At 65.1% G+C, this 114770-nt stretch carries 105 protein-coding genes (1 of these 105 running past the window's edge); 47 read left to right on the forward strand and 58 right to left on the reverse strand.

Annotated features, from left to right (window positions below; genetic code table 11):
- Nucleotides 1-65: 65 nt before the first annotated feature.
- Entirely contained in the window at nt 66-1067 is a 1002-nt protein-coding gene (locus VGN93_RS23225; RefSeq protein WP_327509370.1) for an IS30 family transposase, read from the forward strand.
- A gap of 64 nt (nt 1068-1131) precedes the next feature.
- Here VGN93_RS23225 and VGN93_RS23230 read toward each other — a convergent pair whose 3' ends face one another.
- The 7 genes from VGN93_RS23230 to VGN93_RS23260 all read right to left on the reverse strand — a co-directional run bounded on the left by VGN93_RS23230 (nt 1132) and on the right by VGN93_RS23260 (nt 10986).
- The gene (locus tag VGN93_RS23230) at nt 1132-2073 is read right to left on the reverse strand and encodes an MBL fold metallo-hydrolase (RefSeq protein ID WP_414714156.1); all 942 of its coding nucleotides are present in this window, start codon (nt 2071-2073) and stop codon (nt 1132-1134) included.
- Nucleotides 2074-2118: 45 nt separating this feature from the next.
- Complete coding sequence (locus VGN93_RS23235) at nt 2119-2910, reverse strand: SDR family oxidoreductase (RefSeq protein ID WP_327509371.1); 792 nt, start codon at nt 2908-2910, stop codon at nt 2119-2121.
- Between the two features lie 78 nt (nt 2911-2988).
- The gene (locus VGN93_RS23240; protein WP_414714178.1) at nt 2989-3819 is read right to left on the reverse strand and encodes an alpha/beta fold hydrolase; all 831 of its coding nucleotides are present in this window, start codon (nt 3817-3819) and stop codon (nt 2989-2991) included.
- Nucleotides 3820-4129: 310 nt separating this feature from the next.
- Complete coding sequence (locus tag VGN93_RS23245; protein WP_327509373.1) at nt 4130-4660, reverse strand: transporter; 531 nt, start codon at nt 4658-4660, stop codon at nt 4130-4132.
- An 80-nt stretch (nt 4661-4740) separates the two neighbouring features.
- Complete coding sequence (locus VGN93_RS23250) at nt 4741-7419, reverse strand: ATP-binding protein (protein WP_327510013.1); 2679 nt, start codon at nt 7417-7419, stop codon at nt 4741-4743.
- 258 nt (nt 7420-7677) lie between these two features.
- Nucleotides 7678-9135, reverse strand: a complete 1458-nt coding sequence (locus VGN93_RS23255; protein ID WP_327509374.1) for a CHAD domain-containing protein — start codon at nt 9133-9135, stop codon at nt 7678-7680.
- Nucleotides 9136-9255: 120 nt separating this feature from the next.
- The gene (locus VGN93_RS23260; protein ID WP_327509375.1) at nt 9256-10986 is read right to left on the reverse strand and encodes a Na/Pi symporter; all 1731 of its coding nucleotides are present in this window, start codon (nt 10984-10986) and stop codon (nt 9256-9258) included.
- A 308-nt stretch (nt 10987-11294) separates the two neighbouring features.
- Between VGN93_RS23260 and VGN93_RS23265 the strand changes: the two genes are divergently transcribed.
- The 4 genes from VGN93_RS23265 (at nt 11295) to VGN93_RS23280 (ending at nt 14485) form a co-directional block, all read left to right on the forward strand.
- A complete protein-coding gene (locus tag VGN93_RS23265) occupies nt 11295-12101 on the forward strand; it encodes a 3-hydroxybutyrate dehydrogenase (RefSeq protein ID WP_327509376.1) in 807 nt (268 codons plus the stop codon).
- Nucleotides 12102-12140: 39 nt separating this feature from the next.
- Nucleotides 12141-12884, forward strand: coding sequence for an acetoacetate decarboxylase (locus VGN93_RS23270; protein WP_327509377.1), 744 nt, complete (start codon nt 12141-12143; stop codon nt 12882-12884).
- 11 nt (nt 12885-12895) lie between these two features.
- Nucleotides 12896-14068 carry a patatin-like phospholipase family protein gene (locus VGN93_RS23275; protein ID WP_327509378.1) on the forward strand — a complete coding sequence of 391 codons (1173 nt, stop codon included), beginning with the start codon at nt 12896-12898 and terminating at the stop codon, nt 14066-14068.
- A 135-nt stretch (nt 14069-14203) separates the two neighbouring features.
- A complete protein-coding gene (locus VGN93_RS23280; protein ID WP_327509379.1) occupies nt 14204-14485 on the forward strand; it encodes a hypothetical protein in 282 nt (93 codons plus the stop codon).
- A 93-nt stretch (nt 14486-14578) separates the two neighbouring features.
- Here VGN93_RS23280 and VGN93_RS23285 read toward each other — a convergent pair whose 3' ends face one another.
- The 3 genes from VGN93_RS23285 to VGN93_RS23295 are packed head-to-tail and all read right to left on the reverse strand — an operon-like array spanning nt 14579 to nt 17513.
- On the reverse strand, nt 14579-15352 hold the full coding sequence (locus VGN93_RS23285) for an SDR family NAD(P)-dependent oxidoreductase (RefSeq protein WP_327509380.1): 774 nt from the start codon (nt 15350-15352) through the stop codon (nt 14579-14581).
- Nucleotides 15349-16146 carry an SDR family oxidoreductase gene (locus VGN93_RS23290; RefSeq protein ID WP_327509381.1) on the reverse strand — a complete coding sequence of 266 codons (798 nt, stop codon included), beginning with the start codon at nt 16144-16146 and terminating at the stop codon, nt 15349-15351. The genes VGN93_RS23285 and VGN93_RS23290 overlap by 4 nt, the downstream gene beginning before the upstream one ends.
- Nucleotides 16147-16148: 2 nt before the next feature.
- Nucleotides 16149-17513, reverse strand: coding sequence for a transaminase (locus tag VGN93_RS23295; RefSeq protein ID WP_327509382.1), 1365 nt, complete (start codon nt 17511-17513; stop codon nt 16149-16151).
- 155 nt (nt 17514-17668) lie between these two features.
- Here VGN93_RS23295 and VGN93_RS23300 point away from each other — a divergent pair, with 155 nt between their 5' ends.
- Nucleotides 17669-18442 carry an IclR family transcriptional regulator gene (locus VGN93_RS23300; RefSeq protein ID WP_327509383.1) on the forward strand — a complete coding sequence of 258 codons (774 nt, stop codon included), beginning with the start codon at nt 17669-17671 and terminating at the stop codon, nt 18440-18442.
- On the opposite strand, the gene VGN93_RS23305 is transcribed toward VGN93_RS23300, so the two are convergent.
- The 4 genes from VGN93_RS23305 to VGN93_RS23320 all read right to left on the reverse strand — a co-directional run bounded on the left by VGN93_RS23305 (nt 18414) and on the right by VGN93_RS23320 (nt 22974).
- On the reverse strand, nt 18414-19901 hold the full coding sequence (locus VGN93_RS23305; RefSeq protein WP_327509384.1) for an aldehyde dehydrogenase: 1488 nt from the start codon (nt 19899-19901) through the stop codon (nt 18414-18416). The genes VGN93_RS23300 and VGN93_RS23305 overlap by 29 nt on opposite strands.
- Complete coding sequence (locus VGN93_RS23310; RefSeq protein WP_327509385.1) at nt 19898-21409, reverse strand: tripartite tricarboxylate transporter permease; 1512 nt, start codon at nt 21407-21409, stop codon at nt 19898-19900. The genes VGN93_RS23305 and VGN93_RS23310 overlap by 4 nt, the downstream gene beginning before the upstream one ends.
- Nucleotides 21410-21421: 12 nt before the next feature.
- The gene (locus VGN93_RS23315) at nt 21422-21970 is read right to left on the reverse strand and encodes a tripartite tricarboxylate transporter TctB family protein (RefSeq protein WP_327509386.1); all 549 of its coding nucleotides are present in this window, start codon (nt 21968-21970) and stop codon (nt 21422-21424) included.
- Nucleotides 21971-22035: 65 nt separating this feature from the next.
- The gene (locus VGN93_RS23320; protein ID WP_327509387.1) at nt 22036-22974 is read right to left on the reverse strand and encodes a tripartite tricarboxylate transporter substrate binding protein; all 939 of its coding nucleotides are present in this window, start codon (nt 22972-22974) and stop codon (nt 22036-22038) included.
- A gap of 154 nt (nt 22975-23128) precedes the next feature.
- Here VGN93_RS23320 and VGN93_RS23325 point away from each other — a divergent pair, with 154 nt between their 5' ends.
- The 12 genes from VGN93_RS23325 to VGN93_RS23380 all read left to right on the forward strand — a co-directional run bounded on the left by VGN93_RS23325 (nt 23129) and on the right by VGN93_RS23380 (nt 35413).
- Nucleotides 23129-24379, forward strand: coding sequence for a Tm-1-like ATP-binding domain-containing protein (locus VGN93_RS23325; protein WP_327509388.1), 1251 nt, complete (start codon nt 23129-23131; stop codon nt 24377-24379).
- Nucleotides 24379-25059, forward strand: coding sequence for an HAD-IA family hydrolase (locus VGN93_RS23330; RefSeq protein ID WP_327509389.1), 681 nt, complete (start codon nt 24379-24381; stop codon nt 25057-25059). The genes VGN93_RS23325 and VGN93_RS23330 overlap by 1 nt, the downstream gene beginning before the upstream one ends.
- A gap of 3 nt (nt 25060-25062) precedes the next feature.
- Nucleotides 25063-26415: an aminotransferase class III-fold pyridoxal phosphate-dependent enzyme gene (locus VGN93_RS23335; RefSeq protein ID WP_327509390.1), complete on the forward strand. Its 1353-nt coding sequence runs from the start codon at nt 25063-25065 to the stop codon at nt 26413-26415.
- 201 nt (nt 26416-26616) lie between these two features.
- Complete coding sequence (locus VGN93_RS23340; RefSeq protein WP_319313402.1) at nt 26617-27339, forward strand: GntR family transcriptional regulator; 723 nt, start codon at nt 26617-26619, stop codon at nt 27337-27339.
- Entirely contained in the window at nt 27336-28196 is an 861-nt protein-coding gene (locus VGN93_RS23345) for an ABC transporter permease (RefSeq protein WP_327509391.1), read from the forward strand. The genes VGN93_RS23340 and VGN93_RS23345 overlap by 4 nt, the downstream gene beginning before the upstream one ends.
- Nucleotides 28193-28981 (forward strand): ABC transporter permease, encoded by a 789-nt coding sequence (locus tag VGN93_RS23350; RefSeq protein WP_327509392.1) that lies wholly within the window; start codon nt 28193-28195, stop codon nt 28979-28981. The genes VGN93_RS23345 and VGN93_RS23350 overlap by 4 nt, the downstream gene beginning before the upstream one ends.
- A gap of 31 nt (nt 28982-29012) precedes the next feature.
- Nucleotides 29013-30041, forward strand: a complete 1029-nt coding sequence (locus VGN93_RS23355) for a spermidine/putrescine ABC transporter substrate-binding protein (RefSeq protein ID WP_327509393.1) — start codon at nt 29013-29015, stop codon at nt 30039-30041.
- 68 nt (nt 30042-30109) lie between these two features.
- Nucleotides 30110-31228, forward strand: coding sequence for an ABC transporter ATP-binding protein (locus VGN93_RS23360; RefSeq protein ID WP_327509394.1), 1119 nt, complete (start codon nt 30110-30112; stop codon nt 31226-31228).
- A gap of 14 nt (nt 31229-31242) precedes the next feature.
- A complete protein-coding gene (locus tag VGN93_RS23365) occupies nt 31243-31938 on the forward strand; it encodes an RraA family protein (protein ID WP_327509395.1) in 696 nt (231 codons plus the stop codon).
- Nucleotides 31931-32653 (forward strand): HpcH/HpaI aldolase family protein, encoded by a 723-nt coding sequence (locus VGN93_RS23370; RefSeq protein WP_327509396.1) that lies wholly within the window; start codon nt 31931-31933, stop codon nt 32651-32653. The genes VGN93_RS23365 and VGN93_RS23370 overlap by 8 nt, the downstream gene beginning before the upstream one ends.
- 19 nt (nt 32654-32672) lie before the next feature.
- Nucleotides 32673-34274: a 5-guanidino-2-oxopentanoate decarboxylase gene (locus VGN93_RS23375; protein WP_327509397.1), complete on the forward strand. Its 1602-nt coding sequence runs from the start codon at nt 32673-32675 to the stop codon at nt 34272-34274.
- A gap of 245 nt (nt 34275-34519) precedes the next feature.
- On the forward strand, nt 34520-35413 hold the full coding sequence (locus VGN93_RS23380) for an AraC family transcriptional regulator (RefSeq protein ID WP_327509398.1): 894 nt from the start codon (nt 34520-34522) through the stop codon (nt 35411-35413).
- Between the two features lie 11 nt (nt 35414-35424).
- Here VGN93_RS23380 and VGN93_RS23385 read toward each other — a convergent pair whose 3' ends face one another.
- Complete coding sequence (locus VGN93_RS23385) at nt 35425-37542, reverse strand: TonB-dependent siderophore receptor (protein ID WP_327510014.1); 2118 nt, start codon at nt 37540-37542, stop codon at nt 35425-35427.
- Between the two features lie 268 nt (nt 37543-37810).
- On the opposite strand from VGN93_RS23385, the gene VGN93_RS23390 reads away from it, so the two are divergent.
- Genes VGN93_RS23390 through VGN93_RS23405 form a run of 4 tightly spaced genes read left to right on the forward strand, consistent with a single transcriptional unit; the run spans nt 37811 to nt 41677 of the window.
- Entirely contained in the window at nt 37811-38806 is a 996-nt protein-coding gene (locus VGN93_RS23390; protein ID WP_327509399.1) for an iron-siderophore ABC transporter substrate-binding protein, read from the forward strand.
- Entirely contained in the window at nt 38803-39840 is a 1038-nt protein-coding gene (locus tag VGN93_RS23395) for an iron ABC transporter permease (RefSeq protein ID WP_327509400.1), read from the forward strand. The genes VGN93_RS23390 and VGN93_RS23395 overlap by 4 nt, the downstream gene beginning before the upstream one ends.
- Nucleotides 39837-40877 (forward strand): iron ABC transporter permease, encoded by a 1041-nt coding sequence (locus VGN93_RS23400; RefSeq protein ID WP_327509401.1) that lies wholly within the window; start codon nt 39837-39839, stop codon nt 40875-40877. Before VGN93_RS23395 ends, VGN93_RS23400 begins: the two co-directional genes overlap by 4 nt.
- Nucleotides 40874-41677: an ABC transporter ATP-binding protein gene (locus VGN93_RS23405; RefSeq protein WP_327509402.1), complete on the forward strand. Its 804-nt coding sequence runs from the start codon at nt 40874-40876 to the stop codon at nt 41675-41677. The genes VGN93_RS23400 and VGN93_RS23405 overlap by 4 nt, the downstream gene beginning before the upstream one ends.
- A 7-nt stretch (nt 41678-41684) precedes the next feature.
- On the opposite strand, the gene VGN93_RS23410 is transcribed toward VGN93_RS23405, so the two are convergent.
- Nucleotides 41685-42137 carry an SRPBCC family protein gene (locus VGN93_RS23410; RefSeq protein ID WP_327509403.1) on the reverse strand — a complete coding sequence of 151 codons (453 nt, stop codon included), beginning with the start codon at nt 42135-42137 and terminating at the stop codon, nt 41685-41687.
- A gap of 279 nt (nt 42138-42416) precedes the next feature.
- On the opposite strand from VGN93_RS23410, the gene VGN93_RS23415 reads away from it, so the two are divergent.
- On the forward strand, nt 42417-45128 hold the full coding sequence (locus tag VGN93_RS23415) for a GAF domain-containing protein (RefSeq protein WP_327509404.1): 2712 nt from the start codon (nt 42417-42419) through the stop codon (nt 45126-45128).
- A 97-nt stretch (nt 45129-45225) separates the two neighbouring features.
- Here VGN93_RS23415 and VGN93_RS23420 read toward each other — a convergent pair whose 3' ends face one another.
- The 18 genes from VGN93_RS23420 to VGN93_RS23505 form a co-directional block, all read right to left on the reverse strand.
- Nucleotides 45226-45603: a response regulator gene (locus tag VGN93_RS23420; RefSeq protein WP_319313378.1), complete on the reverse strand. Its 378-nt coding sequence runs from the start codon at nt 45601-45603 to the stop codon at nt 45226-45228.
- Between the two features lie 13 nt (nt 45604-45616).
- Nucleotides 45617-45808: a DUF3008 family protein gene (locus tag VGN93_RS23425; protein ID WP_319313634.1), complete on the reverse strand. Its 192-nt coding sequence runs from the start codon at nt 45806-45808 to the stop codon at nt 45617-45619.
- A gap of 146 nt (nt 45809-45954) precedes the next feature.
- Nucleotides 45955-46512: a fasciclin domain-containing protein gene (locus tag VGN93_RS23430; protein ID WP_327510015.1), complete on the reverse strand. Its 558-nt coding sequence runs from the start codon at nt 46510-46512 to the stop codon at nt 45955-45957.
- Nucleotides 46513-46667: 155 nt separating this feature from the next.
- On the reverse strand, nt 46668-47402 hold the full coding sequence (locus VGN93_RS23435; protein WP_327509405.1) for an anti-sigma factor: 735 nt from the start codon (nt 47400-47402) through the stop codon (nt 46668-46670).
- Entirely contained in the window at nt 47399-47938 is a 540-nt protein-coding gene (locus tag VGN93_RS23440) for a sigma-70 family RNA polymerase sigma factor (protein WP_327509406.1), read from the reverse strand. The genes VGN93_RS23435 and VGN93_RS23440 overlap by 4 nt, the downstream gene beginning before the upstream one ends.
- Before the next feature lie 138 nt (nt 47939-48076).
- Nucleotides 48077-49345: a hypothetical protein gene (locus tag VGN93_RS23445; RefSeq protein ID WP_327509407.1), complete on the reverse strand. Its 1269-nt coding sequence runs from the start codon at nt 49343-49345 to the stop codon at nt 48077-48079.
- Between the two features lie 2 nt (nt 49346-49347).
- A complete protein-coding gene (locus VGN93_RS23450) occupies nt 49348-50202 on the reverse strand; it encodes an ABC transporter permease subunit (RefSeq protein ID WP_327509408.1) in 855 nt (284 codons plus the stop codon).
- A gap of 11 nt (nt 50203-50213) precedes the next feature.
- Complete coding sequence (locus VGN93_RS23455) at nt 50214-51002, reverse strand: SDR family oxidoreductase (RefSeq protein WP_327509409.1); 789 nt, start codon at nt 51000-51002, stop codon at nt 50214-50216.
- Nucleotides 51003-51015: 13 nt separating this feature from the next.
- Nucleotides 51016-51993, reverse strand: coding sequence for an ABC transporter ATP-binding protein (locus tag VGN93_RS23460; RefSeq protein WP_327509410.1), 978 nt, complete (start codon nt 51991-51993; stop codon nt 51016-51018).
- Nucleotides 51994-52006: 13 nt separating this feature from the next.
- Nucleotides 52007-52252 (reverse strand): hypothetical protein, encoded by a 246-nt coding sequence (locus VGN93_RS23465; RefSeq protein WP_327509411.1) that lies wholly within the window; start codon nt 52250-52252, stop codon nt 52007-52009.
- 1 nt (nt 52253) lies between these two features.
- A complete protein-coding gene (locus tag VGN93_RS23470; RefSeq protein WP_327509412.1) occupies nt 52254-53399 on the reverse strand; it encodes an ABC transporter ATP-binding protein in 1146 nt (381 codons plus the stop codon).
- A gap of 30 nt (nt 53400-53429) precedes the next feature.
- The gene (locus VGN93_RS23475) at nt 53430-54287 is read right to left on the reverse strand and encodes a carbohydrate ABC transporter permease (RefSeq protein WP_256114525.1); all 858 of its coding nucleotides are present in this window, start codon (nt 54285-54287) and stop codon (nt 53430-53432) included.
- Between the two features lie 11 nt (nt 54288-54298).
- Entirely contained in the window at nt 54299-55264 is a 966-nt protein-coding gene (locus VGN93_RS23480) for a sugar ABC transporter permease (protein WP_327509413.1), read from the reverse strand.
- Between the two features lie 78 nt (nt 55265-55342).
- A complete protein-coding gene (locus VGN93_RS23485) occupies nt 55343-56767 on the reverse strand; it encodes an ABC transporter substrate-binding protein (protein ID WP_327509414.1) in 1425 nt (474 codons plus the stop codon).
- A 47-nt stretch (nt 56768-56814) separates the two neighbouring features.
- Nucleotides 56815-57969, reverse strand: a complete 1155-nt coding sequence (locus VGN93_RS23490; protein ID WP_327509415.1) for an ABC transporter ATP-binding protein — start codon at nt 57967-57969, stop codon at nt 56815-56817.
- An 18-nt stretch (nt 57970-57987) separates the two neighbouring features.
- A complete protein-coding gene (locus tag VGN93_RS23495; RefSeq protein WP_327509416.1) occupies nt 57988-58770 on the reverse strand; it encodes an SDR family oxidoreductase in 783 nt (260 codons plus the stop codon).
- Nucleotides 58771-58941: 171 nt separating this feature from the next.
- Nucleotides 58942-59880 carry a LysR family transcriptional regulator gene (locus VGN93_RS23500; protein ID WP_327509417.1) on the reverse strand — a complete coding sequence of 313 codons (939 nt, stop codon included), beginning with the start codon at nt 59878-59880 and terminating at the stop codon, nt 58942-58944.
- Nucleotides 59881-60048: 168 nt separating this feature from the next.
- Nucleotides 60049-60951 (reverse strand): LysR family transcriptional regulator, encoded by a 903-nt coding sequence (locus tag VGN93_RS23505; protein ID WP_327509418.1) that lies wholly within the window; start codon nt 60949-60951, stop codon nt 60049-60051.
- Nucleotides 60952-61063: 112 nt separating this feature from the next.
- Here VGN93_RS23505 and VGN93_RS23510 point away from each other — a divergent pair, with 112 nt between their 5' ends.
- Nucleotides 61064-62128: an SDR family oxidoreductase gene (locus VGN93_RS23510; RefSeq protein WP_327509420.1), complete on the forward strand. Its 1065-nt coding sequence runs from the start codon at nt 61064-61066 to the stop codon at nt 62126-62128.
- 74 nt (nt 62129-62202) lie between these two features.
- On the opposite strand, the gene VGN93_RS23515 is transcribed toward VGN93_RS23510, so the two are convergent.
- The 15 genes from VGN93_RS23515 to VGN93_RS23585 form a co-directional block, all read right to left on the reverse strand.
- Nucleotides 62203-62499: a NifU family protein gene (locus VGN93_RS23515; RefSeq protein WP_327509421.1), complete on the reverse strand. Its 297-nt coding sequence runs from the start codon at nt 62497-62499 to the stop codon at nt 62203-62205.
- Nucleotides 62499-63506, reverse strand: coding sequence for an amidohydrolase family protein (locus VGN93_RS23520; RefSeq protein ID WP_327509422.1), 1008 nt, complete (start codon nt 63504-63506; stop codon nt 62499-62501). Before VGN93_RS23520 ends, VGN93_RS23515 begins: the two co-directional genes overlap by 1 nt.
- A gap of 115 nt (nt 63507-63621) precedes the next feature.
- Nucleotides 63622-64428: an inositol monophosphatase gene (locus VGN93_RS23525; protein ID WP_327509423.1), complete on the reverse strand. Its 807-nt coding sequence runs from the start codon at nt 64426-64428 to the stop codon at nt 63622-63624.
- A gap of 10 nt (nt 64429-64438) precedes the next feature.
- On the reverse strand, nt 64439-65338 hold the full coding sequence (locus tag VGN93_RS23530) for a MurR/RpiR family transcriptional regulator (RefSeq protein WP_327509424.1): 900 nt from the start codon (nt 65336-65338) through the stop codon (nt 64439-64441).
- A 71-nt stretch (nt 65339-65409) separates the two neighbouring features.
- Nucleotides 65410-66288 (reverse strand): sugar phosphate isomerase/epimerase, encoded by an 879-nt coding sequence (locus VGN93_RS23535; protein ID WP_327509425.1) that lies wholly within the window; start codon nt 66286-66288, stop codon nt 65410-65412.
- An 11-nt stretch (nt 66289-66299) separates the two neighbouring features.
- A complete protein-coding gene (locus tag VGN93_RS23540) occupies nt 66300-67085 on the reverse strand; it encodes an SDR family oxidoreductase (RefSeq protein WP_327509426.1) in 786 nt (261 codons plus the stop codon).
- A gap of 3 nt (nt 67086-67088) precedes the next feature.
- Entirely contained in the window at nt 67089-68411 is a 1323-nt protein-coding gene (locus tag VGN93_RS23545; RefSeq protein WP_327509427.1) for an MBL fold metallo-hydrolase, read from the reverse strand.
- A complete protein-coding gene (locus VGN93_RS23550) occupies nt 68408-69331 on the reverse strand; it encodes a phosphoglycerate dehydrogenase (protein ID WP_327509428.1) in 924 nt (307 codons plus the stop codon). The genes VGN93_RS23545 and VGN93_RS23550 overlap by 4 nt, the downstream gene beginning before the upstream one ends.
- Nucleotides 69332-69344: 13 nt before the next feature.
- Nucleotides 69345-69917 carry a glucose-6-phosphate isomerase gene (locus tag VGN93_RS23555; protein WP_327509429.1) on the reverse strand — a complete coding sequence of 191 codons (573 nt, stop codon included), beginning with the start codon at nt 69915-69917 and terminating at the stop codon, nt 69345-69347.
- A 12-nt stretch (nt 69918-69929) separates the two neighbouring features.
- On the reverse strand, nt 69930-70877 hold the full coding sequence (locus tag VGN93_RS23560) for a shikimate dehydrogenase (RefSeq protein WP_327509430.1): 948 nt from the start codon (nt 70875-70877) through the stop codon (nt 69930-69932).
- Between the two features lie 12 nt (nt 70878-70889).
- Nucleotides 70890-72389 carry a glycerol kinase GlpK gene (gene glpK / locus VGN93_RS23565; RefSeq protein WP_327509431.1) on the reverse strand — a complete coding sequence of 500 codons (1500 nt, stop codon included), beginning with the start codon at nt 72387-72389 and terminating at the stop codon, nt 70890-70892.
- Between the two features lie 19 nt (nt 72390-72408).
- On the reverse strand, nt 72409-73458 hold the full coding sequence (locus VGN93_RS23570) for a galactitol-1-phosphate 5-dehydrogenase (protein WP_327509432.1): 1050 nt from the start codon (nt 73456-73458) through the stop codon (nt 72409-72411).
- Nucleotides 73455-74513 carry a zinc-dependent dehydrogenase gene (locus tag VGN93_RS23575; protein ID WP_327509433.1) on the reverse strand — a complete coding sequence of 353 codons (1059 nt, stop codon included), beginning with the start codon at nt 74511-74513 and terminating at the stop codon, nt 73455-73457. The genes VGN93_RS23570 and VGN93_RS23575 overlap by 4 nt, the downstream gene beginning before the upstream one ends.
- Nucleotides 74514-74517: 4 nt before the next feature.
- A complete protein-coding gene (locus tag VGN93_RS23580; RefSeq protein WP_327509434.1) occupies nt 74518-75351 on the reverse strand; it encodes an SDR family NAD(P)-dependent oxidoreductase in 834 nt (277 codons plus the stop codon).
- Nucleotides 75352-75408: 57 nt separating this feature from the next.
- Nucleotides 75409-76053: a bifunctional 4-hydroxy-2-oxoglutarate aldolase/2-dehydro-3-deoxy-phosphogluconate aldolase gene (locus tag VGN93_RS23585; RefSeq protein ID WP_327509435.1), complete on the reverse strand. Its 645-nt coding sequence runs from the start codon at nt 76051-76053 to the stop codon at nt 75409-75411.
- A 175-nt stretch (nt 76054-76228) separates the two neighbouring features.
- On the opposite strand from VGN93_RS23585, the gene VGN93_RS23590 reads away from it, so the two are divergent.
- The 3 genes from VGN93_RS23590 to VGN93_RS23600 all read left to right on the forward strand — a co-directional run bounded on the left by VGN93_RS23590 (nt 76229) and on the right by VGN93_RS23600 (nt 79260).
- The gene (locus tag VGN93_RS23590) at nt 76229-76864 is read left to right on the forward strand and encodes an HAD family phosphatase (RefSeq protein WP_327509436.1); all 636 of its coding nucleotides are present in this window, start codon (nt 76229-76231) and stop codon (nt 76862-76864) included.
- Nucleotides 76865-76932: 68 nt separating this feature from the next.
- A complete protein-coding gene (locus VGN93_RS23595) occupies nt 76933-78537 on the forward strand; it encodes a GMC family oxidoreductase (protein ID WP_327509437.1) in 1605 nt (534 codons plus the stop codon).
- A 39-nt stretch (nt 78538-78576) separates the two neighbouring features.
- On the forward strand, nt 78577-79260 hold the full coding sequence (locus VGN93_RS23600) for a GntR family transcriptional regulator (RefSeq protein ID WP_327509438.1): 684 nt from the start codon (nt 78577-78579) through the stop codon (nt 79258-79260).
- Nucleotides 79261-79263: 3 nt separating this feature from the next.
- Here VGN93_RS23600 and VGN93_RS23605 read toward each other — a convergent pair whose 3' ends face one another.
- A complete protein-coding gene (locus VGN93_RS23605; protein ID WP_327509439.1) occupies nt 79264-80796 on the reverse strand; it encodes an aldehyde dehydrogenase in 1533 nt (510 codons plus the stop codon).
- 66 nt (nt 80797-80862) lie between these two features.
- Here VGN93_RS23605 and VGN93_RS23610 point away from each other — a divergent pair, with 66 nt between their 5' ends.
- The 5 genes from VGN93_RS23610 to VGN93_RS23630 all read left to right on the forward strand — a co-directional run bounded on the left by VGN93_RS23610 (nt 80863) and on the right by VGN93_RS23630 (nt 86555).
- Complete coding sequence (locus tag VGN93_RS23610) at nt 80863-81726, forward strand: transketolase (protein ID WP_327509440.1); 864 nt, start codon at nt 80863-80865, stop codon at nt 81724-81726.
- Nucleotide 81727: 1 nt separating this feature from the next.
- Nucleotides 81728-82717 (forward strand): transketolase family protein, encoded by a 990-nt coding sequence (locus VGN93_RS23615; RefSeq protein WP_327509441.1) that lies wholly within the window; start codon nt 81728-81730, stop codon nt 82715-82717.
- A 52-nt stretch (nt 82718-82769) separates the two neighbouring features.
- Nucleotides 82770-84011, forward strand: a complete 1242-nt coding sequence (locus tag VGN93_RS23620) for a sugar ABC transporter substrate-binding protein (protein WP_327509442.1) — start codon at nt 82770-82772, stop codon at nt 84009-84011.
- Nucleotides 84012-84073: 62 nt separating this feature from the next.
- Nucleotides 84074-85567, forward strand: a complete 1494-nt coding sequence (locus tag VGN93_RS23625; RefSeq protein ID WP_327509443.1) for a sugar ABC transporter ATP-binding protein — start codon at nt 84074-84076, stop codon at nt 85565-85567.
- On the forward strand, nt 85557-86555 hold the full coding sequence (locus VGN93_RS23630; protein WP_327509444.1) for an ABC transporter permease: 999 nt from the start codon (nt 85557-85559) through the stop codon (nt 86553-86555). The genes VGN93_RS23625 and VGN93_RS23630 overlap by 11 nt, the downstream gene beginning before the upstream one ends.
- 53 nt (nt 86556-86608) lie before the next feature.
- Here VGN93_RS23630 and VGN93_RS23635 read toward each other — a convergent pair whose 3' ends face one another.
- Complete coding sequence (locus VGN93_RS23635; protein ID WP_327509445.1) at nt 86609-87391, reverse strand: shikimate dehydrogenase; 783 nt, start codon at nt 87389-87391, stop codon at nt 86609-86611.
- A gap of 88 nt (nt 87392-87479) precedes the next feature.
- On the opposite strand from VGN93_RS23635, the gene VGN93_RS23640 reads away from it, so the two are divergent.
- The 3 genes from VGN93_RS23640 to VGN93_RS23650 are packed head-to-tail and all read left to right on the forward strand — an operon-like array spanning nt 87480 to nt 90296.
- Entirely contained in the window at nt 87480-88586 is a 1107-nt protein-coding gene (locus VGN93_RS23640) for a glycerol dehydrogenase (protein ID WP_327509446.1), read from the forward strand.
- 13 nt (nt 88587-88599) lie between these two features.
- Complete coding sequence (locus VGN93_RS23645; protein ID WP_327509447.1) at nt 88600-89310, forward strand: SDR family NAD(P)-dependent oxidoreductase; 711 nt, start codon at nt 88600-88602, stop codon at nt 89308-89310.
- 11 nt (nt 89311-89321) lie between these two features.
- Entirely contained in the window at nt 89322-90296 is a 975-nt protein-coding gene (locus VGN93_RS23650; RefSeq protein WP_327509448.1) for an alcohol dehydrogenase catalytic domain-containing protein, read from the forward strand.
- A 4-nt stretch (nt 90297-90300) separates the two neighbouring features.
- On the opposite strand, the gene VGN93_RS23655 is transcribed toward VGN93_RS23650, so the two are convergent.
- On the reverse strand, nt 90301-93429 hold the full coding sequence (locus VGN93_RS23655) for an efflux RND transporter permease subunit (RefSeq protein WP_327509449.1): 3129 nt from the start codon (nt 93427-93429) through the stop codon (nt 90301-90303).
- A gap of 3 nt (nt 93430-93432) precedes the next feature.
- Nucleotides 93433-94527 (reverse strand): efflux RND transporter periplasmic adaptor subunit, encoded by a 1095-nt coding sequence (locus VGN93_RS23660; RefSeq protein WP_327509450.1) that lies wholly within the window; start codon nt 94525-94527, stop codon nt 93433-93435.
- A 504-nt stretch (nt 94528-95031) separates the two neighbouring features.
- On the opposite strand from VGN93_RS23660, the gene VGN93_RS23665 reads away from it, so the two are divergent.
- The 8 genes from VGN93_RS23665 (at nt 95032) to VGN93_RS23700 (ending at nt 103404) form a co-directional block, all read left to right on the forward strand.
- Nucleotides 95032-96291 carry a DUF3419 family protein gene (locus tag VGN93_RS23665; protein ID WP_327509451.1) on the forward strand — a complete coding sequence of 420 codons (1260 nt, stop codon included), beginning with the start codon at nt 95032-95034 and terminating at the stop codon, nt 96289-96291.
- A 5-nt stretch (nt 96292-96296) separates the two neighbouring features.
- Nucleotides 96297-96956, forward strand: coding sequence for a class I SAM-dependent methyltransferase (locus VGN93_RS23670; protein WP_327509452.1), 660 nt, complete (start codon nt 96297-96299; stop codon nt 96954-96956).
- A 121-nt stretch (nt 96957-97077) separates the two neighbouring features.
- Nucleotides 97078-98553, forward strand: a complete 1476-nt coding sequence (locus VGN93_RS23675; protein WP_414714157.1) for an NAD-dependent succinate-semialdehyde dehydrogenase — start codon at nt 97078-97080, stop codon at nt 98551-98553.
- 116 nt (nt 98554-98669) lie between these two features.
- Entirely contained in the window at nt 98670-100424 is a 1755-nt protein-coding gene (locus tag VGN93_RS23680) for an alkaline phosphatase (RefSeq protein WP_327509453.1), read from the forward strand.
- A 75-nt stretch (nt 100425-100499) separates the two neighbouring features.
- On the forward strand, nt 100500-100964 hold the full coding sequence (locus VGN93_RS23685; RefSeq protein ID WP_327509454.1) for a hypothetical protein: 465 nt from the start codon (nt 100500-100502) through the stop codon (nt 100962-100964).
- Nucleotides 100965-100966: 2 nt separating this feature from the next.
- Nucleotides 100967-101653: an ABC transporter ATP-binding protein gene (locus tag VGN93_RS23690; RefSeq protein ID WP_327509455.1), complete on the forward strand. Its 687-nt coding sequence runs from the start codon at nt 100967-100969 to the stop codon at nt 101651-101653.
- Nucleotides 101650-102915 carry an ABC transporter permease gene (locus VGN93_RS23695; protein WP_327509456.1) on the forward strand — a complete coding sequence of 422 codons (1266 nt, stop codon included), beginning with the start codon at nt 101650-101652 and terminating at the stop codon, nt 102913-102915. The genes VGN93_RS23690 and VGN93_RS23695 overlap by 4 nt, the downstream gene beginning before the upstream one ends.
- Before the next feature lie 285 nt (nt 102916-103200).
- Complete coding sequence (locus VGN93_RS23700; protein WP_327509457.1) at nt 103201-103404, forward strand: hypothetical protein; 204 nt, start codon at nt 103201-103203, stop codon at nt 103402-103404.
- Nucleotides 103405-103511: 107 nt separating this feature from the next.
- On the opposite strand, the gene VGN93_RS23705 is transcribed toward VGN93_RS23700, so the two are convergent.
- Nucleotides 103512-106655, reverse strand: coding sequence for a CHAT domain-containing tetratricopeptide repeat protein (locus VGN93_RS23705; RefSeq protein WP_327509458.1), 3144 nt, complete (start codon nt 106653-106655; stop codon nt 103512-103514).
- A 253-nt stretch (nt 106656-106908) separates the two neighbouring features.
- Between VGN93_RS23705 and VGN93_RS23710 the strand changes: the two genes are divergently transcribed.
- The 4 genes from VGN93_RS23710 (at nt 106909) to VGN93_RS23725 (ending at nt 110787) form a co-directional block, all read left to right on the forward strand.
- Nucleotides 106909-108018, forward strand: a complete 1110-nt coding sequence (locus VGN93_RS23710; protein ID WP_327509459.1) for a PspA/IM30 family protein — start codon at nt 106909-106911, stop codon at nt 108016-108018.
- Nucleotides 108018-108674: an OB-fold-containig protein gene (locus tag VGN93_RS23715; protein ID WP_256114577.1), complete on the forward strand. Its 657-nt coding sequence runs from the start codon at nt 108018-108020 to the stop codon at nt 108672-108674. The genes VGN93_RS23710 and VGN93_RS23715 overlap by 1 nt, the downstream gene beginning before the upstream one ends.
- A 6-nt stretch (nt 108675-108680) precedes the next feature.
- Nucleotides 108681-110381 (forward strand): flotillin family protein, encoded by a 1701-nt coding sequence (locus VGN93_RS23720; RefSeq protein ID WP_319313285.1) that lies wholly within the window; start codon nt 108681-108683, stop codon nt 110379-110381.
- A 76-nt stretch (nt 110382-110457) separates the two neighbouring features.
- A complete protein-coding gene (locus VGN93_RS23725; protein ID WP_327509460.1) occupies nt 110458-110787 on the forward strand; it encodes a hypothetical protein in 330 nt (109 codons plus the stop codon).
- Here VGN93_RS23725 and VGN93_RS23730 read toward each other — a convergent pair.
- The 4 genes from VGN93_RS23730 to VGN93_RS23745 all read right to left on the reverse strand — a co-directional run.
- Nucleotides 110777-111220, reverse strand: coding sequence for an SRPBCC family protein (locus VGN93_RS23730; protein ID WP_327509461.1), 444 nt, complete (start codon nt 111218-111220; stop codon nt 110777-110779). The genes VGN93_RS23725 and VGN93_RS23730 overlap by 11 nt on opposite strands.
- Nucleotides 111221-111457: 237 nt before the next feature.
- Nucleotides 111458-112741 carry a cystathionine gamma-synthase family protein gene (locus VGN93_RS23735; protein WP_327509462.1) on the reverse strand — a complete coding sequence of 428 codons (1284 nt, stop codon included), beginning with the start codon at nt 112739-112741 and terminating at the stop codon, nt 111458-111460.
- A gap of 83 nt (nt 112742-112824) precedes the next feature.
- On the reverse strand, nt 112825-114408 hold the full coding sequence (locus VGN93_RS23740) for a GMC family oxidoreductase (protein WP_327509463.1): 1584 nt from the start codon (nt 114406-114408) through the stop codon (nt 112825-112827).
- A 28-nt stretch (nt 114409-114436) separates the two neighbouring features.
- A protein-coding gene (locus tag VGN93_RS23745) for an enoyl-CoA hydratase-related protein (RefSeq protein ID WP_327509464.1) crosses the window boundary here: on the reverse strand, nt 114437-114770 show its end. 440 nt of this gene lie beyond the right edge of the window; only the last 334 of its 774 coding nucleotides appear in the window; the start codon falls outside the window, past its right edge — the gene reads right to left on this strand; its stop codon occupies nt 114437-114439.

A 114770-nucleotide genomic window follows, 5' to 3' on the forward strand; every position in this document is an offset into this window, starting at 1 on the left:
GGTACATTCTATTTCCAAGTGCGACATGCCAGTAATTTCAACGGCTTCGCCCTGGAGATTTTTGGATGTCTCGATGCTATTTACAGCTCACCCTCGCCGATCGTCGCCGCCTCCATCAGTTGGTCGAACGAAGTGTTCCGATCAACGAGATGGCGCGTCAGCTCGGCCGTCATCGCTCGACCATCTATCGGGAGATCAAGCGCAATACGTTTAGGGATCGCGCGCTCCCAGACTATGACGGCTACTATGGCACTGTTGCCAACGACATCGCCAAGGAACGGCGACGGCGCTTGAGAAAGCTGCGGCGTCATCCGCATCTGCGTCGTATGGTCATCGAAAAGCTGGAGGCCTACTGGTCACCAGAGCAGATTGCCGGCCGACTTCTGGCCGATGGGATCAGCCTGGTCCGGATCTGCAAGGAAACGATTTACCGCTTCATCTATGGCAAGGAGGATTACGGGCTTGGCCTTTATCGCTATCTGCCCGAGGCACGCCGCAAACGCCGTGCGCGTGGATCGAGGAAGCCACGCAACAGCGTGTTTCCGGCCAGTCACAGGATATCGCAACGGCCTGATTTTGTTGGCGATCGATCGGTGTTTGGACACTGGGAAGGCGATCTTTTGATCTTCGAACGTGAGCTCGGCCATGCCAATGTCACCTCTCTCGTTGAACGCAAGAGCCGCTATACCGTGATGATCAAGAACCCCACCCGGCACTCGCGACCGATCATGGACAAGATCATCAAAACATTCTCCCCCTTACCATCCCGCGCACGTCAGAGCTTCACCTTTGACCGCGGCACGGAGTTTGCCGGCTTCCGAGCTCTGGAAGACGGCATCGGTGCCCGCAGCTGGTTCTGCGACCCCAGCGCACCATGGCAAAAAGGTGCCGTGGAAAACGCCAACAAGCGCATTCGCCGCTTCATGCCAGGTGACACGGATCTGGCAGCCGTATCACAGCGCGATCTCACCCAACTCGCCCGCCACCTGAATGATCAGCCGCGAAGGTGCCTCGGATACAGGACACCGGCCGAGGTGTTTCTCGCGCATTTGCAGGAAGGCGGTTGATCCCCTACCTTGCAAAGTGGCCATGATGCACTTGGGTTAGCTTCTCCAAAAAACCGCCCCGGCGTCATGCCGGGACGAACCGGTAGGCCTGCCCGGCGGGCTCGGCGAATCCGACACCCGGATAGGTCCAGTGATAGCCGAGCATCTTCACTTTTTCCGAGGACGCGCGGTCGAGCAGCATCTGTCGGCTCTTCAACGCGATTTCGGGCTCGGTGTCGAAACCGAAATGCCAGTCCGGCCGCTCGAAGAAGATCGTGTCGCTGGTGCAGGCATCGCCCGTTACCAGCAGGTTCCCGTCGCCCGCTATCTCCACCGACATATGTCCGGGCGTATGGCCCGGCGTCGACACCATGGCCATGCCCGTCACGATTTCGTCGCCCGGCTTCACCCGCGTCAAGCGATCTTCGACGGCGGAAAGGTCGCGTTTCGCGCCCGTCGCGAAACCGTGCAGCGCCGCGGGCTGGCTGGCCTCGAAATCCTCGGCCATCCAGAAGGCCCATTCCGCCTCGCTGACATAATAGTGTGCGTTCGGATAAAGCACCTTGCCATCGGCCGTCGTCGTCGCGCCCGAATGGTCGGGATGCACATGGGTGAACACGACCTTGGTGATGTGCTCCGGCAGCACGCCCAGCATTTTCAGGTTCTCCGCCAGTCGTCCCGCGCTCGGCTGGAAATTGGTCCCGGAGCCGTTGTCGATCAGGATGAGGTCCTGCCCGTGCCGGATCAGCGGAATATTCGCCTGCACCGCGGCCCCCTTCGCGTCACCGCCGAGCCGCTTCAGGAAATCGGCGCGCTCCTCGGCGGATGCATCCGGCAGAAGGACCTCCGGCGGCAGCATGATGAAACCGTCGCTGACGACCGCTATGTCGAACGCGCCATGGGAGAACGTATGGACCGGGGCGGCAAGGACATTCCGCGGCAAGGCAAACGAAGCGGCGGCGGCGACCGCTCCAACGAGCATCTGTCTGCGGGTGGCGGGAATATTTTCAATCTCGAAGGCGGGCATCGCAAATCTCCTTTGAAAAACCAGTCCGTCAGCCCCTTTGCCGCATCACACCGAGATGCCGTAGCGCTGTGCCGCGTGTTTCAGCGACAGATGCGGGCCTAGCGCGTGGCGCGCCGCTTCCAAAGCCTGCCAGAGCCCGTCGTCGGCGAGCGACGGGATGGTGATGAGTTCTCCGCGGTCGAAACCCGCGAGCGCGGCATCCACCATCTCTTCCGCCTCCATGATCATGTCGGCGGGGATGACGTTAATGTCGATGCCGGCGCGCTCGAAGATTTCCGTGCGTGTGAAGCCGGGCAGCACCGCCTGGATTTGGGTGCCCTGCCCCTTCAGTTCCTCGGCCATCGCCTGGGTGAAGGCGAGCACGAAAGCCTTGCTCGCGACATAGGTTGCGTTGAACCGCTCGGGCATCAGCGCCACGACCGAGGCTATATTGATGACCGCCCCCTCGCCGCGCGCCGCAAAGGCCTTCGCCGCCTCGGCCGTCAGGGCATGCAGTACATCGACGTTGAGATGAACCATCGCGGCGAGGCCCGCGGCATCGGATTGCAGCACCGGGCCTTTCGGACCGCTGCCCGCACAGTTGACGAGCATGGTGATCCGGTTGTCCTCCCGCAGTTTCGCGAGCACCGGCTCCAGCCCCTCGCGAGCGGAAAGGTCGGCCGGGAGCGGCGTCACCTGGACACCGTGGCTTGCGGCAAGGCGCGCCGCCTGTTCCTCGAGACGGCCGCGGTCTCGGGCGACGGTCAACAGGTCGAAGCCGCGCCCGGCGAGGCGGTCGGCATAGATGGCGCCGATCCCCGAGGAGGCTCCGGTCACCATTGCGATTTTCCTTGGCATTCGCGTTCCCCTCTTCCTCGTATCGTTGAAAAGCGCACGCCGAACCGATGCAGGACGGCGCGCGCGGCAGTCCCGAGCCTAGCTCTTGATGAATGCCAGCAGATCGGGATTGATGATCTCCGGATGGGTCGTGCACATGCCGTGCGGCAGGTCCTTGTAGGTCTTGAGCGTGCTGTTCTTCAGCAGTTTCGCCGAGAGCGGCGCGGAGTCGGCAATCGGCACGATCTGGTCGTCCTCGCCGTGCATGACGAGCACGGGCAGGTCAATCGCCTTGAGGTCCTCCGTGAAATCCGTCTCGGAGAACGCCTTGATGCAATCGTAATGGGCCTTGGCGCCGCCCATCATGCCCTGCCGCCACCAATTGTTGATGACGCCCTCGGATGCTTTCGCGCCGGGCCGGTTGAAGCCGTAGAACGGGCCGGAGGGTACATCCAGGAAGAACTGGGCGCGGTTGGCGACGAGTGCGGCGCGAAAACCGTCGAAAACCTCGATCGGCAGGCCACCCGGATTCGTCTCGGACTTGACCATGATCGGCGGCACCGCGCCGATGATGACCGCCTTGGCGACGCGTCCCTTCCTGGCGCGGGCGACATAGTGCACGACCTCGCCGCCGCCCGTCGAATGGCCGACATGGATGGCGTCCTTGAGGTCGAGCGCATCGGTCAGCGCCGCGACATCGGCGGCATAGGTGTCCATCTCGTTGCCGGTCCAGGTCTGGCTGGAGCGGCCGTGGCCGCGGCGGTCATGCGCGATGACGCGGTAGCCGTTTTCGAGGAAGAACATCATCTGGTTGTCCCAGTCGTCGGCCGAAAGCGGCCAGCCGTGGTGGAAGACCACGGGCTGCGCGTCCTTCGGACCCCAGTCCTTGTAGTAGATTTCGGTATCGTCGGCGGTCTTGATGAAAGGCATGGCGGTGTCCTTCGTTTCGTCCTGATTGTTGTTCGATGTCTGCGCGTCGGCATATGTCGGAAGTGCGAGCGCCGCGATGCTGGCGGCGGCTCCAAGAAGAAGGTCGCGGCGCGTGGCTTCGACCGGGAAGGCGGTGGCCCGTTCATTCATGGCTTCCCTCCTGTGCGGACTTTGCCCGCGTCTCGTTGACGGAAATCAAGATGACGCAGGCGAAGCCGCTACACGAGTTAAGCGTCGTAAATCGATGCAAAGGCGACGTGCAGAAAGGCCAGTCTAGCGCCGTTCCCGGGCTCCGGAAAGCGTCTGAATGTCATGGCGCAGAACGCATCTCGCCGACCAGATGGATCAGCGCACGCGCCGCGTGGAGCGGCGACGCCTCGCTGTCGCCGAGGATCAGCAACCCGGCGCCGGCACCTTCCGGCGCAACCAGAGAATATCTGCCGGGAACGAGCGCCACCGGCTTTCCCGCGGAAAGGAACGCGCGCACGAAAGTGGCGACCACGCGGTCCTCATCCGCCCAGATCTGGCCCGAAAAGCCGATGCAGAAGGCCGCATCGAAGTCTTCCACGACGATCTGGTCGAGGCTTAGCGTATCGGCGAGTTCGTCGCGGGCGTTCCTGTCCGCCTTGAACCGCTCCACCGCGGGGCTTTCGTCCGGCGTCGCCCGCAGGGTCGCAAGGAGCGGCGGACCACCGAGCGGCGTTGCGATGGCGACCTCGACGCCCATGTCCCTGAAAGCGTAGTAGGCGGGTGCGATCCACGGCAGGCCGTCATCCGGCCGCTCTGCCTCATCCTCGACGATCAGGATCACGAAGCGAGGGATGAAGGCCATTTCTGTCATTCCACTCTCCCATTCTCGCCGCATCATCGCGATTTCGCGGCGGGGAACGAGTTGAGAGTTGTAAATCCGTGCAAATCCGCTCAGCCGCCGATGCCGGCATCGAGCGCGCGCCGATCCCGGTCGATACGGCGCGACCAGGCGAGCGCGCCGTCCTCTTCGGCCGCCGCCGCTGCGAGATCGAGGTTTTCCGTCGCACCGGCAAGTGCGCCCTCTCCCCCCGCGGCAAGCACAACACGCGCCCGCACCCGATGGAGTTCCGGCAGGCACCAGCGCTCGCCGGACAGGCGGCAATGATCGAGGGCTGCTTCTACCATCCGGGCAGCTTCCGCATGCCGCGCCTGTTCGCTCAAGGCCAGGGCGGCGACAGATTGGAAATAGGCCTGGAACAGCGTGAAACCCGCCCCTTCGAGGGTCGCCATCGCGGGGCGGAGCTGCCGGATGCTCTCCTCCGCCTGCCCTGCCCGCAACAACCGTTCCGCCTCGAAACAATCGGCATAGGCGTGCCACACATCCAGAGATAGTGCCTTGGTGTGTTCCCGCAACGACGCGATATAGCCCGCCGCGAGATCGTCCCGCCCCGACAGCAGCGCCAGCGGGCACGCCGCTTCCGCCAGCACGTTGGAAAGCGAGAGCGTGTGCCGGATTTCGCTGGCATAATCCACGGTCTCCTGCACTTCCAGCAGCGCGCCCTCCTCGTCTCCCAGCAGCCACATCGCCCGGGCGAGGATGATGCGCGCGGTGACGCGCTGGTCGAACTGGAAGCGGATGGAATGCTGCCCGGCCGGCAGGCTGGTATAGTCGCGCAGCATCTGCCGAAGTTCGTCGTGGGATTCCTGGTGACGACCCAGCCAATGGAGCGTGGCACCGCGCATGCGCTTGCCGATGATGACATCCATCGGATCCGCGGAGGAGCAGGCGAGCACACCGAATTTCTCGGCAAACGCCATGCCGAGCCGTGGTTCGCCGCGGTTGATGGCATCGACCCACAGCGCCCAGATCGCCCGCAACTGATGGTCCGCGTCGCCGATCTCCTCGGCGATCCTCAGCGTCGTCGACCAGGCCGCGATCCCGTGTTCGGGCGCGTCCGTCGATCGCATCTGCGGCCAGCCGAGTGCGGCATAGAGCTTCATGCGGCTGCGCTCGTCGAGGCCGGGCCGCTCTTCGAGATAGGCGATCGCCCGCGTGACGGCGACAAGGCATTCGTCGAGCAGCGACAGGCGGAAGAACAGCGGCAGGCTCGCCACCGTCAGCCGCACGCCGAGCAGCGGATCACCGGTCGGCGAAAAGGCCCAGTCGAGCGCAGCGCGAAGGTTTGCCATCTGCGACGAAAAATCCTTCGACCATTCCGCCATTGCGGTCGAATACAGTTCCTGCTCGGCGCGCTCCAAAACTGCCTGGAGATAGGCCGCAAGCCGCGCCATCGCAGCGTCCGTCCCGTTGCCTGCCGCGAGCTTCTCGGCGGCATAGATGCGCGTCGTATCGAGCAGGCGGTAGCGCGTGCCGATCGTATGCGTATCGGCGGCAACGAGCGATTTCGCGACGAGCGACGCCAGATCGTCTTCCGCCTCCGCGCCCGAAAGCACGGCCATGCCGGCATCGCCGCTGAACCAGCCGCGCAGGACCGAGAGTTCCGTCAGCGCCGTCTTTTCCTGCGCCGACAGGATGGTGTAGCTCCAGTCGAGCGTGGCCCGCAACGTCTGGTGCCGGGGCAGTGCAGTGCGCCGGCCGCGCGTCAGCACGCGAAAACAATCGGACAGGGACGACGCGAGACCCGGAATGCTGATCGTCTCCAGCCGCCCGGCCGCAAGCTCGATCGCCAGCGCGATGCCGTCGAGCCGCGCGCAGATATCGACGACGTGAGGGGCGTCCGCTTCGGACAATTCGTAGCTGCCGAGGCAGGCATCGGCGCGCTCGACGAACAATTGCACCGCCGGTGACATCATCGCTTCCCGGGCGCGGCTTGCCGTCGAGGGCAGTTCAAGCGGCGGCAGCCGGTGCACGCGTTCGCCATCCGCCCGCAACGGCTCGCGGCTCGTCGCCAGGATGCGAGTGGCCGGCGCGCCGCGCAAAATGGCCTCGGCAAGCGCGGCGGCGCCGTCGACCACCTGCTCGCAGCTGTCGAGCACCAGCAGGATGTCGCGCTCGGCGAGATGGCGGGCGATGTCACCCAGAAGATCGTCCGTTCGCGAGAGTATCCCAAGCGCAGAGGCGATCGAGGTCTCGACCAAGGCGGACTGCGCAACCTCGGAAAGATCGATCCACACAACCTCCGCCGCCAGCCCCTCGCCCGCCGCCAACGCCCGGGCGACGGTGGATTTGCCGATGCCGCCCGGCCCGACGATCGTCAGCAGCCGGGAGCGCACAAGCTGCGATGCGATCAGCGCGATCGACTGCTCGCGACCGAAGATGCGGGGTGAGGCAGGGAGGTGCGCCGGCACCAGCGAGGGTTGAGAGGCGGGCGGTGCCAGGTCGGCGATGAACGTATAGCCCCGCCCCGGCACGTTCGTGATGAACTTCGGCTCTTTCTGGGTATCGTCAAGCGCCTTGCGGAGCGCAGAGATATGCACCCGAAGATTGGCTTCCTCGACAAAGGTGTTCGGCCAGACATGCCGGACGATCTCCGCATTGGTCTTGAGTTCACCCGGATGCGAGGCGAGGAAGATGAGAATATCGGCGGCGCGGCTGCCGAGCGGCACAAGCTTTCCGTCGCGCAGCAGCGCCCGCCGGCCCGGCGCGATCGTGAACGGTCCGAATTGCATGTCGCTCACGGCATTGATCACGTCCCACCATCCGTCTCTATACCGGGAACACGCTGCCAGGCCGCCGCTTGCGGCATGGCGTCGAATGCGGAACTTGAGCGAAGGCCGCCAAAAACGCAAGCCGGTTGCAACCGCCTTCGCGTCGGCCTCTCATGGTGGTGCTCGTCTCCCCTGCACCGCCCGCCAGCGCGGCTTAGATTTCTTTGTTTTCACGCAATTCCGGACGCAAGACCGCTTCGCACTTTTGCTGGAATTGCTCTAGCGCCAGAAGCGCTTGGTGTCGATGAGCGCGTCATGCGCATCCGCCGCCGCCTTGATCACGGCCTGCCTGTTCTTGATGGCATTGGAGGGGAAGGCCGCCGCCGCATCGCCATCGAAACCGAGCCGTGCCAGCACCTCCGACATCGCGGCCGCGTCGTTCAGCGTGCCGAGCTGGTCTTGAAGCCTTTCCAGCGCAACGAGGAAACGGCCATGGCGGCGCTTCTGGCGCTTGCGGTCGAACAGCGCGGCGAAAAACTCGGTGGCATACCGCAATTTCTTGGCGTCCTTGCGCACCTCGTGGCGGGCATCGTCGTCGAGATCGACGAGATCGCGGCCGCCCTTCTTGACCTTCCGGCGCAGCCTGTCGAGCGCGCCGGCCGCAAAATCGCCGACTGGCCGCTCGCGGATTTCGCGCGTGCGGGCAAGGGTGAGCCAGTCGCCGCAGGCAAGCCAGCAGGAAAAATCCAGCATCAGCTTTCGCGCGCGCTCGGAGGCGAGCGCTTGGGTCGCCTCGTCGAAGGCACTTTGGCGAGCTTGCGCCATATTTTCGCTGAGCGCGTCATCCTTGCAGCGGGCAATCAGCACGTCGATATCCCGCACCTCGCCGAGAATGCCTGCGAGCCTTTTCAGCTCGTCCTTTAAATGCGGAAAAGCCGGGTCCTCCAGCACCGCCTTGAACACCGACAGCGCCGAGCGCAGCCGGCGCAGCGCGATACGCGCCTGGTGCACGGCCTCTTCGCCGCGGATATCGAGCAGCATCTCGTTCAAGCGGAATTGCCGCAGACACGCGTCGGCAATCAACCGGAAGATGCCGGGAACGGTCATATCGACGGTGAGCGCAATGGTCTGAGACTTGACGGCACGCGCGGCCGGGGCGAGCAGCCGGTAGCCGCGCTCAGCCTTGCTGAGCACACCCAGCCTAACAGGTGCGACGGCATCGAGCTTGCGGGCAAAGGAAAACAGCGCGGCCGGCGTGCCTTCCACCAGTTCCAGCTCGATTTCGCTGAGCGGCGTGCGGCGGTCGCCGGCGATGATATCGCCGCGATCCAGCGCCACCTCTATCCGGGCATCCTCCCACTCCACCGACCAGCGGCGCCGTTCGATGGCGACCTCGAAGGCCGGCTCCAGCGCATCGATGCGCCGGCCGAGGAAGGCGCGGATCGGCGTCGTGTCGTCGAGCACGGGTTCGTCGCCCTCGACCTTCCGCTCCCATTTCGGGCGGGCGAAGAGGCTGGCCGCACTGGCGCCCACCGCCTTGACGATCTGAATGCGCCCCTCGGCATCGTTGCGGATGCGCAGGGAAAAGCCGGCGGCGCGCAGGTCCTCGCCCGGCGTGTCGAAATAGACGGCGCGCCGCTCGATCACCGACGGTTCGCCGGGCAGAAGCCCGGATGCCAGAAAATCATCCGCCGCGTCGGACGCAAGATCGAGCTTCAGTTCGATTTCCTGTCCCAAATGCCGTTCTCCAGCTAAACCGGCCGACGCAAGAGCTACCGCACCCGTGGACAAGATCAACCCGGAAGCCATGTTAGACAAGAGGCGCCGCGGTCCAAGCCCCGGCGCCTCCTCATAAAATCACTCGGCGGGAACCGGGCTGAAGCTGCCCGAGCCCATCGACTGGTCGCGCGTTTCCCTGCGAACGGACGCACGGGCCAGCACGCTCTGCCGGTTGACCGACTTGCGCTCGGCATCGATGCGGCGGATCAGGATTTCCGCACGCTCGATGGAGCCGAGCAGAGCAAGGATCGTGCCGCGTTCGGCGGCACCCGCATTCGGACCGAGCGAGAGGGTGCGCGCGCGCAGTTCCTCGACGTCCGGATGGTTGGCATGGCCTGCCGGCATCTGCGGATCGGCCAGGCCGTAATCCGGCATGATGCTGCGCAGCGTCGCATCGAGCTTGTTGAGCCCGGCGTCGACGATCGGCCGGGCTTCGGCGCCGAACTTTTCCCGTTTCACGCGGCGGGCGACCTGGTGCATCGATTCCGTCAGCGCGGCGGTAAAGTCGGCCTCCTCGATCAGGCTGGCGATAAGGTCGAGCTGGTCGTAGGGCAGGTCTTCCTTCATCAGGTTCGACGTGTAGAGGCGGATGTCGCGGCTGAGGATATCGGTCGCAAGATAGTGCTCGCCCGGATCGGACGGCGCCTTCTTGTCGCCGCGGGCGATGTTGAGGAACATGGCACCGGCCTGGAGGTGGCGCGCGGTTTCCTTCTGGATCGCCGGCACGGCCTGGGCGAAGTCGTTGGCGAGCTTGCGGTCGAGGAAGCGCGGGGTCGAATAATCCTCGATGTCCTCCTCGTCGGTGCGGCCGACGCGCGACAGCACGCGCTCGAACACGCCGATGAAGGGGAAGAGGAGAAGCGTGTTGAAGATGTTGAAGAAGGTCGAGTAGAGGCCGACGGCGACAGGCACGAGCGGGAAGGTTTCCTTGCCGTCGACCAGCACCGGCACGGCCGGGTCGCCGCCGAACCACTGCATGGCCCATTCCAGGATGCCGATGGAGGCGAAGAACAGGGGAACGGTGATGCAGACGCCGATAATGTTGAAGGAAATGTGGGCGTAGGCGGCCCGCTTGGCGTTCTTGGAGAGATTGAGCGAAGCCATCCACGAGGTGATCGTGGTGCCGAGGTCGGCGCCGAGCGAGAAGGCGACGGCGGTCGTCCAGTCGAGGATACCGGCAGCACCAAGGCCCATGACGATACCGATCGTCGCGGAGGACGAGTGGATCATGGCGGTCACGCCGGCGGCGATCAGCACGCACTTGACGAGGTTGAAGTAGGAGTCGGCCTTCAGCGTCTGCAGAAGTTCCATGACCTCGGGCAGGTTGCGCAGCGGACGCAGGCCGCCGGTCATCAGGTTGAGGCCGTAGAAGATCAGCGCGAAACCCATGCAGGCGAGCGCGATGTTGCGCACCTTCTCGTTCTTCGCGAAGCAATAGACCAGCGCGAAGACGCCGCCGAGGATGAGGCCGAGCGGCCCGAGCGGCAGGGCGATCAGGCCGTTGCCGAGCGTCGTGCCGATATTGGCACCCATGATGACGCTGATGGCGGGTCTCAACCCTACCACCCCGGCATTCACGAGGCCGACGACCATGACGGTCATTGCGGTCGACGACTGGATGACGCCGGTAATGAAGGTGCCGGCGAGCACGCCCTTGACCGGGGTGCCGGCGGCTTTGGCGAGGAATTCGCGCATTTTATTAACGGAGAGGGCCTGAATGCCGTTGGCCATGAATTCCAGGCCGAGCATGAAGATGCCCAACCCGCCGATGACCGGCACCAGAACGTCCTTGAAGATATCGATTTCCATGGGAATACTCGTTTCTATTGGAGCAAATACGGCGTGCCGGAGCCTAGTTGTGCACGGAGCCCAGTTTCGCTCCTTGCAGACTGCCGGGTGCGGAAACGCGCTAAAGGTCAAGACGTCAAATTATCGTCGGCGTATTCGACATTTCTTTACTAGTAACCTTGCTTGACGCGCGGATGACAATATTGGCGGCATTGGGAAATCTCCGTCACAATTGCCGAAAAACCCGCTGTCATCTCGGTGAAATGTCGGTGTGATCCAAAACCACGCAGCAAGAGCGACCCTGCTCCCACGCGACGATGGAGAACCCGATGAACGACGCGACACAGCCGAAAGCCCTCGATACCCGAACCGCCATCGTCACCGGCTCCACGAGCGGCATCGGCCTCGCCATCGCCCGCCGCTTTGCCGCGGCCGGCGCCAATGTCGTCATCAACGGGCTCGGCGATGCGGGCGCCATCGAGGCGGAACGCGCGGCGGTCGAAGCGGACTTCGGTGTGCGCTGCGTCTATTCCCCGGCCAATATGCTTTCCGGTGCCGAAATTGCCGAAATGGTCGCGCTGGCGCTGGAAACCTTCGGCAGCTGCGACATCCTCGTCAACAATGCGGGCATCCAGCATGTCGCCCCCATCGAGGACTTTCCGGACGACAAGTGGCAGGCGATCATCCAGATCAACCTGATCGCCGCCTTCCACTCGATCAAGGCAGCGCTTCCGGCAATGAAAGAGCGCGGCTACGGCCGCATCATCAACATCGCCTCCGCCCATGCGCTCGTCGCCTCGCCCTACAAATCGGCCTATGTCGCGGCCAAACACGGCATTGCCGGCCTCACCAAGACCGTGGCGCTCGAAGCCGCCACCAACGGCGTCACCGTCAATGCCATCTGCCCTGGCTACGTCTGGACCCCGCTCGTCGAAAAGCAGATCCCCGACACGATGGCGGCGCGCGGGCTGACCAAGGAGCAGGTCATCCATGACGTGCTACTCGAAGCGCAGCCGACGAAGGAGTTCGTCACCGTCGAACAGGTTGCCGGCCTTGCATTGTTCCTGACGAGCGCCGAGGCCGCCTCGATGACCGGCGCGATCCTCTCCCTCGACGGCGGTTGGACGGCGCACTGACCGCGCCGTGGCGCATTTCTAACGATCAGGGATGAAAAGATGAAAGCCGAAGACGTTCGCAACGCCTATGCCATGCCGCTGACCAACCCGGCCTATCCGCCGGGGCCGTACCGGTTCATCGACCGGGAATATGTCATTATCAGCTACCGCACGGACCCCGAAGCGCTGCGCGCGGTCGTGCCGGAGCCGCTGGAAATCGTCGATCCCATCGTCAAGTACGAGTTCATCAAGATGCCGGACTCGACCGGCTTCGGCGACTATACGGAATCCGGACAGGTGATCCCCGTCCGCTTCGACGGCGAAGAAGGCGTCTATGTGCACGCGATGTATCTCGACGACGATGCGCCGATTGCCGGCGGACGCGAGATCTGGGGTTTTCCGAAGAAACTCGCCTTTCCGAAACTCGTGCATGAGGGCGAGGTGATCGTCGGCACGCTGCATTACGGCTCCGTGCTCTGCGCCAGCGCGTCCATGGGTTACAAACATCGCTCGGTGGATGCCGGCGAGATCATCCATGCACTTGCCAAGCCGAATTTCCTCGTCAAGATCATCCCGCATGTCGACGCGACCCCACGCATCTGCGAACTGGTGCGCTATCATCTCGAAGACATCACCGTGAAGGGTGCATGGACCGGCCCGGCCGACCTGCAACTCTTCCGCCACGTCATTGCCGATGTCGCCCGCCTGCCGGTGCTGGAGATCGTCTCGGCCGTGCATTTTGTCGCCGACCTCACGCTGGGGCTTGGCGAAGTGGTGCATGATTACATGGGCGAACCGGAGTGAAGGACAGGATCATGGACGAACAGGTCAGGTTGCAGCCCAAGCGCAAATCCGAAACGCCGGATATCGCCGACATCGTCGGCGGCTATCCAGCGGTCGGCCTCGTCTTCCAGGGCGGCGGCGCGCTCGGTGCCTACCAGGCTGGCGTGTTCCAGGCGCTCGACGAGGCCGGCATCGAGGCGAATTGGCTCTCCGGTGTGTCGATCGGCGCCGTGAATGCCGCGATCATCGCCGGCAACACCAAGGGCAACCGGCTCGACCGGCTGCGCGATTTCTGGGAGACGATCTCCGCCCGCAAGGTCTGGCATTTCACGCCGGAGGGCGACGTCTTCCGCAAGCTGCGCAACCAGGCGAGCGCCATGATGACGATGACGTCGGGCCTGCCCGGCTTCTTCGCGCCGCATCGCATCAATCCGTGGTTCCAGCCGCCCGGCGCCTCCACGGCGACCAGCTTCTACGACACCGCAGAACTCAAGTCGACGCTCGACCGCCTGATCGATTGGGATGTGCTGAACGATCGCCGCCAGCGGCTCAGCGTCGGCGCGGTCAATGTGCAGACCGGCAACTACCGCTATTTCGACAGCCATATCGAAGTGCTCGGCGCCGAGCACGTCATGGCCTCGGGGGCGCTGCCGCCCGCCTTCCCCGCGGTCCTCATCGAGAACGAATATTACTGGGACGGCGGCATCGTCTCCAACACACCGCTGCAATATCTGCTCGAACAGGAGGACGTGCGCGACACGCTGGTCTTCCAGGTCGACCTGTTCAGCGCGCGCGGCATCCTGCCCCGCGACATGGCGGACGTGCTCGCCCGGCACAAGGACATCATGTATTCCAGCCGCACCCGCAACAACACGGACACGTTCCGGCGCATCCACAATCTGCGCCTGAAGCTGCTCCAGGCGCTGCTGCGCGTGCCGCCGGAGGCGCTGACGGACGCGGACCGTGCGTTCCTCACCGCCATGGAGGATGTGCCGCAGATCAACATCGTGCATCTGATCTACCAGCAGAAGATCTACGAGAGCGATGCCAAGGACTACGAATTCTCCGGCACCTCGATGCGCGAACACTGGGATTCCGGCTACCAGGACACGCGCAAAACCCTGAAACACCGCCGCTGGCTGGAAAAGCCTCCGGAATCCGTCGGCATGACCGTGCATGATGTGCATCGGGACGATCCAAGCTGATCGATTCCAGAAATACTATTTTTCGAAAATAAATCCCAATATTTCCCTGTCACGGACTTAATATTATACGGTCATCACGGCATTACAATTCCACGTTTCTATGAAGAGGCCAACTCTTAAACAGGAGAGAGAGACATGGAAGCCAACCGTGAAATCGAGAAGGATTATTCGCTGATGGAGTTCGTCGCAGAACTCCGCCGGCTGGCAGACACGCTGGAATCGAACGAGCGTTTCTCGATCCAGATCGACGAAGAAGACGTCCTCGTTCCCGAGCACGCCACGCACTCGATCGCTTTCGAGATCGAAGACGGCCGCGCCGAAATCGAATTCCAGCTGACCTGGGAAGCCGGTGAAGCCGAAGGCGAAGACGACGAGCAGGACGACGCCGAAGGAAAAGAAGAAGAAGCCGCCGCTTAAACCGCATCGGCCGGCACAGGGGTAGCCTTTGATCTGCCGGGTTCTGCGGCGAAGCCTCCGCCGCAGAGCTTCTGCCCGCGAAGCCGGTCGGCTTCACACCGCCCTGTTCTGCACCGGCGCCCGCCCACCACCGTCCGCCACCAGCACGGCGCCGGTGACGAAGGACGCCTCGTCCGAGGCCAGGAACAGACAGCAGGCCGCGATTTCGTCGGGTTCGGCGACCCGCCTCAGCGCGATGCGGCCGGTCAGCGCGGCAAATTCCACCTCGGCCGTCGTGCCGTTCAGCCGGGCTGCCTCCTGCATTTCCTCTTCGCTCATCGGCGTGCGCACCCAGCCCGGCGCGACCGCGTTGGCGCGGATGCCGTCCGGTCCGTGGGCGTAGGCGAGGCTGCGCGTATAGGAGACCAGCGCGGCCTTGCTCGCCGAGTAAGCGGCGTTCTGGCCGCCGGCATTGAAGGCGCCGACGGAGGCGATGTTGACGATCGCGCCGCCACGACGCTTGAGGAGCGGCAGTGCCGCCCGGCAGGCCATCATCGCGCCCGTCACATTGATGGCGAAGGTCTTTTGCCAGACATCGTCGGTGAGACTCTCCGGCTCGTCGGGAATGAGGATGCCGGCGGCATTGACGAGAATGTCGAGCCGATCGCCGCAAGCCGCGATCGCCGCCGCAATATCCCCGGCATCGGTAACGTCGCCATGCACGGCCACGCCCCCGCAGGCCTCGGCCGCTGCGTCGAGCGCGGCACCGCCGAGACCGAACAGCACGACATCAGCGCCCTCCCGCGCAAAACGCTCGGCGGTCGCGCGGCCCATGCCGGTCGCAGCCCCCGTCACCAGCGCCGTGCGGCCTTGCAGACGGCCGCTCATTCGAGCCCCCAATGCCGTTCGACGGCAAAGCCGGTTTCCGGCAGGCTTGATCCACCGTCGACGACGATCGTCTGGCCGGTCACATATTTCGCCTGTTCGGAGGCGAGGTAGAGCATGGCGCAGGCGATGTCGTCAGCCTCGCCGTAGCGGCCCATCGGGATGAAGCGGCTCGCCTTCTTCATCGTCTCGGGCTGGCTCATCGTGCCGCGCCCGGGTTTTTCGATGAAGCCGGGCTCGACGCCGTTGACGGTGATGCCGTCGCGCGCCAGTTCGAAGGCGGCACCCCGGATGAAGGCGTTCACCCCGGCCTTCGCCGCCGAATAATGCACGCCCCCGGCCATGGCCATCCGCGCCGAGACGGACGAGGTGACGAGGATGCGGCCGAAACCGTTGGCGCGCATGACAGGTGCCGCCGCCTGTGCCAGCCAGAAGCAGGCCTTCAGGTTCAGCGACAGCGCCTCTTCGAGTTTATCTTCATCGAGGTCCGCGAGATTGGCCCATGGACAGCCGCCGGCATTGTGCACGACGATGTCGAGCCGGCCCGCCTCCTCCGCCGTTTCCGCCACCAGCCTGCCGAGCCCGATGCGATCGAGGTTTTCGAGCGGCACCGCGCTCGCCTCGAGGCCTTGTGCCAGAAGCGCGGCGGCCAGCGCCTGCCCCGCCTCGACCGTGCGGTTGGCGATGACGACCTTGGCGCCGGCTTCGGCCAGCCGCGTGACGATCGCCGCGCCGATGCCGCGCCCGCCGCCGGTGACGAGCGCCACCCTGCCCGAGAGATCGAAGGGGCACGCCATGGTCAAACCGCCCCCGCTTCGCGCAACAGCGACACAAAGCGGCCGAACACCGCGGTGTGACGGTCGACGTCTTCCGCGGTCGTCGCCGGGCACATCAGGAACATCGTGTGGAAGGGCGTCACCAGGATGCCCTCGTTCATGTAGAAGGCGTGCAGCAGCGTCTCCAGGTCGCCGCGCCGGGCGGCGATGACGTCTGCGCCGTTGCGCGGCGGCGCGGGCATGAACATGATTTCCGCCCGCGCGCCAATCTGGGTGACGTGCCAGGGCAGACGGTTTTCAGCGATGATCGCGCGGGCACCGTCCGCCAGCCGCGAGGCATTGGCGATCATCCGCCCGAAATTCTCCGGCGTCAGCACCTCCTCCAGCACGGCGCGCATGGTGGCGATGGTTAGCGCATTGCCGGCCAGCGTGCCGCCGATGCCGAGATGGGCGGACTGGCGCACGCGCGGATCGACCTTCGGCACGATCGCCCAGAGCCGCTCGGCGATCTCCTGCGACACGCCAAAGACGCCCGCCGGTACGCCGCCGGCAATCGCCTTGCCTGCCACCAGCATATCCGGCTCCAGGCCGTTGAGGCGCGCATAGCCGCCGGGACCGCTGGAAATCGTGTGTGTCTCGTCGATGATCAGCACCGTGCCGGTGCGCCGGGTGGTGTCGCGAAGCGCCGCCAGAAAGCCGTCCGCAACCGGGATCATGCCGAAATTCGTCATCAGCGGCTCGGTCAGCACGCAAGCGACGTCCTCCTCCGAAAGCGCGCGCTCCAGCGCCTCCACGTCGTTGAACTCCAGGACCTTCGAGACGGCGGTATGATCGACGCCGTTCGGGTGGATCATGTTGCGCATGCCGATACGGCCATCGCGAAGCTCGACATGCGCCTCCTCGACGCCGCCGTGGTAGCAGCCGGAAAACACCAGCACCTTCGGCCGCCCGGTGATCATGCGGGCAATGCGGATGGCGCCGCGGTTCGCATCGGTGGCCGAGGTGGTCAGCGTCCAGTACGGCAGGCCGAAGCGGCGGGTCAGTTCCGCGCCGACCCACAGGCTGTCCTCCGTCGGCAGCATCGTGGTGACGCCGCGGCGAAGCTGGCGGATGGCGGCATTCGTCACCGCCTCCGGCGCGTGGCCGCACATGCCACCGGTATCGCCGAGGCAGAAATCGACATAGTCGCGGCCGTCGACATCGCGGATATGGGCGCCCTCCGCCTCATCGACATAGACCGGGAAGCCGCCGGCCCAGCGCCGCATCCAGTGCGACGGCCCGCCATAGAGGAAATGGCGCTGCCCCTCCTGCCAATCGGCGAAGGAACGCGGGTGCTCGCGCTTGAAACGGTCCTGCTCGCGGTCGAGCAAGCGGTCGATCACCGTCACGGCCGGTCTCCTCCAGTCAGCGGTTGAAAGTCTCTCGCGGATGGTCCATTATATGAACCATCATTTTGTATATAAAACCAGATTGCCGGGCCGGACCCGGCCTGTCAAGATACTTCACATGCGAACTATCTTGTCTATGCCAAAGAGGACGCCGCATGAGCACTGTCGGAAAAGCCGCCGCGCTGCTGGAGCTTTTCAGCATGACCGAGCCGGAAATCGGCCTGTCCGAACTTGCCCGGCGGGCAAAGCTCAACAAGGCAACGACGCGCCGCCTGCTGGTGGCGCTTGCCGAGCACCGGCTGGTCGAGCAGGCAGCGGGCACCCGCCACTATCGGCTGGGCGCCGGTCTCTCGCGGCTCGCCCGCATCCGCGATGCGAATTTCCCCTTCGCGCGCATTGCGACACCTGTCCTGCAGGACCTCGCTGCGGCGACCGGCGAGACGGTGCATCTGTCCGAATTCAGCGGCGGCGCGCTGTTCACCGTCGGCGTCGAGCTTTCCGCGCAGGCCAACCGCGTCAATGTCGACGCCGGCCAAATCCTGCCCCTGCACGGCACCGCCTCTGGCATCGCCTTCCTCGCCTTCACGACGCCGGATTTCGTTGCTGCCTATCTGTCGAAACGCCTGGAGGCATTCACCCCCCACACGCTCACAGCGCGGGAAAAAGTCGCCGAGCAGATAAGGCTCGCCGCAGAACGCGGCTATTCCGTCAGTGCGCAGGGCTACTCCGAGGGCGTGCACAGCATTGCAGCACCGGTGCTCGGCCCGGATGGACTCGCCGTGGGCGCGCTCTCAGTCGCGGCACCGCTTTCGCGGGTCGACGAGACGATCGCGGCCGCCCAGGGCGAGGCCGTCATGCGGGCGGCGCGGGAGATCGGGGCGCGTCTCAATGGCGAGCCCCTCACCCGAGCGAGATCCAGGCCGTCTTGAGGTCGGTGTATTTGTCGAAGGCATGCAGGGACTTGTCGCGGCCGAAGCCCGACTGGCCGAAGCCGCCGAGCGGCACGGTGATGTCGGCGCCGCCATAGGTATTGACATGCACGACGCCGGCGCGGACCGCGCGCACCATGCGGTGGGCAGTCGCGAGGCTCGACGTCCACACCGCAGACGCCAGGCCGTAGACGGTGGCATTCGCAAGCCGCACGGCCTCCGCCTCGTCCTCGAAGCGCGAGACGGCGAGCACCGGGCCGAACACCTCTTCGCGCGCAAGCCGCATCGCTGGCGTCACCTCGTCGAAAATGGTTGGCGCCATGTAGTAACCACCGGTCTCTTCCCTCAAGCGATTGCCGCCGGTGACGCGGCGCGCGCCGTCTTCTTCGGCCGCCGCGACATGATCGAGATTCTTGGCGAGCTGTTCGGCACTACTGACGGCCCCAGTATCCGAGGCGAGATCCAGCGGATCGCCGACCACCATGCCACGCGTCACCGCCACCAGCTTTTCCATGAACCGGTCGTAGACCGAGGACTGCACCAGCAACCGCGAACCCGCCACGCAGACCTGGCCGGAATTGCGGAAGATGCCGAAGGCCGAGACTTTGGCCGCCAGATCGAGGTCGGGCGCATCGGCGAAGACGATGTTGGGCGACTTGCCGCCGAGTTCGAGATGCACGCGCTTGAGGTTCGAGCGGGCGGAATATTCGAGCAGCCGGCGCCCGACGCCGCCCGAACCGGTAAAGGCGATGGCATCGACATCCATATGCAGGCCGAGCGCTTCACCGGTGACGCTGCCCCGCCCGGTGACCACGTTGAACACGCCCTCCGGAATGCCTGCCTCGGCGGCAAGTTCACCAAGGCGCAGCAGCGTCAATGACGCCACCTCCGCCGGCTTCAGCACGACGGAATTGCCCGCGGCAAGTGCCGGCGCCACCTTCCACGCGCCGATCATCATCGGGAAATTCCACGGCACGATGGCCGCGACCACACCGAGCGGCTCGCGGTGGATGAGCCCCAGCACATCGGCCTGCGTCGGTGCGATCTCGCCGTAGATCTTGTCGATCGCCTCCGCATAATAGCGGAAGGTGCCGGCGGCAGAGAGCGGCTCCGCCTTGTAGGCCATGGAAATCTCGGTGCCGTTGTCGCGCACGCCGAGCACGGCGAGTTCCAGTGCATGCGCCTCGATGAGGTCGGCGAGTTTCAAGAGCACCTTCTTGCGCCCGGCCGGCGCCATGCGCGACCAGGCGCCCTTCTCGAAAGCGGCACGGGCAGTCCGGACGGCCCGGTCGACATCCTCGGCGCCGGCATCGGCGATGGTGGTGAGCACTTTGCCGTCGATCGGCGAGAGGACATCGAGGCGCCCGCCGTTCAGCGGCTGCGTCCAGCCTCCATCGATGAACAGGCCCTGCGGAGCAATGGATTTGCCACGCAGCGCGTCGATATCGGCTTGTTTCATGGGTCCTGTCCTACGGGGTGGCCGGGGGCCGCGGCAGGGCGCACCCGCCACAGGCCGACGGCGAAGATGCCGAGGCCGAGCAGCGAGACGGCGAGCAGCACGGCGGCGATCGGCCTTGTGACGAAGATGCTCAGGTCCCCATTGGAAAGCGCCAGCGACTGCATCATGCGGTTTTCGAACAGCGGGCCGAGAACGAGGCCGATGACGAGGGGAAAGCCCGGAATGTCGTTGCGCAGCATGATCTTGCCGATGATGGCGAAGACGACGGCGATCAGCGCATCCGAGATGCGGTAGTTCTGCGTGTAGCAGCCGACCAGCGAGAGCACGAGAACGGTCATGCCGATGAAACGCGGCTCGATGCGCGCGAGCTTCATGATCGGTTTCGTGGCGAAGAGCAGGATGCCGAGGATGACGATGTTGAGCAGGAACAGCGAGAGATAGAGGCCGGAGATGAATTCCGGATGTTGGGCGAACAGTTGCGGACCCGGAATGTAATTGTGGATCATGAAGACCGACAGGATCATCGCCATCAGCGGATCGACCGGAATGCCGAGCGCCAACAGCGGCACGAGCGTGGTGGAGGTGCAGGCGCTGATCGAGGCTTCGGAGGCGATCAGGCCTTCGGGAGACCCCTTGCCGAACTGTTCCGGCGTCTTCGAGGCGCGTTTTGCCAGCGAATAGGAGAGGAACTGCGCGCCGAACTCGCCGACACCGGGAAGCAGGCCCATCGTCACGCCGAGCCCGGCGGAGCGGCCCAGCGTGCGCGGATAGCGCAGCGCCTCGAGCAGGCCGCGAAACCGGTTGTGGTAGACGGCCGACGGCGGCGCCTGCTTGTAGCCCGGCGTGCGCAGGAGCACGAAGGCCTGCGACATGGCGAAGAGGCCGATCACCGCCGGCACCAGCGGAATGCCGCCCATCAGGAACGGTTCGCCGAAGGTGAAGCGCTGCGTGTTGAAGAAGCGCTCGAAGCCGACCGTGCCGAGCAGGATGCCGAAGCCGAGCGAGATGATCGCCATCAGCCCCTGCGACTGGTGCGCCAGGAGCACCGAGACGATCGCCACCAGCGCCACCATGGCATATTCCACCGCGCCGAAATGGGCGGCGATGGTGGCGAGGTAGGGCGCCAGCACCACCAGCGCCACGACGCTGATCGTGCCGCCGATGAAGGAGGAGGAATAGGCGAGCGACAGCGCGCGATGCGCCTCGCCGCGCTGCGCCATGGGGTAGCCGTCATAGGTGGTCAGCACGTTGACGGGCGTTCCCGGCACCTTGATCAGGATGGCCGGTATCGCCCCGCCATACCAGGCGCCGCCATAGATGCCGAGCAGCAGGGTGACGCCGGCGAGCGGCTCCATGCCGAGCGTGAACGGCAGCAGGATCGCCATGGCGCCGGCCGGTTCGAGGCCGGGCACCGCGCCGATCAGGATGCCGATGAAGGCGCCCGCGACCAGCGCCAGGAGGACGTTGAAATGGGCGATGTTCTCGAAGCCGAGAATGATGGAGTCCATGACGGCGGGTTCCTACAGATAGGGGCCGATGAGGTTGCCGATACCACCCGGCAGCCAGGTGAAGATCGACGCGTGCGGGAACCACAGGCCCATGACGCCGCGCAGCAGCACCACGATCACCACGGTGAAGGCGAGGTTCCAGACCATCCAGCGCCGGCCGCGAAGACCGGAGGCCCACAGGCAGGCCTGCCCGAACAGCAGAGTGGAGATCGCAAAACCGAGGAGCGGGATCGCCGCCATGTAGAGGCAGAACAGGGCGGTATAGCCGAAGGCCGGCAGGAGATCGCCGAACGCCGAGAACGCGCGGCCGAGCATGGCCGGCGGATCGGCGGAGCCGCGCAGCAACCGCAGCGACAAGACCAGTCCCGGCAGGCCGATCATGGCGATGCCGAGGATGGGAATGTTGCGCGGCGAGAGGAACCAGGCCTTGTCGGCCGGCTGCACATGGGTGGCGAAGGGCAGAAGCACCGCCAGCACAACGGCAATGGCGAAGCAGGCAAGCCCGATCATCGCGGTGGCTTCGCTCGGCTGAAATTCCTGGTCTTGACCTTGCTCGTCCATCTGTCACCTGCGTCTTGCGGAGGGATAGGGAGGGCGCGCATGCGCGCCCTGCTCCGGGCCTACGGCTATTTCTTCAGGTCTTTGACCAGCGCTTCGGCGGCGGCGTAGTCCTTGTCGATGCGTGCGGCCGCGTCCGCCGCATTCATCCAGTAGACGCCAGCGCCGGTGGCCTCGGAAACGGCCTTGGCCCGGTCGCTCTTCATCGCCTCGCCGGCGATCGTGGCGATCTTGTCCTTGATCTCCTGCGGCGTGCCCTTCGGCACGAAGAGGCCGTTCCACAGCGTGATATTGAGCCCCGGCACCTGCTCGGACAGCAGTTTCGCTTCCGGCTTGATGGAGAGCGGCGCGTCCGTATAGGCCGCCAGCACCTTGACGTCGTCGAGGCAGGACAGCACCGTTGCCATGGTGGTGTTCATGACGTCGGCATCGCCGTTGGCGAGCGTCGAGCAATCCAGCGAGTTGAACGCCGCGTCGGCGCCGAAGGTGAAACCGAGCTTCTTGGCGGCGGCGAAGGTCGCCATGGTCGGGATCAAGTCGTAGCCGAAATGGCCGAGCTTGACGCTGTTCGTCTTTGCATAGGCGGCAAGGCCGGCGAGATCGTCATAGGGCGCGTCCTTCCTGGCGACGAGCGCGAAGGGATAGGTCAGGAAGATGCCGACCGGTTCGAAAGCGTCGCGGCCATAGGGCGCATTGCCTTGGATGATGTGCATGGTCGGCACGTCGATGACCAGCGAACCGACCGTGTAACCGTCGGGATCCGACTGGGAAACCGCCGTCGCTCCTTCCACCGCGCCGCCGCCCGGACGGTTGACGACCTTGGCGGGCGCGCCGGCCTTCGCGGTGAATTCGTCGGCGATGATGCGGGTCAGCTGGTCTTCCAGGTCGCCCGGGGGCCATGGAACGATGAAGGTGACCGGCCGCTCGGGATATTCCGCGTGCGCCGGCATCACCAGGGCGGCGGCGAGCGTCGTGCACGCCAAGGCGAGGGTGAGAAATCGAGTCATGCTGCTTTTCTCCCATAATGTGCGGACACGATATCCGCCGTTCCCATCGGTCCATTTATTGAACCATCATTTTGACTATAGACTTGCAAATGAACCGGCTTGCTGTCAAGTTAATTCACATGTGAAGTAAATTCGTCTTGGAGGAGGCCTCGGCATGGTCAGAGAGGGACGTCCACGCATCCTGGTGATCGGCACCGGCGACACCAAGGCCGACGAACTGAGCTTCATGCGCGAGCGCATCGAAGCCGTCGACGGGCGTGCGGTCATGATGGATGTCAGCGTGCTGGGCGACCCGCCTTATCGCCCCGAACAGGACCGCCACGCCGTCGCAGACGCCGCCGGCACGACCATCGATGCCATCGCCAAGAGCGGCGACGAAAACACCGCCATGACCCTGATGGCGCTCGGCGCCTCGCGCCTCGCCCGCGCCCTCTACGATCGCGGCGAGATAGACGGCGTCATCGCGCTCGGCGGCACGATGGGCACCGACCTCGCCCTCGACGTGGCGCTAGCCCTGCCGCTCGGCGTGCCGAAATTCGTCGTCTCGACCATCGCCTATTCCCATCTCGTGCCGCCCGACCGCATCGCGACCGACCTGATGATGATCCTGTGGGCGGGCGGCCTCTACGGCCTCAACAGCACCTGCAAGGCCGTGCTTTCGCAGGCCTGCGGCGCGGTGGTCGGTGCCGCGCGGGCCGTGGTGCGCCCGCAGGCGGAACGGCCGATCGTCGGCATGAGCTCGCTTGGCAAAAGCTGCCTGAAATACATGGTGACGCTGAAGCCGGCGCTGGAACGGCGCGGCTACGAGGTCGTCGTGTTCCACACGACCGGCATGGGCGGTCGCGCGCTGGAGGCGATCGCCGCACAGCGCGGCTTTGCCGCCGTGCTGGATTTCTCCCTCCAGGAAGTCGCCAACCAGCATATGGGCTCGGTGGTGAATTCCGGCCCCGATCGCCTGGAAAATGCCGGCCGCAGCGGCATTCCGCAGATCGTCGCACCCGGCGCCATCGACATGGTGGACTTCCCGACCTGGCAGCCGGTGCCGGCGCGTTTCGCCGAGCGGCCCTACCACGCGCACAACCGCCTGCTCGCCTCGGTGACCTCAGACGGCGAGACGCGCCGCGAGATCGCCCGCGCCATCGCCGGCAAGCTGGCGACCGCGACGGGCGCCACCGCCTTCATCCTGCCCGCTGGCGGCCTTCAGCAATGGGACCGGGAGGGCGAACCGCTGCACGAGCCCGATGCGCTAGCCGCCTTCGTCGAGGAGATGCGCGAAACCATGCCCAAGAGCGTCGAGTTGCACGAGATCGCCGGCCACATCAACGACGATGCCTTCTGCGCCAAGGCACTGGAAATCTTCGACCGCTGGGTGGCGGAGGGCATCGTTCGACCGGGGGTGGCATAATGACGAAACCGACCGCGCTCGTGCTCGATTTCGGCGGCGTCGTCACCAAAACGTTGTTCGAGACGCATGCGCTCAGCGAACAGGCGCTCGGCCTGCCGCCCGGCACGCTTGCCTGGCGCGGCCCCTTCGATCCGGCGTCCGACGCGCTCTGGCGCGCCATGCAGGCCGACGAGATCAGCGAGCGCGACTATTGGAAGGCCCGCACAAGCGAGGTCGGCCGGCTGGTCGGCGAGGATTGGACGGACATGTCGACCTTCGTGCGCCGCGCCCGCGGCGCCGATCCTGAGGCCGTCATCCGTCCGGAGGCCGTGCAGGCCATTCACACGGCTCACGAAAACGGCATCCGCCTCGCCATCCTCTCCAACGAACTCGACCTGTTCTACGGCGAGGATTTCCGCCAGCGCCTGCCGCTGCTTTCGCTGTTCGAAACCATCGTCGACGCCACCTATACCGGTATCCTCAAGCCGGACCCGCGCGCCTATGCCGCCGTCTGCGAGGCGCTGGCGCTGCCGGCCGAAGCCTGCGTCTTCGTCGATGACCAGAAACGCAATGTGGACGGCGCGATCGCCGCCGGCATGCGCACGGTCTGGTTCGACGTCGCAGAGCCCGCCCGCTCCTATGCCGAAGCGCTCGCCGTGTTCGGCCTGCCTTCACCCGAAATCAGCCACGAGAGTATCTGAGCCATGCGCGACATCAATTTCCTCAGCGAGAACAATGCAAAGCCGATCTGGCACCCGATGGCGCATCCGGCAGACATGCGCGCCTCGCCGCCCCGCGTCATCATGCAGGGCGAAGGTGCGATGGTGACCGATATCGACGGCCGCACCGTGCTCGATGCCGTCGGCGGCCTGTGGAACGTCAATCTCGGCTATAGCTGCGATCCCATCAAGCAGGCGATCGCAAGGCAGCTCGACGCCCTGCCCTATTATTCCGGCTTCCGCGGCACCTCGACCGGCCCGTCGATCGAACTGGCCTATGAGCTCGCACAATGGTTCGAGCCCGAAGGCATGGTGCGCAGCTTCTTCACCTCGGGCGGTTCGGATTCCGTCGAGACGGCGCTTCGCCTCGCGCGGCAATATTGGAAGATCCGCGGCCAGGCCGACCGCACGAAATTCCTCGCGCTGAAGAAGGGCTATCACGGCACGCATTTCGGCGGAGCCTCGGTCAACGGCAATGCCAATTTCCGCCGCAACTACGAGCCGTTGATGCCCGGCGTCTTCCACACGCCCGCCCCCTGGACCTACCGCAATCCCTTCGACGAGACGGATCCGGCAAGGCTCGCCGCCCTCTGCGCCCGCGCGATCGAGGAAGAAATCGCCTTTCAGGGCGCCGATACCATCGCCGCCTTCATCATGGAACCGGTGCTCGGCGCCGGCGGCGTCATCGTCCCGCATGAGAGCTTCATGCCGCTGGTGCGCGACATATGCGACCGCCACGACATCCTCCTGATCGCCGACGAAGTGGTGACCGGCTTCGGGCGCACCGGCGCCTGGTCGGGCTCGCGGCTGACGGGCGTCAAACCGGATTTCATGACCATCGCCAAGGCGGTCACGTCCGGCTATTTCCCGCTCGGTGCAACGCTGATCTCCGCCAAGGTGGCCGAGGTATTCGAGACCGACAAGACCAGCTTTGGCGCCATCGGCCACGGCTATACCTATTCCGGCCACCCCGTCGGCTGCGCCGCCGGCCTCGCCGCACTTGCCGAAACGAAGCGTCTCGCGCTTGACGAAAACGCCGCGACGCGTGGCGCGGAACTGGCAACGGCACTGGAAGCCCTGAAGGCGAAACACGCGCCCATCGGCGACGTGCGCGGCAAGGGGCTGATGGCCGCGCTCGAAATCGTCGCCGACCGCGAAACGAAGAAGCCGGTCGACAAGAAGACCATGGCAAGGATCGCCGATGCCGCCTACGACGCCGGCGTCATGCTGCGCGTCTCCGGCAACATGATCATCCTCTCCCCGCCGCTGATCGTGACGGCGAAGGACATCGCCACGATCGCCCAAGGTCTGGATGCGGGGCTGGCGGCGTTGGGTTGAGTCCTGCCGTCAGAGATCGCTTGCCTTGAGGTAAAGAGCCGACCGGCTAGCCGCTCTCCTCCTATCTACGTCTGATTTACCAGCCAGCTGGCAGGCAGATGCACGCCTCGCCGCCCATCGGTCGCCCCCCGATGGAGCGGCCTTTTGTCATTTTTACGATCCTCCAAAGAGGTCGTTGACAGCAAATATTCAGATGATATCTTGAAAATATATTTTATGGAGCGCCAGACCTTGCAGCCTCTCTCCACGAAGAAAATGCGCCTGAGCGACGTCGCCTATCACGGGCTGCGCACCGCCATCATCAAGGCGGAACTGCTGCCGGGCTCTCCGATCGACGAGAAGGAATGCATGGAGCGGCTGGCGGTCGGCCGCACGCCGCTGCGCGAGGCGCTGCAAAGGCTGGCGCAGGAGGATCTGCTGCTGGCGGTGCCGCAGCGCGGCTATTTCGTCTCCTCTACCTCGGCCACCGATTTCTTCCAGCTCCAGGAATTCCGCCTGCAGGCCGAACTCTGGGCGGCACGGCTCGCCGCCACCCGCATCAGCGATGCCCAACTCGACCGTCTGGCCGCGCTGATCGAGGAGGCGCGCGCCGGCGTCGAGGCCAAGCGCATGGAGATCGAATGGCATCTCGGCATCGACGAGGAGATGCACAAGCTGATCGCCGAGGCCTCCGGCAACACGTACCTGATGCAGGCGCTCACCCGTCTTTATGCGCTATCGGTGCGCAGCCTCTATGTCTCGCGCATGCCCGTCGCGCTGCTTTTCGAAGACCTGAACGACATGGTGGTGATCCACGAGGCACTCGCCAGCCGCGATCCCGACAGGGCGGAAGCGGCGATGCGGGGGCACCTTTCCGTCAGCGCGACGAACCTCATTCGGCCCGTCGAGCCCTCCCGCCAGACGCGCATGGAGACGCGGAAATGATCGCCGCGCGCCGAGGCAATCTCGTGACACTGGCGCTCCTCGCCCCGTCCCTCCTCAGCGCCATCCTCCTGCTGGTCATCCCGATCCTCATCGTCATCGCCTTTTCCTTCGCCGAACAGGACACCTATGGCGGCGCGAAATTCGGCTTCACGCTGGCGAGCTACCGCGAGCTCTTCCAGGCGATCTACCTGCCGATCTTCCTGAATTCGCTCCAGCTCGCGGCGATCTCCACCGTGGTCTGCCTGCTGGTCGGCTATCCGATCGCCTACTTCATCGCGCTGCGCGCCGGGCGCCATGCCGGGCTGCTGCTGGCGCTGCTGCTCATTCCCTTCTGGATCGATTTCATCGTGCGCATGTCGGCCTGGATGGTGCTGCTCGGCCGCAACGGCACGATCAACAGCGCGCTCCTCGGCCTCGGCTTCATCGAACAGCCGATCCGCATGATCGGCACCTATCCGGCCGTGCTCGTCGGCATGCTCTATGCCTTCCTGCCGACCACGGTGCTACCGATCCATGCCGCGCTGAACGGCCTCGACAAACGGCTGCTGGAAGCCGCCGACGATCTCGGCGCGACGCCGCTGCAATCCTTCTGGCGGGTCACCTTCCCGCTGTCGCTGCCGGGCGTGATGGCCGCCATCCTATTCGTCTTCGTGCCGGCCATGGGCGTCTATGCCATCCCAGTCCTGCTCGGCGGCGGCAAGAGCATCATTCTCGGCAACCTCATCGTCCAGCTCTTCCTCGACTTCCGCAACATGCCGCTGGGTGCGGCCGTTTCCGTGGTGCTGCTGGTCATCTCGTCGGGCATCATCGTCTGCTACATGCGCGTGCTGCGCTCCGTCGAGGAGGCGCGGACATGAGGAAGCTCATCGCGCTCTACGTGCCCGCCGCCACGCTCGTCGGCTATGTCTTCCTCTTCGCACCCCTGCTGGTCCTCGTCATCTACGCCTTCAATGCCGGCCGCTCGACGGTGGTCTGGGAAGGGTTTTCGCTCGCCTGGTTTGCGGAAGCACTGCGCGACCGCGGGCTCCGCGCCGGCCTGCAAGTCAGCGTCATCGTCGCCATCGCCTCGGCCGCCCTCGCAACGATGATCGGCACCAGCGCCGCGCTCGCCGTGGTGAAGCGCCCCTTCGCGGGCAAGAACCTGTTCTCGACGCTCATCATCGCGCCACTCGTTCTGCCGGAGATCGTGCTCGCCGTCGGCCTGCTCGTCGCGACCGTCTGGACGGGCGTGCCTCTCGGCTACGGCACCTTGATCGCCGGCCATGTGCTCGTGTCGATCCCGTTCAGCTTCCTGATCGTGCGCGCCGCCGCCTCCGGTCTCGACCCGCGCCTCGACGAGGCGGCCGCCGATCTCGGCGCCAACGGCAAACAGGCGTTCCTACGCGTGACGCTGCCGCTGCTGGCGCCCGCCATCCTCTCGGCCTTCCTGCTCTGCGCGGTGATCTCCTTCGACAATTTCGTCGTCTCGACCTTCGTCTCGGGCGTCGGCTCCACGCCATTGCCGATCCAGATCTACGCCACGCTGAAGTCCGGCCTCACGCCGAAGATCAACGCGCTCGGCGCGATGCTGATCGCCGTCAACGTGCTGGTCATCCTGGTCGTCATGAGCCGCTATCTCAAGACGATCCGCAAACAATCATAAGAACCACCAACCAAGAAATGGGGAATGCGTAATGAAAAACTGGAGAATACTTTTTGCATCGGCCAGCCTGGTCGCAATCGCGTCCGGCGCCTCGGCCGCCGAGCTCAACATCTACGCCTGGTCCGGCGAAGTGCCGCAGGAGATCGTCGACGACTTCGCGAAGGAGACCGGCATCACGGTGACCTTCGACTCCTACGATTCCAACGAGACGATGATGGCGAAGCTGTCGGCCGGCGCCAGCGGCTACGACCTCATCGAACCCAGCCAGTACACCGTGCAGGTGCTCGCAAAGCAGGGCCTGTTGCAGGAGCTGGACCACGCCAAGATCCCGAACATCGGCAATCTCGGCGCGCCCTTCAAGGAAGTTTCGTACGATCCCGGCCAGAAATGGTCCGTGCCCTACATCTGGGGCACCACCGGTTTCGCCTATAACGAGGACTGCGTGAAGACGCCGCCGACGAGCTGGAAGGCGCTGTGGGATCCGCAGTACGAAGGCCGCATCTACATGCTCGACAACATGCTGGCGGCCTATATTGCCGGCCTTCAGGTCAACGGCTTCAAGGCCGGCACCACCAAGCCGGAAGAGATCGAGAAGGCGACCCAGTCGCTGATCGAGCAGAAGAAGGTGCTCGGCGGCTATAACAGCACGAATTTCGGCGATCTCGTCGCCTCCGGCGAAGCCTGCATCGTGCAGGGCTGGAACGGTTCCATCGCGCAGGTGATGGTGAGCAATCCGAAGGTGAAATACGTCATTCCGGATGAAGGCGGCTCGATGTGGATCGACGGTTTCGCCATTCCGACATCCGCGAAGAATGTCGGGGAAGCCTACAAGTTCATCGACTACATCATGCGGCCGGACGTCGCCGCCAAGGCGGCCGATCTCTCGAAATCGGCGACCGTCATCGACAAGGCGAAGGCGCTGCTGCCGAAGGAAACCGCAGAGAACGCCGCCATCTATCCGCCGGAAGACAAGCTGATGAAGGCCGACTTCATCCTCGACGTGGGTGATGCAACCAAGCTCTACCAGGATGGCTGGACCAAGGTGAAGACCGCCCAGTAACGGCGGCCCGAACCATCGGCGGCCGGTATGCCGGCCGCCTCTTTTCCCTGAGCGAGTTCCAGAACGATATGCCGCCTGACATCACGACAGAGCCGGCCGGCGTCAGCCGTGCCGCCATCGAACTGATCGATATCCGCAAGGCCTTCGGCACCGGAGCCGAGACGGCCTATGCCGTCGATCGCCTGAACCTGACGATAAAAGCGGGCGAGTTCTTCACTTTCCTCGGCCCCTCCGGCTGCGGCAAGACGACGACATTGCGCATGATCGCCGGCTTCGAGGAGCCGACCTCCGGCCGTCTGCTGCTCGACGGCCGCGACGTCACCGGCGTGCCGGCGCACCAGCGCAACGTCAACACCGTGTTCCAGAGCTACGCGCTCTTCCCGCATCTGAACGTCGGCGAGAATGTCGGCTTCGGCCTCTCGGTAAAGGGTGTGGCGAAAGACGAGATCCGCGAGCGGGTGAAGGCTGCGCTCGACAGCGTGCACATGACCCATGCCATCGACCGCAAACCGTCTGCGCTGTCCGGCGGCCAGCAGCAGCGCATCGCGCTCGCCCGCGCGCTGATCAACCGCCCCTCCGTGCTCCTCCTCGATGAACCCTTCGGCGCGCTCGACCTGAAACTGCGCCGCGAGATGCAGATGGAGGTCAAGGAGATGCAGCGCCGCCTCGGTATCACCTTCATCTTCGTCACCCATGACCAGGAGGAAGCCCTGACCATGTCGGACCGCATCGCGGTCATGAACAACGGCGTCGTCCAGCAGGTCGGCGGACCGGTGGAGATCTACGAGCGCCCCGCCAACCGATTCACCGCCGGCTTCATCGGCGACATGAACCTGATCGAGGCGCGCATCACCGCCCGCGACGGCGACCAGTTCACGTTGGAGGCCGCCGGCAGCCGGATCGACTTTCCCTGTACTCTCCCCTTGCAGCCCGGCGATCCATGCACGCTCGCCATCCGCCCGGAGGCGCTGCATTTCGTTGAGGGCGAGGCCGGCTGCTCGGTGCGCTTTTCCGGCTCGGTCACCGAGGCCGTCTATATCGGCACGGACACCGTCTACGGCCTGACGCTTGCCGACGGCAGCCGCCTGCATGCCCGCCTGCGCAACGGCGAGCAACTCACGCCGCAAACCGGCGCGCCGGCCACGCTCGCCTGCGCCCCCTCCGCCATCAGACTCCTCACGCAATAGGACGCCTTTTCATCATGTCGATCAAATCCTACCGGATCGCCGACCCCGCGCCGCAGCTCGACGCCGGCCTTCTCGCCCGCTTCGCGCGCGTCGAGGCGGCGACCGTCGGCCACTACCTGCACGACCGCTTCATGCGCAACGACCTGCGCCCGCTGATCGATGGCGTGCGGGTGGCGGGCACCGCGCAGACCGTGTCGATCCCCGGCCCCGATTCCACCCTGCTCTATCACGCCATGGACCGAGTGCGCCCCGGCGACATCTTGGTGATCGACCGTGCGGGCGATGAGCGCCACGCCGCCTGGGGCGGCTTCATGGCCGCCGTCGCCAAGGAGCGCAAGCTCGCCGCCGTCATCATCGACGGCATGATCACCGACCCGGCCGCAATCCGCGAGGCCGGCGTGCCGACCTGGGCGCGCGGCGTCTCGCCGATCACCACGAAGCTGCTCAATCTCGGCGGCGGCTACAACATCCCCGTTTCCTGCGGCGGCGTCACCGTCAATCCGGGCGACGCGATCCTTGCCGACGACTGCGGCATTCTCGTGCTGCCACCGGACCAGGTGGCCGGCATCGCCGATATCGCGCTCGCCGACCAGGAAGACGAGGGAAGCTGGGTGGCGCGCATTAATGCCGGCGGCACCTTGCAGGAACTGGTCGATATCGCCGGCATGATCGCCGACCGGCAGAAGAAGGATGGCGCCGCCCATGGCTGATACGCTCGACACCCTCGCCGTCTGGCTCTCGACCCCGCATCAGGCGATGATCGAGATTGCTCATGACATCGGCTACCGCCATATCGTGCTCGACATAGAGCACGGCCTGTTCGACCTCGAAGCGCTGGACCGCATCCTCGCGCTCGGCAAGGCGCTCGGCATGACCATGCACGCCAAGGTGCTGGGGCCGGAGGCAATCCCGATCCAGCAGGCGCTCGACATGGGCGCCGACAGCGTCATCATCCCGCATATCGGCGATGTCGAGCACGCGCGCCGTGTGACCGCTTCAGCCAAATATCCGACGCTCGGCACGCGCAGCTTTTCCGGCACCCGCCCCGCCCGCTATGGCGGCGTGAAGCCCGAATACTATGACAACGAGAACGCCAAGACACGCTGCTATCCGATGATCGAGTCGGCTGCGGCCCTCAAGGATATCGAGGCGATCCTGGCGCTACCGACCGTCGATGGCCTCTTCGTCGGCCCAAGCGACCTGTCGCTTGATTCCGGCCGTGGTGCCTATCGCAACACGGATGCCGACAAGGCGGACCTTAAAAAGATTGCGCAAGCGGCTGAAAAAGCTGGAAAACCTTGGATCATGCCTGCCTGGTCGCGCGCCGAGAGGGCCTTTGCCACGGAACTCGGCGCCAGCCTGATGGTCGTTGCCGATGAATACGGCTCCATCTGGACCGGCCTCGAAGACGCCGCGAAACCCTGAACATCAACGGAATTTCACCATGAACGAGACCATTTCCTGCGGCAGCCGCCTCATGCAGATATTGAAGGCCTATGGCGTCGACACCGTCTTCGGCATGCCGGGCGTGCACACGCTCGAAGCCTATCGCGGTATGGATGCCGCCGGCATCCGCCATATCGGCGTGCGCCATGAACAGGGCGCCGGCTTCATGGCCGACGGTTATGCCCGCATGTCGGGCAAGCCGGGCGTCTGCGTGCTGATTTCCGGCCCCGGCGTCACCAATGCGGCAACCCCGATCGGCCAGGCCTATTCCGACAGCGTGCCGATGCTGGTCATCACCTCCGTCGCCGCCAACAAGGATCTCGGCATGGGCCGCGGCATGCTGCACGAGATCACCGACCAGTCGGCCGTCACGCGCCCCCTCACCGCCTTCTCCGAGACCGCGACGAGCCCCAACCAGGTGCGCGAATATATCGCCCGCGCCTTCGCCCTGTTCGACAGCGGCCGCCCGCGCCCGGTGCATGTCTCGATCCCGCTCGACGTCTTCAAGGCGCCGGACGACAAGCCTGCCACCCGGCGCACCACCGCGCGCCGCCGCGCGCCCGATGCCGCACAAGTCGAGGCGGCGGCAGCCATCCTCGACGCCGCGAAACGGCCGGTGATCCTCGCCGGCGGCGGTGCGGTTTCCGCAGCCGCCGAAGTGCGCGCCTTGGCGGAAAAGATCGGCGCGGCCGTGGTGCCGACCATCGCCGCCAAGGGCATCCTGCCCGACGACCACCCGCTCGCCCTGGAAGTGACGGTCGACCGCGGCGCCACACAGGAGTTCGTGCGCGACGCCGACGCGGTGCTGCTCATCGGCACCGAGCTTGCCGAACCCGATATATGGCTCGACGGCCCGCTGCCGATGAACGGCAAGATCATCCGCATCGACATCGACCCCGCGACGCTGGTGCGCGACTACGACGTGGACGTCGCCATGGAAGCGGATTCGAAACTGGCGGTCGCGGCGATCGCGGAGAAAGTTTCCGCAGCCACCGGCTTCAAGGACAGCAACGCCGTCGCCGAACTGCGCGCCGCCGAGCGCGACGGGCTGACGCCGCTCGAACAGAAACATGTGCGCGTGCTCGACAGCCTGCGCAACGCCATTCCCGACAATGGCGTCGTCTATACCGACATGACGCAGCTCGCCTATACCGGCTACGCCTTCTACCGCAGCGCCCTGCCGCGCACCTGGCATTTTCCGGCCGGCTACGGCACGCTGGGATACGCCCTGCCGGCAGCAATCGGCGGCAAGATCGCCAGCTCCGAGACGCCGGTCGCCGTGATCGTCGGCGATGGCGGTTTCCAGTTCACGCTCCAGGAGCTCGGCACGGCGGTGGAAAACAAACTGCCGCTCGCCATCATCCTGTGGAACAATGACAGCCTCGCCCAGATCCGCGACGGCATGATCGTGCGCGACATCCCGACCATCGGCGTCAACCAGCACAATCCGGATTTCGTCAAGCTCGCCGAAGCCTATGGCTGCCGGACCGCCGAGCCGACGAGCTTCGAGGACCTGGAAGCCGCCGTCAAAGCCGCCTTCGCCGCGGACGGCCCGACGGTCATCCACCTCAGGGAAAACGCGCCCTTCCTGAAGGCTTGAGCACAACGCGTTCCATCACGGCTCAGCATGGCCGCATAGGCTGAACACGGGTTTTTTCACGCCGATTTTGCCGGCGTGACGATCTGAATACACTCATCTCTTGCCACGAAGCAAAAACATGATAAAATTTCTCATCTTAATACATCCAGCCTGTGCCTTTGCGCAGTTGCAAATTGCTGACCACGGGAGACGCGAACCGCCATGACTTTCCTCCCCACGATGTCGAACATGGGCGGCTCCGGGCGTTGAACTATCGGCATTCCATGACCTGCTACACGGAGGGCATCAAGGTGCTGGCGCCGGTCAAATGGCGCGGCCTCGACGGGCTGATGAGCGTGTTCTGGGATGCGGAAGGCCAGCCCGGCGCCAAGGGATATTACCTGTCGCCCGATCCGCGCATCGTCATCTTCTTCAACGACGTCTCGCCCCATATCCGCATGACCAACCGCGAAAGCGGCGTGATCGACCATTTCCGCCCGATGATGCGCGCGGTCTATGTGCCGGCGGGGGTTGCGCTCTGGACGACCTTCACCTCGCCGCACCGTTTCTCCCATCTCGACCTGCACCTGCACAAGGACAAGCTGCTGCGCTTCCTGTCGCCTTCCGTCGGATCCTCGGCGGCGCTGACGGCACTGCGCCGCCCGGTGGAAATCCAGGATGTCGGCGCGATCGAGACCCTGGCGTCCCTGCTGGTCGACGAGGTGTCGCACCCCTCGAAACCAGCCATCTACGCCGAAAGCCTGGTCGGCAGCATCGTCAGCGGCCTGCTCGACATCCCCGATTCCGGCAGCGAACAGCCCAATGGACGGCTCACCCAGGCGCAGATGAACAAGCTGATCTCACGCATCAACGGCCGCAGCGACGGCCGCCTGACCGTCGCCGAAATGGCGTCGACCGTCGGCCTTTCCGAAAGCTGGTTCGCCAATGTCTTCAAGCAGACCACCGGCAAGACCCCGCTGCAATGGCAGCTCGGCAAGCGCATCGACCTGGCGCAAAAGCTGCTGGTCGAAAGCGAGCTGACCATCGCCGATATCGCCGCCCAGCTCGGCTTTTCCGACCAGGCGCACCTGACGAAAGCCTTTCGCCAGATCGCCGGCGAAACACCCGCCGCCTGGCGGCGGATGCAGCGCCTCCTGTAGACCGCGACCGATTACCAGGTCTGGCGCAGCGTCGCCGAAATCGCCCGGCCGGGATTGTAGAAATCCGCGCCGAAGCCGCCGTAATCGATGTGTTTTCGGTCGAACAGGTTGCTGACATTCACCTGCAGGGCGGTGTTTTCGAAGACCTTGTAGGTGAAGGCCGCGTCGACGAGGAAGTTGCTGCCCGTCTTCACCGTGTTCGCGTCGTTGAAGTAATAGGACCCGGTATAGCGCCCGCCGAGGCCGAAGGTCATGTCGCCGCGTTTTCCATCGCCTTCGAGCGCATAGTTCACCCAGACCGACGCGATATGCTTCGGCACGTGATAGGGACGATTGCCCTCGTTGCCATCCGTTCCGTTCTCGACGATCTCGGCATCGAGGTAGGAATAGGCCGCCGTCAGGCTCCAATTACTCGTGATCTCCGCCTTCGCCTCCAGATCGAGGCCGCGAACGCGAACCTCGCCGATCGTTTCGCGCAGGTTCGTCGCCGGGTTGGTGCGCGTGATGTTGTTCTTGGTGAGGTCGTAGATCGACGCGGTGAGCAGCGCCGGGAAGGCGTCGGGCTGGTATTTCACGCCGAGTTCGTACTGTTCGCCACGCTCCGGCTCCAGGCCGAGGGAGGGTGCGGCGACGGATTCGGCATAGCTCACATAGGGCGCGATCTCGTGGGTCAGCCGGTAGGTCAGGCCGATGCGCTTGGTCAGTTCGCTGTAATCGCCTTCGCTGCGCGTGCCGGTCAGCCTGTCCGTCTCGCGGATGTCCAGCCAGTCGTTGCGCAGGCCGGCCGAGACGATGAATTTATCCGCGAAGGTCAGGTCCTGCTGGACATAGAGGGCCTTGGTCTTCTGGTCGCTCTTGGTGCTGGCGATGAGCGGCAGCCCCACCGGTCCGCCGGTATAGACGGGGTTCGTCCAGTCGATGCCCGGCGCCGGCCCCCAATAGGTATCGTCGTCCTCGGAGAAATTATTGTATTCGACGCCGAACAGGCTGCGGCTTTCCACGTTGTCGAAGCTCGCCTCATATTGCAGATGCGCGTCGATGATGAACTGCCGGCTCGACGTCTCGTTGCCGAAGAAGGCGCGCGACGCGGTGGTCGAGCCGTCCGTCGGCGTCGCGGAAATATAGGCGTAACCGAAATCGGTGTCGGTGTTGCTGTAGCGCGCGTTCGAGCTGAAGGTCAGGCCCGAGCCGAAATCATGGTCGAGCAGGACGCTGACCGTGTTGCGGTTGGTGCCGCGGAAATTGTAGTCCGGCTCGCCGAAGAAGCGATCCCGGTCGAAATCCGTGCCGACCGGATGCCCGCCGCTGCCGGGCACGCCATCCTTGTTCAGGTGGTCGTAGACGATGGAAAGGCTGGTCGCGTCGGTCGGGCGCCAGGTCAGGCCGCCCATGAAGAATTTCTCGTCGTCGCGCGAATGGTCGTATTCGGCGTCGGCATCCCTGAGCTTGCCGGTGAAACGGTAGGACAGCGTGTCGTCTTCGGTCAGATTGTCGCCAAAATCGAAGCCAAACTCCTTGCGGTCGAACGACCCGCCCGTGACATAGGCCTCGCCGAACTTCTCGCTCCGCGGCCGCTTCGTCACGTAATTCACCGAGCCGCCCGGATCGGAAACACCGAAGGCCGAGGAGCTAGCCCCCTTCAGCACCTCGACGCGCTCGAAGGCATAGGCCTCTTCGCGCACGCCGCCGAAGGGACGGCCGAGCACCAGCCCGTCGCGATAGGTGGTGGCGTCGAAACCGCGGATCTTGAAGAAATCGTAGCGGTCGTCCGAACCGTAGAAGTCCGTCGTCACGCCCGCCGTATATTGCAGCACTTCCTCGACGCTCTCGGCACCACGCTGCTGGATTTCCTTGGCGGTGATGACGGAGACGGAGGCCGGCGTGTCGAGGATATCGGTCGCCATCTTGCTGCCGCCCGAGGTTTTCCGCGCGACGATCGTCTTCGCGTCGTCGTCATAGGCGGCGACCGCGCCGCTGCCATCGACGGTGATCGTTTCCAGAACCGTCGTGGAACCCGCATCCGCCTGCTGAGCCAGCACGAAGCTCGGCGTGAGGGCGACAAGCGCCGTGCACCCCAGAAGGACCACGTTCCTGTAGTGCCTGTTGTCGCCTGTCTTTTTGATGTTCATTGCCACGTCCCAGAAGTCGAAGTTGCCATTGTCCGGGGCCATGCCGTCGCTCCACGGCCGAAGCGTCTCAGCCCGGCAGCGATTTGCGATGTCCCCTGAACGACCCATTAACTTGAGATGATTTATCCAGTATTGTAAATTTCCGCGGTTTTGTACAAACCCACGGAAACTTCGCCGCCGTCTCGCCGCGGCGCGAGCATGCGCCTTGACGCCGCCCCGTGAACCTGAAACGGAAACTCCACTTTAAACAGCCTGGAGGGTTTCGCCAATGCCGCGGCTCTTTCGTCTTCCCCTGTCCTTGCTCGCTCTCACCCTCTGGTTCATCGCCGGCGGCGCATGGGCAGCGGAGAACACCGTCTATCCGATCGTCATCAAACACGCGCTCGGCACGACGACGATCCCGAAAAAACCGGAACGGGTGGCGACGGTCGCCTGGGCGAACCACGAGGTTCCGCTGGCGCTCGGCATCGTGCCGGTCGGTTTTGCCGCCGCCAATTTCGGCGATGACGACGGCGACGGGCTGCTTCCCTGGGTGGCGGAGAAGCTGGCGGAACTCGGCGCCGAAAAGCCGGCGCTCTTCGACGAGGGCGACGGGATCGACTTCGAGGCGGTCGCGGCGACGGAGCCGGATGTCATCCTGGCCGCCTATTCCGGGCTCAGCCAGGCCGATTACGACACGCTGAGCCAGATCGCCCCGGTGATCGCCTACCCCGACTCCGCCTGGGCGACCGACTGGCGCGAGATGATCCGTCTCAACAGCGCCGGCCTCGGCATGGCCGCGGAGGGTGACGCGCTGATCGAGCGCATCGAGGGCGAGATCGCCCAGGTGGTCGCCGGCCGTCCGGAACTCCAAGGCAAAACGGCGATGTTCGTCACCCATCTCGACACGACCAATCTCAGCATCGTCAATTTCTACACGGCCAACGATACGCGGGTGAAATTCTTCGCCGACCTCGGCCTCACGTCGCCCAAGAGCGTCGTCGAGGCGACCAAGCCGGGACAGTTCGCCATCGGGATCAGCGCGGAAAAGGTCGATGCCTTCGACGATGTCGACATCGTCGTGACCTACGGCGGCGAGCCGCTGCTTGCGGCGGTGCGGGCCGATCCCCTGCTCGCGAAAATGCCGGCCGTCGCCAATGATGCGATCGTCTTGCTCGGCATGAATCCGCTCGGCACCGCGTCGAACCCGACGCCGCTGTCGATCTCCTGGGTCCTGAAGGACTATGTCGATCTGCTTGCGAACGCCGCTGGTAAAACCCGGTGATCGCGAACGCCGCCACTGCAACGAGAGCCTATGCCGCCCGCTCCAACCGGGCGCGGCTGCTCGGGCTGATGGGCGTCACCGCCCTCCTCGCCCTGCTCTGCGTTCTCTCGGTCGCGATCGGCACGCGCACGGTCGGCTGGGCCGATATCGTGGCGGGGCTTGGCGGCGGGGTGGACAGCATCGGCCAGGCCGCCGTCGCCGTGCGCATCCCCCGTACAGTGCTCGCTCTGCTCGCCGGCGCAGCCCTCGGGCTTGCCGGGGCGATCATGCAGGGCGTCACGCGCAATCCGCTGGCCGATCCCGGCATCCTCGGCGTCAACATGGGCGCATCGCTGGCGGTGGTGGTGGGCGTTGCCTGGTTCAACATCGCCTCCGCCCATGCCTATATTTTTGCGGCCATCCTCGGTGCCGGCACCTCCGCGGTCTTCGTCTATGTCATCGGTTCGCTCGGGCGCGGCGGGGCGACGCCGCTCAAGCTGGCGCTTGCGGGCGCCGCCACCTCGGTCGCCTTCTCCTCGCTGGTCATCGCCGTGGTGCTGCCGCGAAACGACATTGCGGGCGGCATCCGCGCCTGGCAGATCGGCGGGGTCGGCGGGGCGACCTTCGAGCGCATCCTGCCCGTGCTGCCCTTTCTCGCGGCGGGCTTCGTCATCAGCCTGCTCTCGGCCCGCAAGCTGAACTCACTGGCGCTGGGTGACGAGCTGGCGGCGGGCCTCGGCGAACGTGTCGCCACCGCCCGTGCCGTCGCGGCCTTCGGCGCGATCCTGCTCTGCGGCGCCATCACCGCGGTCTGCGGCCCGATCGGCTTTCTCGGCCTGATCGTGCCGCATCTCTGCCGCCTGCTGGTCGGCGTCGATCATCGCTGGCTGTTGCCCTTTTCGGCGCTCGGCGGCGCCAGCCTGCTTCTCGCGGCCGATATCGTCGGACGCATCATCGCCCGGCCGGCCGAACTCGACGTCGGCATCGTCACCGCCTTCGTCGGCGCGCCGTTCTTCATCTGGATCGTCCGGCGCCAACGGGTTCGCGACCTATGACAGTGCTGTCTCCCATCATCACCGACCTCGTCGACAACCGCGCCCGCCGCACCCGCCGGCATGCGCTGGTCATCGGCGTGCTCGTCGCCATCCTGGTCGCGGCCTTCGTCCTCACCCTCCTGCTGGGGCAGTCCTTCACCGCGCCGCAGGATATCCTGCGCGTGCTGATGGGCGAGGACGTGCCGGGCATCGCCTTCACCGTCGGGCAACTCCGCCTGCCGCGCGCGATCCTTGCGATCCTGGCGGGCCTGAGCTTCGGCCTCGGCGGGGCCGCGTTCCAGATCATGCTGCGCAATCCGCTGGCGAGCCCCGACATCATCGGCATCAGCTGGGGCGCAAGCGCTGCCGCCGTCTTCGCCATCGTCGTGCTGTCGTTGAAAGGGCCGATGGTGTCGCTCTTCGCCGTGGCTGCCGGTCTCGGCGTCGCGCTGCTGGTCTACGCCCTGTCCTTCCGCAACGGCGTTGCCGGCACGCGGCTCATCCTGGTCGGCATCGGCGTTTCGGCCATGTTGGAAAGCTTCATCGCCTATATCCTGTCGAGCGCGCCGGCCTGGAGCCTGCAAGAGGCGCTGCGCTGGCTGACCGGCAGCGTCAACGGCGCGCAGCTCGGCCAGGCGCTGCCGCTTTTCCTGGCGCTCGCCCTCTTCGGCGGCCTGCTGTTGAGCCGCGCCCGCGACCTCGAAGCGTTGAGGCTCGGCGACGACACCGCCGCCGCACTCGGCGTCCAGGTCGGCCGCACCCGCATCCTCATCATCGTCGCCGCCGTCGGCATGATCGCCAGTGCTACCGCCGTCACGGGGCCGATCGCCTTCGTCGCCTTCCTCTCCGGGCCCATCGCCGCGCGCATCGTCAGGAACAACGGATCGCTCCTCATCCCGGCCGCGCTGACCGGCGCGGTGCTCGTGCTCGTCGGCGACTATTGCGGCCAGTTCCTGCTGCCGAGCCGCTATCCGGTGGGCGTGGTGACCGGCGCGCTCGGCGCGCCCTACCTGATTTTCCTGATCATCCGCGTCAACCGCGCCGGAGCCTCCCTATGACGACCCATTCCCTTACCGCAACCGGGCTTTCGGCCGGCTATGGCGACAGCGTCGTTCTCGATGGCCTCGACCTCGCCGTGCCGCCCGGCCGGATCAGCGTCATCGTCGGCGCCAATGCCTGCGGCAAGTCCACGCTGCTGCGGACGATGTCGCGTCTGCTCTCCCCGCAGCGCGGCCAAGTGCTGCTCGACGGCAAGTCGATCCACCGCATCGCGCCGCGCGAACTCGCCCGCACGCTCGGCCTGCTGCCCCAATCGCCGATCGCGCCGGAAGGCATCACCGTCGCCGACCTCGTCAGCCGCGGACGGCATCCGCACCAGGGCCTGTTTTCGCGCTGGACGAAGGCGGACGACGAGGCTGTCGCGGCAGCGCTCGCAGCCACCAGGACCGTCGACCTTGCCGAACGGCCGGTGGACGAACTCTCCGGCGGGCAACGCCAGCGTGTCTGGATCGCCATGGCGCTGGCACAGCAGACGGAGCTCCTGCTGCTCGACGAACCGACGACCTTCCTCGACATCAGCCATCAGATCGAGGTGCTGGACCTGCTCACGGACCTCAACCAGGTGCGCGGCACGACGATCGTCATGGTGCTGCACGATCTCAATCTCGCGGCGCGCTATGCCGACCACCTCATCGCGATGGCGAACGGCCGCCTGCACAGTTCCGGCAGGCCGGAAGATGTGCTGACGGTGGAGACCGTACGAGACGTCTTCGGTCTCGAAAGCCGCATCATCACCGATCCGACCTCGGGCCGGCCGACCATGCTGCCGATCGGCCGCCATCGCATGCTGGCCGAGTAGGAGCGGCCTATTCGACGAAGGCGGCGAGGTTGGCAAGCGTCGACGCCAGCCCCTCCTCGTGATCCGCCTTGCTGATGCCGGCAGGCACATCGTCGGCGACGACGGTGACATCGGTGCCGCCGGCTACGGCTTCAAGGCTCCAGGTCATCGTCATCGTGCCGGCAAAGGCCGGGTCGTCGGAGACGAATTCGAACGCTTGCACGATGCGTTTCCCCCGCACCAGATCGACGAACCGCCCGTCGACGACATCGGTGTTTTCCGACGACTTGCCGGTCGCCGCCTGGAAGGTCAGCGTCATCCGGAAACGCCCGCCGACGCGCGGTTCGAGAATATCGACATGCCCCGCGGCGCCCTCGGGCGGCAGCCACTTCGACAGGGCGTCCCGATCCAGAAAGGCCGCATAGATGGCGTCCGGCGTCGATCCGATCCGCCGCGAGGTGGTGTGCCTTCGATCATCCATGGTTCTCCGCTCCCCTTCGCAACGACCGCATTGCAAGCAGTCTGAAGGAAAAGCGGGGCATTTGCGAGGTCACCGGCGACGCTTCAACGTCACAAGAACAGTTCTCCTTCGCAGCGGATCTGACCCGGCGGATATACGCCGCAAGCCACGCAGAATTTGACGGATGCCAATTCCATTGACCGCAGAGATGGGTACAATCCGGCAAACTGCTTTGTTTATCAGTCGAGGTCCTCTCACGTGCCGGCGCAACTGGACGACGATCAGAAGGCCCAACCGGCCATGACCATGCCGCCCGCCCCCGCCGAAGGCCTTGCCGAGAGCGAGGCGCGCCTGCGCTTCCTAGACGTGCTCGGCAAGGCGACGGCACCGAGCGCGGATGCGGACGAGATCCTCGCGATCACCACGCGGATGCTGGGGCAATATCTCGACGTCTCCGTCTGCGCCTATGCCGACATGGAGCCCGACCAGGACCATTTCACCATCCGCGGCGACTGGAGTGCCTCCGGCTCGTCCAGCATCCGCGGCTATTACAGCCTTGCCGCCTTCGGCGTGCGCGCGGTGGACGATCTGCATGCGGGCCGGCCGCTCATCATCAACGACAACCGCGCCGAGCTGCCGCCGGAAGAGGCCGCCACCTTCCAGGCGATCGGCATTTCCGCCACCATCTGCATGCCGCTCGTGAAGCTCGGCCGCCTCACCGCGCTGATGGCGATCCACCACCGGCAGCCGCATGTCTGGCGGCCAGCGGAACTCGCCCTTCTCGGCGAGGTGACGGAGCGCTCCTGGGCGCATATCGAGCGCGTGCGCTCGCAGCAGACGGCGCGCGAAGCGGCGGAACGGCTGAGGCTGGCGACGGACGCCGCCTCGATCGGCATCTGGGACTTCGACGTCACCGCCAACCGGCTGACCTGGGATACGCGTTGCAAGGCCCTCTTCGGCCTGCCGCCGGATGCCGAGATCACCTATGAAGGCAGCTTTCTCGCCGGGCTTCATCCGGACGATCGCGAGCGGGCGGACAAGGCGGTGCAGGAATCGGTCTTCGGCGCCGTCACGCAACCGTTCAATATCGAATACCGCACGATCGGCATCACCGATCACCGCGAGCGCTGGATCGCCGCCAATGGCGACGTCGTCGCCTCGGACGACGGGGTGCGGTTCGTCGGCTCCGTGCGCGACATCACCGCGCGGAAGAAGGCCGAGCGCCACCTCCAGATCATGAACGACACGGGCGCGGTGATTGCCGCCGAGCTCGATCTCGAAAAGATCGTGCAGACCGTCACCGATGCCGGTGTCGAACTGTCGGGCGCGGAATTCGGCGCCTTCTTCTACAATGTCATCGACGACCAGGGTGGCAGCTACATGCTCTACGCCCTGTCGGGAGCGCCGCGCAGCGCCTTCGAGACCTACCCGATGCCGCGGGCGACGGATGTCTTCAAGCCGACCTTTCTCGGCGAAGGCGTGGTGCGCTCCAACGACATCCTGAAAGACCCCCGCTACGGCCGGAACACCCCTCGAAAGGGCATGCCGGAAGGCCATCTCCCCGTTCGCTCCTATCTCGCGGTGCCGGTCATCTCGCGCTCCGGCGCGGTGCTCGGCGGGTTGTTCTTCGGCCATCAGGAGACCGAACGTTTCGGCGAGGAGCACGAGACCGCGCTGCTCGGCATTGCCGGCCATGCCGCAACCGCGATCGACAATGCCCGGCTGTTCCAGGCCGTGGAGGCGGAACTTGCCGAGCGGCGGCGCGCGGAGGCCGCACTCCAGGCGCTGAACGCCACGCTGGAAGAGCGCGTCGCCGAAGAGGTGGCCGAGCGCGCCAAGGCCGAGGAGCAGTTGCGCCAGGCGCAAAAGATGGAGGCGGTCGGCCAGCTCACCGGCGGCATCGCCCATGATTTCAACAACATGCTGGCCGTCATCCTCGGCGGCCTCAGCATGCTGCAACGGCGGCTTGCGCGCGGTGATACCGATGTCGGCCGCTTCGTCGATGGGGCGGTGGATGCGGCGCAGCGCGCGGCGACGCTGACCCAGCGGCTGCTCGCCTTTTCCCGGCGCCAGCCGCTCTCGCCGCAGCCGCTCGATCCCAACCGCGTGGTCGGCGGCATGAGCGAGCTCTTGAACCGCACACTGGGTGAAACCGTTGCGCTCGAAACCGTGCTTGCCGCCGGCGCCTGGCAGATCAATGCCGACCCCGGCCAGCTCGAAAACACGCTCCTCAATCTCTGTGTCAATGCCCGCGACGCCATGCCGGACGGCGGCCGGCTGACGATCGAGACGGCGAATATCTATGTCGACGAGCGTTATGCGCGCGACGCCGGCCTGGAAACCGGACAGTTCGTGCTGATCGCCGTCACCGATACGGGCACCGGCATGGCCGATGCCGTCATCGCCAAGGCCTTCGACCCCTTCTACACGACGAAAGCGGTGGGCAAAGGCACCGGCCTCGGGCTCAGCCAGGTCTACGGCTTCGTACGGCAGTCGGGCGGCGCGGTGAAACTCTATTCGGAAATCGGCGTCGGCACGACGGTCAAGGTCTACCTGCCGCGGCACTACGGGGTGATCGCCGCTGCGGAAGAGACCGAGGCGATGCCGCACCTTTCCCCCGGCCGGGAGGGCGAGGTGATCATGGTGGTCGAGGACGACGACCGGGTCCGCGCGATCTCCGCCGATGCGCTGCGCGAACTCGGTTATACGGTGATCGAGGCGGCGGATGGCGCGGAAGCCTTGCGGATCATCGACGGCGGCCAGCCGCTCTCGCTGCTCTTCACCGATGTCGTGATGCCGGGCATATCCGGCCGCGAACTGGTCGACCAGTTGCGCGCGAAGGGCGTGAGCGTGCCGGTGCTCTACACGACCGGCTACACGCGCAACGCCATCGTGCACAACGGCATCCTGGAGCCCCACACGCAGCTGCTGCCAAAACCCTTCACGATCGAGGATCTCGCAAACAAGATCCGTTCGATCCTCGACGTGAAATCCCTACGCGAATCCGACTAAAGTATGTCTGGTTCAGACTGAACCAGACATACTTTAGTTTCTTTTGTTTTCGTTTGTCTTTTCGGGAAAACCGGTTCCCACTTTTCCCTGACAAACTCTAGGAAGCAATGCGGCGACCGACGGAACGGCCGCGTTTGTCCAGCGCCTTGGCGAGCGCATCGATGATGTCCTCGTCGCTGAAGGGCTTGCGCACCACCGCGAGCGCGCCGTCGAAACCCTGCTGGACCGGGCCCGGATCGCCCGTCACGAAGATCACGTCGATGCCGAAACGGTCGATCAGGCGGCGGGCGAGCAGATGACCGCTATTGCCGTCGGAAAGGCCGAGGTCCACCAGCGCAATATCGGTGCGCGGCGCATAGGCGAGCGCCTGCTCCATGGTGGAAACCGGGCCGATGGTCTCATGGCCCTGCTCCTGCACCACCGTTTCCAGAAGCTCCGCGATCAAGGATTCGTCCTCGACGATCAACACCCGCATACCCGTCCTCCTGTCACTCAGATTTCGACTTGTGCTCCGGCTTGCCCTTTCGCTTGGTCGAAGCCATTTCCTTCAACTCGCCTTCGGACATCGATTTCTCCATGCCCTTCGAGGCACCTTTCAATTCACTCTTCTTGATATCGCCGCGTTTGGCGGCAAGGGCTGCGCCCGCGGCCTTTTGCTGGGCTTTCGATTTGGCTGGCATGGGAAGACCTCCGTGACTTGTCGCCTTCGAACCGACGAAGCCGCCAAAAGTTCCACGCAGCAAAAAGGGCCGCCGGCAAAACCGGCGGCCCCAGGGCTGCAAAAGGCTGATCCGCGCTGGATTCGAGGCGAACGCGGATTTCGAGGTCAGGCCTTCGGCAGCAGAACCTTGTCGATGACGTGGATGACGCCGTTCGATTGCTTGACGTCGGCGATCGTCACGGTGGCCGTGCCGCCGGTCTCGTCGGTCAGCGTGATCTTGTCGCCGTCCATCTTGGCCGACAGCACGCAGCCGCCGACGGTCTTGACCGGATGGTCGCCCTTGTCGTCGGCAATCATCTTGCCGATCGCATCGGACATCGCATTGGCCGAGACCACATGGCAGGTCAGAACCTTGACGAGCTGGTCCTTGTTTTCCGGCTTCAGCAGCGAATCGACCGTGCCGGCCGGCAGCGCCGCGAAGGCTTCGTTCGTCGGCGCGAAGACGGTGAAGGGGCCGGCGCCCGAAAGCGTCTCGACGAGGCCGGCGGCCTTCACCGCGGCGACCAGCGTGGTGTGATCCTTCGAGTTGACGGCGTTCTCGACGATGGTCTTGTCCTCGAACATCGCCGCGCCGCCGACCTTCGGGTTTTCGGCATGGGCGGCGAAGGCGCTGAGGGCGAAAACGGAGGCGAGCGCGGCAGTGCGGAGCGTGAAACGGATCATGGTGGGGTGGTCCTTTTTTTCGGCCCGCATGATGCGGGTCCTCCCGGTTGCGATGCCCGACGGGCGATCACTTCGAGCAACGGGACCTTGGGAAAAAGAGTTTCAGGACCGGCGATCTTTTTTCGTAATAGGTTGATTAGACGCGAAAAATTCGGTCAATCGAACCGCGCGGCACCCGACGCGATGACCGGCCCGGTCGCGCTTCCCGTCGGTGAGCCGCCGAAGGGCTCGAGGCTGACGGCCAACACCGCGCCCTGCACGAGACGGCTGCGCATCACGGCCGGCACGGCAAGTTCGCCCTCGCCGGTCTGCGGCAGCACGCCCAGCGAGACCGGCGCCTTGCCATCCTCGACGAGCCACAGTTCCAGCGATTTTTCCTGCGCCTTGCCGGCAGCGACCGGTGTGACGCGAAGCAAACCGCTGGCATCGTCATAGCGCGCCACCAGGTTGACCGTCGTCCCCTCGCCCGCAAGGTCGGCGATCAGCCGCCCGCCCTGCACCGGGTCGGGCGCGGCAATCGTGTTCATCCACAACGTAACACCGGCGGCAAAGGCGAGCGAAGCAAAAGCAAGCGAACGCCAGAGCGCCAGCGAGTTCCAGAAGCCGCCGGCAACCGTGCCCGACAGCATCGTGTCGCGCGGTGCAACGCCGAGAATACGTTGCTCGATGGTGGAGAACAGATGCGGCGGCGGTTGCAACGCTTCGTAATCGTCGTTGAAAGTGGCGAGGTTTGCCTCCCAGCGGTTCACCATGGCGGCGAACTGGCGGTCCTGCCCCAGCCGCGCCTCGACCTTGCGGCGGTCTTCGGCCGAAAGCACCCCGAGTACGTATTCGCCGGCGATCACCTCGTCGCGGCGGGGGTCTCTCATGTCTTTGTCGGGCGCCGTCATCGGCTCATGCACTCTCTCAGTTTCAAAAGGCTCCGGCGAAGCCAGGTTCTGACCGTGTTCAGCGGCACGCCATGCATCTCGGCGAGTTCCTCATAGCTGATACCCTCGACATAGGCGCGCCGCACGGCGGAAGCCTTGTCCGGCTCGAGCCGCTCCATGCAGGCGTCGATCCGGCGACCCTCCGAGCGCAATATGGCATTGTCTTCCGGCGTCGCCAGCGGATCGGCAATATCGTAGGCCGCATCGATGTCCGATGTCACCGGCTTGCGCGCCCGTATGCGGTCGATCGCCTGATGGCGGGCGATGGCGGCAAGCCAGGCCATCGCCTGGGTTTCATTCTCGACATAACGGTCGGCGCGCTGCCAGATCTTGAGGTAGACATCCTGCAGCACCTCTTCCGCATCGCTCCTGTCCTTGAGGATACGAAAGCAGATGCCAAAAAGTTTCGAGGCGGTCAGATCATAAAGGGCGGCAAAGGCCTTGCGGTCCTTCAGCGACACGCGCCCGATCAGATAGGAAATGTCGTCGCCGGTCACACGTCTTCCATCCTGTCACTCGGGTACACGGATTCCAGTACGGAAATACCCGTCTAATGGATCATCCGACGGGTACGAGCAGCCAGGCACAGGGCAAAATCAGGAAAAAACGAAACCCGGCAGCGCGATCAGGGTGCCTTACGCACCTGCCTTGCTCTTCCTCCGGCGCAGGATTTTCGGCCCGAGCCAGCCGAGCAGCGGCAACAAAGCGAGGCCGAGCGCGAGGCTGTCATTGCGCGGCTGCACCACCACGATCACCCGGCGAAAGGCGGCAACGCCCTGCCCGTCCGACCGGATCTCTCCGCGCGATACACCGGCATTCGCTGGCACGGACACCGCGAACGCCATCAGATCTTCCTTCTCGCCTTCTTTCGCGGTGCGGACCTGATAGCCGAAGCCGGATCCCTCCGTCTGCACCACCTTCAGGCGGGCGAGCGGCAGGTCCTGCGTTTCGGCGAAGCGTACGGCGACGCGGTCGGTCGGCGACGCCGCGCGCCGGATCCAGACATTTCGCCCCGAAACCGCGTCCTGCTGCGGCGAGACGACCGGCAGGTATTCCGTCTCGTCGAAACGATCCGCCTCGGAGAGTGTCAGATAGAAGGTGGAGCCGGGCCGGGCGAAGATGCGCATGTCCGCGCCGTTGGTGGCGATCGGCCGCGTCCAGCGCTCTTCCGGCACCACGTCCGCAACGGTGACCCGCCGGCCGGCCATGTCGCCCACGGAAAGGCGACGCGCGGTGCCCGGCACAGGCAAGCCGTCGGCGGAGAGTGCCATCTCATACGTTCCGGCCTCGAGGGCGAAGCGATAGGCAGCGGCCGGTGCCGTCACGAGTTTCAGGCTCGGCCTGGGCAGAGGGTCAGGCGGCGCGATGACCTCGACCGGCGCACCGCGAAGCCGTGCCGCGCCTGCTTCCAGCAGTTTGCGTTCATAGATGCGCTGCTGCGCCTCGGCCTCGACATAGCGGCGGGCGAAGGTCCGCTCGTCCTCCTGGTAGGCACTGTAGGCCCGGATGGCGGACGCGCCCCAGAGAAGCTGGCCGTTGCCGTTGAGCGCGCCTTCCGGATAGAGGATCACATAGGGCAAGGGCTCGACCTCGGCGACGGTTTTGCCATCGCGCGTGACCGTGAGGACGCCGCTGACCTCGCGGCGCTTCTTCTCAAGGTCGACATAGACCTGCCGGGAGAGCGGCCAGTAATATTCCTGCGTCTCGACGAAGGAGATGGCGCTGTCCTGGCCGGCGAGCAGATGCAGCGTCCCGGCCTGCGACGGCAGGAACATGTCCTTGAAGGTAAAGCCGTCCCAGACGCGACCGGTGACGATGACGGCGTCCCTGCGCTCGGGTTCGATGGCTTTCGCGGCGCTGGCGGCCGAGAGGCACAGAAGGAGGATAGCAAGACGTCTCCACATGCCTAGGCTCCCTTCATTCTGGTGACGATCCACGAGAGCAGTAGCAGCCCGGCCGTCAGCGTAACGACGCCAACCGATTGCGACAGCGGCAACGCCTGCTGCGTAACGAGCCGCTCGGCTAGGAAGGCGATGCCCGCGACGGGCGAGAGCGCATGGAACGCTGGCGCCGCAGCCTCCAGCAACGCCCGCAGATAGAGCGAAAACAGGCTCATGCTGTCCGCCGGCATCGTCCGCAACAATCCGAGCACCACCTCATAGGTCGCAAGCAGCGCGACGAGCGCAAGATAGAGGACGACCGCCATGCGCACCGACGCGGTCATGCCGGAAACGGCGAGCCCCATCGCCATGACCGGCAGCACGAACAGGCCGTTGGCCAGGATGGCGGCGAAATCTCCGGCACCCGTCACGCCGGCGCCGAGGGGCTGGGCGATCACGAGATAAAGGCAGTGGACGGCAACGAGCGCGGCGAGCACCGCCAGTTCCGCGAGATATTTTGCGAGCACGATCACGCTTAGCGGCACCGGGCCGACGAGCAGGACGTCGAGCGTGCGGTGCTCGCGCTCCCAGCTGAGCGCGCCTGCCAGCCGCAGCCCCAGCACGAGGCCGAGAAAAGCCACCACCAATGTGTTCAGCCCAGCCAGCGGATCCGCTGTCACCACGACGGACTCGGTCTCGAAGGTCCGCGCAAAACCGATGCCGTAGACATAGGCGATCAGGCAGAGCGCACTGGCGACCAGCCAGAACCACAGGGACGCGAACTTGGCGGCCACTTCCCGACGCACCAGCAGAAAGGTCTGCCGCGCGAGGCCCGGCGAATGCAGTCTTGGAAAAATATGGGGCGGGCGGACGTGTTCCATGGCGCGGACGATCACATCACGGTGCGGATCAGGCCGCCGTCGATCCGGAGTGCGGCACCATTGACGATACCGGTGCGGGTACTGCCGAGGAAGGTGACGAAGTCGGCCACCTCCTCCGGCTTCGACAGGCGCTGGATCAGCGAGGTCGGGCGGTTCTCCGCGACGAAGCGGCGCTCCGCGTCCGGTGTGGGAACGCCCGGATAAAGGCCGGCAATGAGATCGGCCACACCTTCGGTGCTGCACGGGCCCGGCAGGACCGAGTTGACGGTGACGGCGGTGCCCTTGGTCGTTTCGGCGAGGTTGCGGGCAAGCGACAGCTGCATGGTTTTCGTGGCGCTGTAGGCGGGCATTTCCGGTGCAGGATTGATGCCGGATTCGCTTGCCATGAACACGACGCGGCCGCTGTTGCGCGCCAGCATCTTCGGCAGGTAGTTTCTCGCGAGCCTGACGCCGCTCATGACGTTGACCTCGATCAGCTCGTACCAGCGGTCGTCGCCGGCCTTGTAGATGTCGACGGCTTCATAGATACCGAGATTGACCACCAGCACGTCGACATCGGGGCAATTGGCGATGAGCTCGTCGCAGCCCTCCTTCGTGCCGGAATTGCCGACGGCCTGCTCCAGCCGTGCTTCCGGCATCTCTGTCCTGATACGGGCTATGGCCTTCGCGATGGTCTCTTCGCCGCGGCCGTTGATGACCACGGTCGCCCCTTCCCGCGCCATGGCCGTCGCAATGGCGAGGCCGAGGCCGCCGGTGGATGCGGTAATCAGGCAGCGCCTGTCGCGATAGCCGAGATCCATGGTCTTTTCCCTTTCAATGGACGAGCCGTGCGGGCTCCTGCCGGACCGGGCGTTCCGGCCGGGTCAAACCGATAAAGATGTCCTCCAGCGACGGCGTGGCCGCATCGACGGAGAGCACGGTGTATCCCGCGTTCGAGAGCATCCGGACTGCGTGCGCCCGCGCATCTCGCCCATCCTCGGGCGAGCCGCGCAGGACCAGTTCCAGCCGGTGCGGGCCGGTCTGGTGCGCCCGCGCCACGCCCGGCAAGACGGCAATCCCCTGAATGCATTGCGCCGCCGGCTCATAGAGTTCGACCTGTAGGCTGCCCGCCGAGAGGCCGGCCGGAAGCAACTCCCCCGGCCGTCCTGTCGCCAGAACGCGGCCCTGGCGCATAAAGACGACGCTGTCGCAGACCCGCTCCATCTCCGCCAGTTGGTGGGAAGAGAAGAGCAGCGTCACGCCCTCCGCCTTCATCTCGCGAAAGATCGCGCGCATGTCGGCAACGCCGTTCGGGTCGAGGCCGAGCGTCGGCTCGTCGAGGATGAGCAGTTCCGGCCGGTGCAGCATCACGCGGGCGAGACAGGCGCGCTGCTGCATGCCGCGGGAAAAATCGCCGAGCCGCCGGTCGGCCGCAGCGGTGAGGCCGACGCGTTCGATCACTTCCTTCACCCGGTTGCCCGCATCGGCAATGCCGTAGAGATCGGCGAAGAAGCGGAGATAGGCCCGCGCGGTCATCTCCGGATAGATCCGCGGCTTCTCCTGCAAATAACCGAACAGCACCCGCAGATCCCGTTGACGGCTGCCCTGCGGCACGCCGAACAGTTCGATCTCGCCGGCATCCGGCTCGACGAGGCCAACGATCATGTTCATCACCGTCGTCTTTCCGGCGCCATTCGGGCCCAGAAAACCGGTGATCTCGCCGCGCGCCACCGAGAAGGTGGCATCCTCCACGGCGCGTTTGGCCCCGAAGGATTTGGAAAGCGCGGTGACGGCAAGGGCGGGGCTGGTCACGGGATCATCCTTCTCAATAGGGCAGCGGCGTCACGTAGAGCCGGACCAGATTGATGACGATCATCGACACGCCCGCCGCCAGCAGGAACTCCATCGGCCAGGCGAGAAATTTGGCCCGGTCGTTCCAGAGTTTCAGCGAGACGATCACGATGACGGCGATCAGCGAGGCCGGCCAATGCGAGACATCGCCGGCCATGACGGTGCAGGACCCGAGCAACAAGGCCAGGATGACGAGAAGGATGACGTTGGACCGGTTCATCTCAGATATCCTCTCTCGAAATATCGCTGCCGGCCGCCTGCGCGATGGTGCGCCCCGTCACGGGATCGAACAGGTAGATCCAGTTCGGATCGAAGCGGGCCGCAAGCGCGCTGCCTTCGTCCTTCGAGAGATGGGCCGTTTCGGTGGTGGAACTACGGGTCGTCACCATGACGGAACCGCATTGAAGCACGTAGAGATTTTCCGCGCCGGTCGGCTCGAAGGAATAGAGCTCGGCGACGATGCGGTGGCCTGCATCCGGCGTTTCGCGGATCGCGATATGCTCGGGGCGGATGCCGAGACGCACCGGCTGGTCGACGAGGTCCGCAAGGCGGTTTCGCGCTACCCAATCCGCATCGAGCGGCACCGCGAAATGCTCGGTCATCGCGACGATTTTGCCTTCGAGGCGCGCGATGCGGGCATCAAGAATGTTCATCTGCGGTTCGCCGACGAAGGTCGCGACGAATTCCGTCGCCGGCCGCTCGAAGATTTCACGCGGGGTGGCGAATTGCAGCATCTCGCCGTCCTTCATCACGATGATGCGGTCGGCCATGGTCATGGCTTCGAGTTGGTCATGCGTGACGAAGATGGTGGTGACGCCGACGGTCTTCTGAATGTGGCGCAGCTCGGCGCGCATCTGCCCGCGCAACTGGGCATCGAGATGCGACATCGGCTCGTCCATCAGGAAAACGTCGGCATCGCGCACCAGCATGCGGGCGATCGCCACGCGCTGGAGCTGGCCGGCCGAAAGCTGGTCGGGCTTGCGTTGCAGCACCTCGGTGATCTGCATGGTGCGCGCGACGGCCTCCACCTTGCTCGCGATCTCCGCCCGGCCGAGGCGGCGCACCTCCAGCGGATAGGCGATGTTGCCGAACACCGTCAGGTGGCGGTAGAGGCCGTAATCCTGAAAGACCATGCCGACATTGCGGTAGCGCGGCCGGAGGAACGTGACGTTGCGCCCGCCGATGGCGATGCGCCCGCTGCTCGGCATTTCGAGGCCGGCGATCATCCGGAGCGTCGTCGTCTTGCCGCAACCGGAGGGGCCGAGCAGGAAGACGAATTCGCCATCGTTCACGGTAATGTTGACATCGTCGACGGCCTTGAACGCGCCGAACTGCTTCATCAGACTGTGGATCTCGATATCAGCCATGATGGCGTTCCATTCTGTTGGAAAAAGAGGTCATTTGCGCACCACGCCCTGCGAGAGGCCGCTGATCAGCTGTCGTTGCAAAAGCAGCACGAAAAGGATGAGCGGTGCCGTGATCAGCACGACGGCGGCACCCAGCACGTTCCAGCGGATGTCCGCGCCGATCGAATAGGCCATGATGGCGGGCGGCATGGTCTTCGCCTGCGTGCTGGTAAGGAAGGTCGCGAAGGCGAACTCGTTCCAGGACAGGATCATGACGAAAATCGAGGTCGCCGTAATCGAGGGCATCATCAGCGGTAGCGTCACCTTGCGGAAGGCGGCAAACCACGTGTCGCCGTCCACCATGGCGGATTCCTCGTAGCGGCGGGGAATGTCGCGGAAATAGCCGGTCAGCATCCACACCACGAAGGGCAGCTGCATGGCCGTGTAGAGGAGGACGAGCCCCGCCAGCGTGTCGAGCAGCCCGGCGGTCTGGAAGGTGACGAAGATGGGGATGAGCACCGCCACCGGCGGCATCATGCGGTTCGTCAGCACCCAGAACGACACGTCGTCCCGGCCGGTAAAATCGTAACGCGCCAGCGCGTAGGCGCAAAACATGCCTATCGTCACCGAGAAGAAGGTGGACGCGAGCGAGACGATCACGCTGTTGAAGAAATTCTTCATGATGCCCTTCTCGACGATCAGGTAATGAAACGCTTCGAGGGAGGGCGTGAAGAACCAGGCGGGCGTGGCCGACGAGGCCGAGGCACCGTCCATGAAGCCGGTCATGACCACCCAGAGATAGGGCACGAAATTGACCAGGCAGACGAGGATGAGCACCAGGTAGACCCACCAGTTGCGCTGCACCAGCGGCGCTGCGGGCGATTCCATATTGTAGGTTGGCTGCTTCATGGCGGCTCTCCTTACTCGGCGACTTCGGTCTTCGACCGGAAGACGCGGATAAACACGAAGCTCATCACGATGATGATCATCATCATGATCAGCGACAGGGCCGCAGCCTTCGACGCGTCGAAGAATTCGAGGCCGGTCTTCGTCAGGAAGACATTCATGGTGGTGGTGGCGTTGCCCGGTCCGCCGCGGGTCATGATCACGATCAGCTCATAGGTGCGGAAAGCATCCATGGTGCGGATGATGACGGCGATGAGGATCGCGGGCCGGAGCAGCGGCATGGTGATGGTCCAGAACACCCGCCAGGAGCTGGCGCCATCGATTTCCGCCGCCTCGTAGGGTTGGCGCGGAATGGAGGCGAGACCGGCCGACAGCATCAGGAACATGAACGGCGTCCACTCCCAGACATCGACGAAAACCAGCGTCTGGAAGGCGATCGTCGGGTCGGAGAGGAACGGGATTTCGCCGAAGCCGAGCGCCTTGGTAATGCCGCCGACATAGTAGGTCATCAGGCCGGCGCCGGGATAGAACATGTAGCGCCAGATGAGGGCGGCGACCAAAGGCGGCAGGATCATCGGAATGAGGATGAAGACGCGCATGAAGGCGATGCCGGCCAGTTGCCGCTGGAAGAGCAGCGCCAGCCCAAGGCCGAGCCAGAATTCGATGAACACCGCCTGCACCGTGAAGAGCAGCGTCTTGCGCAGCGCATGCCAGAATTCCGGATCCTGGATCAGCGCCTGGTACTGGTAGAGCCCGACGAAGATGCGCGGCAGGTACGGCTTGGACAGGATGACGTTGTGGCTCGCGATGTAGAGCGAGTAGAGAAACGGATAGATGCCGATGGCGAACAGGATGATCAGCGTCGGCGCCATCAGCACCCAGGGGAAGACCGCTCGGTTCGAAGGGCCGAAACGGGACAGGATGCCCCTATGGCCAAGCGCCATCGGCGGGGCTGTTGTGGTGCGTTCCGAGATCGACATGTCTCAGTCCCTTTGAATTGCGGTTGGAGAGGCAGCCGGCACCCGGGCGTGAAACCACGCCCGGGCGCCCTCAGGAGGTCAGTTCCACTCGGACGGAAGGCGATCGTAGTAGGTGAGATCCCGCCACTGCTGCTTCGGCAGGTCGTTGCGGCCGGGAATGTAGTAGCCGCCCTTGCGCATCGCGTCGGTCATGCGCTTTTCCATGTTGGCGGCAGCCGTCTTGCTGTCGATCTCGCCGATCCAGACGCGGTTGCCCTCTTCGCCCATGATGTCGGAGATTTCGGCCCACTCCGGCACGCGCACGCGCTCGTCCGGATTGGTCTCTTTCAGCATGAATTCGTAGACGCCGGGCCACCAGGGCTGGTACTTCGCAAGCGTCTCGCTCTTGTAGGTCGAGTGGCGCGACGGGCCGGCACCGTATTGGGTGGCGCGGGCCTGAACATCCTTCGAGGTCACCCATTGCATGAAGGTCCAGGCGGCTTCCTTGTTCTTGGAGTCCTTGGAAACGCCGAGCGACCAGGCGCCGAACCACGGGTCGATCACGCCATCGGGACCGGCCGGCGTGTGCAGGTGCACGTTCTTGCCGGCAACCTTCGCCTGTGTTTCGGGATCTTCGAAGAAGCCCTTGACGAAGTCCTGGTAGTTCCAGGTGCCGAAGGCATTGCCCGCCTGGTAGACGGCGGTCGCCTCGCCGATGCCCCAGTTGGCGCTGTCGGCCGGCATGAATTCCTTGAGGCTCAGGAAGTAATCGATCGAGGCGACGGTGCGCTCGTTGTTGATGGTGATCTTCCAGTCCTTGTCGACATATTCGTCGCCCTTGGTTTCGGGCGTCTGGTAGGCGAACAGGTATGGCAGGTAGGTGACGCCCCAGAACCAGCGGCCCGGGATGTTGGCAAAGCCGATCATGTTGGATTCGGGATTGTTCACCTTCTTGGCGGCGTCATACATGTATTTCGTGGTGAATTCCGGCGAGAAGCGCTCCGGCAGCTTGAAGCCCGCCTTCTCCGCCACATCCGCGCGGAATGTCGTGCCGACGGGGCCTGCGCCGATCGGTAGCGTATAGAGCGTATCGTTGAAGACGCCCGTGCCGCTGATGACGCGCGGCAGGAAGTCGTCGATGTCATAGTCGGCATCCGTCAGCTCGGCATTCTTGACATAGGGCATCAGCGGCTCGAGGAAGCCGGCCGCGGCATATTCGGCAAGCCACATCACGTCGACCGCGAAGAAGTCGTAGGTGCCGGTGCCCTGCTGCATTTCCACCAGCGATTTCTGGCGGTAGTTCTCGAAGGGCACCTCGTCGACGACGACCTTGATGCCGTATTTCTCCTCGAATTCCGGGAAGAACTTTGCCAGCGCCGCAAACTGCGGCATGGACGGGGCGAGGAAGTGCACGGTCTTGCCCGAGAGCGCCTTCTGCGCCTCCGTCTGCGCATGGGTCGGAAGGGCCAGCATCAATAGCGACAGCCCGGCCGCCGTTGCGGCACTCAATTTCACGATGGTCATTCTCTCCTCCTCCGTTGATGTGCATGCGTATCCATCGTCACGCCCGGTCAGGCGTGCAGTCGTGCCGGCTTTTGTCGGGTGAAGCGGGCCTGGCGCACGGTGCGGCCGCTGTCGGCGTCGAACAGGTAGATGAAGTCGGGATCGATGCGGAACGCGATCGGCGCACCGATCGCGCGCGGATATTTCAGCGCGGCATCGAGCGTCGTCATGGCGCGGATCACCTGGCCATCCACCTCGATGTCGAACACCACCCGCGAGCCCAGCGTCTCGACGGCGAAGACCGTGCCCTGCACGCGGCAGGGGTGTGCCGTATCCGGTGGGCAGAGGTGGAGCTGCTGCGGGCGCAGCCCCAGCAGATAGCTGCCGCCGGGTTTCACCGGTTCGCCATCCTGCATCCAGTCGTGATCGACTTCGATATAGGCATCGCCGACGCGCAGCGAATGGCAGCCATTGGCCTCGGAAATCACCGCCTTCATGACGTTCATCGGCGGCTCACCGACGAAGGTCGCGGCAAACAGCGTTTCCGGCCGGTCGAACAGGTCCTGCGGGGCCGCGATCTGCTCGATGCGGCCCTTGTTGATCAGCACGATCCGGTCGGCCATGGTCATGGCCTCGAGCTGGTCGTGCGAGACATAGAGCATCGTCGCCTTGAACTCGCGCTGGAGCCGCTTGAACTCGACGCGCATGCGGGCACGCAATTTTGCGTCAAGGTGGGAGATCGGCTCGTCGAGTAGGAAGACATCCGCATCGCGCACCAAGGCGCGGCCGATCGCGACACGCTGCATTTGGCCGCCGGAGAGCTGGTTCGGCCGGCGTTCCAGGAATTTTTCGATCTGTAATGTCTCGGCGACGCCGACGATGTGGCGGCGGATCTCGGCCTCCGCCATCTTCCGGATGCGCAGCGGATAGGCGAGGTTTTCGAAGACGCTCAGATGCGGAAAGAGCGAGTGTTTGTCGTAGACCATGGCGAGGTTACGCTCGCGCGGCGTCCATTGTGTCACGTCGCGGCCGCCGATCATGATGCGGCCGGCGCCAGCCTCCTCCAGTCCGGCGACGAGGCGCAGCGTGGTGGTTTTGCCTGCCCCGGACGGACCGAGCAGAAACACGGCCTCGCGATCGGCCACGTCGAGCGAGATGCCGCGCACCGCTTCGAAGCCGCCCTTGAATGTCTTTGCCAAGTTGTCGATCTGAAGGTCAGCCATTGTCTTTTCCGGTTGAGATCAAAGAATTGCGCGGATGGTGCCGCCTTCGGCCCGCATCGCCATGCCGTTCAGCGCGGGTGACGCCGCAAGATGCACGACGCTGGCGGCAACCTCTTCCGGCGCGATCATCCGGCGGATCAGCGATGTCGGCTCGGTCTCGTCGAAATAGTCGGCGACCACCTGCTCGCGGGTAACGCCTTTTTCGCGGGCGATCTCTTCGTGGTAACGCCGCACGGCGAGCGTGTCGGTCGGCCCGGGCAGGATGGTGTTGACGCGCACGCGCGTGCCCTGGGTCAATTCGGCGAGCGCCCGCGAAACACCGAGAAGGCATGCTTTCATCGCGCCGTAGTGTGGCATCCAGGCCTGCGGCTTCACCGCGCTCTCGCTGCTGATGAAGACGATGGAGCCCTCGCCCCGCGCCAGCATGTCCTGCAACAGCAGCCGCGACATGCGCACGCCCGTCATGACGTTGACGTCGAAGAAGCGGAACCAGTCCTCGTCGCGCGTTTCGAAGAAAGGCCGCACTTCGAAGATGCCGACGGAGTTGATGAGAAAATCGACGGGCGCCGCGGCCCGCGCAAAATCAGCAAGACGCAGGCCCTCGCCGGCAACGGTGAGGTCGCAGGCCATGCCGCGCGCCTCGGGGCCAAGCTTTGCGACCGCATCGGCAACTTCCGCCGCGGCGAGCCCGCTTACCGTCGCCCTTGCGCCCTCGGCGACGAAGGCCTCGGCCACCGCAAGGCCGATGCCCGTGGCGCCTCCGGTGATCAGCACATGCTTGCCATTTAGACCATAATCCATTGCCCAAACCTCCCATGGCAATCGGGGATCAACCCCGGCGCACCACCCCTCCAGGCGATCCGCTCATTCCCTCCGTTCGGCCTACCCGGCCGCCAGCCCTGCCGGCCGGAGGAAACTTGCCTCGGCCGATAGAACTAATTTCTTTTCATAATTTTTGCAAGAAAATAAATTTTACATTATTTCACAAACGTCGCCCGGCGAAAGCATCGACACAGTTTCCCGCGCGTCAGCCGGAGCACGGACATGTGCCTGGGCGAAATCGATGAACTCCGACGTCCTGGCCGGCAGCCGGCGCCGGCTGTCGCTGAGCAGGCAGACCGTCTGCGGTTCCGGCTCGAACGCGCCGAGCACCGGCACCAGAAGGCCGGAAGCCAGTTCCGTTTCGACATCGGCCAATGCCGTCCGCAGGATACCAAGACCTTGAATCGCAAAGTTTTTCAGCGTCGCGGGATCGCTCGCCCGGAACCGCCCATCGACTGAAACGGTGCCCTCCCCCTCCCGAAAGCCCCAGTCATTGCCGGCGAATGCGGAACCATCGAGCCGCAGGCATTCATGCCGACAGAGGTCGGCCGGGCGAATGGGGATTCCATGCCCCGTCAGATAGGCCGGCGCTGCACAGGTCACCGTTTCCATCGAAAACAATTTCCGGATCGTCAGGTTCGAATCCCGCACCGGCCCGACCCTGAGCGCGGCATCGAAGGGAATTTCATGCAGGCTGCCCGGCGGATCGAAGCGCAGGGAAAAGTGCAGGTTCGGGTGGGCGCAGGCAAAACTGCGCACCAGCGAGAGGAGCTGCACACGGCTGATATCCGCAGCACAGGAGAGCACGAGGCCGCCCGAGACGGCCGTGCGCCGTCCGCCCATGTCGCGCTCCAGATCGGCAAAGCCCGACAGCACCGGCCTCGCCCTCTCCAGCAGCAGCTTGCCCTCCTCCGTCAACAGCAGCGAGCGCGTCGTGCGCCGCACTAGCGCCACGCCATAATGATCCTCCAGCGCCTTCAGCCGCCCGCTGATCGTCGCCGGCGCCATGCCGAGGCGGTTTGCGGCGCTCACCATGCTCTGCGAGCGGGCGATTTCCGAAAACATCCTGAGATCGGCCAAACCATTCATCTTGGATCCTCCTGTCAGGCATGTCTGCCTGGCGGCTCCGATGCCCGGCGCCCGCAGCGGGGCGCCCTCCTACCGGCATGCGGAACCTCTGATCCAAGGAGTAACACCACGCCCCGGCAGGGTGCGGTGAAATATGGTCATTTGATCCTGTACGTTTCGTCACAAATCCTAGGCGACGATATGCCGGGCCAGATAATCGATGAAGGCGCGGATGCGTGGCGCCAGCGGCGACTGGTCGGCATAGATGATCGAGACCGGCTCGCGGTCCCCCGGATTGTAAGTGTCGAGCACTGCGACAAGGCGCCCCGTCTTCAGGTCGTTGCCGATATGGAATTCGGACAGGCGCGCGAGCCCCACCCCGTCCAGCGCGAACCGCCGCAGGCTCTCGCCATTGTCGAGGCTGAGATTGCCCTTCACCGCGAGATCGAGCTGCGTGGGAATACCGTCCTGTTCGATGCGGAAGGGCCACTTGCCGTAGCTGCGGCTGAAGCCGAGCGTCAGGCAATTGTGCTCCAGCAGGTCGCGCGGCTCGGCCGGAATGCCATGTTTGTCGAGATACGCCGGCGAGGCCACCACGCGCCGCGGAGACGCGACAATGCGCCGGGCGCGGATCGTCGAATCCGTCAGCACGCCCGTGCGGATCGCCACGTCGATGCCGTCGCCGATGAGATCCGTTGTGCTGTCGGACAGCGAGAATTCCAGGCTGATATCCGGATAGGCCTCCAGAAAACCGGGCACCAGCGGCGACACGCAATGCAGCCCGAACGGCACGTTGCAGCTGACGCGCAGCACGCCACCGACCTGGCCGGCGCTCTCCTTTACGCCACGCTCCAGGCTGGAAATATCCTTGAGGATCTGCTTGCCGCGGGCGAAATAGTCCTCCCCCTCCGACGTCAGCCGCAGCTTGCGCGTCGAACGCACGGCGAGCGGCAGGCCGAGCCGCGTCTCGATGCGCGCGATGATCTTGCTGACGGCCGACGGCGAGAGATGCAGCGCATCGGCCGCCGCGGTGAAGCTCCCCGTCTCAACCACCTTCACGAAGACCTCGATCTCGGAAATCCTGCCGGCCATGACCCGTCTCCATTCATGAACCTTTGTCACCTCACTTATGCCAGTGCTCCGCTTTTTGGCACAAGTGAGAAATGACAGACACAAGGTCGAACATTGTGGAGGAGACATCAACATGTATCAGAAGCGGGCACTCATCGCCGGCGCAACCGGCATTGTCGGGCTCAATGTGGCCGAACACCTGCACGAACGCGGCGGGTGGGAGATCACCGGCCTCAGCCGCCGACCGCCGGCCGGCGCATCCTACATGCGCTCGATCGCCGTCGACCTTCTCGACCGCGAAGCGGCGCTCAGAACACTCGGCGAACTGAAGCCCACCCACGTCCACTATTGTACATGGACGCTCGGCCGCAACGAGGACGAAAACATCCGCCTGAACGGCGGCATGCTGCGCACCCTGCTGGACGGCGTGGCGGCGGCGGGCACCGTCGAGCACGTCGCGGTCGTCACCGGAACCAAGCACTATCTCGGCCCCTTCGAGGACTACGGCAAGGTGACGCCGGTGACCCCGTTTCGCGAAGACGCCCCGCGGCTGGAAAAGAAGAACTTCTATTACGAGCTGGAAGACATCGCGATGGATTATGCCGCGCGCCATGGTTTCGGCTGGTCGGTGCACCGCTCGCACACGATCATCGGCTATGCCGTCGGCAATCTCATGAACATCGGTGCGACGCTCGCCACCTATGCCTCGATCTGCAAGGCGACCGGCGCGCCGTTCGTCTTCCCCGGAACGCCGACCGCCTATCGCGGCATCAACGACATCACCGACGCGCGGCTGCTCGCAAAACACATCGTCTGGGCCTCCACCGAGCCCAATGCCCGCAACGAAGCCTTCAACGCCACCAACGGCGACGTCTTCCGCTGGGAGCAACTATGGCAGCGTATCGCCGACTATTTTGGCGTGAAGGCCGCCTATCCCGGTGAATACAATTCGCTGACGGACCGCATGAGCACGCTCGGCCCGCAATGGGAGACGCTCGTCGCAGAACACGGTTTGCAGCCGAACCCGCTCGACCGCCTCGCCTCGCCGTGGCACACCGACCTCGACCTCGGCCGCCCGATGGAATGCCTGCACTCCATGGCAAAAAGCCGCGCGCTCGGTTTTGCCGATTTCCAGGACACCGAACAGTCTTTCATCGACGTTTTCGATCGGCTGCGCGCCGAGCGGATCATTCCCTGATCAATAAAAAGCGCGTACGAAAGAGCCCGGAGGATCCAATCCTCCGGGCTTTTCTGCATGGATGAATTCAACTGTCAGGCGACGGGGTAAGGATGCGCGTGCAGCAGGTTCGCCAGCCGTGACAGCGCGCGCGGCCCGGCCTTCACCTGCTCGCAACGAACCTCCGATACGCCGGGAACCGCCATGAGATAGCTGCGCACCGGGCCGACAAAGGTCATGGCAAGGTTAGGGCAGGCACGGCAGGCGCCCGAGAGGGCGACATGCACGACGCCCTCCTCGGTAATGTCGGTGATCTCGAGATCGCCGCCATGGCCGAGAACGAGCGGCCGCGCCCGGTCGAGCGCGGCTTCGAGGGCGTGAAGATCGATCATCAAACGAGCCCCAGTTCGCGCTTCTTGGCTTCCAGATCGATGCCCATGCCGCGGGCAAAGGCCTTGCCAAGAATGTTCTCCTTCATCTCGCGGGTGATTTCGGGATAACCGTATTTGTCCTGAAGCTCATCGGGCATGACGAGATTGGCGAGCGTGTCGATATAGGTCTGCACATGCGGCCAGATGAACGCTTCCGAGCCGTAGCAGATGCGGTCCGAGCCGACGTAAAGCAGCGCTTCGCCCAGACGCTGAAGCATCTTGTAGGGCTGAAGATAGTACTGGTTGAACCAGAGCGGCAGGACCAGATAGACGTTCTCGAAGCGGCTGGCGATGGAGATGGTCTCGTCCACGTAGGGGTCGCCCAGATGGTGGATGCCGAAATTCAGCTCCGGGAAATCGGCGGCCGCATATTGCAGGTCGTTGGGCTTGAAGGCCTCCACCGGGCCAAGCTCCAGAGGAAAACCCTTGTGGAACTGCACCATCTTGATGCCGAGTTCCATCGCCTTTTCCCAGAGCGGATAGGCGATGTCGCGGTCGTCGGCGCGCCAGGCGCAGCCGCGCGACTGGTACTGGTAGAACTTGAAGCTGACCGCGCCGAGTTCATGCACCTGCCGCTCCATCTCCTTCAGCGCCGGGCCGAGGCCGTGATAGACCGGGTCGACCCCACCGGTCAGCACGATGCGGGCCGGATCCTTTTGGGCGAGCGCATGGCTGAGTTCGACGGGGCCGAGGCCGGCGCGCCAGTGGGAAAACAGCGGCACCGAACAGGCACAGGCCATGTCCGTGTCAGCCTTGCCGAACAGCATGTCGATGCCCCAATCGAGATCCGGGTCGGAAAAGGTTTCCGGTTCCGGCGGCGGCCCGCGGCGGCCGGTCAGGTTGATGAATCCGGTCAGCTGTTCGCGCAGGATGCGCACCCGCCTGCCATCGCTTCCGTCCTTGATCTGGCCATCGCTGAAATCCTGGCAATGCACCGCCGCATCAAAGACAAACATTCCGTCCTTCATGAAGTCTCTCCCATCGATCCGAAGGCGCGTAAGCGCCGTGGCTGGCTTGAAAAGCCAGTCGGATCAATAGCATGGGGAGAAGAGAGACAGTCTTCGGATTATCGGAAGACTGCCTTCAGGCAATGTCGAAAAGGCCGGACAGAGCGTCGAACAGGCCAGGCCCGCTCGCCAGCACGAGTCCACCGGCGGCAGGCGATACGTCGCCTGGCGGATAGGACTTGAATTGACCGCCCGACGCCTTGATGAGCGCCAGACCGGCGACCGCATCCCAGGCCCACATGTGGCGCTCGAAATAGCCATCCACCCGCCCGGCCGACACATAGGCCAGCATGAGCGCACCCGCGCCGACCTGCGAAAAACTGCCGCCGGCCGAGAGGAGGCGCTCGGTATCGGCAGCAAAAACCGCCGGCGGGACACGGTGGTTATGGCCGATGCCAAGCCGTGTCCGGTCGATGCTGTCGATGGTGCTGACCGCGATCGGTATGCCGTTTATGGTCGACGCAATGCCTTCGGCGCCGGCGAACAACTCGTCGCGCAGGGGATCATAGATCACGCCGAGAACCGGCGCACCCTTCGACCACAGACCGATGGACACGCACCAGTTATGCGCGCCTTTCAGGAAATTCGTCGTGCCGTCGAGCGGATCGACGCACCAGACGAACTCGGCGCCTTCGACCGCAGATGCGCCCGTCTCCTCACCGAGAAACCCATCCTGCGGGAAGGCCGGCGTGAGAATGGCGGCAATCGCATCTTCCGCCTCGCGATCGGCGTTGGAGACGAAGTCGTTCAGTCCCTTCTGCTCGATCGCCAACCCGTCGCGGCGGCCGTAATGGGCGAGCAGCAGGCGGCCGGCTTCGCGCGCGGCGCGTTCGGCAACGGCCAGGCGCGGTTTCAGCCGCTCGGCAGACGAGGTGTCGGACATCGGATTTCCTTCAGTAGCGGGTCAGGGCGGTGACATCGGACGTGCGTTCCAGGCCTTCGATGGCCCGGCCGAAATTGCGCACCGCGTAAAGCGAATAGAGCACGTCGATGACCTGAAGCTGTGCGATCTTCGACACCATGGATTCATGGTATTCGCCCGGCCCCACGACGCCGGTGACCGTGGGCGTGAAGAGGCAGATATCGGCGTGCCGGACGATCGGCGAGTCGGGGAAGGAGGTGATGGCGAGCGTCATCGCACCCCTGAGCTTCGCCTGCTGGAGGCTATCGACCGTCGAGATGGTGCGCCCGGAATTGGAGACGCCGATGGCGAGGGATTTGGGGCCGAGCGTCGAGGTGGAAATCTGGCGGATGCCGAGGTCGCGGAAGAACAGGCAGCGCTTGCCCACCCGCATGAACCGCAGCAGCGCGTTTTCCACGCAGATCAGCGATGCGCCCATGGCGAAGAAGCCGAGCACGTCCGCCTCCTCGATCGCCGCGACCGCGCGCTCCAGCTCGCTTTCGGCGAGCCCCGCCCGCGTGTCGGAGACCGTCATCGCATAACGCGCGGCGACCTTGGACAGCACAGAGCCGACGTCGTCCTCGGCGGTGATGTCCTCATAGACGTGGCGTTCGGAAGGCGGCTGGGCCGTTGCAGTGCCTTGCGACAATTCCTCGGCGATGAGAATCTTGAACTGCTGGAAGCTCGGCACTTCGATCTCGCGCACGAAGCGGGTGACCGTCGATTCCGAGACGTCGCATTGCAGCGCCAGATCCTTGATGGAGATCGACTTTATTTCTTCCGGCGCCTTCAGCACCCTGTCCGCGATCCGGCGGAGCGCGGGGTTCATGTAGCCGGCCTTCCATCGAATCCGCATGAGGATGGATTGCCTGCCGTCCGTTGAGCTGTCCATCGGCTCATCACTCCGGTTGCGTCTGCGCAATTCTATAGCTTGCAACGAAGAGAAAATGAAATTCCTTTTTGTTACCAGACAGTGCACCCGGCGCGCGCGCTTTCCCGCGCCACGCGCACAACGTCATAGGCGGCCTTCGCTGCAACCAGCGAGTCCTGCCACGCCTCCCGCCAGAGCCGCACCCCGCCGACCAGCCCATCGCCCAGCATCTTGGACGAAAAAGCCTCGACAGTGAGATCGCCGCGGTAACCGGCGGATTCGAGCGCGCGGCAATAGCCGAGCACGTCGAAATGCCCGCCACCGAGCAGGCCGCGATTGCTGTCGGCGACATGGGCGTAGCCGAGCAGCGCAGCATTGCGGTGGATCGCCGCCGCAATATCCCCCTCCTCGATGTTCATATGGAACGTGTCCATGTGGATGAAGAGGTTGGAGCCGCCGGAGGCGCGGATCAGGTCGGCTGCCTCGTCCAGCGTGTTGACGAGATAGCTCTCGTAGCGGTTGACCGGCTCGAGGCCGAGGCGCACGCCGAGTTCGCCGGCCCGCCGGTCGAGACGGGTAAGGCTTGCCGCGACCTGCGCACGCTGCGCCGTCGTCGCCGGCGCCGCATAGTTGGCGAAGGCCGCATAGGTGATGCCGGAGACGGCGGGCGCCTCCAGTTCCGCGGCAATCTCCAAGCAACGGGCGACGCTCGCCTCACCGCGCCGCGCCACCTCTGGATCATTGGAGGCGATATCGGTGTCCGGCCCGAGCGCCATGCCGAGACGAAGCTCCAGCCCCGCCTCCCGCGCCACCCGCCTGGTCAGCGAAATATCGAGCGCGGCCGGATCGAACAGCAGCACCTCGATCAGTTCGAAACCGATCTCGGCGGCGGCGCGGCAGCTTGCCTCCGCCGCCGCGGACGACCAATCATCGGTGAAGACCAGGCTGTGAATACCGAGTTTTCCGCTCATATCAAACGCCCTCAGCCGAAGATGGAGCGGATGGTGCCGCCGTCGGCGCGGTGGCAGACGCCGTTCATCGCGTTGTTCGTCATCAACTGCACGACACCACGCCCGTGCATGGCCGGGTCGATCAGTTTCTGCGTGAGGTTGGACGGCTGGACGTCGCGGTAGAAATCGGCGAGCGCCTGTTCCACCGTCTTGCCCTGTTGGGCCGCGAGATCGGCGAAATAGGTCTCCACCGATTCCGTCGCCGTGCTGCCGGGCATGTAGCTGTTGACCCGCACATTGGTGCCGCGCGTCAGTTCGGCGAGCGAGCGGCTGAGGCCGAGCATCGCCGTCTTGGTCGTCGAATAGGGGATCATGTTGCCGATGGAGCGGATCGCCGCTTCGGAAGAGATGAAGACGATGCTGCCGTCGTTGCGCGCCAACATGTCCTTCAGCACGATGCGCGAGATGCGGATCGCCGTCATCAGGTTGTGCTGGAAATATTCCATCCAGCGCTCGTCGCTGACCTCGAAGAAATCGTTGACGTCGAAGACGCCGATATTGTTGACGAGGAAGGAGACCGGGCCGAGCTTGCCGGCGAAGTCCGCAAGCGTTGTGGCGCCCGCGGGCGTCAGCAGGTCGGCGACGACGCCGTGGGCGCGCGGGCCGATCGAGGCGCAGGCCTTGTCGAGCTTGGCCTGGTCGCGTCCGTTGATGACGACGACGGCGCCCTCATCATGAAAGGTCTTGGCGATGGCATAGCCGATGCCCGTCGCACCGCCGGTGACGATGGCGATCTTGCCGTTGATCCCGAAATCCATGTCCTATTTCCTCTCCCTATTGATCCTGCTGCCCGCGCGGGCAAACTGCGCAAGCCGGTCGCAGGCCGTCTTGATCTGGTCGAAGACGGCCTCGAAGGTCGCGCGGGGTTCGCCCCACGGGTCGATGATGTTGGTTTCCGCGCCGGGCGCCGCGAAGGCGCCGAGCCGTCCGACCCGCGCCCGGCTCGTTGCGGGTCGCAAGGCGTGGATCGCCGCCATGTTGTGGTCGTCCATGCCAAGGATCAAGTCGAATTCCTCGAAGTCTGTCTCTCGGATCTGGCGTGCCACCAGCGTGTCGAGACGGATGCCCCGCGCGGCAGCCACCGCGGTCGTTTCGCCATGCGGCGGCTTGCCGACGTTCCAGTCCATGATGGCGGCACTGTCGATGCGGTGACCAGGCAAGGCGGCGCGCAGGATGCCATCGGCCGTCGGCGAGCGGCAAATGTTGCCGCGGCAGACGATCAGCACCGACAGCGGCGGACGGGTGAGCGGGGCAACGCGATAGGCTGTGCCCGCCTCGACGAGGCGCACATCCGCCTGCGGCGAGAGGGCGGCGAGACGGTGCGCGCCATCGGCCGGATCGAGCGTGTTGAAATCGAAAAGCCCAAAATGATGGCCGAGCATCGCGCGCGCGCCGATGTCGTCGGCAAGCGCCACCGCTTCTTCCAGCGTGAGATTGCCCGGCACGCCGTTCGCCGCGCGCTCCGCATCGCGGCCATTGACCGGCAGCAACGCCAGATCGACGCGAAACGGCATCAGCCATTCCGAAAGCCCCGGAAACGGGATCGTATCGCCGGAATGCCAGAGCGTGACACCGCCGCCAGTTAGAACGTAGCCGAGGAACAGATGGCCGTCCTCGGTCTTCCGCAAATCCTCGTGCGCGGCCGGCGTGGCGGTCACCAGCACGCCGCCGAGATCGACGCTTTCCCCGGCATCGATCAACACGAGCCGGTCCTCCGGCACGCCGCGTTCGATGGCGCGCGCCCGTTCCGCTCGCGGCGCGAGGGCCCGGGCGGCGGGATTGGCCGCGAGCAAGGCCGGGATCGTGCCCGGATCCATGTGGTCCGTGTGGCCATGGGTGCAGAGCAGCCAGTCTATGCCGGTGAGGTCGCCGGGTGCGATCACCGGCGGCGTCATGCGGGTGTGCGGAAAACGCGTGCCGCGGTATTTTTCCGCAAGGGAATCCGAGAGATAGGCATCGATGACGATGCGCAATCCGCCCTGAGCGATCAGGAAACCCGCCTGCCCCAGCCAAGCCAGCGTTACCCCCTCGCCCGGTTCAAGGCGATCGACACTGGCAAGGGCGCGGGTCTCCAGGATGCTCATGGGCACACCAGGTTCTTCAACAGATTGTCGACGGCGACGCTGGTGGCGCGGTCGACGCTTTCCTCTGTGAAGCCGCCGGCATGGGGCGTCAGGATGACCCGCTCGTGGCTGAGCAGCGCGGAGGCCGAGGGCGGTTCCTGGTGGAAGACATCGGTCGCCAGGGTGGAGACCTGCCCGCTTTCGAGCGCCGCCAGCATGGCGCCGTCATCGATGAGTTCCGCGCGCGCCGTGTTGACGACGATGACGCCCTGGCGCATGCGCGAAAACATCGCGGCATCGAGCATGGGTCTTTCGCCGGGCGGGCAATGGAAGCTCACGGCATCCGCGCCGCAAAGCGCCTCTTCCAGGCCGACATAGCGGAAGCCCGGCCGCACGAAACCCGCATCGGGATAGGGATCGTAGCCGATCACCTCCATGCCGAGACCGAGCGCCATGTCGGCGACTTCGCGGCCGATCGCGCCGCAGCCGATGACGGCGAGCGTGCGCCCCTTCACCTCGCAGCCGATACGCCGGCGCCATTCCCCCTTGCTCAGATGCTGGTGCGACCAGGGGATATGGCGCGAGGCGGCGAGCAGCAGGCCAATGGCGAGTTCCGCCACGCCGCGGGCGTTCGCCCCGGTCGCCCGCTCCACGGTGATCCCGCGTGCCTCGGCTTCGAAAATGTCGATATTGTCGACGCCCGTGCCGTTGCGGCTGATGACCCGGAGGCTGCTTGCCGCATCGAGCACGCGCAGGCTGATCGGCTCGACGCCGGCAAGCCAACCGACGCAGCCCGGGATGCTGCGCAGCAGGTCCTCCTCCGACGGCATCTTGCCGGGCGCCGGATAGACGATTTCGAACCCCTGCTCCAGGAGCCGCGACAGGACGGGATGCCCCGCGCCGGAGAGCGAGCGGGGCGTGACGGCGATCTTACCGGTCATCGGCCTCGTCCGCTCAGCCGTTCCAACGCGGATTGTCGATGACGGTCGGCTTGCCGTCGCGCTCGACCATCAGCTTGCGAAACCCCTTGCTCTCGATCGTGCCGTAGTCGTGGCCGGCATTGCCCGGAAAGGCGAAAAAGGTGACGAGCGGTTCGGTCGGGTGCACGTTGATCGAGCGGTGCGCCCAGCGGCCGGGCACATAGACGGCCTTGCCCGGCAGGAATTCCAGCCACTGCGTCTCGCCTTCCGGCGTCTCCATCATCATATAGCCGTGGCCGCGCAGGCAGTAGTAGACCTCTGCGGTATCGATGACCGTGTGAAAATGGCCCTTCGTCATGTGGTACTCGTCGCCCACCTTGCCGGGATAGGTGATCGAGGTGCCGTAGGCGACGTCCTTCTCGCTGTCGGGAACACCCATGTCGTAGAATTCGTAAAGCAGGCTGTCGCCCCTGGCGAGCTGCGCCTCGAAGGCCGCCTCGTCATGGAACATGCCCTTCATCTTGGAGAGCGTGCGGCGGATCGGCTCGCGGGTGGAGCTCAGGCCGTTGTTGAGGTTGAATTCATGCAGGCTTGGCAAAACGGTCATGTCCTGTTCCTTTCAGGCGGTGGCGTCGCGGGCGATGCGGCTCAAGTCGTCGAAGGCCGGCCCGGACATGGGGATGTCGATGTCGAAAACTTCCGCGATCACGCGGGTCCAGCCGTGGATGAAGTAAACCCATCCGTCGTGGACCGTGAGGTTGCGGCCCCGGGCTGCGGCACGCGCCTGGTCGAGGAAGACGAGGTCGCCGCGATAGTTGAACTCCCAGACGAGCCCGTCCTGCGGGAATTTAACCGCGTCCGTCAGCGGCGAGCCCGGGCCGTCCTTGCCGAGGCCGGTGGCGTTGACCACCATGGAGCCCGGCGGGAGTGCCGTCACCACGGCGTCGGCCTCCGTAGGCGTCGGGGCAAGCCGGTAGTCGATGGGGATGGCAAAGCCGATTTTTTCGTGAACATGACGCATCTCGGCCAGCGAAGCCTCGCGCCGCGCCGTCACGACGATGCGCTGCGGCGTGTCGCCGCCTGCCCGCTTCTTGTTGTGCAGGTAGAGCGAGAGGGCGAGCGAGGAGCCGCCGGCGCCGAGGATGCAGAGCGTCGCGCCGGTCCTGGCCCAATGCCCTTCCGGGGCGATGGCTTCGAAGCTGGCGCCGGCCGTGATCGGGTCCTTGGCATGGCCGGCAAGACGCTCGCCGCGCTTGGAGATCGAGCTGATCTCGTGCAGGGTTTCGGCATAGGGGTCGAGGTCGTCGAAAAGATCGCGCGACGCCTTGAGCAGGTTGACCTTGTGGGTGGTTACCAGCGCGCCGAGCGACAGCGGATCGTGCTTGATGAAATCGACGGCGCCGCGATAGGCCGATGGCTCCGAATTCGGCGAAAAATCGATGCCCTTCATCTCGGCATCGAGGCCGAGATGCGCCGACCAGGCCGGAAAGACCTTCATGATCGAGGATTTCCCGGTGGTCACGCCAATGAAATACATCGTGCGACGGCTTCCTGGTGTGTAGGTCATGACGAACGTTTCCTAGTCGTGTTCGGCCCAGTCGCGCGACCGATCCACGGTGCGGCACCAGCCGCGATAGAGCGTGTCGGCGATCGCGCGTTCGACGGTCGGCTCGAACGCCTTATCGAGGGCGAAGGCGGTGTGAAGTTCGGCCTGGTCCTTCCAGTAGCCGACGGCAAGGCCGGCGAGGAAAGCAGCACCCCGTGCGGTCGTGTCGATGACCTTGGGGCGCAACACGCGCACGCCGAGCTGGTCGGCCTGGAATTGCAGGACGAAATTGTTCATCGCCGCGCCGCCATCCACCTTCAGTTCGGTGAGCGCGATGCCGGAATCGGCCTCCATGCGGTCGATGACGTCGCGGATCTGGTAGGCCATGGATTCCAGCGAGGCGCGGATGAGATGGTTGCGGTTGGCACCACGCGTAATGCCGACGATGGTGCCGCGGGCATATTGATCCCAGAACGGCGCGGAGAGGCCGGTAAAGGCCGGCACGATGTAGACGCCGTTGGTGTCCGGCACGTCCATCGCCGCCGCTTCCGTCTCCGACGCGCTATGGATGATCTTCAGCTCGTCGCGCAGCCACTGCACCACCGAACCGACGGAAAACAGCGTGCCCTCCAGCGCATATTCGAGCTTGCCGCCAAGGCGCCAGGCGACCGTCGTCAAGAGGCCGTTGTCGGACGTGCGGATCTGGCTGCCGGTGTTCATCAAGAGCGTGCCGCCGGTGCCATAGGTGGCCTTCACCATGCCGGTGTGGAAGCAGGATTGGCCGAACAGCGCGCCCTGCTGGTCGCCGATCGAGGAGGCGACGGGAATTTCGCCGCCGAAGAGATCGGGGTCGGTCAGGCCATAGACGTCGGAGGAATCGCGCACGTCGGGCAGGATCGCGCGCGGCACGTTGATTTCGGCAAGCAGCCGCTCGTCCCAGTCGCCGGTGCGGATGTTGAACAGCAGCGTGCGCGAGGCGTTGGAGGCGTCGGTCACATGGGCGCGGCCGCCGGTGAGGTTCCAGATCAGCCAGGTATCGATGGTGCCGGCGGCGAGTTCCCCGCGTTCGGCGCGGCGGCGAGCGCCGGGCGTGTTGTCGAGCAGCCAGGCAAGCTTGGTGCCGGAGAAATAGGCGTCGATGACGAGGCCGGTATTCTCCTTCACATAGGGTTCGAGCCCCCGCGCCTTCAGCTGGTCGCAGATGCCGGCGGTGCGCCGGTCCTGCCAGACGAGGGCGTGGTGCAGGGGAACGCCGGTCTTGCGATCCCAGATCAGGCAGGTCTCGCGCTGGTTGGTGATGCCGATGGCGGCGACTTCCGCGGCGGAAATGCCGACGTTCTGCATCACCTCGCGGGCGACGGAGAGCTGGGTCGCCCAGATCTCGTTGGCATCGTGCTCCACCCAGCCGGGCCGCGGATAGATCTGGCGGAACTCGCGCTGCGCGAGCGCGACGATGTTGCCGCCCCGATCGAAAAGGATGGCCCTTGCACTGGACGTTCCCTCGTCCAGCGCCATGACATAACGCTCAACCATGTCTTCCTCCCCCGCATCGTCAATCGTTCGGCTTGAACAGGATCTTGTGATACCTGCCGAAGCTGCGGTCCTTCAGCGCCTTGAAAATGGACGGCGCCTCCTCAAGCGTCGCCCGGTGGGTAATCAGCGGCTCGACCGTCAACCGGCCGTCGCCAAGCAATCCGATGATGTCAAACCATTCCTTTCCGGGGAACGGCAAGGAATAGGAATTCCACGAGCCGACCACCTGCAATTCCTCGCGCACGATCTTCGCAAAGGCCTTTTCCGCGAATGTGACGTCGCCATAGGCCGTGCCGTAGAGCATGACGGCGCCCTGCTTGGCCGCGATCATGATCGAAAGATCCCGCCCCGGCGCGGAGCCAGCGCATTCCAGCGATACGGCAACGCCACGCCCGCCGGTCGCCTCGCGCACCCGGGCCAGCACGTCGTCGCGCGTCGGGTTGAGGCAGAGATCGGCGCCGATGCTTTTCGCCAGCTCCAGTTTGTCGTCGTCCACATCGATGGCGATCAGCGGCCGCGCGCCGGAAAGCCTCGCGAACTGCAGGGCAAAATAACCGAGCGCGCCGCAGCCGACCACCGCCACCGCATCGCCGAGCTTCAGATCGAGCTTGCGGATGCCGTGCAGGATGATGGCGGCCGGCTCGATCGTCGCGGCGACTTCGTAGGATACATTGTCCGGCACCTTCAGCACGTTGGTAGCCGGTGCGCAGAGATATTGCGCGAAGGCGCCGTCGCTGCGCGAGCCCACGAAATCGTAATCGTCGCATAGCTGGAATTTTCCCGCCTCGCACCATTGGCACTTGCGGCAGGGCATCAGCGGCGCGACAGCCACGCGGTCGCCGGCTTTCAGATGGGAGACGGCGGCGCCGACCCGCTCCACCCGGCCGGCGAATTCGTGGCCCGGAATGGTTGGGAAACGGTAGGTGCCCGTCACCATGACGCGGCCGATATCCGAGCCGCAGATGCCGGCGGCCTTCACCTCGATGAGGACTTCGTCCGGGCCGATGTTCGGCACCGGCACGTCCTCGACGCGCAGATCCCCCGGCGCATGCAAAACGGCCGCCTTCATCGCAGGCTCTCCTCCTGAGGATAGATGATGGTCTTCATGCCCTTGCCCGAAAGCGCATGGTCGAAGGCGGCGACCGCGTCCGCCATGCCGAAGCGATGGGTGACGATATCGGTCACGCGGATCTTGCCGGTTTCCACTAGCTTCAGCGCCCGGGCATAATCCTCGACGCTCGACCCGGTCGAGCCGAGCAGCTTCAGACCCCAATAGTGCACCTTGTTGGTATCGATCTCGACCTTGGTGCCCTTGTTGAGGCCGGAGAAGAAGTTCATCCGGCCGAGACGGGCGAGGCAGGCGATCGCCTGGACTTGCAATTCCGGCGCCGGTGCGCAGGTCAGCGCGACATCGACGCCGCGTCCGCCCGTCAGGCGCAGCACTTCCTCCACCACGTCGACCCGGCTCGAATCCACCGTGTTCGTCGCACCCTGCGGCGCGATCTCTTCGAGACGCTCCGCCCGCCGACCGACCACGATGACCTGCCTTGCGCCATAGGCTTTCGCCAGTTGCAGGAACAGGCCGGCGATCGGCCCCGTGCCGAGGATGAGGACGCGGTCCTCCGGCGTCACCACAAGGTCTTTCCAGGCATTGAAGCAGCAGGACAGCGGCTCGACCAGCGAGGCCTCCTCGTAGCTCATGCCGGCGGGAATTTCGAAGAGGTTGCCGCCGTAGAGCGCCTTGGCGGTGACGGTCATATATTGCTGAAAGCCGCCGTCGATATCGATGCCGAAGGCCTCATAGTCGGGGCACATATTGTTGAGCCCACGGCGGCACATCTCGCAATGGCCGCAGCCGATATTCGGCACCGCGGACACCCGCTGTCCCGTCTTCCAATGCCCGACATGCCGGCCGACCTCGACGATTTCGCCGGCAAGCTCGTGGCCGAGAACACGCGTGTCGTTTTCACCGACACGAAAATGGCCGCCGCGAAGGACTTTCAGGTCCGTGCCGCAGATCGAGGCTGCGAAGATGCGGATCAGAACCTCGTCGTCCTGCGGCACGGGGCGCGGGCGCTCTTCGAGCGCGATCCGGCCCCTGCCCTGATACACGGCGGCCTTCATCGGCTTACACCTCCATCCCGTAGCGGTGCGCCTTGTGGGTGGGGTAGAGCGAGATGGTCGGGATGGTGACGTCGGGCGTGCGGGTCGCGACGTAGAGCGCGAGCCAGGCGACGTTGTCGACATCGATGCAGGAGGCGTGAATGCCTTCCTTGATTTCCTTTTCGTCGAGCCAGCCGTCGACATAGGCTTCGAGGTCGCCGTCATAGAGACCCTTGTCGATGATCTCGGTCATCGGCGTCTTGACGTGGCTGGGGTTCAGAACGGTGACGCCGATCTTCTTGTCCTTGCCTTCGAGCAGGATGTTCTTGGAAAAGCCCAGCATGCCGTGCTTGGAGGCGCGGTAGGGGCTGTGGCCGGGGCCGGAGGCGACGCGGGTCGAGGAGGAGCCCATATTGATGATGCGCCCACCCCCAGCCTGCTTTTCCATATAGAGGAAGGCTTCGCGGCAGCAGAGGAAGACGGCGGTCAGGTTCGGGCCGATCGTCTTGTTCCACTCTTCCAGCGTCACGCGGGTGACCGGCGGCGCCAGGCTATCGCGGCCGGCGGAGTTGACCACCACATCGACGGAGCCAAACGTGTCGTTGACCTGCTTGAAGAAGGCGCGAACCGTCTCCTCCTCGCAGACGTCGGCATAGATCGGCAGCACCGTGCCGCCATCGGCCTCGATCTCGCCGGCGATGCGCGTCAGGCGCTCCCGGTCGAAATCGATCATAGCGACCTTGGCGCCGTTCTGGGCATAGATGCGGGCAACGGCTTCGCCGATCCCGGATGCTGCACCTGTGATGATGCAGGATTTCCCTTTGAGGGACAGCCCCTCCGACAGGGTATTGCTGGGCATTGGAACCTCCGTTTTGTGCCCCGATCGAGGCGTGTCCAGATTTTCGATGAAACCGTCTCAGGCCGTGCGGGCAAGCGCGACCGCCTCCGCCGTGAGCCGGGAAATCTCGTCAAAGCGCCCTTCCCGGACGAGTTTTGCGTCCACCATCCAGGAACCGCCGCAGGCAAGCACGGCAGGCAGAGCGAGGTAATTCGCAAGGTTCGCAGCCCCGATGCCGCCCGTCGGCAAGAAGCGCATGGCCGGATAAGGCCCCGTCAGCGCCTTGAGGAAGGGCACGCCGCCGCTCGGCTCGGCGGGGAAGAATTTCACCGCCGCCAGCCCGAAGGACATGGCCTGCTCGACGCCGGTCGGATTGTTGATGCCGGGTACGATCGGCAGGCCGAGGGCCTGCGCCGCCGTCACGATCGCCGGATTGAAACCCGGCGTGACGATAAATTGCGCGCCGGCTTCCGCGGCCATGTCGAGCTGCTCGCCCGTCAGGACCGTGCCGGCACCCAGCAGCATGTCGGGAACCTCGGCGCGGATGCGGCGCAGCGATTCCGCCGCTGCCGACGTGCGGAAGGTCACCTCGGCGACCGGCAGGCCGCCAGCGACCAGGGCGCGAGCGAGAGGAACCGCATCCTCAGCCCGCTCCAGCACCACGACAGGCAAGATGCGCGCCGCCGCAATCCGGGCAACAATGTCCGCTCCGGTCAAGTTCATACTCCTCCTCCAATCGAATTTCCTACCGTGACCAACAAATAGAATGAAATTCGTTATTGTGCAATAGCAAAAAAAATGATTTTTATTTTGTGCGTTGGCGATCGAGAGAAATCCCGGTCGGGCGCCATCACGCCGCCCTGAAGGGCGGTCTTCCCGGACAATGGAAAACGACATCATGATCAAAGCAGTCTTGTGGGACATGGACGGCACCCTCGTCGACAGCGAGGACATCGCCGTCGAGGCGCTTGGCTGCGCCATGAAGGAAGCGGGGCTGCTCTCTCCCCCCGGCCTCAAGGAGCGCGTCGTCGGTCGCTCGGCGGACGAGATCTACGCCATCATCGTCCGGGATTTCGGACTGAAGGCCGACCCGCTGGAATGGGAACGGCGCAAGCATCATCACTACTTTCTCGCGGCGGAGCGGCTGCGAGGCTACGACGACGCCGTAAAAACCTGGCACCGCCTCGCCGCCGCCGGTATCGGCCAGGCCGTGGTGTCGAACAGCGACCGCGCGATCGTCGACGTCAACCTCCGCGCGGCCGGACTGGTCCGGCCGGGGCTCGTGACCGTCGCACGCAACGACGTCCTCCTCGGCAAGCCGCATCCCGACGGCTATTTCAGGGCCGCCTACCTGCTCGGCGTCGAGCCGCGGGAATGTCTGATCGTCGAGGACAGCAGCAGCGGTGCGGCGGCAGCCCTTGCCGCCGGCATCGAAACCGTTTTCGTGCCGCACAGCCACACCGCGCCGCCCGAGGGGGTGCGATGGTTGTCCTCGATGGCGGAACTCGAAGAGCGGGTGCTGCGCGCACCATGACACATTGACGATCCTTCCTAAGATCAATAGATATATCATATATTATCATGAAATCCCGGGAGGAAGCGATGGCGGATTATATTGTTGTGGGCGGCGGTTCGGCGGGCAGCGCGCTGGCCGGCCGGCTGGCGCTCGGCGATGCGGGAAAGGTGCTGGTGATCGAAGCCGGCCCACGCGACAGCAATCCGCTGATCCACATTCCGGCCGGCTTCGTGAAGCTGCTCGATTCGGACCTTCTCTATCACTACAAGACCGAGGCGCAGCCGACGCTGAACGGCCGCGCGCCGGTGATGCCACAGGGTGCGGTGCTCGGCGGCGGCGGTTCGGTCAATGCGGCGATCTACATTCGCGGCCAGCGCCGCGATTATGACGACTGGGCACGGCTCGGCGCCGATGGCTGGGCCTATAGCGACGTGCTGCCCTACTTCCGCCGGGCGGAAGACAATGACCGGCTTTCGGACGCCTATCACGGTATCGGCGGCCCGCTCGGCGTCTCCGACCTCCGCCAGGTGACCGACCTGACGCGCGCCTTCGTGCGCGCCGCTCAGGAGGCCGGCATTCCCTATACGCCGGATTTCAACGGCACGCGCCAGCGCGGCGTCGGCTTCAACCAGACCACCACCCGCAACGGACGGCGGTGCAGCGCCGCCGTCGGCTACATGCGCCCGGCCATCAAAACCGGAAACCTCGAAATCCGCACCGGCTGCCTCGTCACCCGCATCCTCTTCGACGGCGACCGTGCCAGCGGCGTCGAATATGTCCGCAACGGCAAGGTCGAGACCGCTTCGGCCGACAAGGAGGTCATCCTCTCCGGCGGCGCGGTGCAGACGCCGAAACTGCTGATGCTGTCCGGCATTGGCCCGGAAGCGGAACTGAACCGGCACGGCATCGCTGTCAAATACCGGCTGGAGGGCGTCGGCCAGAACCTGCAGGATCATCTCGAATTCCCGGCCATCCGCTTCTGCACCGGCCGCTACGGCTATTACGGCGAGGACAGTTTTTTGCGTTCCGTGAAAAACGGGCTGCAATACCTGCTGTTCAAGTCCGGGCCGGTCATGTCGAATGTCACGGAGGCCTGCGCTTTCATGAATGTCGACGACATGGAGGCCGAGCCGAACATCCAGATGCATTTCGTGCCGATCGTCTTCATGGACAGCGACCAGGAGCAGGTGAAACGCGCCGGCGCCACGGTGAACCCCTGCGTGCTGCGCCCGGAAAGCCGCGGCGAGATCCGGCTGAAATCCACCGACCCGGCCGCCCATCCGCTGGTCGATCCGCGTTACCTGACGGCGCCGGAGGATATGCGGCTTTCCGTGAAGGCGCTGAAGCTCGCCCGCAACATTCTGGCGCAGCCCTCCTTCGCCGATTTCGTGGAAGACGGCGAAGCCTATCCCGGCAAGGCGGTGGACGACGATGCGGCGCTCGGGGCTTACATCCGCTCCAAGGGCAAGACGGTCTATCATCCCGTCGGCACCTGCCGCATGGGGCGCGACGCGATGTCGGTCGTCGATCCGGAGCTTCGCGTGCACGGCCTGCGCAATCTGCGCGTTGTGGACAACTCCGTCATGCCGACACTGATTTCGGGCAATACCAACGCAACCGCGATAATGATCGGAGAGAAAGCTTCGGATATCATCCGCGGCCTGGCGCCGCTTGCGCCATCGAACGCTTGATGCGTAAGTGCCAGGATAGGAAACGCCACGGGTCCCCGCATGAGCCAGCTGCCGAAAATCAACAAGGGAAATCTCTCCGAGCAGGTCTACGGCACCATTCGCGCATCCCTGATGGACGGCCGCTACGAGCCCGGTGAGCGGCTGACCATCGCCAGCCTCGCCGACCAGCTCGGCGTCTCCATCACGCCGGTGCGCGAGGCGATCTTCCGCCTCGTCACGGAGCGCGCGCTGGAGATGCGGGCCGCGACCTCCATCCAGGTCCGCAGTCTCACGGCCTCGGAACTGCGTGAGATACAGCTGATCCGCCACCATCTGGAGGGCGAAGCGGCGGCTCAGGCGGCCGTCAAGATTTCGGCAAAGGACCTAGCCGTGCTTGAAGCGCTACACGCCGATTTCGCCAAGACCGCCGCCACCGATCCGCTCGAAGCCTCGCATATCAACCGCGAGTTCCACTTCAAGCTGGCGGAAGCGGCGGAAATGCCGATGCTCTATTCGACCATCGAAGGCATGTGGGCGCAGATGGGGCCGCTCATCCACCTCTATCACCTGCACACCCCTCCCCGCGTGCTCGTCAGCGGCAAACACGGCCATTACGACGTGCTGCGCGCACTGGCCGCCCGCGACCCGGAAAGCGCGCGCCGCGCCATCCAGGCCGATATCGGTGTCGGCGTCGTGATGGTCGACTGGCTGGAGGCAAAAGGGGCGGCCGAAGCCGCCCCGTGAGTGTCAAAGCTCGATCCACGTCGTCTTGAGTTCCGTGTATTTGTCGAGCGCGTGCAAAGACTTGTCGCGCCCGTTGCCGGATTGCTTGAAGCCGCCGAAGGGAACGGTCGCGTCGCCGTGATCGTAGCAATTCACCCAGACCGTGCCGGCCCGGAGCTTGCGGGCGATCTTGTGGGCGCGTGACAGGTCGCGCGTCCAGACCGCGGCGGCAAGGCCATAGGATGTGTCGTTGGCGACACGCACCGCCTCCTCGTCGTCCTCGACCGTGATAGTCGAAAGCACGGGGCCGAAGATTTCCTCCTGCGCGATGGTCATGTCATTGCGCACATCGGCAAAAATCGTCGGGTTGATGTAATAGCCATCCGGTGTATCACCCGGCCGGTCGCCGCCGAGCACCAGCCGCGCGCCTTCCGCCTTGCCCTTGGCGATATAGCTCTCGACGCGGTCGCGATGGCCGCTTTCAACCAGAGCGCCGAGCTTCGTCGCAGGGTCGAGCGGATCGCCCGGCCGGATCGATTTAGCCGTCTCGACGACGATATCGAGGAACTGCTCCTGGATGCGCTTCGAGAGGATCAGCCGCGAGGGCGCCACGCAGACCTCGCCCTGGTTGAAGCAGATCGCCGTTGCCGCCCGTTCCGCCGCGACCCGCAATTCCGGCACGTCGTCGAGAATGATGTTCGGCGACTTGCCGCCGCATTCGAGGAAGACGCGCTTCATGTTCGACTGGCCGGCATATTGCAGGAACAGTTTTCCCACTTCGCCCGAGCCGGTGAAGGCCAGGCAATCGACATCCATGTGCAGCCCGAGCGCCTTGCCGGCCGTCGGGCCGAAACCCGGCACGACGTTGAAGACACCATCGGGAATACCCGCTTCCGCCGCAAGCTCTGCAAGGCGGATCGCCGTCAACGGCGACTGTTCGGCCGGCTTCAGCACGACGGAATTGCCCATGGCGAGCGCCGGCGCGAATTTCCACGTCGCCATCAGCATCGGGAAATTCCACGGCACGACCGCGCCGACGACGCCGATCGGCTCGCGCGTGATCATGGCGAGCTGGCCGGGACCGGTGGGCGCGATCTCGTCATAGAGCTTGTCGGGGCATTCGGCATACCATTGCAGCGTGTCGAGCACGACGTTCACGTCGATGTTGCGGCTTTCGGACACCGGCTTGCCCATGTCGAGCGTTTCGAGCACGGCAAGCTCGTCCATGTGCTTTTCGAACAGCGCGGCAAAACGCTGGAGCACCTTCTTGCGCTCCTTCGGCGACCGGTCGCGCCAGTCCCCCGCCTCGAAGGTCCTGCGGGCCGCCTTCACCGCGCGATCGACGTCTTCCGCATCGCCTGCCGCAACGCGCGCGATCGCCTTGCCGTCGCGCGGCGAAATGTCGTCGAACGTCTCGCCGGAGGCCGCATCGACGAAGCGGCCGTCGATGAAGGCCTGTCCCTTGATGGCGATCCGGCTGCGGATCGCGGCCACATCCGCCTGTGTCAGTGCAAGATTCACTTCATCTCCTCCATTTTTGTCAGTGACATATATCATATATCATGTTATCTCGCCCCATCGCAAGGAGTTGTTGCCGGGATCGGCACAGGAAGGGAGGAGCGTGTGACGCAGCCAGTGAGAAACGATTACCGACCCACGGAGGCCGAGATCGCACGGCTCAGGGACCGCGCCCAGTTTGTGCGCCTGGAGACCATCCGGCTCATCGAGATCGCCAAGGTGGGCCATTACACCTCGGTGTTTTCGGCGGCCGAAATCTTCGCCGCGCTCTACTATGACGTGATGTCGCTTTCGGCGGACCCGAAATGGCCCGACCGCGACCGCTTCCTGATGGGCAAGGGCCACGCCGCCGTCGGTCTGTTCCCGATCCTCGCCGAACGCGGCTACATCCCGACCGAGGTGCTGAACGGCTATACCCGCCTCGGCAACCCGCTCGGCGACCATCCCGACATGCGCAAGGTGCCGGGCGTCGATTTCTCGTCCGGCTCGATCGGCCATGCCCTGTCGAACGGCCTCGGCATGGCGCTGGGCGGCCGCATGCAAGGCCGCGACTTCACCACCTTCGTCATGCTCGGCGACGGCGAAATGCAGGAAGGCCAGGTCTGGGAGGCCGCCATCGGCGCCGCCCACCACAAGCTCAACCGTCTCGTCGCGATCATCGACCGCAACGGCTACCAGCTCGACGGCGCGGTGGACGACGTCATGGGCATCGAACCCATCGACGAGAAATGGCGGGCTTTCGGCTGGGAGGTGCATGTCGTCGACGGCCACGACATCGCGGACCTCACCGCGCTGCTGCGCCGGGTCAAGGCCGATGTGTCCCGCGAAAAACCCTGCTGCATCATCGCGCGAACGCTGAAGGGCAAGGGCGTCTCCTACATGGAAACCGAGCCCGGCTGGCATCTCGGCTATCTAGACCCTGTCGATGCGGAAGCCGCGCGCCAAGAAATTCTGTCCAAGGTGATCTGAGATGACCCAAGCCAATCTGCGGCCGACCTCGCCGAATTCCTGGCACTACCGGGAACTGAACATGAAGAATCCCGGCCTCGACCATCTGTCGAACGGCCTGATCACGCTGACCGAGGCCGGCCACCCGATCGTCGCGGGCTCCGCCGACCTGCAATATTCGAACGGCCTCAACCGCTTCGCCGCCCGTTACCCGGACCGCTATGTCAGCTTCGGCATTTCCGAGCAGAACATGGTGTCGGCCGCCGCCGGCCTCGCCACCACGGGCATGATGCCCTATGTCGCGACCTTCGCCTCGTTCCTCGGCCTTCTGACCTGCGAACAGATCCGCATGGACGTCGCCTATTGCGCCCTGCCGGTGCGCCTGATCGGCCACCACACCGGCATCGCCATGGGCTTCTACGGCACCTCGCACCATGCGACGGAAGACATCGGCACCATGCGCTCGATCGCCGACCTGACGATCGTCTCGCCGGCCGATGGTCCGCAGCTCGAAGCGGCGATCCGCGCCTCGGTCGATCATGACCGGCCGATCTATTTCCGCACCGGCCGCGGGCGCGAGCCGGAGCTCTATGACAGCAAGGCCGATTTCGTCTTCGGCAAGGCGGTCGAGCATGCGCAGGGCGAGGAAGTGACGATCATTGCCTGCGGCCTGCCGGTCCATCCATCGGTGCAGGTCGCGAAGAAGCTCGCCGCCGAAGGCCGCAGCGTCGGCGTCATCGACATGGCGACCGTGAAGCCGATCGACCGCGACGCGATCCTCGTCGCCGCCGCGCGATCGAAAATCATCCTGACCATCGAGGAGCACAACATCCTCGGCGGCCTCGGCTCCGCCGTGGCCGAAGTGCTGGCGGAGGAAGGCAGTCCGGCAAAGCTGGTTCGCCACGGTATTCGCGACGAATACGCGCTGATCGCCCCGCCGACGCACCTCTACGCCCATTACCGGCTCGACCAGGCCGGCATCGAATCCGTCGTCCGCGACATCATCGGCTGACGGCGCGCGCCGGGAGGGCGCGCAAGCCGAACTTCAACTGAGGGAGAGAGACATGACATTCCTGAAATCCGCATCGCTGATGCTGTGCACGGCCGCACTGGCCATCATGGCCAGCACCGCCAATGCCGCCGAAAAACATGAGATCTACAAGCTGCTGCCGAATTCCGCCCTGTCCGGCGTCATCGATCCGGAAATGGCCGACCGTTCGGATGTCGCCAAGGCGCTGCCGACGGAGCCGCGCGATGCGAGCAAGAAACTCGTCATCGGCTGGACCGAAATCACGCTCGGCAATCCGTGGTTTGTCAGCGTCATCGACACGGCTAAGGCCAAGGCTGCCGAATACGGCTATGAACTCGACGTGCAGGTCGCCGATGGCGACCCGGCCAAGACGTCAGCGCAGATCGATGCCTTCATCGCCAAGAAGGTCGACGTCATCGTGCTCGACCCGACCGACCTCGCCGCCGCCGCAGCCGACGCGCAGCGCGCCGTCGATGCCGGCATTCCGGTCATCGCGCTCGGCACGGTGCCGGACGACAGCCCGATCGTCACGACCGTGCTCTTCAACCCCTACGGCAACGGTTTCGAGGCCGGGCGCTTCGTCGCGCAGCACTACGGTGCCGACAAGCCGATCACGGCGGCGGCGATCCTCGGCACGGTCGGCAACTCGACGTCTGAAAGCCGCGTCAACGGCATGATCACCGGCATCATCTACGAGCGTTCCCAGCAGCTCGGCCTCAACCTTTCCAAGGAAGACGCCATGCTCGCCGGCTTCAATAAATTTCAGGAGCTGAAAACCGGCGGCGCCTTCGACTATCCGGAGGTCAAATTCAGCGTCGTCTCGATGGGCGTCGGCTTCTGGACGGAGGAAGGCGGGCTCGATGCGGCGGAGGACATCCTGACGGCGCATTCCTCCAAGCTCGACATCATCCTCGCCGAAAACGACTTCATGGGCATGGGCGCGCTGCGTGCGCTGGAAAACCAGGACCTCAAGGGCAAGATCCAGGTGGCCAACGCCGCGGACGGCTTCCGCACCGCGCTCGATCTCGTCAAGTCGGGCGACATGCTGGTGACCGGCCTTTGCTCCGGCTCGCACACCGGCGAAGGCGTCATCACCCTGATCAACCAGATCTTCGACAAGGGTTTCGACGCCAACAACCTGCCGCTCGGCTCCTATTATCCCTCGCAGATCGTGACCAGGGAGAACGCCGACCAGTTCATCGATCCGGACACGGCGAACCCGTTCTTCCGCTACACGGTCCCGGCCTTCAAGACGATCGGCGAACTCAAGAGCTGATCGGCACCGGGGATGATGCGGCGGGCCTTGCGGGGTCCGCCGCGATGAAAGGGAGGCAGGACATGGATCGCCTGGACATGCGGCAGATCTCCAAGGAATTCGGCGGCATCGCCGCTTTGAGTGGCGCCGGGTTTTCGGCACGCGCGGGCGAAGTGCATGCCCTGATGGGCGAAAACGGCGCCGGCAAATCGACCCTGATGAAAATCCTCGCCGGCGCTTATACCCACGACGGCGGCGAGATCCACATCGGCGGCGAACCCGTCAGCATAACGAACCCGCAGGACGCGATCCGCAACGGCGTCTCGATCATCTACCAGGAATTTTCGCTCGCAGGCGACCTGACGGTTGCCGAAAACATCCTGATCGAGACCCTGGGGCACGGCATCTTCGTCAACCGACGGGCCATGCATGCCCGTGCCGCGGAACTGCTCGCCCGCATGGGTTTCGACGACATCGATCCCGGCGAGATCGCCGGCGGGCTCACCATCGCGCGCCAGCAGGTGGTGGAAATCTGCAAGGCGCTGTCGCGCGACTGCTCGATCCTCGTGCTCGACGAGCCGACGGCCGTGCTCACCACGCATGAGACGGAAAAGCTGTTCGACCTCGTGCGGCGGCTACGCGACCAGGGCGTCTGCATCGTCTACATCTCGCACCGTCTCGACGAGATCTTCAGCCTCTGCGACCGGGTGACCGTGCTCAAGGACGGCGCGACGGTCGGGACCTGGGAAACGAGCAGGCTCGACCATAAGACGCTTGTCAACCTGATGATCGGCCGCGAGCTGAAGGACTTCTTCCCCGAACGGCAGGCCACCCCCGGCCCGGTGGCGCTGGAGGTGGACGCGCTCGCAGCCGGCGGGCTGGTCTCCGACATCAGTTTCACGGTGCGCCGCGGCGAAGTGCTCGGCATCGGCGGCCTTGTCGGCGCGGGGCGGACCGAGGTGCTGCGCGCGATTTTCGGCGCGGATCCCATCTCCTCTGGCGAAATCCGCATCGATGGGCGCCCCCGCGCCATCCGCTCGCCCGGTGATGCCGTGCGGGCGGGCATCGGCCTCGTGCCGGAGGATCGCAAGCAGCAGGGCTGCCTGCTCGACCTGCCGATCCTCAACAACGCCATGCTGACGCCGGTCAACCCGCATCTCGGCTTTTGGGGTCTCATCCGTGACGCCCGCGAGCGCGGCGCCACCGAAGCCCTGCGCAGTCGGCTGAACCTGAAGGCCGCGAGCATCGACGCCGAGGCCGGCACGCTGTCGGGCGGCAACCAGCAGAAGGTCGCGATCATGAAGTGGCTCGTCTCGGGCTGCGAGATCCTGCTGCTCGACGAGCCGACGCGCGGCGTCGATGTCGGCGCGAAGGTCGAAATCTACCGCGTCATCAACGAACTGGCGGCCAATGGCGCTGCCATCGCCATGGTCTCCTCGGAAATGCTCGAGCTGATCGGCATGTGCGATCGGGTGGTCGTCATGCGCGCCGGCCGCCTTGCCGGCGAACTTTCTGGCGAAGAGCTCACCGAGGAAGGCATCATCGAACTGGCAATGGGGCGCAAGCATGTCCACTAATCCGAAGGCTCCTGGCCTCGTTTCCATCCTCGTCACCTACAACATCTACATCATGCTGGCGGCGCTGGTGGTCATCTCCACCGTCTTGTCGGAACACTTCCTGACGCTGCAGAACCTCTTCAACCTGCTGAGGCAGTTGGCACCTTTGGCCCTCGTCTCGATCGGCATGCTGCTCGTCATCCTCACCGGCGGCATCGACCTTTCGGTCGGCTCCATAGCCGCGATCGGCGGCATGGGCGTCGCGATGGCGATGCCGGCCCTTCCCTTCGATGGCGCCACGGCCCTACTGGTCTGCGTTTTCGGAGCTGTGCTGTTCGGCGCGCTGCTCGGTGCCATCAACGGCGCGCTCGTGGCCGGCTTCGGCATGGCCTCCTTCGTCGCGACGCTTGCCATGATGACCATGGCGCGCGGCCTCGCCTATATGCTGTCGAACGGCCAGCCGGTGCGCTTTCCGCGCGACCTGCCGACCGCGCAGATCCTGACCGGCTTCGGCAGCAAGGGGCTTCCCGGCATCGGCCTGCCCTGGCCGGTTTTCGCCGTCGTCGTCATCATTGCCCTCTTCGTCTTCCTGCTGCGCCGCACGAACTGGGGGCGGTTGACCGTCGCCACCGGCAGCAACGAGAACGCCGTCCGCCTCGCCGGCCTGCCCGTCTGGCGCTACAAGTTCCTCGCCTTCACGCTGAGCGGCGCGCTGTCCGCCCTCGCCGGCATTTTCGTCACCGCCCGCACCGCCGTCGGCACGCCGGTCACCGGCATCGGCCTGGAGCTCGATGCGATTGCGGCCTGCGTCATCGGCGGCGCGCTGCTCTCTGGCGGCCGCGGCACCGTGACGAATACGATGATCGGCGTGCTGATCCTCGGCCTGATCGGCAACATCATGAACCTGATGAGCGTGCCGGCCTATCCGCAGCAGATCATCAAGGGCGTCATCATCATCCTCGCCGTGCTGATGCAGGGCATCGGCGCCCGGGCAAAACGCCGCGTGTGAACCTCCCACACGCGAAACTGGCCCGCATCGCGAGGCGCGATGCGGGCCTTCTTTCATTTCAGGAAATCGACGAGCAGGCGCACCTGCTGCTCGATCATGTGGATGCCCTTGTGAACCACACAGCCCCGCGCCTCTGCCGCGACCAGAAGCGGCGTGACGTCCGGCTGCATCACCACCTCGCCGACGACCGTGCGCGCATCGAGCCGGTCCACATCGACGGGCAGCGCATCGCCCGTATGCATGCCGAGCGCAGTGCCGTTGATGACGATGTCGAAACCGCGCGGATCCGGCGGGCCGGTCTCGATGCGGGCGTTTTCAAAGAGGCCGCGCAACTGCCGGGCCAAAATTTCGGCCTTTTCCGGCGAGCGGTTGGCGATCCTCAGCCCGGCAACGCCGGCGCCGAGCAGCGCATGGGCGACACCGCTCGCCGCACCGCCGGCACCGACGAGCAGCACGCGCTTGCCGGCCGGGTCGTGCCCGCGATGGAGGAGGCCGGCGACAAAACCCTCGCCGTCGAACATGCCGCCGGTGAGGCTGCCGTCCTTCTCCCGGCGAACGACGTTGCAGGCGCCAACTAGGGCGGCCGCGCCGACGAGGCGGTCGCACAGCCCGGCAATCGCTCCCTTGTGAGGAATGGTTATCACCATGCCGGTAAGGTTTTCGATCGCCCGCAGACTGTCGACGGTGGCGTGCAGCCGTTCCGGCGCGACGTCGAGCGGCACCATGACGATGTCCTGCCCCTGCCGCTCACATTCGGCGTTGAACAGCGGCGGCGTGCGCACATGGCGGCATGGATGGGCGAGCAGGGGGACGAAGCGGGTATGCCCGGTAATCATGGGGTGAAATCCTCGAAAACGACAAGAAGGCGCTTGCGCGCCCGATTACATAATATATGATATATGAAATATCCATAGGGATGCCTGCATGAATTCCCCTTTGACCATTTTCGACGCCGATCTCAAGGTTTTCGGAGCGCCCGGACGCTATGTGCAGGGACGTGGCATCCTGGCCCGCATCGGCGATTTCGCAGCCCAGATCGGCCAAAGCGCGGTGCTTGTGGCGGATGTGCACATCCTGCCGCTCGTCGAGCGGACGATCCGCCGCTCCTGTGAGCAACGGGGCGTTTCCCTGATGGTGCTACCCTTCGAAGGCCGGCTCGGCCCTGAGACTGGCCACGATCTCGAAGCCAGGCTCGGCGATGCGACACCCGCGATCGTGCTCGCCGCCGGCGGCGGGCGGGCGATCGATGCAGGCAAGGCGCTTGCCGATACGCGGGCGCTGCGGCTGATCACCATTCCCACGGTCGCCTCCAACGATGCGCCGACGAGCAAGAACTATGTGCTCTACGACGAGGACGATGTGCTGCTGGACGTCCGGCACCTTTCCCGCAATCCGGATTTCGTGGTCGTCGACACGGCGCTGCTTGCCGGCGCGCCGAAAGCGATGTTCGCCGCCGGGCTGGGCGACGGGCTCTCCAAGAAGGCCGAAGCGCTCGCCTGTGCCGCCGGCAGCGGCCTCACCATGTTCCGCGCTCGGCCGACGCGGCTTGCCGGCACGATCGCAGCGGCCTGTTACGATACGCTGATGACGCATGGCCGGGCCGCCTATGACGCCGCGGGCACGGGCGAACCGACCGAGGCCTTCGAGGCCGCGGTCGAGGCGATGATTCTGATGGCCGGGCTCGGCTTCGAAAGCGGCGGCCTTTCCGTACCCCATGCATTGACGCGCGGCCTGCCGCTGCTGCCGGGCGTCAAGGCCCGGCCGCACGGTCTACAAGTCGCATACGGGCTTGTCGTGCACCAACGGCTGATGGGCGAGGCCATGCCCGACGCCCTCCTCGAGCTTTACCGCCATGCAGGGCTGCCGCTGAGCCTTTCAGACCTGACCACCGCGGAGATCGGCCGGCCGCAACTCACCACCGTGGCGCAAGCGTCGATCGCCGTGCCGCACATGCTCAATTTCCCGAAAACGCTGACCGTCGACGACCTGGTGGACGCCATGCTCGCCATCGAGACGGAAACCGCCAACTGAAGAGGACCATGAAATGCCGAACAAGGACCAGGCTGCGCCCCTCGCCGTCGTCACCGGAGGCGGCACCGGCATCGGCCGCGCCGTCGCGGAATTTTTGACCGCAGGCGGCTACGCGGTGATCGCCCTGGGTCTCGACCGCGATGCCGACCTGCCCGCCGACATCGCCTTTCACACTGTCGACATCACGGATACGGCGGCAAGCATCGCGGCTCTGCCGGAAGGACGGCCGGTCGCGGCGCTGGTCAACTGCGCCGGCATGTTGCGCCACCAGCAGGAATGGGAAACCGAGGCCTTCGAGCAGGTCATGCGCGTCAACCTGACCGCCGGCTTCGCGCTCGCCAATGCGCTGCTCGCCCGGCTCGAAGCCGCGAGCGGCGCCATCGTCAACGTCGCCTCCATGTGGGCGATCTTCGGTTCACCCGGCGCCCCCGCTTATACGGCGAGCAAGGCCGCGGTCGCCGCCGTCACGCGCTCGCAGGCGGTGGCCTGGGCGGGCCGCGGCATCCGCGTCAATTCCATCGCACCGGGCTGGGTCGAGACGAAGATTTCCGAAAAGGCCCGCACCGACGCCGCGCGAGCCGAGCGCATCAATGCCCGCATCCCCATGGCGCGCTGGGCGAAACCTGCCGAAGTCGCCTCCGTCGTGCGCTTCCTGCTGTCGCAGGATGCCGCCTACATCACCGGCGCGATGATCCCCGTCGACGGCGGTTATTCGGTCTGCTGAGGAGATTGCACATGAAAGCCTGGATTCACGACACGACCGGTGATCCGGACGTCCTGCAACTGCGTGACCGGCCGAAGCCGGAAGCGGGGCCGGGCGAGTTGCTGATCCGCAACCGCGCCGTCGGCCTCAACCCCGTCGACTGGAAGTTCATCCTCTGGGGCCACGACGCCTGGGAATGGCCGCATATTCCCGGCGTCGACGGGGCGGGCGAGGTCGAGGCGGTGGGCGATGGCGTGCACCATATCGCACCGGGAGCGCGGGTCGCCTATCACAACGACCTCCTGAAGCCCGGCTCCTTCGCGGAATATACCGTCATTCCGGCACGCGCCGCCATTCCGCTACCGGCCGCCCTGCCCTTTGCCGCCGCAGCAGCGATCCCCTGCCCCGGCCTCACCGCCCGGCAGGCCATCGACAAGGTTGCGCTCTGGCCCGGCGCCCATGTGCTGGTGACCGGCGCCTCCGGGGCGGTGGGCGGCGCGTTGCTCCAGTTCGCCCGCGTGCAAGGCTGGATCGTGCATGCCGTCGGCTCCGCGTCGCAATCGGACCGCCTGCTTCGCCTCGGCGCTGCAACCGTCACCGACTATCGCCGGGACGGCTGGAAGGAGGACTGGGCAAAGCGGGCGAGGCATCAGCCACTCAACGCCGTGTTCGACATGGTGAGCGGCGCCCATGCTGCCAGCCTCGCGCCGCTTCTGACGGCGAACGGCCATCTGGTCTGCATCCAGGACCGGCAGGAAACCGCGCCGCTGCCCGCCTTCTCGACGACGATCTCGCTGCACGAGGTCGGCCTCAATGCCATGCACGGCCATGCCTGCGATCGCCAGTGGGCACGGCTTGTCGCCGCCGGCGCCGGGATCGCACAGCACATCTCGGAGGGACTCTTCGATCCGCAGCTCATCGAAGTAACCGCCTTCGATGAACTGCCTCAAGCACTGGCACGCCTCAAGACCGGACCGAACCCCGGCAACCGCGTCGTCGTCCTGTAGCGCCTTACGCCCCCTGCTCCTCGCGCCGCTCCTTCGGCCCCTTCGGGAACCATCCGGCGATGCGTGCGCCGAGCGGGTCGAGGAAGGTCAGGACGACGGGCACGAAGACGAGCGTCAGCAGTGTCGAGGAAATCAGGCCGCCGATGACGGCGTGGGCCATGGGCGCACGCTGTTCGCCGCCTTCGCCAAGGCCGATCGCCATCGGCAGCATGCCGAAGATCATCGCCAGCGTCGTCATGACGATGGGGCGAAGGCGCACGGCGCCGGCGTCGGCAAGGCTGTCCTGCAGGCTCTTGCCGGCCCGGCGCCCCTGGTTGGAATAGTCGACGAGCAGGATGGCGTTCTTGGTGACGAGACCCATCAGCATGATGAAACCGATGATCGAGAACATGTTGAGCGTCGAACCGGTGACGAGCAGCCCGATCAGCACGCCGATCAGCGACAGCGGCAGCGTCATCATGATGGCGATCGGCTGGATGAACGAGCCGAACTGCGAGGCGAGGATGATGTAGATGAAGATCACTGCGAGCGCCAGCGACTGGAGCGCATAACCGAAGCTCTCCTCGAGGTTCTCGGCGTCGCCGCCGAAGCTGATGCGGTAGCCGGCCGGGATCTGCATCTTGGCGATTGCGGCGTTGAGGTCGGCCGTAACGTCGCCGAGCGCGCGCCCTTCGATATTGCTCTCGATGCGGATTTCGCGCGAAAGGTCTTTTCGCGTGATGGCGTCGGGTGCCGTGCTCTCGATGACGTCGGCCACCTGGTCGAGCAGCACGGTGATCGGCTTGCCGTCGTCGTCCGTACGGCCGGTGGCGATCGTCAGATCGCGAAGCTGCGCGGCATCGCGCCGGCCCGTTGCCGGCAGGCGCACCATCACGTCGTAGGATTCACCGTCCGGCGCGTTCCAGACGGAGATGGCGTCGCCCGCGACGAGCGGGCGCAGCGTATCGCCGATGGTGGCGATCGAGACGTCGAGGTCGGCCGCCGCTTCCGACCGGATCCGCACGGCAAGCGTCGGGCGCTTGTTCTCGATCGAGGATTCGACTTCCGTGGCACCCGGGATTGCGGAAAGCGCCGTGGTGATCTCGGTCGAAATCCGGCGCAGGTCCTCCTCGCCATCGCCGAGCACGGAAAGTTGCAGCGGCTTTTGCGAAGAGCCCGTGCCGGAATTCTGGCCGATCGAGATTTCGAGGCCGGCAATCGAGGCCAGCCGCTTGCGGATCGGCTCTATGCTTTCGGCGGTGGTCACCGTGCGCTCGGCGCTGGGCTTCAGCTGCACCGCGACCGTCGCCTCGTTGAAGCCGCGCGCACCGCCGGCATTCACGGTGGAATAGATCGTATCGACATAATCGAATTCGCGCAGCGCCCGCTCGACCTGGCTGACCTTCGCGGCCATGTAGTCCAGCGAGGCGCCCTCGGTCGCCTTCAGCGCGATGGAGACCTCGCCCTGGTCGGCCGGCGGCAGGAATTCGGCGCCGATGCGCGGCACCAGCATCAGGCTTGCCACGAACATCGCGACCACGACGAAGACCGTGGTCTTGCGAAAGCGGAACGTCCAGTGGATCAGCCGGCGGTAGCGGTCTGCAAGGCGCTCGAACCAGCGGTCGAAGCGGGCGATCAGCCGCCCGAGCGGCCCGCGCCTGGCGTTCTGCTCCGACTGCGGATCGTACCAGACGCTCGACAGCATCGGATCGAGCGTGAAGGATATGAACAGCGAGATCAGCACGGCGACGGCGACCGTCACGCCGAATTGCAGGAAGAACCGGCCGATCAGGCCGCCCATGAAGGCGACCGGCAGGAACACCGCGACGATGGACAGCGTCGTGGCGAGAACGGCAAGGCCGATCTCGTTGGTGCCGTCGAGCGCGGCATCCACATGGTTCTTGCCCATGTGCAGATGGCGGGTGATGTTTTCGCGCACGACGATCGCATCGTCGATCAGGATGCCGATCGACAGCGAGAGCGCCATCAGCGTCATGGTGTTGAGCGTGAAGCCGAGCGCATAGATGACGGCGAAGGTGCCGATCACCGAGATCGGCAGCGTCAGCCCGGTGATGACCGTCGAGCGCCAGGAATTCAGGAACAGGAAGACGATGACGACGGTGAGCACGCCACCCTCGATCAGCGTGCGCTGCACCTCCTGCACCTGGGCGGCGATGGGCCTGGAATTGTCGCGCGTCACCTTCAGCTCCACCCCTTCCGGGGCGAGCTCGACATTGAGCGCCGCGATCTCCTTGCGCAGTTCCGCGGCGACCTGGACCGTGTTGGCGCCCTGCACCTTGACGATATCGAGCCCGAGCGAGGGAACGCCCTGATAGGTCGCGCGGCTCGTCACCTCGGCGCCGACGTCGATCACGGTCGCGACATCGGAGAGATAGACCGGATATCCGCCGCTCTGCGCCACGATGATGCCGTTGAAGCCGGCAACGTCGGGAATGCGGCCCTCGACGGTGACGATGCGCTGGTTGATGCCGGAGATCAGCGTGCCGGCGGCGCGGTCCTGGTTCTCCTTGCGGATGGCGTCCATGACCGATGTGACCGCGATGCCATAGGCTTCCAGCCGGTCTGGATCGACCATCACCAGCACCTGCCGCTCGCTGCCGCCGACCAGCGAGATCTGGCCGACGCCGGCAATGACGTTCAGCCGGTTGGTGATGACGCGGTTGGCGAGCGTGGTGATTTCCGAAAGCGAGCGTTTTGACGAAGACGCCGCGATCGACAGGATCGGGGCGTCGTCCGGATTGAAGCGGGTGACCTGTGGCGTGTCCACGGCATCCGGAAAACCCGCCTCCAGCCGCGCCACGCGGTCGCGGACCTCCTGCGCGGCAACCTGCGAATCCACGTCGAGTTCGAATTGCACGACGACGACCGAGCGGCCCTCGTAGGATTCGGAGATGATCGTGTCGATGCCGCCGATGGTGTTCAACGCGGATTCGATCGGCCGCGACACCTCGCTTTCGACCGTCGAGGGCGAGGCGCCCGTATAGGTCGCCGTGACGACGACGATCGGCAGGTCGGTTTCGGGGAACTGGTCGACGCCGAGGCGCGAATAGGAAAACAGCCCGATCACCAGGATCGTCACCATCATCATCGTCGCGAAGACGGGATATTTGACGCTGATACGCGTGAGGAACATGGCTTACAGCCCCTCGACGACGACGGGCATGTCGGCTTCCAGCGCCGGCAGCGGCGCCGAGACGACGATTTCGCCCGCTGCAAGCCCCGACACTTCCACGAGGCTGCGGTCCGTCCAGGCGGTGCCGAGCTGGACCGGCTGGCGGCGCAGCACGCCGTCCTGCACCTTCAGCACGAAGCTGCCCGCCTGGTCGGTGCGGATCGCGGAATTGGGCAGGGCGATGATGTTCTTGCGTTCATCGACCTTCAGGATGCCGGTCGTGAACATGCCGCCCTTGAGGATGCGATCGTCATTGTCGATCGCCAGGAACACCCGGACCGCCCGCGAACCCGCGACGGCCGTCGGCGAGATACGGGTGACCTTGCCGGAGAAGGTCCGGTCGGGAAAACCCTCGACGTTGAGCTCGACGGGCTGGCCGATGCGCACCATCGGGATGCGGCTGGTGGGCACGCCGGCATCGACCTCCATCTTGCTGAGGTCGACGATGGTCATGAGCTCCGTGTTCAGCCCGACCGTCTGGTCCTGCTCGACAGGGCGCGAGGCGATCACGCCGTCGAAGGCGGCGCGGACCTCCGCATTGGCGAGGTCGCGCTCTGCATCGGCGATCTCGGCCTGCTTCGACCGGATCTGCGCCTGAAGATTGGCGACATTCGCCTGCGCTTCCAGCTGAGCGGCCTCCGAGGAGGCGCCGCGCTCGCCGAGAGCGGCCGTGCGCCGCTGGACGGATTCGGCAAGCTCCAGCTGCGCGCGCATCGCCTCTGCCGAAGCCTGGCGAACAGTCAGCGTGGATTCGAGCGCCATCTTGTCGAAGCGGATGAGCAGGTCGCCCGCCTTCACCACGTCGCCGACCTTGACCGGCAGCTCGACGATCGTCGAGGCGACACGGGCGGCGAGCGTCGACCGGCGGATCGGGGTGAGCGAGCCGGCGATACGGACTTCGCTTGCGATATCATGCGGTTCGACCCGGGTGATGTCGACCTGCGCGAGCTCCATCGTCGGCTTCGCAGCCTCCTGTGCCTGTGCCGGTCCCGCCGCGACCCATCCCGCCAGGCAGGCGATGCGGATTGCGCGCGGCCAGGACAGTCTGCGGACGGGCATGGAGTTTTCTGAGTTGTGGATGGTGCGCTCGCTCATGAAATCCGTCTTGCTTTAGAGTTTTCGCCCGCGACAGGCTTAGGCATGGGGCAGATCACGTCCCGTCCTACGGGCCGCACAGTGCCGTAACATTGTAAAATCAATCAGTCCGGCCCTGTAGAAACGTCGATCGTGTCGGGACTGGGGCATCGCCTCGCCGCCTGCACATTTTTTCGGCGAACGGCAACTCCCGCTCGCGGAAGTTGATCCCTCGCGACCGCCGAGCACCCCCCGGGCGCGGCCCTGTGGACATCCTCGGCGGATGTCATGCGCGTGTCATGGCGATCTGTTGAAACGCTGCCCCATGCCATCAGGCGATTGTGACGACTCAAACAAGGGGCTCAGCGCACCGGTTGCGCAAGTCTCGATCATCGTCCTTCCCCTCGTAGGCATGAGCACTTCGCCGCCTTCCGGTCCTGTCGCGGCGACGGGTGATGACGGACACTCCAGCACAGGAAACGTGCCCAGATGATCGAGACAATCGCCCCCACCGCCACCGCCCCGGCCCTCAAGGGCGGCGTTGGCAAGCGCCTGAACCGCGCCGTTCGCCGGAATCCGCTGCTCTCGCCCTCGGGCATGTCCGAATATGTCTTCTCGCGGCTGTTCCGCAATCTCGTCTACGCGCAGATCTGGGAAGACCCGGACGTCGACATGGCCGCGCTCAGGATCGAACCGGGCAACAGCATCGTCACCATCGCATCCGGCGGCTGCAATGCGCTGTCCTACCTCGTCGCCGATCCCGCCCGTATCGAGGCGGTCGATCTCAACCCGGCCCACGTCGCCTTCAATCGCCTGAAGCTCGCAGCCGCGGCGCACCTGCCGGACTACGAGACCTTCTACCGGTTCTACGGCCAGGGCGACGACAAGCGCAACCTCGACGCCTACCGGCTCTACCTGCGCCCGCATCTCGACGAAGAGACGCGCGACTATTGGGAAAGCCGCACCGTCACCGGGCGGCGGCGCATCTCGATCTTCCACCGCCGGCTCTATCGCCACGGCCTGCTCGGCGGCTTCATCGGCCTTGGCCACAGGATGGCCCGGCTCTACGGCGCCGATCCGCGCGGCCTGCTCCAGGCCCGCACGATCGAGGACCAGAAGCGCTTCTTCGACGAGACGCTGGCGCCGCTCTTCGAAAAACGGCTGATCCGCTGGGCGACGACGCGCAAGACCTCGCTGTTCGGCCTCGGCATCCCGCCGCAGCAATATGAAGCGCTTTCGGGTGCGGGCAGCAACATGGCGACGATCCTGCGCCAGCGCGTCGAAAAGCTCGCCTGCGGCTTCCCGCTGTCGGAGAACTATTTTGCCTGGCAGGCCTTCGGGCGCGGTTACGGCAGCGGCGAGCTTGCGCCGCTGCCGCCCTATCTCGCGCGGCAGAATTTCGAGGCGGTGCGCAGCCGCGCCTCGCGCATTTCCATCACCAACACCTCGCTCACCGAATTCCTCGCGGCAAAGGCCCCGCAGTCCGTCGACCGCTTCATCCTGCTCGATGCGCAGGACTGGATGACCGACGCCCAGCTCAACGGCTTGTGGACCGAGATCACCCGCACGGCCACCCCCGGCGCGCGCGTCGTCTTCCGCACCGCGCCCGCCGAAAGCCTGCTGCCCGGCCGCCTCGAGGAGACCCTCCTCGGCCGCTGGACCTATCATGAGGCGGAATCGCGCGCGCTGCACGACAAGGATCGCTCGTCGATCTACGGCGGATTCCATCTCTACGAATTCAAGGGCTGAGCCGGATGAGCGCCGTTTCCGACCACGCCCTCCTGATGGACCGCATCTACCGCTGGCAGCGGCGGTTCGGCATCTACGACGCGACGCGCAAATATTACCTGCTCGGCCGCGACCCGATGCTCGCCGGCCTTCAGCCCCTGCCGGGCAGTTCCGTGCTGGAGATCGGCTGCGGCACCGGTCGCAATCTCGTCAAGGCGGCAACGCTCTACCCGGAAAGCCGGTTCCACGGCATCGACATCTCGCAGGAGATGCTCGCCGCGGCGGAAAAAGCCGTTGCCGGCGCGGGACTGAAGGCGCGGGTGCGGCTTGCCAGGGCGGATGCTGCGAGCTTCGACCCGCGGGCGCTGTTCGGCGAACAGAACTACGACCGCATCTTCATTTCCTATGCCGTGTCGATGATCCCGCAATGGCGCAAGGTCATGGCGGAGGCGACCACCCGGCTTGCCCCCGGCGGCGAGTTGCACGTCGCCGATTTCGGCGACATGCGTGGCCTGCCCGGCTGGTTCCGCAAGGGCGTGACGAAGTGGCTCGGATGGCACCACGTGACGCCGCGCGACGATCTCTTCGAGATGGCCGCGGAGCTTGCCACTGCCCATGGTGGACGCAGCGAGGAGAAGCGGCTGCATCGCGGTTTTTCTTGGATCGCGATCGTCCGCAAGCGCTGAACGCGTGCCCTTTGTCACAGCGTCGGCAATCCTGCCGACGCAAGCATTGTTTGGCCCGCAATTCGGCTGTAGCTCTCCACGAAAGGGAAGAATCGTCCCTGGATTCGAGAGGAGAAGCGAATTGGCCCTGTCACAGACCCTTATCCGGCGGCTGAAGGATCCAAAACCCTTCGAAACGATCGTAACCGCGCCCTGGCTGGTAAGCCCGGCGAGCGAGCGGACATTCGAGGTCTTCAATCCCTCGACCGGCGAATTGCTGGCGGAACTGCCCGATATGGGCACAGAGGAAACCCGGGCGGCGATCGACCGCGCCGCCGCCGCCCAGCCCGAATGGGCGGGGCTGACCGCCCGCGACCGTTCGGACATGCTGTGGCGCTGGCACCAGCTGATCGTCCTGCACACGGATGATCTCGCAGCCATCCTGACGGCCGAGATGGGCAAGCCGCTGGCGGAGGCGAAATCCGAAGTCTCCCACGCCGCAGCCTATCTGCAATGGTATGCCGAGGAAGCCAACCGCATCTATGGCGAGACGATCGCGGCGCCGTCGCTCGACCGTCGCATGCTGGTCATCAAGCAGCCGATCGGCGTGGTCGGCGCGATCACGCCGTGGAACTTCCCGGCCTCCATGGTGGCGCGCAAGATTTCGCCGGCACTTGCCGCCGGCTGCGCGGTCGTGCTGAAGCCCGCGGAGCAGACGCCGCTGGTGGCCGGCGCCATGTTCGCGCTTGCCCATGAGGCGGGCTTTCCGCCGGGCGTGGTCAATCTCATCTATGCCTCGGAAGGCGATGCCGTCGGCCGGGAGCTCTGCACCCACCCCGCCGTACGCAAGATCAGCTTCACCGGCTCCACCGAGGTCGGCCGTCTGCTCATGCGGCAATGTTCCGACCAGGTGAAGAAGCTCAGCCTGGAGCTCGGCGGCAATGCGCCCTTCATCGTCTTCGACGACGCGGATGTCGATGCGGCCGTGGACGGTGCGATCCAGGCAAAATTCCGCAATGCCGGCCAGACCTGCGTCTCGGCAAACCGTCTCTATGTGCAATCCGGCGTCCACGACGAATTCGCCCGGAAATTCATCGAGCGGGTGCAGACGCTCTCGGTCGGCGACGGTTTCGAACCCGATGTCGCGATCGGCCCGCTGATCGACACGCGCGCGCTCGCCAAGATCGAGGGCCATGTCGCCGACGCGCTCGACAAGGGCGGCAGCGTGCGCTGCGGCGGCCGGCGGATCAGTGGCGACGGCACGTTTTTCGCGCCGACCGTGCTCACCGGCATCACCCGCGACATGCGCGTGGCGCAGGAGGAGACGTTCGGGCCGCTCGCCCCCATCATCCGTTTCGACGACGCCACCCAGGTCGTGCGCGAAGCCAACGACACGATCTACGGCCTCGCCGCCTATTTCTATGCGTCCAACCTCAGCCGGGTCTGGCGGGTCGCGGAAGCCCTGGAATACGGCATGGTCGGCATCAATACCGGCCGCATGTCGTCCGAGGCCGCCCCCTTCGGCGGCATGAAGCAATCCGGCATGGGCCGCGAAGGTTCGCGCCACGGACTGGAGGACTATCTGGAAATGAAATATCTCTGCATGGGCGGCATCTGATTGCCGGCGAGCCGGCGTGCGGCCGGATAAGAGGTTTTAAGGCGGTTTGGTAATACGCCTGTCATGTGAGTTTCTTATGCGGAGGGGGTAACACACCGCTCAAGAGAGGCTCTCCCATGCGCAAATTCATCCTCGCCCTGGCATCGGCCACGGTCCTCGCCGGGGCCGCCAATGCCGCGACCGTCTATCCGATCGATCGCGCCACGATCCTCGTCGGCTCCCCCTTCGACTTCAAGGTCGAGTTCGATGCCGTCGTGAAGCCGGAAGATGTGAAGGTCACCGTCAACGGCCAGGACTACGAGGCCGTCTTCGGCAAGAAGGCCGAATTCGTCGCGGAAGAAAAGGGCGCCGAAGACAAGGTTCTGGGCTCCGCGCTGACGCTGCGCGGCCTGACGATCGCCACCGCCGGCGACTACAAGGTCGAAGTCACGGCCGGCAGCGAGAACAAGTCGGTCAACTGGGACGTCTACGGCACGTCTGCCGAGGCGAAGGCCAAGAATATCATCTTCCTGGTCGCCGACGGCCTGTCGGTCGCCCACCGCACGGGTGCACGCATCATGTCGAAGGGCATGACCGAAGGCAAGGCAAACGGTCGCCTCGCCATGGACGACATCCCGCCGGTCGCCTTCATCGGCACCTCCTCGACGCATTCGATCGCCACCGACAGCGCAAACACCATGTCGGCCTACATGACTGGCCACAAGTCGCGCGTCAACGCGCTCGGCGTCTATGCCGACCGCACGCCGGCAAGCCTGGACGACCCGAAGGTCGAGACGATCGCCGAGGCGCTGCGCCGTACGACGACGAAGTCGATCGGCATCGTCACCACCTCGGAAGTCGAGGACGCCACGCCGGCAGCCGTCGTCGCCCACACCCGCAAGCGCGCCGACAAGGCGGAGATCGTCGGCATGCTGCTCGACGCCAAGCCGGACGTATTGTTCGGCGGCGGCTCGGTCTACTTCCTCGGCAAGGATACGCCCGGTTCCAAGCGCAAGGACGACAAGGATTACATCGCCGAGTTCAAGAATGCCGGTTATGCGCTTGCAACCGACAAGACGGAACTTGCGGCCCTGGCCAGCTCGAACCAGGACAAGCTGCTCGGCCTGTTCCACACGGGTAACCTGGACGTGACGCTCGACCGTGAATTCCTCAAGAAGGGCACCGTCGAAAAGTTCCCGAACCAGCCCGGCCTCGTCGAGATGACCAAGGTCGCGCTCGACAAGCTCTCCAAGAACCCGGAAGGCTTCTTCCTCGTCGTCGAGGCCGCTTCGATCGACAAGATGAGCCACCCGCTCGACTGGGACCGCGCGCTCGTCGAAACGATCGAATTCGACAAGGCCGTCGGCGTCGCCCGCGAATTCGCAGCCGCCAACCCCGACACGTTGATCGTCGTCACGGGTGACCACACCCACGGCGTCGCCATCATCGGCACCGTCGACGACGAAAAGCCGGGCGACGACATGCGCGAGAAGGTCGGCACCTACGACGACGCCGGCTTCCCGAACTACGAGGACAAGGACGGCGACGGCTACCCGGATCGCATCGACGTCTCGCGCCGCCTGTTCCTGTCCGCCAACAACGGCCCGGACCACTACGAGACCTTCCGTCCGAAGCTCGACGGCCCGTTCGTTCCGGCCATTCAGAACGAGGCGAAGGAATATATCGCCAACGAAGCCTACAAGGACGTTCCCGGCGCGGTCTTCGTGCAGGGCAACATCCCGAAGGAGGGCGACAGCGGCGTGCACGCCGTCGACGACATCGTGCTCCAGGCGACCGGCCCCGGCTCGGAAGGCTTCCGCGGCTACATGGAACAGAGCGACGTCTATCGCGTGCTGGTCGACGCTTTCGCCCTCGGCGCGCCGAAGGAATAAGGGATTTTCATCCCTTGACGGACAGGCGGCCCCGCGCCGCCTGTCCGCATTGCCGTCGATAGAAGGAAGCATGCCATGACGGAAACAAACCCCGCATTTTTCAACAGGCGGCGAATGCTCTGCACACTGGCGGCCCTGCCCACCCTCGCCCTTACGCGTCCGGCCCTTGCCGGCGACACGCTCGGCTTCGGCGAGCTCTACAAGAAATTCGGCGTCCTCGGCCTGGAATTCTCCGACAAGGTGAAGCGCCTTGCCGGCCAGGACGTCACCGTCAAGGGCTTCATGGCCCCGCCGCTGAAGGCGGAAGCGGACTTCTTCGTCCTGACGGAAATCCCGATGTCGCTCTGCCCGTTCTGCTCGTCGGATGCCGACTGGCCGGACAATATCCTCGTCGTCTACCTCGCGCGCAAACAGACTTTCGTGCAGTTCAATGCGCCGATCGAGGCGCAGGGCGTGCTCGAATACGGCTCCTGGATCGACCCGGAAACCGGCTTCGTCAGCCAGCTGCGCCTGCGCGAAGCCGCGTTCAACACGGCATGAGCATGCTTGAACTCGATATTTCCGGCCTGGAGATGCGCTTTCCCGGCCTCGATGCGCCGGTGCTGGCGATCGACCGGCTTCATCTTCCCTCCGGCGGGCGCCTCGCGGTCACCGGCGCCTCCGGCTCGGGCAAGAGCACGCTGGTCAATGCCGTGACCGGGCTCGAAACCGCGACGAGCGGCACCGTTTCCTGGGGCGGCACGGATATCACGCGCCTGCCGGTCGGGCGCCGCGATGCCTTTCGCGCCGCGCATATCGGCCTCGTCATGCAGGATTTCCATCTTTTTCCGGGGCTTTCCGCCTTCGAGAATGTCGTGTTGCCGGTCCGTCTCGCCCGCCGCCTCACGCCCGCCGAGCGCGAACGTGCGCTGTTCCTGCTCGAAACCACCGGCATCGCCCGCCCCGACCAGCATATCGAGACGCTGTCGCGCGGCGAGATGCAGCGCGTCGCGGTCGCCCGCGCGCTTCTGTCGAAGCCCGGCGTGATCGTCGCCGACGAGCCGACCGCCAGCCTCGACCGCAAGACCGGCGAGGAAGTGGCGGACCTCCTCGTGCGGCTTTCCCGCGAGGAGAACACGACGCTCGTCGCCGTGACCCACGATCCGGCGCTGACCGAACGGCTCGACCGGCGCATCGCGCTCGACGGCGGTCGCATTGTCGAAGACAGCGGGGAGAAGCGCGCGGCATGATGAGTTTCATTCTCGCGGATCTCCGCCGCTTCAAGGGCGGCGCGCTTGCGGTCATCGTGCTGATCGCGCTCTCCGTGGCGCTCAGCGTCACCGTCACGTTGCAGGAGCGCGCCGTGCGGCTCGGCAGTGCGCGGGCAGCCGAAAAATTCGACCTCCTCGTCGGCGCTGCCGGCAGCGAGACGCAGCTTGCGCTCTCCGCCGTCTTCCTCCAGCCCTCGCCCTTGCCGCTGATGTCGGGCGCGGTTCTGGCGAAGCTTGCCGCAGATCCGCGCGTCGACTTCGCCGCCCCCGTCGGCTTCGGCGATTCCGAGGCCGGCCATCCGGTCGTCGGCACGACGACCGCGCTGATCTCCGCTCTGTCGCCGAAACTTGCGGAAGGTGCGCTCTTCACAAGGCTTGGCGATGCGGTGGTCGGTTCGGACGTGCCAAAACAGCTTGGCGCCGAGATCAAGCCGATGCACGGCCTTTCCGATATCGGCGGCGAGACCCATACCGAAATCGTCTACAAGGTGAGCGGCCGCATGGCGCCCACGGGGACCGCCTGGGACCGGGCGATCCTCGTGCCGATCCGCGCCGTCTGGCAATTGCACGGCATGGCGGGCGAGCAAGACCATGACCATGACCACGCCGGCGAGACACCGGAGGCCGCCGCTTCAGAAGAGCACGATCACGAGCATGCACATGTCGACGCCGATGCCGCCATCGACGAGCAGTTCGACGCCGAGACGCCGGGCATTCCCGCCGTGCTCATCAAGCCGAAGACGATCGCCGATGCCTATCGCCTGCGCCAGGACTATCGCGGCAAGACGACGCTCGCCGTCTTCCCCGCCGAGGTGCTGACGCGTCTCTATGCGACGCTCGGCGATGCGCGCAGCCTGCTCCTGGCGATCGCCATCGGCACGCAGGTCATCGTCATCGCGGCCATCCTGCTCGTCACCATCATGCATATCGGCGCCCGCCAGCGGCAGATCGGCGCGCTTAGGGCGTTTGGCGCACCGCGGCGCTCGGTGGTGGCCATCGTCTGGGGCGAACTGCTCCTGCTGTTCCTCGCCGGCTTCGTGCTGGGCATCCTCCTCGGCTATGCCGGCGCGCAGCTCATCTCTGCCTCGCTGACCGCCACGACCGCGGTGCGCATGCCCGTGGAATTCGCCCGCGAGGACATTTCGCTTGCGGGCTGGTTCATGGCGCTGGCGGTGCTGGTCTCGATCCTGCCGGCGCTCCTGACGCTGCGGCTCAGCCCGGCAAGGGCGCTCAAGGCCTGACGCGTCGCCAAAGGCACGGTATGCAGACCTTCGCGTATGACGTGCACCCCATCCCGCACGGAAGAGCACGCGCGCCGGCGCGCAACGGCGACCCGTTTCGTCCTGGGGCAAGGTCGCGCCACGCCATCCCTATTCGTGACAATTTTAATAAAAATGGCAGGCCCTCGTTCATCTTTCGCGCACCCTGTCGCCGCCCGCAATCGAGGGTATGTGGGACCTTCGCGACGGCGGGGTACTTTGGCGCCGCTCCATGAGGGAGCCGTGATTCGAGGTGCCATTATGCCAATGCAGACCGTTCACCGTCTGACCAATGACCAAACACCCACCCAGCGTCTTGCGCGCGCCATCAAGGACATCGACCGGCGGCTGGACTGGGTCCACCTGAACAACCAGCCGGTTCCGCTCAACGCTTATCGCGCCCGGCGCATCCTGCACGAAGCGCTCGCGCGCTGCCGCGAACGCAACACCATTCTCCCGCCAGCCCGCTGACGGGAGATACCGCGACCGGATGCTATGCGCCCCAAGCCGTATCCGGTCGTGCGGGGACCCGGTTGAGCGATACGAGGCGCTCCCGGGTCTTGCCCCTCCAGACGATCTCAGTTCTCGAACAGCACGAAGGCGGCCCAGACGAGCGGGTCGCGCGCCGTCGGGATTTTCCCGTCGATGGCGTCATGCCGCGTGTTGCGCAACGCCTCGGCAAACGTCTGCCCGCCTTTCAGATGCTCGTAGTAGCGCACCATGAAATCCGCCGTGCCATCATCGGCGACGGGCCAGAGCGTCAGCAGCGCGCGTTTCGCCCCGGCAAGGCTTGCGGCCGTCGGCAGGCCGCGCACGCCGCCGACAAAGGCCTCGTCGCCGCGTCCCGTTTCGCAGGCCGAAAGCACCAGCAGGTCGAGGCCGGTCAGGTCCCATCCCATCAGCTCGAAGGCGTAGAGCCGGCCGTCCTTTTCGTCGCGCCGCATGGCGCGCTCATCCCCGGAGCGAGCGAGGATGACCTCGCTCTGCCACAGCGTATCGACATTGCTGGCGCCGCCGTTCTTCGGGCTGCCATAGGCGCCGTGCGTCGCGAGATGGGCGAGCGTCGCGCCCTTCATGCGCTCGCGGAGCGCGCCCTCGCTCACCCCCGCCCCGGTCATGGTCTCGATCTTGAGGCCGGGGCCACCAAGGACCTTGCCGATCGCCTCCACCTCGCGCAGCGTGCCCGGCAGCGGCAGGGCACCCGCTTCCTCGCCCTTCGCATAATCGATGCCGCCGGCCAGCACGACGGTGCCTTCCGAGGGCAGCGCGCGGTCTTCGACGGCCCGGTAGAGCGCTTCCGGCTCCGTCAGCAGCCGCAGGGTGAAGCGTTCCTCCAGCAGCTTGCCGGCGGGGTCTTCCAGCAGAGAGAAGGGCAAGGCGAACAATTGCCCGTCCGGCACGATGAACACCGTTTTCGCGCTTTTTATGTCGCTTTCGACGGGTGCGATCAGCCGGTCGTAGAGCCGCGCGAACTCGCGCTTGCTCGCCTCTACGAGCAGGCCGCGTCCATCGCGGCCGCTGCGATCACGCGTCTGGAGCGCCGCCACGACCTCCTGGCCGCTCGACAGCACCTGTCGCGGATCGCCGAGCGCGCGCAGCACCGGCGCCGCGCCGCCGCGCCAGACGATGGCGTAGAGTCCGGAATCCTCGATCGGATCGGCGCTTTCGCGGTCCACCCGCCATTTGCGGGTCACGAAATACTGGACGAGGGCCTGGTCCTTGTTGAGCAACTCTCCCGGCGTCGGCAGCGTCTGGTTCAGCAGTTTCTCGCGGTCGAGATGGTAGCGTCCGACGATGCGCTCGTGCAGTTGCTGTTCCAGCGCCTTGGTATCCGACAGATAGGCATAGGCGAGGTCCTGCTCGACATCGGCGGCGAAGATCTCGCGGGCGATGCGCGACAGGCGCGTGATGCGGTCGAGCAGGCGGGCGGTCTCCGTGTCCCACTTGTCGATCATGCGGCCGAGTTTCAGCACGTTGTCCGCGTCCGCGGTGGCGAGCGACGGCCAGCGCCGGGCGGCATCCGCAAAGGCCGGAACGGCCGCGGCATCCTGTTCGGCAAAGCGCGCATAGTCATAGAGCATGCCGTCGGCCATGGCGCGCACCGCCTCGCCGACCTCCCGCCCGCCGGCGACCGACACCTGGAGATGCACCCAACGCAGCATATCCTCGTCGATCCCGGCAAATTCGCTCGCCGCGGTCACCTTGTCCGTGCCGGCTTTCGCCTTGGCGATTGCGATGCGCCCGGCAAAGGCCAGCGGGTGGCCCATGCTCATCTCGCCGGCCGCGATGCTGAAGGCCTGCTGCAAGTGCTTGATCTGCCGCGCTGCATCGCCTTGCCGGGCAACATGATCCGCCATCAGATAGGCCGCCTTTATGCTGAGGATCGCGGGATAGTTGGAATCGGTGATCATCGCCTCGATGCGCCTGGCCGCCGCCGCATCCATCGGTTTGGCGCCCGAAAGAAGATCGGTATAGTCGATCCAGGCCTCCATGCCGGCGATCGTCACCGGGTCGCCGAGCGCCTTGGAAATATCGAGGCAGAGCGCGAAATAGCGGCGCGCTTCGGGGTAGTTGCCGAGATCGAGATAGTTCTGCGCCGTATTGTTGGCGCTGACCAGCGTGTTGAAATGGTTCTGGCCGTAGTGGCGGGTGCGGTTTTCCAGCACCTTCAGGTCATAGTCCAGCGCACGGGACGGCGAGCCCATGCCGCGCAACATGTCCGCGAGATTGTTGGCGATGCGCCAGGTCACGGTGTCGTCGTCGCCGAGCGATTTCTGCGCGATCTCGTAATTGCGGCGTTCGAGGTCGATCGCGGTGCCGTATTGCCCGACATCGGACAGCGCGGTGGCGAGCTTGTCGGTGGCGTGGATCAGCTCGGGCGATTCCGTGCCGTAAAAGCGCGCATAAAGATTGGTCGCCATCGTATAGAGCGGCACGAAATGCTGCTCGTTGTCGGGCACCGCGGTGCGGAATTCCGCATAGGCGAGGTAGAAATCGGCAAGCTCCTTCACCTCGGCGCGGATCGCCGCCGTCTGCTCGGCCGCCTGGAATAAGCCCGCCGCGTCGTCGTTGAGCCCACTTGCCTGAAAGCTGCGTCCCGCCTGCGTATAGTGCCGCAGCGTCACCGCATGCAGGTCCGTCTTCGCGGAGGCGTCGAGTGCCGCGCGCAGCCTCTTGAGGCCATCCTCCAGGCGCCCGGCCTCCAATATGCTGTAGGCGGTGCGCACCCGCGCATCGATGTCCTGCTCGCTGTCCTTGCCATGGGCCTTGCGGATGCGCTTCTCGTAAAGCTGCACCAGTTCGTCCTGCCTGCTTGCCTCCCCGAGCCGGCCCTTGGCGTCCATCAGCAGCGAAATCAGCAGGTTGGCGCGGGTTTCTTCAACCGGATCGAGCACTTTGAGAAGTGCGCGCATGCGGGGATAATAGTCCGCGTCGACGCGGGCGGCGTCCCCCATGCGCATGGCGTAGTCGGCAGCGGAAACCGCATAGCTCGCCGCAAGCCAGGCCTCCCCCTCGGCCTTGAACGCCGCACTCGCCGCCTCCGCCTTGCGGCGTGCGCCTTCCGCGTCACCACTGTCGAAGAGCGCCTTCATCTCCGCCGCGATCACGTCCGATCGCGCAATAGCCGCCTGCGTCGGCGCCTGTGCGAAAACGGGCGAAGCCAGGAAAACGATGAGGAGGAGGGAAATAGCGAGGCGGAGGAAACGGGAAAAGAGCTGCATGAATAGACTTCTCGAAACGATCGAACCACATCTAAGACGATCAACATAAAGGGCTTATTTCAAAATCAAGGCCGGACCGGACATCCGCCGCGGATTTAGGGAAATTACCGGCAAGCAGTCGTAAAGGATAATGCGGCTCGCCTGAAAAAGAAGGGCCACGCAGCCGAAGGTTCCGCCCGCCTCATCCGTTGAAGAGAGAGCCAGTCGAGAACGCCCCTTGAAAGCACCAATGAAGTGCTTTATATATTTAACCATGGCACGGAAGTTCACATCCAGCCTCAGGCTCGTCCTTCAACCCACGCCGGACATGCGCCAGGCGCTATCGGAGACGCTTACCGCATACCAGCGGGCCATGGCGATCCTTGATCGAACCAAGGGCGCCAATGTCGTGGCGCTGCATCAGGCAGCCTACGAGGAAATCCGCACCGCGACGGGCCTTCCCGCCCGCCTCGTCACGCTCGCGCTGCGCGATCACGGCCGCCGCAAGCCTGGGGAGATCGTCGCGGACATCCCGCTCGACTCGAAGCTTTTCGCCGTGAAAGGTCCGGACAGCGTCAGCATCGCCACGCTCGACGGCCGGATCGTGCTGCCCTATGCGGCGAGCGGCTACCAGGACGGCTGGGCGGATTTTGCCGAGGCGCGGCTGGTCTTTGCCGGCTCGTCCATCTGTCTCTACGCCGGCATCCAGGCCGGCGTTCACCCGAAAAAGGAGGCTTCCATGTCCAATGAAGGTATTCTTGCCCGCCTCGGGCGCGTCATCGCCGGTGTCGTCAACAATGCGGTCGATGCCGCCGAAACCGCCAACCCGGTCGCGGTCGCCCAGCAAGCCGTGCGGGAAATCGGCGCGATCGCCGAGGAGGCGCGCGCCGCCCTCGGCGTCGCCATGGCGGCCGGCCACCGGCTGAAGGCCAAGGCCGACGACCTCGACGCGGAAATCAGCGACCTCGACGAGAAGATCAAGGTGGGGCTGGAAAGCGGGCGTGAAGACCTCGCCCGCGCCGCCACCGGCGTGCAGATCGACCTGGAAGCCCAGCGCGACGCGCTGTCGAAGGCCATCCTGGAAAATGCCGGCGAGATCGCCGATGCCGAGGCGACGCTGCGCAGCATCTCCTCCGCCCGCGCCGACGCAATGAAGCGACTGGAGGATGCAAAGCGCGCCGAGCGTAGCGTGCCTGCGACCGCCACCCCGTCCCAGCGCAACGACCAGCGCCTTGCCGACGCGCTCCAGGCCGTTGAGCGCGTCACCGGCGTTCCCACGAAGCCGGCCATGGAAGGCACGGCGGAGGTCGAGGAACTCGGCCGCCTGCAACGCCAGAAGGCGATCGAGGCCCGTCTTTCCGCCTTCAAGCAGGGTGAGCGGTGATGGATTCCATCGTCCATCCGGGCACCGCTCCCTTCTGGATCGCGCTCCTGACGGTCGCGGGCCTCGGCATCGTCGAACTCGTCTCGGTCCTGCTCGGGGCGTCCGCCTCGGGCCTGATCGATGACGGCTTCGACCTGAACGGGCCGGGCGACGTGGAACATGGCCTGCTTGGCGGGTGGATGTCCTGGCTCAACGCCGGCGGCGTGCCGATCCTTGTGCTCGCCGTCATCCTGCTCTCGGCTTTTGCAGCCGCCGGCTTTGCCTTGCAGGGCTTCATTTCGCAGTTCCGCGAGCCGCTTCCGCTCTACGCGGCGGTCACCGGCGCGCTCGCCATCGCCATTCCCGTCACCCGCTGGTCGAGCCGCGGGCTTGCAAGGATCATCCCGCGCGACGAGACCAGCGTGCAGGAACAGGCCGATTTCATCGGCCTTACAGGAACCGTGACACTCGGGCCGCTCGACCAGGGCCATCCGGGCACGGTGCGCATCAAGGACCGCTACGACAACATCCATACGCTGCGTGCCCGGGCCGTGCCGGGGCATGTGATCGAGACGGGCGCATCCGTGCTGATCGTCGACGGGGCAAACGGCCTTTTCCAGGCCATCCCGGCGCCGGCGGCACTGGGGGACGACCTTTATTCCAACAACGGAGGGTAAACGACCATGGACTTCCTCTCGGTAGGAATCATCGCCGGGGTCATCGTGACGGCAATCGTCGTCATCGGCATCATCATGACCTCGCTCTATACCCGCGCCACGCGCGACAAGGCCTATGTACGAACCGGCCTCGGCGGCAAAAAGGTCGTGCTCGACGGCGGATCGATCATCCTGCCGATCTTCCACTCCTATTCCTGGGTGTCGCTCAGCACGCTGCGGCTCGAGGTCAAGCGCGCGGAAAACGAGTCGCTGATCACCAAGGACCGCATGCGCGCCGACATCACCGCGGAATTCTACGTCCGCGTGAAGCCGGACGGGGACAACATCGCGCTCGCCGCCCAGACGCTCGGCGACCGCACCAACGATGCCGATGCGCTCAAAGCACTTGTCGAGGCGAAATTCGTCGATGGCCTGCGTTCGGTGGCCGCGACCATGTCGCTGCGCGACCTGCAGGAGCAGCGCGCGGAATTCGTCAAGTCCGTGCAGGCGGCCGTCGCGCACGACCTGCAATCGAACGGCCTGGAACTGGAATCGGTGTCGCTGACCCGCCTCGACCAGACGGACATCAAACATTTCAACCCGAACAACACGTTCGACGCCGAGGGCCTGACGGCGCTCACCAAGATCACCGAGGAGCGCAAGCGCGAACGCAACCAGATCGTGCGCGACAACGAGGTGGAGATCGCGACCAAGGACCGCGAAGCCTCGCTCCGCCGCCTGACGATCGAGCGCGAACAGCGCGACGCCGAACTGTCGCAGGAGCGCGATATCGCCAACAAGACGGCCGAAACCCGCGCAGAAGCGGCACGGGCCGAACAGCTTGCGCGCCTGAGCGAAGAAACCGCCCGCCTCGACACTGAGAAGGGTATTGCCGAGCGCGACTCCCAGGCGCGCCAGGCCAAGGAAACCGCCCGCATCGACGCCGAGCGCGGCATTGCAGAGCGCGAAGCCGAAGCCCGGCGGGTAACGGAAACCGCCCGTATCGACGCCGCGATCGCCGTGGCGGAGAAGAGCGAGCAGGAGCAGGCCGCCCGCGCCAAGGCGGACGAAGCCAAGGCCTCGGCCATCACCGCCGAGGAACAGGTGACGACCGCACGCGAAGTCGAGATCGCCGAGCGTGCCAAGCGCATCGCCGTGCTCGACGCGCGCAAGGAGGCCGAACAGGCGGCAACCGCCATCACCGTGAAAGCCGAAGCGGAGCGCCAGGCCGCGGAAAACCTCGCGGCCGCGATCAAGATCCAGGCCCAGGCCGATGCGGAAGCCGCCAAGATCAAGGCGACCGGCGTCGTCGAACTCGGCCAGGCCGAAGCGCAGGCGGAACGCGCGCTCAACGAAGCTCGCAACGCCCTGTCGCCCAGCATCGTCGAATTCGAGCTGGCACGGGCGCGCATCGCCATCATCCCGCAGGCGCTGGAACAGGCGATGAAGCCGATCGAGAAGATTTCCGACATCCGCATCTTCAGCGCCGGCGGCCTTGCGGGCGCGCTTGGCGGCAATGGCGGCGACGGCGCGGGCAATCCGGTCGGCGATCTCAGCAGCCAGTTGCTGAATTTCACCGCCCAGAAACCCATCCTCGACGAAATCCTCGCGCAAGCGGGCTTCAAGGGCGCGGACCCGACACACGCCCTGCTCGGCGCCGCCATCGGCAACCCCGCGGCAGGCAAGCTCAATGGAAGCGCCCGAGTCCAGGCCGACGATGCGGATTGAGCATACCGAACAAAGCAAGGCCGCCGGCTGAACCCGGCGGCCTTGCCATTTCCGGAGAGGACGGAGGAGACAGGCCATGCCCAGCAAGGACGGCAACGGACAATATATCGTCGAATGGAATGCCTACCGCTATGACCGTTACAGCGATGCCGGCCGCGACCACCTTGTAGGCCTGGCGCGTCGTCGGCCATTGCGGGCCGGCCATCAGGCCCGGGCTGATCAGGTGGCCGAACACGTCCGTCTCGACCGCACCGACGCTTGCCCGGAAGGCATCGCGTTTCTTCCGGGATTGTTCGAAATCGACATCCGGTGTCTGCCCGGCCGTGCTCGACTGGGCGACCTCGGCGTGCACAGCGCCAATGCGGCAGCGAGGAAGAGGCTGTTCATGGCCTTCGTTATTCGTTGATGTCGGGCTCGACGAGCCTTGCAAGGTTCCTGAGCGACTCCTGCCAGCCGAGATAGCACGCCTCCGGCGGAATGAGATCGGGCACGCCGGCCTGAGTGATATCCACCTCGGTTCCGACAGAAACCTTCTTCAGCACCACGGTCACCTGCATTTCGCCGGGCAGGTTCGGGTCGTCGAACACGTCCGTGTAGCGCAGGCGTTCGTCGGGCACGAGCTCGACATATTCGCCGCCGAAGGCATGGCTGTTGCCGGTGGTGAAGTTGCGGAACGACATGCGGAACGTGCCGCCGACCGTCGGTTCCAGGTGATGCACGGTGCAGAGAAAGCCGTTGGGCGGCAGCCACTTGGCAAGTGCGTCCGCTTCCAGGAACGCGCGATAGACCTTTTGCGGGCTGGTGGCGATGACGCGATGCAGGCGTATCGTATTGGGCACGGTCGTGATCCTTCTGAAATGGAATGAACGCCCCAAGGACGAACGCGGCTTTCCCGATCCGACATAGGGCCGGCCTTTTGTAAAAAAAAGTCTGGAGCAGGCACTATCGACCGGGGATCGCGACGTCCTGCCCGGCAGGGGCCGGAGCGGGGTCTCGTCCCAGCCCCTCTTGGGAGGACCCTACGCCCTGGGGACGGTCTTTTTCGGTGGGGCTCGAGCACCTGAAAGCTGGCCGCTTCAGGCCTCGTCGAGCGCCAGCGTCAGGTCGGCGATCAGGTCGTCGGGATGTTCGATGCCGATCGAAAGCCGGATCGTCGATTCCAGCACGCCGATCCGCTGGCGCACCTCCATCGGCACGCCGGAATGGGTCATCGTCGCGGGATGCGAGGCGAGCGATTCCGTTCCGCCGAGGCTGACGGCGAGCTTGAAGATCTTCAGCGTATTCAGGAACTTGAACGAGGCCGGCTGACCGCCCTTGATGTCGAAGGAGAAGGTCGATCCGGCGCCCGAGCACTGGGCGGCGAAGGTCCGGCCGATGGGGGAATCCGGCGCGTTATACGGCAGGTAGTGGATGTGCTCGACCTTGGGATGCTCGCGCAGGAAATCGGCGACGGCCTTGGCATTGCTGTTGGCCCGCTCCATGCGCAGCTGCAGCGTTTCCAGCGAGCGGCCCAGCATCCAGCAGGAATGTGGATCGAGCTGCGTGCCGATCGCGCCGCGCAACGCCTTGATCTGCTTCATCACAGCCTTGCGGCCAAGGGCAGCGCCGGCAATCAGGTCGGAATGGCCGCCGACATATTTCGTCAGCGAGTAGAGGGAAACATCCGCCCCATGTTCGATCGGCCGCTGGAAGACCGGCCCCAGCAGCGTGTTGTCGCAGGCGATGAGCGGCGTGTGGCCCTGCTTTTCGCCGATCGCATCCGCGATGCGGCGGATCATCGCGACATCGACAATGCTGTTGGTCGGGTTGGCCGGCGTTTCGATCAGGATGACCGAGACACGACCCTTGTCCATCGCCTCCTCCGCGGCCGCCCTCACCGACGCTTCGTCGACGCCGTCCGCAAAACCGACAGCGGAAACGCCGAGATTGAGGAAGGTTTTTGCGAGCAGCGTTTCCGTTCCGCCATAAAGCGGCTGGGAATGCAGCACCGTATCGCCCGGCCGCACGAAGGCGAGCAGGGTCGTCGCAATCGCCGACATGCCGGACGAAAACAGCGCGCAGCTGTCCGTGCGCTCATAGACCGCCAGGCGATCCTCGACGATCTCGCTGTTGGGATGGTTGAAGCGCGAATAGACGAGGCCCGCACCCCTGCCCTCCGGCGGCTCCTTGCGGCCGGACACATAGTCGAAGAAATCCCGGCCGTCCTCCGCGGAGGCGAAAACGAAGGTCGACGTCAGGAAGACCGGCGGCTTGACGGCCCCTTCGGAGAGTTCGGGGTCGTAGCCATAGTTCAGCATCTGCGTTTCGGGATGCAGGGCGTGGTTGCCGATATGGGTTCTGGAGGGGTGCGGCGCAGTCATCAGACGTCTCCCTTGATGAGTCACGGGCTTTGCGTCGCGATTTTACACCAGATAGATCGGCCTGACCCCGTTATTTGATGCCTTCAATGCGATTGCCGGATCATGTCCGCGGCCTTCTCGCCGATCATCATCGAGGGCGCGTTGGTATTGCCGCTGAGCAGCACCGGCATGATCGAAGAATCCGCCACGCGCAGCCCTTCGACGCCGCGCACCCGAAGCTGCGGGTCGACGACGGATGTCTCGTCGATGCCCATCTTGCAGGTGCCGACGGGATGATAATCGCAGCAGGCATATTGGCGCACATAGGCCATGATGTCCTCCTTGGTCTTGGCATCCGGCCCCGGCAGGCGCTCGACCTTGATGTATTTTGCAATGTCGGGCTGGGAGAGGATTTCGCGAGTGGCTTCGATCGATTTCAGAGACATGTTCCGGTCGTATTCAGCGCCGTGATAGTTCGGATCGATCAGCGGCTCGTCTTCCGGCCGCGCCGTTGCGAGCTTGATCGAGCCGATGCTTTGCGGGCGCAGGAATGTGGTGTTGACGGTAAAGCCGTGGCCGTCGAGCTGCGTCTGCCCGCCGCGCACCACCATGGCCGGTGCGACATGGATCTGCATGTCCGGCCGGCCGTTGCCCTCGCTGGAGGCGAAACCGCCGCCTTCGACGATCACCGACGCGGCCGGGCCGTTGCGATAGAGCAACCAGCGGATGCCATGCAGGATCGCCTTTGGATAGCGGTCCTGCCCGTCATAGCTGATCGGTTCCTTCAGCGAGACGTGCACGTTGGAGCAGAGGTGGTCCTGAAGGTTCTTGCCGACACCCTTGAGATCGACCTGCGGCTTGATGCCGAGCGGCTTCAACTCATCCGCATCGCCGATGCCGGAGAGCATCAGCAGGCGCGGCGAGTTGAGCGCGCCGCTGGTGACGATGACCTCGCGGTCCGCGCGGAAAATCTTGACGGTGCGGCCCTGTGCGACTTCCAGCCCTACGGCGCGCGTTCCCTCCATGACGATGCGGATGGCGCGTGCACCGGTCATCACGGTGAGGTTCTTGCGCGAGCGCACGGGGTGCAGGTAGGAAACGGCAGAACTGCGCCGACGGCCATCGCGGCAGGTGACCTGATAAAGGCCGGCGCCGTGCTGCGTCTCGCCGTTGAAATCCGGATTGTAAGGCAGGCCCCAGCGCTGGCAGGCGCGCACGAAGGCCTTGGACAGCTCGTGCGGATTGACCTGATCGGACACCCAGAGCGGGCCGCCCTGCCCGTGATAGTCGCTGACGAGGCGTTCGTTGTCCTCCGACTTGCGGAAATAAGGCAGCACATCCTGATAGGCCCAGCCGTCATTGCCGAGTGCTGCCCAGTTGTCGTAGTCCTCCCGCTGGCCGCGAATATAGATCATCGCGTTGATCGAGCTGGAGCCGCCGAGCGTCTTGCCCTGCGGATACCAGATCTCACGGTTGTCGAGGTTCTTCTGCGGCACGGTCTTGAACCGCCAGTTGACGCCCGGCCCGAACAGCTTGCCGATGCCGCCTGGAATATGGATCATCGGGTTCCAGTCCCGGCTGCCGGCTTCGAGCAGCAGCACCTTCACGGACGGGTCCTCCGTCAGCCGGTTTGCAATGACGCAGCCCGCCGACCCGGCGCCCGAAATGATATAGTCGAATGTCTGCATTCCATCCTCCCGATCCGCCTCGGGACCCCTATCTGCCTTGGAACTTCGGCTTGCGCTTTTCCGCGAATGCCCGAAGTCCTTCCATCCTGTCTTCGGTGTCGAACGCCTCGACCGTCAGCGCGTGTTCGATGCGCAGCCCTGCCGCCAGCGAATGCTCCTCCGCCGCCTTCACCGCCCGTTTTGCATAGGGCGTGATGGCGACGGATTGCGCGGCGATCGCCGAGGCGATCTCCAGTGATCTCTCCGCAAGCGCCTCCAGCGGCATGATTTCGCTGACCAATCCCTTGCGCTCGGCAAGCGCCGCATCGACCATCTGGCCGGTCAGCACCATTTGCATGGCAAAGCTCCGGCCGACCAGCCGC

Origin of the sequence: Shinella sp. (assembly GCF_035998705.1) — a bacterium.
In the GTDB taxonomy this organism is placed as follows: Bacteria; Pseudomonadota; Alphaproteobacteria; order Rhizobiales; family Rhizobiaceae; genus Shinella.

Coding starts and splice junctions, on each gene's coding strand:
- VGN93_RS23225 (WP_327509370.1), top strand. CDS start 66: ATGTCTCGATGCTATTTACAGCTCACCCTCGCCGATCGTCGCCGCCTC.
- VGN93_RS23230 (WP_414714156.1), bottom strand. CDS start 2,073: ATGCCCGCCTTCGAGATTGAAAATATTCCCGCCACCCGCAGACAGATG.
- VGN93_RS23235 (WP_327509371.1), bottom strand. CDS start 2,910: ATGCCAAGGAAAATCGCAATGGTGACCGGAGCCTCCTCGGGGATCGGC.
- VGN93_RS23240 (WP_414714178.1), bottom strand. CDS start 3,819: ATGCCTTTCATCAAGACCGCCGACGATACCGAAATCTACTACAAGGAC.
- VGN93_RS23245 (WP_327509373.1), bottom strand. CDS start 4,660: ATGACAGAAATGGCCTTCATCCCTCGCTTCGTGATCCTGATCGTCGAG.
- VGN93_RS23250 (WP_327510013.1), bottom strand. CDS start 7,419: ATGCAATTCGGACCGTTCACGATCGCGCCGGGCCGGCGGGCGCTGCTG.
- VGN93_RS23260 (WP_327509375.1), bottom strand. CDS start 10,986: ATGGAAATCGATATCTTCAAGGACGTTCTGGTGCCGGTCATCGGCGGG.
- VGN93_RS23265 (WP_327509376.1), top strand. CDS start 11,295: ATGAACGACGCGACACAGCCGAAAGCCCTCGATACCCGAACCGCCATC.
- VGN93_RS23270 (WP_327509377.1), top strand. CDS start 12,141: ATGAAAGCCGAAGACGTTCGCAACGCCTATGCCATGCCGCTGACCAAC.
- VGN93_RS23275 (WP_327509378.1), top strand. CDS start 12,896: ATGGACGAACAGGTCAGGTTGCAGCCCAAGCGCAAATCCGAAACGCCG.
- VGN93_RS23280 (WP_327509379.1), top strand. CDS start 14,204: ATGGAAGCCAACCGTGAAATCGAGAAGGATTATTCGCTGATGGAGTTC.
- VGN93_RS23285 (WP_327509380.1), bottom strand. CDS start 15,352: ATGAGCGGCCGTCTGCAAGGCCGCACGGCGCTGGTGACGGGGGCTGCG.
- VGN93_RS23290 (WP_327509381.1), bottom strand. CDS start 16,146: ATGGCGTGCCCCTTCGATCTCTCGGGCAGGGTGGCGCTCGTCACCGGC.
- VGN93_RS23300 (WP_327509383.1), top strand. CDS start 17,669: ATGAGCACTGTCGGAAAAGCCGCCGCGCTGCTGGAGCTTTTCAGCATG.
- VGN93_RS23305 (WP_327509384.1), bottom strand. CDS start 19,901: ATGAAACAAGCCGATATCGACGCGCTGCGTGGCAAATCCATTGCTCCG.
- VGN93_RS23310 (WP_327509385.1), bottom strand. CDS start 21,409: ATGGACTCCATCATTCTCGGCTTCGAGAACATCGCCCATTTCAACGTC.
- VGN93_RS23315 (WP_327509386.1), bottom strand. CDS start 21,970: ATGGACGAGCAAGGTCAAGACCAGGAATTTCAGCCGAGCGAAGCCACC.
- VGN93_RS23320 (WP_327509387.1), bottom strand. CDS start 22,974: ATGACTCGATTTCTCACCCTCGCCTTGGCGTGCACGACGCTCGCCGCC.
- VGN93_RS23325 (WP_327509388.1), top strand. CDS start 23,129: ATGGTCAGAGAGGGACGTCCACGCATCCTGGTGATCGGCACCGGCGAC.
- VGN93_RS23330 (WP_327509389.1), top strand. CDS start 24,379: ATGACGAAACCGACCGCGCTCGTGCTCGATTTCGGCGGCGTCGTCACC.
- VGN93_RS23335 (WP_327509390.1), top strand. CDS start 25,063: ATGCGCGACATCAATTTCCTCAGCGAGAACAATGCAAAGCCGATCTGG.
- VGN93_RS23345 (WP_327509391.1), top strand. CDS start 27,336: ATGATCGCCGCGCGCCGAGGCAATCTCGTGACACTGGCGCTCCTCGCC.
- VGN93_RS23350 (WP_327509392.1), top strand. CDS start 28,193: ATGAGGAAGCTCATCGCGCTCTACGTGCCCGCCGCCACGCTCGTCGGC.
- VGN93_RS23355 (WP_327509393.1), top strand. CDS start 29,013: ATGAAAAACTGGAGAATACTTTTTGCATCGGCCAGCCTGGTCGCAATC.
- VGN93_RS23360 (WP_327509394.1), top strand. CDS start 30,110: ATGCCGCCTGACATCACGACAGAGCCGGCCGGCGTCAGCCGTGCCGCC.
- VGN93_RS23365 (WP_327509395.1), top strand. CDS start 31,243: ATGTCGATCAAATCCTACCGGATCGCCGACCCCGCGCCGCAGCTCGAC.
- VGN93_RS23370 (WP_327509396.1), top strand. CDS start 31,931: ATGGCTGATACGCTCGACACCCTCGCCGTCTGGCTCTCGACCCCGCAT.
- VGN93_RS23375 (WP_327509397.1), top strand. CDS start 32,673: ATGAACGAGACCATTTCCTGCGGCAGCCGCCTCATGCAGATATTGAAG.
- VGN93_RS23385 (WP_327510014.1), bottom strand. CDS start 37,542: ATGAACATCAAAAAGACAGGCGACAACAGGCACTACAGGAACGTGGTC.
- VGN93_RS23390 (WP_327509399.1), top strand. CDS start 37,811: ATGCCGCGGCTCTTTCGTCTTCCCCTGTCCTTGCTCGCTCTCACCCTC.
- VGN93_RS23400 (WP_327509401.1), top strand. CDS start 39,837: ATGACAGTGCTGTCTCCCATCATCACCGACCTCGTCGACAACCGCGCC.
- VGN93_RS23405 (WP_327509402.1), top strand. CDS start 40,874: ATGACGACCCATTCCCTTACCGCAACCGGGCTTTCGGCCGGCTATGGC.
- VGN93_RS23410 (WP_327509403.1), bottom strand. CDS start 42,137: ATGGATGATCGAAGGCACACCACCTCGCGGCGGATCGGATCGACGCCG.
- VGN93_RS23415 (WP_327509404.1), top strand. CDS start 42,417: ATGACCATGCCGCCCGCCCCCGCCGAAGGCCTTGCCGAGAGCGAGGCG.
- VGN93_RS23420 (WP_319313378.1), bottom strand. CDS start 45,603: ATGCGGGTGTTGATCGTCGAGGACGAATCCTTGATCGCGGAGCTTCTG.
- VGN93_RS23425 (WP_319313634.1), bottom strand. CDS start 45,808: ATGCCAGCCAAATCGAAAGCCCAGCAAAAGGCCGCGGGCGCAGCCCTT.
- VGN93_RS23430 (WP_327510015.1), bottom strand. CDS start 46,512: ATGATCCGTTTCACGCTCCGCACTGCCGCGCTCGCCTCCGTTTTCGCC.
- VGN93_RS23435 (WP_327509405.1), bottom strand. CDS start 47,402: ATGACGGCGCCCGACAAAGACATGAGAGACCCCCGCCGCGACGAGGTG.
- VGN93_RS23445 (WP_327509407.1), bottom strand. CDS start 49,345: ATGTGGAGACGTCTTGCTATCCTCCTTCTGTGCCTCTCGGCCGCCAGC.
- VGN93_RS23450 (WP_327509408.1), bottom strand. CDS start 50,202: ATGGAACACGTCCGCCCGCCCCATATTTTTCCAAGACTGCATTCGCCG.
- VGN93_RS23455 (WP_327509409.1), bottom strand. CDS start 51,002: ATGGATCTCGGCTATCGCGACAGGCGCTGCCTGATTACCGCATCCACC.
- VGN93_RS23465 (WP_327509411.1), bottom strand. CDS start 52,252: ATGAACCGGTCCAACGTCATCCTTCTCGTCATCCTGGCCTTGTTGCTC.
- VGN93_RS23470 (WP_327509412.1), bottom strand. CDS start 53,399: ATGGCTGATATCGAGATCCACAGTCTGATGAAGCAGTTCGGCGCGTTC.
- VGN93_RS23475 (WP_256114525.1), bottom strand. CDS start 54,287: ATGAAGCAGCCAACCTACAATATGGAATCGCCCGCAGCGCCGCTGGTG.
- VGN93_RS23480 (WP_327509413.1), bottom strand. CDS start 55,264: ATGTCGATCTCGGAACGCACCACAACAGCCCCGCCGATGGCGCTTGGC.
- VGN93_RS23485 (WP_327509414.1), bottom strand. CDS start 56,767: ATGACCATCGTGAAATTGAGTGCCGCAACGGCGGCCGGGCTGTCGCTA.
- VGN93_RS23490 (WP_327509415.1), bottom strand. CDS start 57,969: ATGGCTGACCTTCAGATCGACAACTTGGCAAAGACATTCAAGGGCGGC.
- VGN93_RS23495 (WP_327509416.1), bottom strand. CDS start 58,770: ATGGATTATGGTCTAAATGGCAAGCATGTGCTGATCACCGGAGGCGCC.
- VGN93_RS23500 (WP_327509417.1), bottom strand. CDS start 59,880: ATGAATGGTTTGGCCGATCTCAGGATGTTTTCGGAAATCGCCCGCTCG.
- VGN93_RS23505 (WP_327509418.1), bottom strand. CDS start 60,951: ATGGCCGGCAGGATTTCCGAGATCGAGGTCTTCGTGAAGGTGGTTGAG.
- VGN93_RS23510 (WP_327509420.1), top strand. CDS start 61,064: ATGTATCAGAAGCGGGCACTCATCGCCGGCGCAACCGGCATTGTCGGG.
- VGN93_RS23515 (WP_327509421.1), bottom strand. CDS start 62,499: ATGATCGATCTTCACGCCCTCGAAGCCGCGCTCGACCGGGCGCGGCCG.
- VGN93_RS23520 (WP_327509422.1), bottom strand. CDS start 63,506: ATGAAGGACGGAATGTTTGTCTTTGATGCGGCGGTGCATTGCCAGGAT.
- VGN93_RS23525 (WP_327509423.1), bottom strand. CDS start 64,428: ATGTCCGACACCTCGTCTGCCGAGCGGCTGAAACCGCGCCTGGCCGTT.
- VGN93_RS23530 (WP_327509424.1), bottom strand. CDS start 65,338: ATGGACAGCTCAACGGACGGCAGGCAATCCATCCTCATGCGGATTCGA.
- VGN93_RS23535 (WP_327509425.1), bottom strand. CDS start 66,288: ATGAGCGGAAAACTCGGTATTCACAGCCTGGTCTTCACCGATGATTGG.
- VGN93_RS23540 (WP_327509426.1), bottom strand. CDS start 67,085: ATGGATTTCGGGATCAACGGCAAGATCGCCATCGTCACCGGCGGTGCG.
- VGN93_RS23545 (WP_327509427.1), bottom strand. CDS start 68,411: ATGAGCATCCTGGAGACCCGCGCCCTTGCCAGTGTCGATCGCCTTGAA.
- VGN93_RS23550 (WP_327509428.1), bottom strand. CDS start 69,331: ATGACCGGTAAGATCGCCGTCACGCCCCGCTCGCTCTCCGGCGCGGGG.
- VGN93_RS23555 (WP_327509429.1), bottom strand. CDS start 69,917: ATGACCGTTTTGCCAAGCCTGCATGAATTCAACCTCAACAACGGCCTG.
- VGN93_RS23560 (WP_327509430.1), bottom strand. CDS start 70,877: ATGACCTACACACCAGGAAGCCGTCGCACGATGTATTTCATTGGCGTG.
- glpK (WP_327509431.1), bottom strand. CDS start 72,389: ATGGTTGAGCGTTATGTCATGGCGCTGGACGAGGGAACGTCCAGTGCA.
- VGN93_RS23570 (WP_327509432.1), bottom strand. CDS start 73,458: ATGAAGGCGGCCGTTTTGCATGCGCCGGGGGATCTGCGCGTCGAGGAC.
- VGN93_RS23575 (WP_327509433.1), bottom strand. CDS start 74,513: ATGAAGGCCGCCGTGTATCAGGGCAGGGGCCGGATCGCGCTCGAAGAG.
- VGN93_RS23580 (WP_327509434.1), bottom strand. CDS start 75,351: ATGCCCAGCAATACCCTGTCGGAGGGGCTGTCCCTCAAAGGGAAATCC.
- VGN93_RS23585 (WP_327509435.1), bottom strand. CDS start 76,053: ATGAACTTGACCGGAGCGGACATTGTTGCCCGGATTGCGGCGGCGCGC.
- VGN93_RS23590 (WP_327509436.1), top strand. CDS start 76,229: ATGATCAAAGCAGTCTTGTGGGACATGGACGGCACCCTCGTCGACAGC.
- VGN93_RS23595 (WP_327509437.1), top strand. CDS start 76,933: ATGGCGGATTATATTGTTGTGGGCGGCGGTTCGGCGGGCAGCGCGCTG.
- VGN93_RS23600 (WP_327509438.1), top strand. CDS start 78,577: ATGAGCCAGCTGCCGAAAATCAACAAGGGAAATCTCTCCGAGCAGGTC.
- VGN93_RS23605 (WP_327509439.1), bottom strand. CDS start 80,796: ATGATATATGTCACTGACAAAAATGGAGGAGATGAAGTGAATCTTGCA.
- VGN93_RS23615 (WP_327509441.1), top strand. CDS start 81,728: ATGACCCAAGCCAATCTGCGGCCGACCTCGCCGAATTCCTGGCACTAC.
- VGN93_RS23620 (WP_327509442.1), top strand. CDS start 82,770: ATGACATTCCTGAAATCCGCATCGCTGATGCTGTGCACGGCCGCACTG.
- VGN93_RS23625 (WP_327509443.1), top strand. CDS start 84,074: ATGGATCGCCTGGACATGCGGCAGATCTCCAAGGAATTCGGCGGCATC.
- VGN93_RS23630 (WP_327509444.1), top strand. CDS start 85,557: ATGTCCACTAATCCGAAGGCTCCTGGCCTCGTTTCCATCCTCGTCACC.
- VGN93_RS23635 (WP_327509445.1), bottom strand. CDS start 87,391: ATGATTACCGGGCATACCCGCTTCGTCCCCCTGCTCGCCCATCCATGC.
- VGN93_RS23640 (WP_327509446.1), top strand. CDS start 87,480: ATGAATTCCCCTTTGACCATTTTCGACGCCGATCTCAAGGTTTTCGGA.
- VGN93_RS23645 (WP_327509447.1), top strand. CDS start 88,600: ATGCCGAACAAGGACCAGGCTGCGCCCCTCGCCGTCGTCACCGGAGGC.
- VGN93_RS23650 (WP_327509448.1), top strand. CDS start 89,322: ATGAAAGCCTGGATTCACGACACGACCGGTGATCCGGACGTCCTGCAA.
- VGN93_RS23655 (WP_327509449.1), bottom strand. CDS start 93,429: ATGTTCCTCACGCGTATCAGCGTCAAATATCCCGTCTTCGCGACGATG.
- VGN93_RS23660 (WP_327509450.1), bottom strand. CDS start 94,527: ATGCCCGTCCGCAGACTGTCCTGGCCGCGCGCAATCCGCATCGCCTGC.
- VGN93_RS23665 (WP_327509451.1), top strand. CDS start 95,032: ATGATCGAGACAATCGCCCCCACCGCCACCGCCCCGGCCCTCAAGGGC.
- VGN93_RS23670 (WP_327509452.1), top strand. CDS start 96,297: ATGAGCGCCGTTTCCGACCACGCCCTCCTGATGGACCGCATCTACCGC.
- VGN93_RS23680 (WP_327509453.1), top strand. CDS start 98,670: ATGCGCAAATTCATCCTCGCCCTGGCATCGGCCACGGTCCTCGCCGGG.
- VGN93_RS23685 (WP_327509454.1), top strand. CDS start 100,500: ATGACGGAAACAAACCCCGCATTTTTCAACAGGCGGCGAATGCTCTGC.
- VGN93_RS23690 (WP_327509455.1), top strand. CDS start 100,967: ATGCTTGAACTCGATATTTCCGGCCTGGAGATGCGCTTTCCCGGCCTC.
- VGN93_RS23695 (WP_327509456.1), top strand. CDS start 101,650: ATGATGAGTTTCATTCTCGCGGATCTCCGCCGCTTCAAGGGCGGCGCG.
- VGN93_RS23700 (WP_327509457.1), top strand. CDS start 103,201: ATGCAGACCGTTCACCGTCTGACCAATGACCAAACACCCACCCAGCGT.
- VGN93_RS23705 (WP_327509458.1), bottom strand. CDS start 106,655: ATGCAGCTCTTTTCCCGTTTCCTCCGCCTCGCTATTTCCCTCCTCCTC.
- VGN93_RS23710 (WP_327509459.1), top strand. CDS start 106,909: ATGGCACGGAAGTTCACATCCAGCCTCAGGCTCGTCCTTCAACCCACG.
- VGN93_RS23715 (WP_256114577.1), top strand. CDS start 108,018: ATGGATTCCATCGTCCATCCGGGCACCGCTCCCTTCTGGATCGCGCTC.
- VGN93_RS23720 (WP_319313285.1), top strand. CDS start 108,681: ATGGACTTCCTCTCGGTAGGAATCATCGCCGGGGTCATCGTGACGGCA.
- VGN93_RS23725 (WP_327509460.1), top strand. CDS start 110,458: ATGCCCAGCAAGGACGGCAACGGACAATATATCGTCGAATGGAATGCC.
- VGN93_RS23735 (WP_327509462.1), bottom strand. CDS start 112,741: ATGACTGCGCCGCACCCCTCCAGAACCCATATCGGCAACCACGCCCTG.
- VGN93_RS23740 (WP_327509463.1), bottom strand. CDS start 114,408: ATGCAGACATTCGACTATATCATTTCGGGCGCCGGGTCGGCGGGCTGC.